92 protein-coding genes, 1 tRNA gene and 2 pseudogenes (1 of these 95 running past the window's edge) are annotated in these 115,343 nt (G+C 63.1%); 55 read left to right on the top strand and 40 right to left on the bottom strand.

All coding sequences use genetic code 11. The features are described from left to right. From B0G62_RS15290 to B0G62_RS15260, 7 genes and pseudogenes are all read left to right on the top strand, one after another. On the top strand, positions 1–17 hold the 3' portion of the coding sequence (locus B0G62_RS15290; RefSeq protein WP_103705051.1) for a hypothetical protein. The gene continues 379 nt to the left of window position 1, outside the view; the window shows 17 of its 396 coding nt (coding positions 380–396); the start codon falls outside the window, past its left edge; the stop codon is at positions 15–17. A 20-nt stretch (positions 18–37) separates the two neighbouring features. Then, a tRNA-Val gene (locus tag B0G62_RS15285) sits at positions 38–112 on the top strand. Positions 113–744: 632 nt separating this feature from the next. Next, complete coding sequence (locus B0G62_RS15280) at positions 745–2,067, top strand: hypothetical protein (RefSeq protein WP_103705050.1); 1,323 nt, start codon at positions 745–747, stop codon at positions 2,065–2,067. Positions 2,068–2,075: 8 nt separating this feature from the next. After that, positions 2,076–2,765 carry an OmpA/MotB family protein gene (locus B0G62_RS15275; RefSeq protein WP_103705049.1) on the top strand — a complete coding sequence of 230 codons (690 nt, stop codon included), beginning with the start codon at positions 2,076–2,078 and terminating at the stop codon, positions 2,763–2,765. Beyond that, positions 2,762–3,616, top strand: coding sequence for an HNH endonuclease signature motif containing protein (locus B0G62_RS15270; RefSeq protein ID WP_103705048.1), 855 nt, complete (start codon positions 2,762–2,764; stop codon positions 3,614–3,616). Before B0G62_RS15275 ends, B0G62_RS15270 begins: the two co-directional genes overlap by 4 nt. Positions 3,617–3,715: 99 nt before the next feature. After that, positions 3,716–4,462, top strand: coding sequence for a DUF4236 domain-containing protein (locus tag B0G62_RS15265; protein ID WP_103705047.1), 747 nt, complete (start codon positions 3,716–3,718; stop codon positions 4,460–4,462). Positions 4,463–4,477: 15 nt separating this feature from the next. Next, a pseudogene (locus B0G62_RS15260) lies at positions 4,478–5,031 on the top strand (transposase); the annotation flags it as partial. Positions 5,032–5,159: 128 nt separating this feature from the next. On the opposite strand, the gene B0G62_RS31280 reads toward B0G62_RS15260, so the two are convergent. Beyond that, positions 5,160–5,654: a hypothetical protein gene (locus B0G62_RS31280; RefSeq protein WP_146055299.1), complete on the bottom strand. Its 495-nt coding sequence runs from the start codon at positions 5,652–5,654 to the stop codon at positions 5,160–5,162. 828 nt (positions 5,655–6,482) lie between these two features. Between B0G62_RS31280 and B0G62_RS15250 the strand changes: the two genes are divergently transcribed. The 9 genes from B0G62_RS15250 (at position 6,483) to B0G62_RS32185 (ending at position 16,117) form a co-directional block, all read left to right on the top strand. Further along, entirely contained in the window at positions 6,483–7,088 is a 606-nt protein-coding gene (locus tag B0G62_RS15250; RefSeq protein ID WP_146055298.1) for a hypothetical protein, read from the top strand. A 125-nt stretch (positions 7,089–7,213) separates the two neighbouring features. After that, on the top strand, positions 7,214–9,388 hold the full coding sequence (locus B0G62_RS15245; RefSeq protein WP_103705043.1) for a peptidase domain-containing ABC transporter: 2,175 nt from the start codon (positions 7,214–7,216) through the stop codon (positions 9,386–9,388). Then, positions 9,385–10,671 (top strand): HlyD family secretion protein, encoded by a 1,287-nt coding sequence (locus B0G62_RS15240; protein ID WP_103705042.1) that lies wholly within the window; start codon positions 9,385–9,387, stop codon positions 10,669–10,671. The genes B0G62_RS15245 and B0G62_RS15240 overlap by 4 nt, the downstream gene beginning before the upstream one ends. Positions 10,672–10,767: 96 nt before the next feature. Beyond that, positions 10,768–12,084, top strand: a complete 1,317-nt coding sequence (locus tag B0G62_RS15235) for a TolC family protein (protein ID WP_167401271.1) — start codon at positions 10,768–10,770, stop codon at positions 12,082–12,084. A 158-nt stretch (positions 12,085–12,242) separates the two neighbouring features. Beyond that, positions 12,243–13,085, top strand: coding sequence for a TraB/GumN family protein (locus B0G62_RS15230; protein ID WP_167401270.1), 843 nt, complete (start codon positions 12,243–12,245; stop codon positions 13,083–13,085). Positions 13,086–13,427: 342 nt separating this feature from the next. Further along, on the top strand, positions 13,428–13,982 hold the full coding sequence (locus B0G62_RS15225) for a hypothetical protein (protein ID WP_103705039.1): 555 nt from the start codon (positions 13,428–13,430) through the stop codon (positions 13,980–13,982). Between the two features lie 618 nt (positions 13,983–14,600). Beyond that, positions 14,601–14,966, top strand: coding sequence for a hypothetical protein (locus tag B0G62_RS15220; protein WP_146055297.1), 366 nt, complete (start codon positions 14,601–14,603; stop codon positions 14,964–14,966). Positions 14,967–15,326: 360 nt separating this feature from the next. Further along, positions 15,327–15,686: a transposase gene (locus tag B0G62_RS15215; protein WP_103705037.1), complete on the top strand. Its 360-nt coding sequence runs from the start codon at positions 15,327–15,329 to the stop codon at positions 15,684–15,686. 38 nt (positions 15,687–15,724) lie between these two features. Beyond that, positions 15,725–16,117, top strand: coding sequence for an IS3 family transposase (locus B0G62_RS32185; protein WP_103705036.1), 393 nt, complete (start codon positions 15,725–15,727; stop codon positions 16,115–16,117). 61 nt (positions 16,118–16,178) lie between these two features. Here the strand turns inward: B0G62_RS32185 and B0G62_RS15205 are convergent, their stop codons facing one another. From B0G62_RS15205 to B0G62_RS15180, 5 genes are all read right to left on the bottom strand, one after another. Then, positions 16,179–17,759 carry a hypothetical protein gene (locus B0G62_RS15205; protein WP_146055296.1) on the bottom strand — a complete coding sequence of 527 codons (1,581 nt, stop codon included), beginning with the start codon at positions 17,757–17,759 and terminating at the stop codon, positions 16,179–16,181. 152 nt (positions 17,760–17,911) lie between these two features. After that, a complete protein-coding gene (locus B0G62_RS15200) occupies positions 17,912–18,325 on the bottom strand; it encodes a hypothetical protein (RefSeq protein WP_244193258.1) in 414 nt (137 codons plus the stop codon). 9 nt (positions 18,326–18,334) lie between these two features. Continuing rightward, complete coding sequence (locus B0G62_RS15195) at positions 18,335–18,913, bottom strand: DUF2442 domain-containing protein (RefSeq protein ID WP_167401269.1); 579 nt, start codon at positions 18,911–18,913, stop codon at positions 18,335–18,337. A gap of 176 nt (positions 18,914–19,089) precedes the next feature. Beyond that, entirely contained in the window at positions 19,090–19,392 is a 303-nt protein-coding gene (locus B0G62_RS15190; RefSeq protein WP_146055295.1) for a hypothetical protein, read from the bottom strand. A 638-nt stretch (positions 19,393–20,030) separates the two neighbouring features. Next, positions 20,031–20,582, bottom strand: coding sequence for a DUF6471 domain-containing protein (locus B0G62_RS15180; RefSeq protein ID WP_103705031.1), 552 nt, complete (start codon positions 20,580–20,582; stop codon positions 20,031–20,033). 934 nt (positions 20,583–21,516) lie between these two features. Here B0G62_RS15180 and B0G62_RS15170 point away from each other — a divergent pair. Then, positions 21,517–23,142: a methyl-accepting chemotaxis protein gene (locus B0G62_RS15170; RefSeq protein WP_103705197.1), complete on the top strand. Its 1,626-nt coding sequence runs from the start codon at positions 21,517–21,519 to the stop codon at positions 23,140–23,142. A gap of 76 nt (positions 23,143–23,218) precedes the next feature. Here B0G62_RS15170 and B0G62_RS15165 read toward each other — a convergent pair whose 3' ends face one another. Beyond that, positions 23,219–24,319: an AGE family epimerase/isomerase gene (locus B0G62_RS15165; RefSeq protein ID WP_103705029.1), complete on the bottom strand. Its 1,101-nt coding sequence runs from the start codon at positions 24,317–24,319 to the stop codon at positions 23,219–23,221. A 141-nt stretch (positions 24,320–24,460) separates the two neighbouring features. On the opposite strand from B0G62_RS15165, the gene B0G62_RS15160 reads away from it, so the two are divergent. From B0G62_RS15160 to B0G62_RS31685, 3 genes are all read left to right on the top strand, one after another. Beyond that, positions 24,461–25,147, top strand: a complete 687-nt coding sequence (locus B0G62_RS15160) for an MgtC/SapB family protein (protein ID WP_103705028.1) — start codon at positions 24,461–24,463, stop codon at positions 25,145–25,147. A 408-nt stretch (positions 25,148–25,555) separates the two neighbouring features. Next, positions 25,556–26,383 carry a hypothetical protein gene (locus B0G62_RS15155; RefSeq protein ID WP_103705027.1) on the top strand — a complete coding sequence of 276 codons (828 nt, stop codon included), beginning with the start codon at positions 25,556–25,558 and terminating at the stop codon, positions 26,381–26,383. 200 nt (positions 26,384–26,583) lie between these two features. After that, positions 26,584–26,739: a hypothetical protein gene (locus B0G62_RS31685; protein WP_167401268.1), complete on the top strand. Its 156-nt coding sequence runs from the start codon at positions 26,584–26,586 to the stop codon at positions 26,737–26,739. A gap of 195 nt (positions 26,740–26,934) precedes the next feature. Here B0G62_RS31685 and B0G62_RS15150 read toward each other — a convergent pair whose 3' ends face one another. Beyond that, complete coding sequence (locus B0G62_RS15150; RefSeq protein ID WP_103705026.1) at positions 26,935–28,245, bottom strand: glycosyltransferase WbuB; 1,311 nt, start codon at positions 28,243–28,245, stop codon at positions 26,935–26,937. Positions 28,246–28,380: 135 nt separating this feature from the next. Continuing rightward, positions 28,381–29,124 (bottom strand): hypothetical protein, encoded by a 744-nt coding sequence (locus B0G62_RS15145; protein WP_103705025.1) that lies wholly within the window; start codon positions 29,122–29,124, stop codon positions 28,381–28,383. A gap of 969 nt (positions 29,125–30,093) precedes the next feature. On the opposite strand from B0G62_RS15145, the gene B0G62_RS15140 reads away from it, so the two are divergent. The 13 genes from B0G62_RS15140 (at position 30,094) to B0G62_RS15090 (ending at position 46,530) form a co-directional block, all read left to right on the top strand. Next, the gene (locus tag B0G62_RS15140) at positions 30,094–30,945 is read left to right on the top strand and encodes a helix-turn-helix domain-containing protein (protein WP_227473234.1); all 852 of its coding nucleotides are present in this window, start codon (positions 30,094–30,096) and stop codon (positions 30,943–30,945) included. Positions 30,946–31,248: 303 nt separating this feature from the next. Next, a complete protein-coding gene (locus tag B0G62_RS15135) occupies positions 31,249–32,706 on the top strand; it encodes a mannose-1-phosphate guanylyltransferase/mannose-6-phosphate isomerase (RefSeq protein WP_103705196.1) in 1,458 nt (485 codons plus the stop codon). 58 nt (positions 32,707–32,764) lie between these two features. Then, the gene (locus B0G62_RS15130) at positions 32,765–34,192 is read left to right on the top strand and encodes an undecaprenyl-phosphate glucose phosphotransferase (protein ID WP_103705023.1); all 1,428 of its coding nucleotides are present in this window, start codon (positions 32,765–32,767) and stop codon (positions 34,190–34,192) included. A gap of 189 nt (positions 34,193–34,381) precedes the next feature. After that, on the top strand, positions 34,382–35,587 hold the full coding sequence (locus B0G62_RS15125) for a polysaccharide biosynthesis/export family protein (RefSeq protein WP_425270995.1): 1,206 nt from the start codon (positions 34,382–34,384) through the stop codon (positions 35,585–35,587). Further along, positions 35,584–37,851, top strand: coding sequence for a polysaccharide biosynthesis tyrosine autokinase (locus tag B0G62_RS15120; protein ID WP_244193257.1), 2,268 nt, complete (start codon positions 35,584–35,586; stop codon positions 37,849–37,851). Before B0G62_RS15125 ends, B0G62_RS15120 begins: the two co-directional genes overlap by 4 nt. Positions 37,852–37,887: 36 nt before the next feature. Beyond that, complete coding sequence (gmd, locus tag B0G62_RS15115) at positions 37,888–39,003, top strand: GDP-mannose 4,6-dehydratase (RefSeq protein WP_103705022.1); 1,116 nt, start codon at positions 37,888–37,890, stop codon at positions 39,001–39,003. A 23-nt stretch (positions 39,004–39,026) separates the two neighbouring features. Then, entirely contained in the window at positions 39,027–40,031 is a 1,005-nt protein-coding gene (locus tag B0G62_RS15110) for a GDP-L-fucose synthase family protein (RefSeq protein ID WP_103705021.1), read from the top strand. 35 nt (positions 40,032–40,066) lie between these two features. Next, positions 40,067–41,086 carry a hypothetical protein gene (locus B0G62_RS31680; protein ID WP_167401267.1) on the top strand — a complete coding sequence of 340 codons (1,020 nt, stop codon included), beginning with the start codon at positions 40,067–40,069 and terminating at the stop codon, positions 41,084–41,086. Then, a complete protein-coding gene (locus B0G62_RS15105) occupies positions 41,083–42,297 on the top strand; it encodes a glycosyltransferase family 4 protein (protein WP_167401266.1) in 1,215 nt (404 codons plus the stop codon). The genes B0G62_RS31680 and B0G62_RS15105 overlap by 4 nt, the downstream gene beginning before the upstream one ends. A 3-nt stretch (positions 42,298–42,300) precedes the next feature. Further along, entirely contained in the window at positions 42,301–43,656 is a 1,356-nt protein-coding gene (locus B0G62_RS31675; protein ID WP_167401265.1) for a hypothetical protein, read from the top strand. Next, positions 43,653–44,810, top strand: a complete 1,158-nt coding sequence (locus B0G62_RS31670; RefSeq protein WP_167401264.1) for a glycosyltransferase family 4 protein — start codon at positions 43,653–43,655, stop codon at positions 44,808–44,810. Before B0G62_RS31675 ends, B0G62_RS31670 begins: the two co-directional genes overlap by 4 nt. Then, positions 44,807–45,958, top strand: a complete 1,152-nt coding sequence (locus tag B0G62_RS15095; protein WP_103705019.1) for a glycosyltransferase — start codon at positions 44,807–44,809, stop codon at positions 45,956–45,958. The genes B0G62_RS31670 and B0G62_RS15095 overlap by 4 nt, the downstream gene beginning before the upstream one ends. A 17-nt stretch (positions 45,959–45,975) precedes the next feature. After that, entirely contained in the window at positions 45,976–46,530 is a 555-nt protein-coding gene (locus B0G62_RS15090; protein WP_103705018.1) for a putative colanic acid biosynthesis acetyltransferase, read from the top strand. Between the two features lie 10 nt (positions 46,531–46,540). Here B0G62_RS15090 and B0G62_RS15085 read toward each other — a convergent pair whose 3' ends face one another. Beyond that, positions 46,541–46,942, bottom strand: coding sequence for a hypothetical protein (locus B0G62_RS15085; protein WP_146055294.1), 402 nt, complete (start codon positions 46,940–46,942; stop codon positions 46,541–46,543). Between the two features lie 114 nt (positions 46,943–47,056). Between B0G62_RS15085 and B0G62_RS15080 the strand changes: the two genes are divergently transcribed. From B0G62_RS15080 to B0G62_RS15070, 3 genes are all read left to right on the top strand, one after another. Then, a complete protein-coding gene (locus tag B0G62_RS15080; RefSeq protein ID WP_146055293.1) occupies positions 47,057–48,376 on the top strand; it encodes a lipopolysaccharide biosynthesis protein in 1,320 nt (439 codons plus the stop codon). Next, the gene (locus B0G62_RS31920; protein ID WP_208624230.1) at positions 48,373–48,594 is read left to right on the top strand and encodes a hypothetical protein; all 222 of its coding nucleotides are present in this window, start codon (positions 48,373–48,375) and stop codon (positions 48,592–48,594) included. Before B0G62_RS15080 ends, B0G62_RS31920 begins: the two co-directional genes overlap by 4 nt. 89 nt (positions 48,595–48,683) lie before the next feature. Beyond that, a complete protein-coding gene (locus B0G62_RS15070) occupies positions 48,684–52,184 on the top strand; it encodes a hypothetical protein (RefSeq protein ID WP_167401263.1) in 3,501 nt (1,166 codons plus the stop codon). Between the two features lie 45 nt (positions 52,185–52,229). Here the strand turns inward: B0G62_RS15070 and B0G62_RS15065 are convergent, their stop codons facing one another. Together B0G62_RS15065 and B0G62_RS15060 are read right to left on the bottom strand one after the other, a co-directional pair. Next, positions 52,230–53,285, bottom strand: coding sequence for an acyltransferase family protein (locus B0G62_RS15065; protein WP_167401262.1), 1,056 nt, complete (start codon positions 53,283–53,285; stop codon positions 52,230–52,232). Between the two features lie 40 nt (positions 53,286–53,325). Next, positions 53,326–54,522, bottom strand: a complete 1,197-nt coding sequence (locus B0G62_RS15060; RefSeq protein WP_167401261.1) for an acyltransferase family protein — start codon at positions 54,520–54,522, stop codon at positions 53,326–53,328. 312 nt (positions 54,523–54,834) lie between these two features. Here B0G62_RS15060 and galU point away from each other — a divergent pair, with 312 nt between their 5' ends. Continuing rightward, positions 54,835–55,740: a UTP--glucose-1-phosphate uridylyltransferase GalU gene (gene galU, locus B0G62_RS15055; RefSeq protein WP_103705012.1), complete on the top strand. Its 906-nt coding sequence runs from the start codon at positions 54,835–54,837 to the stop codon at positions 55,738–55,740. Beyond that, entirely contained in the window at positions 55,737–56,255 is a 519-nt protein-coding gene (locus B0G62_RS15050) for a GDP-mannose mannosyl hydrolase (protein ID WP_103705011.1), read from the top strand. The genes galU and B0G62_RS15050 overlap by 4 nt, the downstream gene beginning before the upstream one ends. 256 nt (positions 56,256–56,511) lie before the next feature. Here B0G62_RS15050 and B0G62_RS15045 read toward each other — a convergent pair whose 3' ends face one another. Continuing rightward, a complete protein-coding gene (locus B0G62_RS15045) occupies positions 56,512–56,853 on the bottom strand; it encodes a zinc ribbon domain-containing protein YjdM (protein ID WP_103705010.1) in 342 nt (113 codons plus the stop codon). A gap of 188 nt (positions 56,854–57,041) precedes the next feature. Here B0G62_RS15045 and B0G62_RS15040 point away from each other — a divergent pair, with 188 nt between their 5' ends. The 3 genes from B0G62_RS15040 (at position 57,042) to B0G62_RS15030 (ending at position 60,713) form a co-directional block, all read left to right on the top strand. Further along, a complete protein-coding gene (locus B0G62_RS15040; RefSeq protein ID WP_103705009.1) occupies positions 57,042–57,656 on the top strand; it encodes a flavin reductase family protein in 615 nt (204 codons plus the stop codon). Between the two features lie 93 nt (positions 57,657–57,749). Then, complete coding sequence (locus B0G62_RS15035; RefSeq protein ID WP_103705008.1) at positions 57,750–58,046, top strand: hypothetical protein; 297 nt, start codon at positions 57,750–57,752, stop codon at positions 58,044–58,046. Between the two features lie 96 nt (positions 58,047–58,142). Further along, positions 58,143–60,713, top strand: coding sequence for a penicillin-binding protein 1A (locus B0G62_RS15030; RefSeq protein WP_407671177.1), 2,571 nt, complete (start codon positions 58,143–58,145; stop codon positions 60,711–60,713). 27 nt (positions 60,714–60,740) lie between these two features. Here B0G62_RS15030 and hypD read toward each other — a convergent pair whose 3' ends face one another. The 9 genes from hypD to B0G62_RS14990 form a co-directional block, all read right to left on the bottom strand. After that, complete coding sequence (gene hypD / locus B0G62_RS15025; RefSeq protein WP_167401260.1) at positions 60,741–61,850, bottom strand: hydrogenase formation protein HypD; 1,110 nt, start codon at positions 61,848–61,850, stop codon at positions 60,741–60,743. Further along, positions 61,847–62,311, bottom strand: a complete 465-nt coding sequence (locus tag B0G62_RS31665; RefSeq protein WP_167401259.1) for a hypothetical protein — start codon at positions 62,309–62,311, stop codon at positions 61,847–61,849. The genes hypD and B0G62_RS31665 overlap by 4 nt, the downstream gene beginning before the upstream one ends. Positions 62,312–62,797: 486 nt before the next feature. Then, the gene (locus B0G62_RS15020; protein ID WP_103705006.1) at positions 62,798–65,149 is read right to left on the bottom strand and encodes a tetratricopeptide repeat protein; all 2,352 of its coding nucleotides are present in this window, start codon (positions 65,147–65,149) and stop codon (positions 62,798–62,800) included. Positions 65,150–65,286: 137 nt separating this feature from the next. Further along, a complete protein-coding gene (locus B0G62_RS15015; RefSeq protein WP_146055292.1) occupies positions 65,287–66,369 on the bottom strand; it encodes a hypothetical protein in 1,083 nt (360 codons plus the stop codon). A 77-nt stretch (positions 66,370–66,446) separates the two neighbouring features. Beyond that, entirely contained in the window at positions 66,447–67,820 is a 1,374-nt protein-coding gene (locus B0G62_RS15010) for a TolC family protein (protein ID WP_103705191.1), read from the bottom strand. Positions 67,821–67,860: 40 nt separating this feature from the next. Then, positions 67,861–69,282: an HlyD family type I secretion periplasmic adaptor subunit gene (locus tag B0G62_RS15005; RefSeq protein ID WP_103705190.1), complete on the bottom strand. Its 1,422-nt coding sequence runs from the start codon at positions 69,280–69,282 to the stop codon at positions 67,861–67,863. A 6-nt stretch (positions 69,283–69,288) separates the two neighbouring features. Beyond that, entirely contained in the window at positions 69,289–71,394 is a 2,106-nt protein-coding gene (locus B0G62_RS15000) for a type I secretion system permease/ATPase (RefSeq protein WP_103705004.1), read from the bottom strand. A 468-nt stretch (positions 71,395–71,862) separates the two neighbouring features. Further along, a complete protein-coding gene (locus B0G62_RS14995; RefSeq protein WP_103705003.1) occupies positions 71,863–72,978 on the bottom strand; it encodes a tyrosine-type recombinase/integrase in 1,116 nt (371 codons plus the stop codon). Between the two features lie 11 nt (positions 72,979–72,989). After that, positions 72,990–73,367 carry a hypothetical protein gene (locus B0G62_RS14990; RefSeq protein ID WP_103705002.1) on the bottom strand — a complete coding sequence of 126 codons (378 nt, stop codon included), beginning with the start codon at positions 73,365–73,367 and terminating at the stop codon, positions 72,990–72,992. A 309-nt stretch (positions 73,368–73,676) separates the two neighbouring features. Here B0G62_RS14990 and B0G62_RS14985 point away from each other — a divergent pair, with 309 nt between their 5' ends. After that, a complete protein-coding gene (locus B0G62_RS14985) occupies positions 73,677–74,564 on the top strand; it encodes a peptidylprolyl isomerase (protein ID WP_167401258.1) in 888 nt (295 codons plus the stop codon). 19 nt (positions 74,565–74,583) lie between these two features. Here B0G62_RS14985 and B0G62_RS14980 read toward each other — a convergent pair whose 3' ends face one another. Beyond that, complete coding sequence (locus tag B0G62_RS14980) at positions 74,584–76,572, bottom strand: methyl-accepting chemotaxis protein (RefSeq protein WP_103705000.1); 1,989 nt, start codon at positions 76,570–76,572, stop codon at positions 74,584–74,586. A 280-nt stretch (positions 76,573–76,852) separates the two neighbouring features. After that, positions 76,853–79,357 carry a heavy metal translocating P-type ATPase gene (locus B0G62_RS14975; RefSeq protein WP_103704999.1) on the bottom strand — a complete coding sequence of 835 codons (2,505 nt, stop codon included), beginning with the start codon at positions 79,355–79,357 and terminating at the stop codon, positions 76,853–76,855. A 341-nt stretch (positions 79,358–79,698) separates the two neighbouring features. On the opposite strand from B0G62_RS14975, the gene B0G62_RS14970 reads away from it, so the two are divergent. Next, positions 79,699–81,132: a DUF1254 domain-containing protein gene (locus B0G62_RS14970; RefSeq protein WP_103705189.1), complete on the top strand. Its 1,434-nt coding sequence runs from the start codon at positions 79,699–79,701 to the stop codon at positions 81,130–81,132. A gap of 287 nt (positions 81,133–81,419) precedes the next feature. After that, complete coding sequence (locus tag B0G62_RS14965; protein ID WP_103704998.1) at positions 81,420–85,211, top strand: DUF748 domain-containing protein; 3,792 nt, start codon at positions 81,420–81,422, stop codon at positions 85,209–85,211. A gap of 60 nt (positions 85,212–85,271) precedes the next feature. Here the strand turns inward: B0G62_RS14965 and B0G62_RS14960 are convergent, their stop codons facing one another. Further along, entirely contained in the window at positions 85,272–86,759 is a 1,488-nt protein-coding gene (locus tag B0G62_RS14960; protein ID WP_103704997.1) for an amidase, read from the bottom strand. 288 nt (positions 86,760–87,047) lie between these two features. Between B0G62_RS14960 and B0G62_RS14955 the strand changes: the two genes are divergently transcribed. Further along, positions 87,048–87,650 carry a response regulator transcription factor gene (locus tag B0G62_RS14955; RefSeq protein ID WP_103704996.1) on the top strand — a complete coding sequence of 201 codons (603 nt, stop codon included), beginning with the start codon at positions 87,048–87,050 and terminating at the stop codon, positions 87,648–87,650. 476 nt (positions 87,651–88,126) lie between these two features. Here B0G62_RS14955 and B0G62_RS14950 read toward each other — a convergent pair whose 3' ends face one another. Both B0G62_RS14950 and B0G62_RS14945 read right to left on the bottom strand, forming a co-directional pair. Further along, positions 88,127–88,441 (bottom strand): hypothetical protein, encoded by a 315-nt coding sequence (locus B0G62_RS14950; RefSeq protein WP_103704995.1) that lies wholly within the window; start codon positions 88,439–88,441, stop codon positions 88,127–88,129. Positions 88,442–88,778: 337 nt separating this feature from the next. Then, positions 88,779–90,449, bottom strand: coding sequence for an acyl-CoA synthetase (locus B0G62_RS14945; RefSeq protein WP_103704994.1), 1,671 nt, complete (start codon positions 90,447–90,449; stop codon positions 88,779–88,781). Between the two features lie 157 nt (positions 90,450–90,606). Between B0G62_RS14945 and B0G62_RS14940 the strand changes: the two genes are divergently transcribed. After that, complete coding sequence (locus B0G62_RS14940; RefSeq protein WP_103704993.1) at positions 90,607–91,335, top strand: Crp/Fnr family transcriptional regulator; 729 nt, start codon at positions 90,607–90,609, stop codon at positions 91,333–91,335. Between the two features lie 194 nt (positions 91,336–91,529). Continuing rightward, the gene (locus B0G62_RS14935) at positions 91,530–91,889 is read left to right on the top strand and encodes a DUF4148 domain-containing protein (RefSeq protein WP_103705188.1); all 360 of its coding nucleotides are present in this window, start codon (positions 91,530–91,532) and stop codon (positions 91,887–91,889) included. Between the two features lie 65 nt (positions 91,890–91,954). Here the strand turns inward: B0G62_RS14935 and B0G62_RS14930 are convergent, their stop codons facing one another. Then, positions 91,955–93,670 (bottom strand): peptidoglycan D,D-transpeptidase FtsI family protein, encoded by a 1,716-nt coding sequence (locus B0G62_RS14930; RefSeq protein WP_103704992.1) that lies wholly within the window; start codon positions 93,668–93,670, stop codon positions 91,955–91,957. Between the two features lie 119 nt (positions 93,671–93,789). Next, positions 93,790–95,337 carry a methyl-accepting chemotaxis protein gene (locus B0G62_RS14925; protein ID WP_103704991.1) on the bottom strand — a complete coding sequence of 516 codons (1,548 nt, stop codon included), beginning with the start codon at positions 95,335–95,337 and terminating at the stop codon, positions 93,790–93,792. 534 nt (positions 95,338–95,871) lie between these two features. On the opposite strand from B0G62_RS14925, the gene aepX reads away from it, so the two are divergent. From aepX to B0G62_RS14910, 3 genes are read left to right on the top strand one after another with little or no spacing between them, the layout of a single operon-like run. Next, entirely contained in the window at positions 95,872–97,593 is a 1,722-nt protein-coding gene (aepX, locus tag B0G62_RS14920) for a phosphoenolpyruvate mutase (protein WP_103704990.1), read from the top strand. After that, positions 97,590–98,774 carry a phosphonopyruvate decarboxylase gene (gene aepY / locus B0G62_RS14915; RefSeq protein WP_103704989.1) on the top strand — a complete coding sequence of 395 codons (1,185 nt, stop codon included), beginning with the start codon at positions 97,590–97,592 and terminating at the stop codon, positions 98,772–98,774. The genes aepX and aepY overlap by 4 nt, the downstream gene beginning before the upstream one ends. A 10-nt stretch (positions 98,775–98,784) precedes the next feature. Continuing rightward, positions 98,785–99,852 (top strand): 2-aminoethylphosphonate aminotransferase, encoded by a 1,068-nt coding sequence (locus tag B0G62_RS14910; RefSeq protein ID WP_103704988.1) that lies wholly within the window; start codon positions 98,785–98,787, stop codon positions 99,850–99,852. Positions 99,853–99,946: 94 nt separating this feature from the next. Here B0G62_RS14910 and B0G62_RS14905 read toward each other — a convergent pair whose 3' ends face one another. The 6 genes from B0G62_RS14905 to B0G62_RS14885 all read right to left on the bottom strand — a co-directional run bounded on the left by B0G62_RS14905 (position 99,947) and on the right by B0G62_RS14885 (position 106,444). Next, positions 99,947–101,185: a PepSY-associated TM helix domain-containing protein gene (locus B0G62_RS14905; protein WP_103704987.1), complete on the bottom strand. Its 1,239-nt coding sequence runs from the start codon at positions 101,183–101,185 to the stop codon at positions 99,947–99,949. A gap of 298 nt (positions 101,186–101,483) precedes the next feature. Next, positions 101,484–101,630, bottom strand: a complete 147-nt coding sequence (locus B0G62_RS31660; RefSeq protein WP_167068403.1) for a hypothetical protein — start codon at positions 101,628–101,630, stop codon at positions 101,484–101,486. A 155-nt stretch (positions 101,631–101,785) separates the two neighbouring features. After that, on the bottom strand, positions 101,786–102,373 hold the full coding sequence (locus B0G62_RS14900) for a nucleotidyltransferase family protein (RefSeq protein WP_103704986.1): 588 nt from the start codon (positions 102,371–102,373) through the stop codon (positions 101,786–101,788). Between the two features lie 111 nt (positions 102,374–102,484). Next, on the bottom strand, positions 102,485–104,698 hold the full coding sequence (locus B0G62_RS14895) for a xanthine dehydrogenase family protein molybdopterin-binding subunit (RefSeq protein ID WP_103704985.1): 2,214 nt from the start codon (positions 104,696–104,698) through the stop codon (positions 102,485–102,487). After that, positions 104,695–105,720, bottom strand: a complete 1,026-nt coding sequence (locus tag B0G62_RS14890) for an FAD binding domain-containing protein (RefSeq protein ID WP_103704984.1) — start codon at positions 105,718–105,720, stop codon at positions 104,695–104,697. Before B0G62_RS14890 ends, B0G62_RS14895 begins: the two co-directional genes overlap by 4 nt. Before the next feature lie 16 nt (positions 105,721–105,736). Continuing rightward, positions 105,737–106,444: a (2Fe-2S)-binding protein gene (locus tag B0G62_RS14885; RefSeq protein WP_244193255.1), complete on the bottom strand. Its 708-nt coding sequence runs from the start codon at positions 106,442–106,444 to the stop codon at positions 105,737–105,739. Positions 106,445–106,921: 477 nt separating this feature from the next. On the opposite strand from B0G62_RS14885, the gene B0G62_RS14880 reads away from it, so the two are divergent. Continuing rightward, positions 106,922–107,590, top strand: a complete 669-nt coding sequence (locus B0G62_RS14880) for a glutathione S-transferase family protein (RefSeq protein ID WP_103704983.1) — start codon at positions 106,922–106,924, stop codon at positions 107,588–107,590. Between the two features lie 81 nt (positions 107,591–107,671). Here B0G62_RS14880 and B0G62_RS14875 read toward each other — a convergent pair whose 3' ends face one another. Beyond that, the gene (locus B0G62_RS14875; RefSeq protein WP_103704982.1) at positions 107,672–108,964 is read right to left on the bottom strand and encodes an aspartate carbamoyltransferase; all 1,293 of its coding nucleotides are present in this window, start codon (positions 108,962–108,964) and stop codon (positions 107,672–107,674) included. Positions 108,965–109,299: 335 nt separating this feature from the next. On the opposite strand from B0G62_RS14875, the gene B0G62_RS14870 reads away from it, so the two are divergent. The 4 genes from B0G62_RS14870 to dapA all read left to right on the top strand — a co-directional run bounded on the left by B0G62_RS14870 (position 109,300) and on the right by dapA (position 112,340). Further along, positions 109,300–110,298 carry a M23 family metallopeptidase gene (locus B0G62_RS14870; protein WP_146055291.1) on the top strand — a complete coding sequence of 333 codons (999 nt, stop codon included), beginning with the start codon at positions 109,300–109,302 and terminating at the stop codon, positions 110,296–110,298. Next, on the top strand, positions 110,291–110,653 hold the full coding sequence (locus B0G62_RS14865; RefSeq protein ID WP_146055290.1) for a hypothetical protein: 363 nt from the start codon (positions 110,291–110,293) through the stop codon (positions 110,651–110,653). The genes B0G62_RS14870 and B0G62_RS14865 overlap by 8 nt, the downstream gene beginning before the upstream one ends. A gap of 93 nt (positions 110,654–110,746) precedes the next feature. Further along, a complete protein-coding gene (locus B0G62_RS14860; protein WP_103704979.1) occupies positions 110,747–111,175 on the top strand; it encodes a bactofilin family protein in 429 nt (142 codons plus the stop codon). 310 nt (positions 111,176–111,485) lie between these two features. Continuing rightward, positions 111,486–112,340 (top strand): 4-hydroxy-tetrahydrodipicolinate synthase, encoded by an 855-nt coding sequence (gene dapA, locus B0G62_RS14855; protein ID WP_103704978.1) that lies wholly within the window; start codon positions 111,486–111,488, stop codon positions 112,338–112,340. A gap of 194 nt (positions 112,341–112,534) precedes the next feature. On the opposite strand, the pseudogene B0G62_RS14850 reads toward dapA, so the two are convergent. From B0G62_RS14850 to B0G62_RS14835, 4 genes and pseudogenes are all read right to left on the bottom strand, one after another. Beyond that, a pseudogene (locus tag B0G62_RS14850) lies at positions 112,535–112,768 on the bottom strand (DUF2866 domain-containing protein); the annotation flags it as partial. A 264-nt stretch (positions 112,769–113,032) separates the two neighbouring features. Continuing rightward, entirely contained in the window at positions 113,033–113,230 is a 198-nt protein-coding gene (locus B0G62_RS14845; protein ID WP_103704976.1) for a DUF3562 domain-containing protein, read from the bottom strand. A 254-nt stretch (positions 113,231–113,484) separates the two neighbouring features. Further along, the gene (locus tag B0G62_RS14840; protein WP_103704975.1) at positions 113,485–114,546 is read right to left on the bottom strand and encodes an alkene reductase; all 1,062 of its coding nucleotides are present in this window, start codon (positions 114,544–114,546) and stop codon (positions 113,485–113,487) included. A gap of 80 nt (positions 114,547–114,626) precedes the next feature. Beyond that, positions 114,627–114,947, bottom strand: coding sequence for an ArsR/SmtB family transcription factor (locus B0G62_RS14835; protein WP_103704974.1), 321 nt, complete (start codon positions 114,945–114,947; stop codon positions 114,627–114,629). Between the last annotated feature and the right edge of the window lie 396 nt (positions 114,948–115,343).

Raw genomic sequence — 115,343 nt, 5'->3', positions numbered from 1 at the left:
TGTCGCGCAGCGCCTGACCGCAACAACGATTTGGCATGCCCGGGTAGCTCAGGGGGAGAACACCGCTTTTACACAGCGGGGGCCGCTGGTTCGAAACCAGCTTCGGGCACCAGTTATGGCTCGGCCATTACGGCGAGCCACTCTTCAAATGTCTCCATCTGCTCGAGCACGTATGCCTCGTTACCGGGCGCATAACGACCTTGCGAATCAGTAAGGCGCATCAGGCAGATGGGCGCGTTTTTGCCTGGATGCCTTCATGCGAGGGCGAATAATAGGGGTGGAATAGTCTTCGTAGACCCGTCACGCCTCGGACTGTCGGTGACTGCCGTGATGTCATAAGCCTCGACGAGCGCCGTGCATGCTGGTGCATTATGTCGGACGTGTTCGTAGGCAACGAGGTTGATTTTCGCTACGTCGCGGAGCGCCTCGTTCGGCACTGCTCCAGTTCCATCGGCCCCAACTCCGGTGTTGAGTCGGCGCGAGCCAAGTCGCAGCCAGCCCCAATTCACGCGAGAGCGGCGAGAGAGCAGACAGTATTGTCGGCCGAAACCAACGAATGGTATGTCTGAATGGTGGCCGCGCTGTCAGTCTACTCAAGTTCTGAGAGAATCTCGCCGTAAGAATTGAGAAGAATGATGTCGCTTGGCCGGCTAGACGAAGAGCTAGCTTGCGGGCGGCCACCAGACTCCGTCTGGTGCGTATGCGATTTGCATACGACAGGACCACACTGAGACCAATCTGAAAATGAAGCTGAGAATTGCGCTGTGCCTCTTGGGCATCACGTTGTCCCCGTACGCCTTTGCCGGGGACCTACTGACGACTATCTTCGACGACAAGCTCACACTTGCTTTCGTGGGGACGAACCTTGCATTGACCTATTGGTTCGGCTTCGCCCGGTTCGACCGGTTCGCAGTGTCCTATGGACCTGAGGTTCTGACGACGGTCGGTATCTTGGGCTGCTTTTGCAGCATCGCATGGGCGCTGTTGCATTTCGACTCCGCGGATGTTTCCGAGAGTGTTCCGCACCTTCTTGAGGGCGTGAAGACGGCGTTTCTCGCGTCCGCCAGTGGCGTATGCGGAGCGCTCGTTCTTCGCTATCGGCAATACCAACGAAAATCATCCGAAAAAACCGCAGAAGACGGAAATAAAGACGGCGTAAAAAAGGGGGCGACGCTCGATGATGTTGTCGCCGCAACCAACGCGCTGCAACACAGCCTGTCGGGAACCGAAGAAGGCAGCCTTCTTTCGCAAATGAAGCTGATGCGCCAAGAGCAAGTGGACGAAATGCGCTCGCTTCGCTCCTCCTTCGATACCTTCGCCCAACGCATGTCAGAAGACGGCTCGAAAGCGCTGATTGAAGCGCTGAAGGAAGTTATCCGTGACTTCAATGCCAAAATTTCTGAGCAGTTCGGCGAGAACTTTCGCCACCTGAACGCCGCAGTAGAGAAGCTAGTTATCTGGCAACAGCAATACAAAGAGGAGCTGGATAAGCTTCAAGCGTTGCAGAAGGAGTCGGCCGAGGACCTGCGTAATGCCTCCGCGGGCCTTGGCGTCTTTATCGAGAGAGCCGGGGGCTTTGCTGCCACTGCAGCCGCGTTAGAAGGCACGCTGCGCGGGCTTGCTCACCAGCACCAAATGATTGACCAGTCGCAGCGCTCGATGGCCGATGTGTTGGCTCAGATGAGAGACGTCACGCCTCAATTCTCGCGAAAAATCGATGAGATGACCGAGTCGATGAAGCAAGGCGTAATCAAGGTGCAGGCGGACGTTTCCGATGTCGTCAAAAACCTTGGTACCCAAATGCAGTCGTCTTCGTCGGAGATGAAGCAACTGTTGACCGACACGCTGCGCAAGTCCCAGATGGAAGTGAATGAGGGCCTCACGAGCTCGATGGAAGCGGTACGTCAGAGTGTCGTTACTCTGGATAAAGGCTTGCAGGAGGAACTTCACAAGAGTCTTGAGTCGCTCGGCCGACAGTTGGCATCGCTCTCGGAGAAGTTCGTCGCCGACTACACGCCGCTGACAGACCGCCTGCGCGAGGTCGTCCGCTTGGCCAGCGCAGCGTGAGGTAGGGCATGGATTCGGAACACAGCAATCAGGCACATTGGATTCCGATGGCCGACCTGATGACCGGTCTCATGCTGGTCTTCATGCTTTTGACCGCAGCGTTCATGCTGCGGGTTGAAAAGACCACCACGCTTGTTGTCAAAGACTACGAAACGACGAAGAAAGACATGCAGTTGGCGCTGCAGAAGGAGTTCCAAAAGGACCTCAAGCAGTGGAATGCAGAAATTCTCGGCGATATGACCATTCGCTTCAACGACCCGACTGTATTGTTTGCGACCGGGTCGTCGGACCTGCGCCCTCGCTTCAAGGAGGTGCTGGGACAGTTCTTCCCGCGCTATGTCGCGCTGCTCACATCCGGGCAGTTTAAGGACGCCGTGAAGGAAATTCGCATCGAGGGTCACACCAGTGCTGCGTGGACTGGCACAACGGATGAACGTACCGCGTACTTCAATAACATGGCGCTGTCTCAGGCGCGCACTCGCAGCACGCTTGAATACCTGCTGTCGCTTCAGAAGGTACAGCCGAAGGAAAAGTGGCTGATTCAGCACGTGACGGCAAACGGCTTGTCCTCGTCGCATCCGATATCACCGGGTGACCATTCGGCTGCAGCACAACTTGCGAATCAGCGCGTCGAGTTCCGCATTGTGACCAATGCGAGCGACAAGATGGACCTCATCGCTCAGAAGTTGCAGAAATGAATTTCAAGCTACCCGATTTCCTGACCTGGTCGACGTTTAACGGCCTGCGGAACAAGATGGGCGCGCCATTGATTGAGCGATTCGGCGCGCAGCATATCGTCACCGAGATTGACTTGCCTGTCATTGACCGTCTGCAAGGCGCGGGCATCGACGTAACGGCTGAGCAGATTCAGATTCTGGACGACGGCACTCTTGCGTACAAGGGATACCGTGTCCTGGTCTATATCCGGGACGTTCCGTCCATCGGCAATCGTGGGAGCATGCCGAAGTACCATTTCGCGCATTGCCGTACGCTCGAAACCATGTATAGGAATCAGCGTTCCGAGCGATATGTCGTGGCGATTTCAGACTCGGGCTTCTTTCATGTGAATGTGCTGGACAGTGGGATTAAGTCCAAACCGGTGCAATTGGACGTCTGTCAAAATTGCTTGGCGCACATTCGCTGGAAGGGCTTTGACATGCAGATGGCTCGTCCGAGCCGCCTTTCAATCGTCGGCCAGTTTCGCCTGTCCGAGTTTTTCGACAAGTATCCGAAAGACTTGCTGGCAGTCAAACCAATTTACACGTCGGATACGGCTCCGATTAATAAATACTCCGACGACTGGGCCGAGGTATCGAGTAGAACGCGTAGTCAGCGCGGATACAGGTGCGAGAAGTGCAGCATTGTGCTTGCGGGAGTGGCGTCAAAATATTTGCACGTGCATCATCGAAATGGGCAAAAGCACGATAACAATGAGGCGAATCTAGCGGTCCTGTGCATAGAGTGCCATGCGGACGAACCCTTGCATGGGCACATGAAAGGGCTTCCAGATTATCAGGAGTTTACTGGGCGTTACCGCAGATATACCTGAGACTGCATTGCTGATAGAGACTGGGGATGCGAAAATTTTCGTCGTCCCTTGTTCCACCTCATCGCGAGAAAAATTAAGAACTGAGAGAACGGGGGGCAAATGGAATGGGGCTTTCGAAAGAGTATAAAGATTGCACCTGGCATTCGCCTGAACGTTAGCAAGAGTGGCGTTAGTACGTCCATTAGCGGCAAAGGGTTCACGTACAACACACGTGGGCGCGTTACCGCAAGCATTCGCTATACGCACAACATCCGTCGTACGTCGACGCCGGTACGGTCTGTAGTTGCCGGCAGTAGCCGTATCGATTCGGCGAGCATCGAAAGACTGTCGAAGCGAGAGCAGGCGGCACGCGATTTTGTCGCGCAGGTTCAGGCGCGGACGACAGACGCATTGCTGCAATATTTCTTCTCGCACGGAGTGTACGTACGGCGCGATGACATAGCAGAGGCAGTGACGCTTGAGGAACATCAAGGATTTCTGGAAACGCTAACGCGTGAGTTTGAGGCAACCACCAAAGCCGTTAGGCTCGCTGTCGACATCGGGTCTATATCGCTTGCAGAGAAAGAAAAGGCGATGCTGGCGGTCTATGAAATCGAACGCAAGTGTGCGGCCAATCTCGGCGGGAGCGGGCAACTCGCTGACGAAGCTGTTTCTCTGACGAGGACAATCCAGGCATGGCCGAGCCCACCGAACTTTATCGCCCAGTTTCTCCTCAGCCTACTGGCATCGCTTCTCATCTTCCTGGGCAGCATCCCCGTCGGTCTCGTTCTCCTTGTCGTCGCTCTCGGCTATGCCATTGGACCGGCCCCGACGAAAACCGGACACGGGGTAACGCTTGAATTATGAGGTAGTCTTCTGCCTATGTTTAAGCCTAACCACAACGTAGAACCGGTCGAAGTTCTGACCCAGCCGGAGCAGCGCCGCCGGCGTTCTGTCGAGGAGAAGCTCGCGATAGTGCGCGAGACGTTCGAGACCGGCGCGATGATTTCCGGTGTTACTCGTCGCCATCAGGTGAATGCCAGCCAGGTCTTCGCCTGGCGCAAGCTCTATCAGGATGGAAGCCTGTCGGCCGTCAGTGCTGGCGAACAGGTGGTTCCGGCATCGGACCTTGCCGAAGCGATGAAGCAGATTCGCGAACTTCAGCGGCTGTTGGGCAAAAAAACGATGGAAGTGGAAATTCTCCGGGAAGCAGTGGAGTACGGTCGAGCAAAAAAATTGATTGCGCGCTCACCATTGCTGCCGGGGGACGACCGTTGAAGACGGTCTGTGAAGTCCTGGGTGTGTCGCGCGCGAATCTCGCGGTCAAGTCGAAGCGTCCTGCTGAGTGGGTCGACCGGCGCAAGACGCCCGTTCTGGATGACATGCCGCTCGTCACCGAACTGCGAGAGCTGGTTGCCGAGCTGCCCACGTACGGCTAGCATCGCCTCGCCGCTCGACCCTACGACGAGCATGACAATGTTTCGTTTTGTCGACGATGATTTCGTTGGAATTGACGAGATGGGCGCGCGAGTGCTGAGTGTGAGACTCGACGGGCGACTGTTGTTTAACCCTTTTCCGGCGTGGTTGTGTCGACAAAGACAGTATCGAATGGCACATGCGCCGGGAGTGCCATGACCGGGGTCACAAACGGGCGCTCGGTGCTGAATGAGTCGATTTCGGTTGCCCTGGGTGTGCGAAATGAAAAATGCAGTCTGTGCAACGACGGCTTCGTGGTGCGCTCTTTTTTTGGCCAAGATGTTACGAAATTCAAATTTATCGCTGCGTAGTCTGGAAGTTCGCTTTTGAAGATTGTTAGTAGGTCTTCGGTCCAGCCCTCGTGCGAGAAGCCGTCGTGCATCTCAATATAAATCATTGCGATGGTTGATTGGCGACCATTTGTAACGATTCCGTAGCGTGCGCTTGAATGTTCTTGTTCCCAATAGGCACGGACTTCAGAAGCAATCGGTGCGAATGGCGTGTATTCCAACTCTTCAATAGCTTCGGCGATTCTACGAGTGGCGCTGCCATTGTGTGGCGCGAACAGATTTGCGAGCGACACCGTGAGTGCCGTGGCTGCGACGGTAGCCGCGAACCGGAGCGACGCTAGACCGCCTGTGCAGGTCCTGAAGCCGGAAATCTACCAGGCCCTCCGGGAAGGCAAGCACCTGCGACGAAATGACCTTCTGCGTAGTTCGATATTGTGTAAAAGCGCATGCAATTTGAATATATGTGTTGTGAATAAGGCGGGAGTTCAATATATTTAATAATGATTTCCGTGCGCTAGCAAACTTAACTCATAACTATATCTTCCGTGCATAAGAATTCTATCTATAGCCTGACGCGGTCGTCATTGTTGTAAATAATTGGAAATAAATGGAAAGGATGTTGAAAAGCGATATTTTGTATAATTTTGTTTATTTTTTGAAAGAGTAGAGATAAAACTACCCATTTCACATCAGTTAGGCGGTGAGAGTTTCTCGTTGCAAGCTTTGTGATTTTGCAAAAATTATTTCAATCTAATGCGCATCAATCAGGAGACGTCGAATTCTTTCAGTTCTCGCATATCCTAATTTCGTAGTTCCCCTGTAGTTATCGAAATGACTTTAATAATCCGACGGAGGCAGTCATGCGTGAGTTGTCCCTCGACGAAGTTGAAGTAGTCAGCGGTGGCACCACTACCAGCGCGAGTACCAGTTCAAGTACTACGACAAGCTCCAGTTCATCTACCATTTCCAGCTCATCCACAAGTTCGTCACTGTCCTCTGGCACTGGGTCACCCACTACCTCGACAGCTCCGACTACCACCTCATCGAGCTCGAGCACCACTAGTACCAGTCCGTTTTCCAATCTACCGACCGGCGCGGTTGGCTTTGGAGCCGTTGGAGCGGTGCTCGGCGGCTTGGCCGGTTCTATGATTGGCCCTGAGGGCACGGCGGCGGGCGCGATTGCAGGCGGCGCACTTGGCGAACTTGGCGGCACGGCCTACGACAACTACGTCCACAGCAACAGCTCGAGCAGTTCCGGCACGACTAACGACTATCCGTTAGGCGACCCGCCCGTGCTATCCGAACCGTCGTCTGGTTCGTCCTCTTCCTCGTCATCGTCGTCGAGTTCGTCCTCAACATCGTCCGACGCGACATCGACCAGTTCGGAGCCAGTCACCACATCGTCATCGAGCGAAACTTCAACGTCGGAGCCGGATACCGATACATCGAACGTCGTCGACGACACAACGACCACGAACGATGTTACGACGGTCTCGAGCGACCCGACCGATTCCAGCACGGCGAACGACGGCGAAAATACTGCCGTAGATAGCTACACGACGTCGGATGGCAACGAGTCCGAAACGACGACTTCTGAGCTTGCTGACCAAGATGCTATCGACTCGCAAACCGAACCTGCCTCGGGTGATGACGTCACCGCAATGAATGGCGATGCAGGTATCGACGGCGACACCGCGCCGGACGACGTCGACGTCGCGTATGCCTGAGCATTGCGTATCTGACCGCGGTGCGCTTCGCAAGAGCGCAGACACGGAATGGGTGGCTAAAACAGGCGGCCGTCTGGTTGGGGGGAGTGCGCCGGCGGCTGCTTTCACAGAATGACAGGGTGTTCATGAACCCGTTTGCCAACCTGCAGTTTGGCTTCAAGCGAAAACTTGTGCCTGTGCTCCAGACTGAGGCAGCAGAGTGCGGCTTGGCCTGCCTCGTCATGGTTGCGGCCACACATGGCCATCACACCGACCTTCGCTCTCTGCGGACCCGCCATTCTGTTTCATTAAAAGGGACCACGTTGCGGCAGCTGATGGAGGTCGCCAGAGCCCTTGGTATGTCTTCCCGGCCGCTTCGGCTGGAAGTCAACGAACTGAAGGGCTTGCAGCTTCCCTGCATTTTGCATTGGGACCTCAGCCATTTTGTCGTACTCTCGGCGGTTACGCATCAGTCGGTCGTAATCTACGACCCAGCGATGGGCAGGCGGGTGCTAAGCCTCGATGAGTTCTCCAAGGCATTTACCGGGGTCGCTCTTGAACTGACGCCGGATTTTGATTTCCGAAAACAACGCCCAGTTCGTTCGCTGAAATTGCGTACTCTCACGGGCCGTATCATCGGCCTTCGGCAGTCGCTCACGCAAGTATTTCTCCTCGCCTTGGCCATTGAGGTGTTCTCGCTGATGGCGCCGTTCTTCAACGAGTGGATAGTCGACGACGCAATTGTTGGCGGCGACGTCGGGCTCGTGACCACGCTCAGTGTCGGGTTTGGATTGCTGTGGCTGGTGCAGACCTTAGTTGAACTCGCAAGGGCGTGGGCCGTGACGTACATGAGCACATCCTTGAATGTGCAATGGCTTGCCCGCACGTTCTCACACCTCGTGCGGCTGCCCATCTCATTCTTCGAACGGCGCCATCTTGCGGACATCCTGACGCGCGCAAGCAGTGTGAATACCATCCAGGCAACCCTAACGACCAGCTTCGTTGAGGCGATTCTAGACGGGCTTATGTCGCTCGGTACCTTGTCCATGATGCTGTTCTTCAACGCGCGGCTCACCAGTATCACGGTCATCGCCCTCACGCTCTACATCGCGCTGCGCATATGCCTCTATACCGCGTTGCAGCTCGCGACTGAAAGCCAGTTCGTCTTCGATGCGAAGCAACAAAGCCACCTTATCGAGACCATCAGGGGAATTCAGAGTGTTCGGCTTTATAACAAGGGTATGTCACGGCTGTCGGCCTGGCTCAACCTTATTGTCAGGCAGAAGAATGCCGCGTTGCGCACGCAGCGGCTGATGATTGTGTTTCACACCTGCAATTCGGCGATTTTTAGGGCTGAAAAGTTGCTTGTTTTTGCGTTTGGAGCGGTGGCTGTCATTGACAAGCAGGTCACACTGGGCATGCTCCTCGCGTTTCTCGCTTACCGTGACCAGTTCTCGCAACGCGCCACGAGCCTCGTCGATAAAGCCTATGAACTGAAGATTCTCGGTATCCAGACGCGGCGCTTGGCAGACATTCTGCTGGAAACGCCGGAGGATGAGTCGCTGGGCGAGATGCCAGGGGTCGTGAACGCAAATGGACACCTCGAGCTTCGCAACGTTGTCTATCGATATTCCAGTACGGAGAAGCCGGTCATCAGCGCGGCGTCTCTATCAATTCGTGACGGCGAGCACTTGGCCATCACAGGACTGAGTGGCTGTGGCAAGTCCACACTGCTGAAAATCATGACCGGACTGCTCAAGCCGTCTTCCGGTGCTGTAACCGTGGGCGGAATTTCGATACGGCAGGTAGGCCTGGAAAAGTACAGGAGCATGTTCGGCGCGGTCATGCAGGACGACCAGCTTTTCGCCGGTACTATTGCCGAGAATATCTCCTTCTTCGACGACCGGCCTGATTTGGAGCAAATCAAGGCTTGCGCGAGAAACGCGTCGGTGCTGAAGGACATCCTTTCCATGCCGATGGGATTTCATACGCTGGTGGGGGACATGGGGTCCTCGCTGTCTGGAGGGCAGAAGCAGCGAATTCTCCTCGCGCGGGCGCTGTACAAGAAGCCGCGCATCCTTTTTCTCGATGAGGCGACGAGTCACCTCGATGCGAATAACGAGCGGATTGTCTCAGACGCTATCAAGAAGCTGAAGATAACCCGGGTCGTAATCGCGCACCGGGCCGAGACCATCAATGCGGCCGACCGTGTCTTGAGGATGGAGCGCACTGCTGGCGGCTCGACCATCTTCACGGACATCACCCCGCGCTCCGCTGATGAGCAGCCCCTGCGAGGCGTAGGCATCGGGGAGGCGTCATGACCGAATCGGACATGAGCGCCGACGGGGAGCGTACGGAGCTATTCCGCACGGAAGTGTACGATTCCCAAGTTGAACGACTGCAGGGCACCATCTTGCTCGCGCGGCCGATGTCCGGCTGGGCATATGTGGCACTAGCCATGTTTGCTGCGCTGCTGACGATAGGCTTCGCCGTCTTCGGGAGCTACACGCGTCGCGAGACAGTCGACGGAGAGGTTTCCTCGAACAAGAACGTCGCGAAGGTCTACGGAACCATTGCGGGGACGGTTGTGAAGCGCCTTGTAACGGAAGGTCAGCGCGTTGAGGTAGGGCAGCCGCTGTACGTTATTTCGACTGAAACGAATCGAACGTCGGGCGACGGCGCGCAGAGCGCAATCGCAATGCAGCTTGCGGTGAGAATCGAGGCAATGCAGGCAGAAAAACAGCGGCAGCAAACGATTCTCAATGCAACGCTGGACGCTCTGCGCGTGAAGGTTCAAAACCTTACGGACGCGCTGGCTGCAGACGAGTCCCGCACTGCAATCCAAATGAGTCGTGTGAAAGTGGACGAAGAAAATCTGGCCCGACTGAAGGGCCTGACAGATATTGGCTTTTACCCCCCGACCCAGCTTGCGGACAGAAAGGCCGAAGTGCTAGACCAACGCGCGCGACTGGCCGAGGATGAAGAGAAAGTCGTTGATGCACGAAACGAGCTGCGCACAGCGCAAACTGACCTAAGCAATGCGCCGCTTATGGAAAAAAATGCGATATCGGCGCTGGAACGTCAAATTTCCGAGCTGCGTGAGCAAGACATCTCGAATGACATAAGACGTGAAGTCTCGGTCACCGCGCTCGTGGCTGGCACCGCGACAACGCCCTTGGTTGATGCCGGTGACGCAGTCTCACCCGCCACACTCCTGGTCAGCGTACTGCCCGCAGGAGCTCGGATGGACGCTCACCTGTATGTGCCAAGTAAGGCAATCGGCTTCGTGCGGGTAGGAACACCCGTTTCCATCAGGTACGACGCCTTCCCTTATCAGAAGTTCGGGCAGTATGGCGGCCACGTGTCCGAGATATCGCGCGTTGCACTTTCACCGAATGAGCTGCGTGAAATGAACCCGTCGCACGAGCCCCTCTACCGCATTACGATGCGCCTCGACGATGCAACGGTCCTTGCGAACGGGGTACACATCCCGATTCAGGACGGTATGAAGATGCAGGCGGACCTGTTGCTCGAGACCCGACCTATCTACGAGTGGATGATGGAGCCGCTGTATTCCCTGACGAAGCGATATAGCACCCCATAGCTAAAAATGACAAACAAAACTATCAAATCCGGGGACTGTGGGACCTGCCGCATACGAGAAGTTTCGCGAATCAGGGCCATACGGCTGCTGGCCGCCGTGTTGCAGTTCATCGCGCTCGGGTGCGGCTGTTCGGTCGTCGCGAGGGCGGAGGACCTGCGAGACCTTTACGAATCGGCCGTGGGCTTCGACCCGCAAGTAAAGAGCGCGGAAGCCCAGTTGCGTGCGCAGGAGATGAAGGAGCCTGAGGCACGTTCGCGATGGCTGCCCGCGGTCAAGCTGTCAGGGAGCGATATGCACGGTCACGTCGACCAGGAGGACTCAGTCGTGCCCAACTATGAGACCAAAGGCTACACGTTGGGTGTAACTCAAACAGTGTTCGACTGGGGAGCGTTGCAAGACCTGAGCGAGAGCGAAATTCTTGTCGAGCAGGCCGCGATTGCCTACGCCGAAAGCCAGAGCGACCTCATTCTGCGATTAGGAATGGCTTATTTCAATGCTCTGTCGGCACAGGAGGAGTTGGCCGCTGCGAAGCGCCATGTCAGCGCGCTTGTGGCGCAGGAGCAGTATGTCGAGCAGAATTACAACTATGGCAACGGGACCGTCGTGGACGTGCGCGAGGCCGAAGCCACGCTCGATTCCGCGCGGGCAGATGAGGTTGAGCGTGAAAACGACGTGCAGGTAAAGCTTGCGCAGTTGTCGAGCATAGTTGGGCGGCGCCCGCAAATTCTCGTTCCGCTCAGTCCGACAGTACCGATATTGCTGGCCGAGCACAATTCGGTCGATGAGTGGATGCAGATAGCGATGGAGCAGAGCAACCAGGTCCGTATTCAAGCGCTGGAAGTCGCGCGTGCGGACACAGAGGTAAAGAAGGCACGCTACTCAAACCTGCCCGTCGTCACTGCGGTCGCGTCATACGGCCGAGGGAACGCAAATTACATCAACGGACAAAACAACTACATTACCGGCGGCCACTCGGCCGCAGTAGCTGAAATCGGTGTACAGGTGACCATTCCATTATTCGATGGCATGCTCAGCCGAAGTCAACGAATGGAGCACGAGGCGTTGGAGGATAAGGCTCGGTTCGACCTTGACGCGGTCAAACAGCAGGCCGCCCTTGGCGCGCAGCAGGCATACCTGAACGTACAGGGCGGCATATCGCGAATCAGCGCGCTGAGAACGGCGCAGGGCTCCGCGCGTGAGTCTCTCAACTACAATATGAAAGCCTATCGAGCTGGCGTTCGATTGAACTCGGACGTACTTGCGGCGGCGGACAAACTTTACCAGCAGGAGACGCAACTTTCTGAAGCACGGCTAACTACCCTGAGCTGGATTCTTCGGCTGAAAAACGTCGCCGGTGACCTGACCGTTTCAGAGGTGGACTCCGTCAATGCGCTACTGGGTCCATCAAATTGATAGCTCGATTTATGCCAAATCCATACTTATTGCGAGGCTTCCGCCGCGGGCGGCTCACTTGGCTTTCTGCCTTCGGACACCGTACAGCGCTCGTTCTGCTACTGGTTTTCGCACACGCGGCGTTCGCTCAAGAACAAGGCGGACTGCTGTGGACTGCAGTGGCGCCGGGCAAGCCAACACTTTTTCTTGTCCCGACAATGCACACACTGGTTGAGGACAACGCGCAGCTTAATCGTACGCTCGAGGCATACATGGGGCGCGCGTCGGCGTTAGCGCTGGAGCTTCCGTTGCGTCCGCGCTCGCAGCAGGATATCGAGATGTACTTGAAGCATGCGCTCTACGTTGACGATGACACTCTGCTGCGACACATTGCGCCGGGCGACGAATCATTCTTTAAGAAATGCGCCGCAGATGCCGGTGTTCCGTTTGAGAAATTCGCTCGCGCGAAACCATGGTTCAATGCCTTCCACATCTATGCGCTCCCCACCCGAGGGGCAATCACGTACGCTGGTATTGACGTGCGGCTTGCAAACATCGCTCAGGCACAGAAAAAGCCGGTTCTCTACTTGGAGAGTCCAGGCGAGCAAGCTATGGAGTTGGATGGAATACCGAAAGAGAATCAAATTTCGATGTTGATGTACGCATGCCAGATTCTCGACGCCTCCTCCGCAAACGACACTCTACGGACCGACGAGCGGGGTTGGCTCCTTCAGGTGCAGCGCGCTTGGCAAGCCGGAGACGCGATGACGCTCGGCCGGCTCGCCGACTCTCCTATTCCCGGTCAACCTCCGGAATTGTTTGATGTGAGTAGGTACATTTATCGGGATGGGACCGACCGCTTCGTCCACGGCCTGTCGCAGGCAGGGCTTTCCGGGACGAGCGGTCCGATTTTGGTCGCCGTCGGCTTCGGACACTTCTTTGGAGCGGCGTCTCTACCAGAGCGCCTGAAAAAGGCTGGTTACACGGTTACGGGTCCCGTAGTCGACGTCCAAAGTCAGTGAGGTCGGGCCGAACTGGCAAATGTAGTCTCGCTGCAAACTTATGCTGCGTGTGCTTCACTTTGGCTCAGCGCATGTTGCCGCTCTCGGGAGCCGTCACAACGGCTCTTCGTATACGTAAGAAAATCTCGCGCAATCCCTATTTTTGTCTAAGATTTACCGAGCGCTACCATGTCCGTGCGCGGTTCTCACACCGTGACTTTGTACGGCAGGTCGCAAGATGAAGGGCTGGCGCGGTTTGTGCTGCTAGCAAGGTGATTTCGTCCCGTCTGTGGGCGTGTGCACATTTGGCCGACGCGCCGCGAAAATACAATAGTGTGGGGCGGCGCAATCTAGGAGCTGGTCATGGTCGACGAAGCGAGACACGATGGTGGCGGCGGAGCGAGCGACAGATGGTTTTCCACTCGCGTGGGTGGCGTGCAGATTGGCGCCTACGTGAGTGAATATGATGCACCAAAGGCGGGAATGACCATCTTTTGGGCCGCCAAGCTAGCATTGCCTGAGTTCATTCAGGTTGTGAGTGAAGCTGAGCGAACACTGGGTGCAAGTGCGCCAGACCGAGTTCTCATTGCATATGGTGAAACGAAGGAAACTCATCGAACGGCCAGTCTTGCTACGCGTCTCGCTGTTTTCGCGGCGCGTCCGGAGTTCGAGGCTTTTCGTGCGGAATTCGTCGTCCCGTCAGGGACAATCGTTGCTTGGGCCAACACTTCCGACATCAATGCAGCGCCCAAATCACCGAACATCGGCATCAGTATCCCGCCATCGATGTGGCCAGACTTCCGGCCGGTCGTTGTACACGGGATTATCCTCACAACACCTTTAGTTGGCGTCACCTCGCCGGCGATGGTCATGGGGGCATTGGACGAGATGTTTGCCGACGGAGCCACAGCACACTAGCGTGGAGACCTACCGTGAAACCCCGTTTCGTTGCCGGGTTATTTTATGTCAGCATGGAAGTTAGAGACCAATACGGGCCAGTAGGAACCATCACTCGCACTACTGCCTATGCTGAACACGTCGTGACAGTCGAGAACATCTCAACGCTGCCCCGTGACATTCATGTTTTTAGCTCTTTGCCTAGCGGGACCAGTCACTTGGAGTTCGCCAAGACGCCTCCAATCGATTCGTGGGACGAGCAGGTGATGTGCATTCCGAGTGGCTCACTGCGAACGGCCGTTTGCCCGGTGAGACGAAACGGTGCCCCGTCAGCCGCAAATGTTCCGTTTCAGCTTAACAGACTGCTTGAGCGACTTGGGGCCGCTGCCGTGTGGACGCCGATAGCGTCACGGGCTATTCCCTTCGATATTTTCGTGAAAGCGGGCTAGCTATTGCATCAACTGGGAAATAGATTACCGTGAGGCGATATTGATGGAACCTGGTAGTCTAGTGCTCGCAATAACGCCTCCTGGACTCGCTCTGCTGGTAGAGGCTGCGTCTCCACTAAATGAGCGTTTCTTTAGAAATAGCGTATCGAGGGACCTAACTCGAGCTGGTCACGCGAATAGCGGCGAGCTGTTGGAAGTGATGACCAAATCGAATAGAGCTGCAGCTGAATTGGCTGGTTTGGCTCCAACCTTTGTCAGTTGTTTTGCGACGAGTTTCTCCGTCATTAGTGAGCTGAAGCAAGGTGGGCTTTGGTGGATTCTCGGTTACGCGACGATTTTCGTGGTTTTTCTACTTATCGTTGTCAAGCTTATACACGGGAAGACTCTGTTCGAACTAGACGATGAGGCTGCGCTGTCGTTGCGTTTGAACTCCGGAACCCGGAAGTGGACTGCCGTTGAATTGTCATCTCGCGCGGTGTACGCAGCCAATATTTTGCTCATCGTCCTCACGTTCGCCGTCTTCTTCGCGACACGACATAGTTCCGCTCCGGCGTGAGGGCGGTTGGTCATACCCAACGAAGAATTAAGGACGTCTTTGACAGCGCTCAACTTAGTTGCCCGTTGGGACTTGGGACACAGTTTGTCTCTGCATCGGGGTTCGTAGATATCCATCGCGCAAGGGACTATTCAATTTCACGAAGGGCAAGAAGTCTGAGCCGCTCTTAGCTCTATTAGTCTGGTAAGAGTCGCAGTCGCTTCGTCTCCAGTCCGTTTGCAAAGCGGTCATTCAAGCCTTACCTTCAATCGCCCGTCGCACATAACAAATTCATCGACCAATAGACCGGCACGTAGTGACTGCGGCCACCCTTGGTTAGCTGCGCCGCGGCCTAACGCGAAGAATCTGTAAGCATCTTCCTTGTCCAGCATTTCGCGCAGCAAAGATTCTCGTCTCTCTGACCTGCTCCCCGAGATTAGTACGCTGACGGTGTTGAGTCCGTTCCAACAAGGAGCGGTCTTGAAGAAGCGATTCAATGAAGAACAGATTATTGGTGTGCTGAAGGAAGGCGAGGCAGGCCTGAAGCCAGCGGAACTGTGCCGCAAGCACGGTATTTCGGAGGCGACCTACTACAACTGGAAAGCGAAATTCGGCGGCATGACGGTTTCCGACGCACAGCGTCTGAGGGAGCTGGAGCAGGAGAACAACAAGCTCAAGCGTCTGTTGGCCGAATCGATGCTCGACAACTCTGCGTTGAAGGACCTGCTGTCGCGAAAATAGCAAGCCCGCAGGCCAAACGCGAGGCGGTCCAGATATTGATGACCGAACGCGCCATGGGTGTCACCCGGGCCTGCGGGCTGGTAGGGATTTCTCGCTCGCTGTTTCAGTATGAATCGCGCCGCAAAGTCGCCGACGAAGAGCTGACTGGCCGGATGATGGTCATCGCAGCGCAAAAACGTCGCTATGGCTATCGCCGGATTCACGTACTGTTACGACGCGAGGGCTGGCTGGCAAACCATAAGCGCATCTGGCGGCTGTACAGCAAGGCGGGGCTGAGTGTGCGCAAGCGCAGACGCAAACGCATTGCTGCTGTCGAGCGCAAACCGCTGCCGGTGCCCACGGGGCCGAACCAGAGTTGGTCTGTGGACTTCGTCAGCGAGTGGCTGGCCTATGGTCGGCGCTTTCGTTGCCGGAACGTGGTCGACGATTAGCGTCAAGCGTCTCCATTCCTTATTGAGCGGCGTCTCGAGCCTGATTGTTCTCACATGCCCTTTAGGACATACCGTTGAGCCTACCACCGCGCGTGCGCTGGGCGGTTTGCACAGCGTCTCGCACCTTTTCGATGCTGTCCTTATCCGCTTTCGCGACTACCAATCCGTGAGTTGTTCGTGCTAACGAGGCACCCAAATTAGCTTCATTTCCTAGGTTGATGCGGTGGTGCCAAAATCGGCGTTCGACTAGCTCATTGATACTCAGGTTGTCCCACATCCACTCAAAGGTGCCCGATAGGTGTCGTTGCACCTGCGCTTCCCTCGATTGGTGTGCGAAGAGGTCGCATGACCAGATACCTCGGAGGACATCTGTCCATTCGATAACTTTCTGGTTGTCGCTTCGATATTTGCTCAGGAACCGCTCCAAGCCTTTCCACATTATGGCGAGTAGTCGCGGCTCGCTGGTGTTGACGTCAGCGGCCACTTCGTCTCGTGCCTGTACGTCTGCATCGCGTGCCCGTGCTTTGGCGTATCGCTCCATGTTCAACAAGCGCCGATTGACGCCTCGAATGGTTTGACTTGGCCTTTGGCGCCAGCGAGTCAAATAAGGTACAAGCCATTCAAGAATCACTAGCGCCGCATTCAACTGCGGTGTGGTTTCATAGAGAATGGTCGGAATTCCGACCCACATGTGCTCTTGCCCGGGAAAGCGTGCCCAGATATAACGACCTTCGAAGGGGCCTTCCATGAGCAGTGCGTTGTCAATCCGCGCGGCTGTTATGCCCTCAAATTGCTCTGCAGCTTGTGCCCAGCGTACAAAATCGCCCCCCTCTTTGAATAAGAGCGGCACCTTGATTTCTTTCTGAGTGCCTTCGACACGTGCCGCAGGCGGGTCCATCAGCATGACTTGCAGGGTGTCGCCTGGAGGAGCGAAATAGGTCATCGCGCATGCTTGTTCAGTCGGGAAGACCGTAGTTGGACTCGATGCGCCTGCGTGCAGCCACCTAACTGCTGCCAGTTTGCCGGCTTGATGGAGGCCCTTCTTTAAGTCCCCATTGTCTACGTCGGAAAATGACCCCTTTGCCTCCACGCAGGCCCAGACGCCTGTATCGAACTTCACGAGGAAATCGGGGTTTTCTTCTTCGTATGCGATTCCAGCCATGAAGTGCGACGCTTCTTTGGTCAAGACGCCGTAGTGCCAGAATTCTTGAATATTTCCCAGGCCGCGTGCTTGGCCCCAGAGACGAGTAGCGACTCGCGCATACAGCATCCCCAGCAAGAAAGAGTCAGCCGACTTTGCAGTCTTTTCAATTATCGAAGCAAACGGTTGGAGAATCCACTCCGGATTCGGAGGGGGCGATTGCGTTAAGAGAGTTAGAGTTAAATCCAATTGCGCTCGGAGGTGCGCCTGAAGCGCCGCCCTGTCACTTGCCGAAAGGCTCGGCATAGGTCCGATGTTGGAACCATAACCAGAGTCCAATGCATCTGCGATGAGTTGTGCTTGGTTGAGCAACGGACTGGGTAACGGCGCGTTTGCTGGGGCCATTGGTGCAAATTGAAGGCGAAAATCCGATGGTTTCTTCGAAAAGTCGAGTGCTAGAGCCGGTGCGACTGGGACGATAAATTCGACTATATTTGGCATAGTTTTGGTCGATTTGCTTTCTAAACGTCAACGGTGAGGCCACTCGCGCATCATCGAACGCGTCGGAGAGGCCCGCGAATAATCCGTGACATTGTGCATTGGCTTTCTTCGTTTTTGAACACCTCGCGAACGTCTGAATATGAAGACCTTTGCTATTCCACGCGCAAATTGCCTCTCAGTACGTTGAGCGCGATGGTTACCGCGCTGTCTTCGGGGTCGTATCGAACGCCCTCGGTATCCCACGGCGGCAGCCGACTTATGACGCGTGCATGCGCTTCGCCATTGTGTGCGTACACATCGAGGCGTATCAGCGGCTCGGCTTCTGCGTCTTCGACGTCTTTGCTATCAATGAGAACCGTGAAACATGCACCGCTCGGAGCGGGCGTCACATACTTCGCTGAGCCCAGTTCCAGCAGTCTCCACGTCTCTTCAAGGGGCGAGTATGGCTCTCGGTCATGCGGCGTGACACTTCCTTCGATAACGCACAATTGCGTGAGTGAAGTCACGTCGCCCGCGAACTCCCCGTCGTACACCGATATTTCGAGCAAGTGTTTGGCATCTGACATGCTGAGCTCCTACCACGCAAGCAATAATCGCAGCCGCTCTATCAACCAATCAGTTTCCAACTCGCTCGTCCACGCCTTACCTTCAATCGCTTGCCGCACGCGCCTGAGCGTCATCTCACGCGAATTCTCCGGGAATCTTTCAGCGTCCTTCAGGGCTTTCGCTACCAACTGCTGCGCGAGGTCCTCACAGACGTCCCACCGGGCGTATCGTTCGCGAGCCGTCAGGCCGGCGACAAATCGTCCGGCAATTTTCCGCACTGCAAGTTTCGGCTGTGCTCCTGCCAAAGAGGTGGCCGAACTGTTGGCAGGAAAGTCGTTCGGTATTCGCGCGCTTAGTCCCTCCTCAAGCAAGAGCTGCTCGGCATCGTGCATCAGCTCAACCACATTGATGTCTTGGCCTGCCTGGCCCCAATGCAACCGTGCGCCTGCTTCGCAGACCTGGACCGCGTTTCGCTCCTCTGGTGTCGCCGCCAGTAAGCGGGGATACCATTTCCAGGGGATTCGAAATCTGCGCTCATCCGCGAGCGCGAGCATGAAGTCATCCGCATTTGCGGTTACCGAGACTGCCGCGAGGTCGTCGTGTTCCATGATTGAGTCTTCGTCGGTACTCATCGGCCACGCTGGCCGGGAGACGCAATGCGATAGCGCGCGCCTCGCCGTCGCGATTGCAGTGGCGACTTATCGTCGAGTGAGCACCTGCGTGCCACGAGCAGGTCGAAAATCAGCTCGGGTGGCAGGAGTGTCGGATGGCTGAACGCATTACCTCAACTGGTGCTATCGCTGTCAGTTGCTTGCGGTAGCTGGGTGGACAGGATGACGACACGTTCCGGCCACTGCTCTTCAGTTTCTGGATTCCAGCCAATTGAGTGGCGATGTTCGGTCGGATGGTAGGCGCTCGAAAGGAGTCCATCGACCAACCTGTTGCGCTCCGATAGCCATACGTCAGTTACGACGTATGCGTGATTGAGCTCGTCGGCATCGCTCACATCGGGAAACGATACGAGGTAGAGAATGACCGCGTCCGGGTCGGCGTTTTGCAGGCAATGCAGCATGTCCCGGATTCTCACGATTGAATCTCCTTCAGCTTCCGTGCAGCGTAGCGTCGGCAGCGCGGAACGTTTCGATGGTCCTCTCTCTGACGCCGCGCGCCAGTTCGAAGGCCGTAAGGACGGATACGCTCGGCATTTGCGGGCTGTTAGTGACGACCCAATCAGCGAGAGTCTCCGCGGTTCGTAGTTGTTCCTCTGTCGCATTGATGGCGGCTAGTCCAATCCGTACCACCTCACGGGTCGGATGGAACTCCGCCTCGAGTTTGTGACCATGCATCTCGGCCAATTCTGCGCAGCAAAGGTAGATGGCGTCGAAGGCGCATCTGATTCGTGAGTGTGGCGACAGACTCCGGTTGTGGGCGTCCCGCAGATGCGCAGTGCTGCCAGCGATGCGTGGTCTTTTGCGCTCAATTTCGGTGGGCTTCTCGCGAATGAGGCGGCCGAGCAGAAACCCGAAGGCCGCACACGCGACAGGAAGGCCGAGTAGCCAAAGAGCTTGTGGGAGCAGCAACGCTTTCTCGGATGGCGAGGGGGAGCAATGACGCGAGCGTTGGAGTTTGACTTTTTGCTCGCAGTCTCAGTAGTTCTGCGTGTGAAAACGCACGCAAAACTACTATAGACGGCTTCGCGTTTTATGCAAGTAGATATGCGCGCGTTCAGCGCGCTGGCGTGGCGCCAGCGAGCGCCGCGTCGTTTAGAGACGACGCGTCTACAAACATGTGCGCAGCGGACATCCGACAGACAGCCGCACATTGCAGGAAGAGGGAGGCAGAGAAGGTTCCGCCCAAAATCTGGTCGTCAAGCGAATCAGCCTGCATCGCTACGCCAATTTCCGCCAGGCGAGAGGTGAGTTGCTGGCTGCTTAGCCACGGTAACTGGGCTAGTTCTACTTTCAGAACGGCGCAGGCGCGCTCTTCCCACGTTGAATTGGAGGTCAGCGCCGTTTGCCAGGGGGGCGGGCAGTCCGCCTGTGATGCTGCCAGTACTTGGAGGAAGAAGCTGAACCGGAACGTTCCACGCTGGATTTTCCCTTCGACGGACCTCGCGGACTCCGTGACGCCAATGTCACCAAGCGCTCGCGCAAGCTCCGCGTAGCTCATATCCCGGCGAGCAAGCACCACGCGCATCGCACGGGACGCGAGCTTCGACCATGTCGGGTCGAGACTGTCATCTGATTTCGCAGAATTTGCTTGCAAAGTTGCTGACATGAACTAATGTTCGTGTGTGAAAACACACGCGCCTTTCAAAAGAAAAAAACTTAGAGGGGCTGCCGACACACAGTACTTCCGCGCCAGCTTAAGCCGGCGTCGAAGTTTGTCCGACGGAGCTAACCGTGCGCCTAACCATGTACCTCGGGCTGGAAGGCGTGGTCTTTGCCCGACACAGTTCTATTCGTCGTTCTCATGCAGAACAGTACTTTGAGACTTTGCCCCTCCTGCACGCGCTGGCCAGAATCGCTTCAAAACAAACGGACTTCGCAATTGTGCTCAACAGTTGGCTCGTCGTCGACTTTGGCTAACCGCGTAACAGTGGAGCAAGACGCGTCGGTTAGCGCGACAGAACGGAATCGAGCGCTTTTGGGTGGCCTTGAGGGCAACTCCATGGCCGTGGCGAAGGCGAACGCGCGTAAGCAACGCGATGAGGCCGACCAGCAGCGCGAAGCGCAGGCATATGGCCTGACTTCTGATGATTCAGCCCCGCCTGCTCCAGAGGTTCCCGTGTCTCTTCCCTTTACAGAGAGTTCTGAAGAGGAGGAGCTCTTCCGGTCTCTCGGGTTGTAGGCCGGCGCGTATACGTAACTTTGTATCTTTTCGACGCCGCGAAGTCCGATGGCTGTCTGCAAAGTGAGAGTGAAGCTGGTATCGACTAACTCTTTGATTCGTCGGGCTGTATACGTAACTAAGAGTTGGTATACGTAATTAATGTAAGTCCACAAGTGCCTACGAAGATTGTTGCGGGGAATAGCAGGAATCAGCGGAAAACATGCTTTGTTCGTTTCCGAAACGATCTGTCGCCTTTTTGACGCGGAAAATTCATGCTTTTAGCCTCAATACAACGTTTGCCGATGCCGTAAACGCAGTGCAGGCGCACGCGATCACATGCGGGCGCTCTACCTACTCACTGCCACCCCAGGTGTTCAAGATGTTCAGCAAGATCAAGGTCGCATCCGGCCTTCTATGCGTTCTAGTCGCATTCTGCGTGCTTCAGCTCGTGACCGCGGGCCTCGGCTTCTGGTCGCTTACCCGCACGCACGACGACGTCAAGGATCTCTCCAAGGTCGCGCTGCGCCAGGCGAGCGCCGCCAACGAAACCACCCAGCATTTGATGGATGCGCGCATCAACCTCTCGCGTGCAGGCACCCGCCTGATCCGTGGCGGCGGCGCGGCGCCGACCGACATCATCGGCCACGCCCAGGAGCAATTGAGCGCAGCCGACCAGTCGTTCCAGGCGCTCAACGCCGTCGAGCCGATCAACGACGAAGACCGCGCGCGCGTCGCCGCGCTCGGCCAGCGTTATCAGGTCTACCACAAGGCGCTCGCCGAACTCGTGGACGACCTCAACGGGAACAACATCCAGGCCTTCCTCGACCAGCCGACGCAGTCGTATCAGGACGCGTACCTGGCCGAATTGCAGGAATTCGCGCGTTTTAGCTCGGCGGCCAGCCGCAGCTCGCTCGATTCGATCGATTCGCGCCTCGCCGTGTTCCAGAGCGTGGGGATCGTGATTCTGCTCGGCCTGATCGCGCTCGCCACCGGCGTGCACCTCGGGCTGCGCAAGGGCGTGGTCGCGCCGCTCGAAGAAGCGGGCCGCCACTTCGAGCGGATCGCTCGCGGGCGCCTGGACGAAACCGTGAGCGCGCGCGGCGACAACGAGATCGGACGCCTCTTCCACGGCATTTCGATGATGCAGGCGAGCCTCGCGCGCACGGTCCACACGGTACGCGAGACAGCCAGCGGCATCAACGTGGGCGCGGACGAAATCGCCACCGGCAACGCCGATCTGTCGGCGCGAACGGAATCGCAGGCCGCTTCGCTCGAAGAGACGGCGGCCAGCATGGAAGAACTGACCGGCACGGTGCGCAACACCGCCGAAAACGCCCGCGAAGCCAACGCACTGGCCGAGGCCGCGCTCGACGCGACTTCGCGCGGCGGCGCCGTGGTGGGCGAGGTGGTCGAGCGTATGCACGCCATCGCGCAAAGCTCGGACAAGATCGCCGAGATCATCGGCGTGATCGACGGCATCGCGTTCCAGACCAATATTCTCGCGCTCAACGCGGCCGTGGAAGCGGCGCGCGCGGGCGAGCAGGGGCGCGGCTTCGCCGTGGTGGCGGGCGAGGTGCGTGGGCTGGCGCAGCGTAGCGCGCAATCGGCCAAGGAGATCAAGACGTTGATCAGCGAGTCGGTTTCGCAGATCCGTGGCGGCTCGGAACTGGTCGAGCGCGCGGGCGAATCGATGCGTGAAGTGTCGACATCGATTTCGCGCGCCACGCAGATGATGGCGGGCATCAGCGCGTCCTCGCTCGAACAGAGCGCGGGCATCGATCAGGTGAATACGGCGGTGTCGCAGATGGACCAGATGACGCAGCAGAACGCGGCGCTGGTCGAGGAAGCGGCGGCGGCGGCGGCCTCGCTGCATCAGCAGACGCGCCAGCTTGCCGAAGCGGTCGCGGCATTCGAGATTTCGCCGGCCGTGCTGGCCGAAGGACGCCATCTCGCCGAAATGAGCGCGTCGCGCAAGGAGCCGGACGGCGCTTTCGCGACGGCCTGAGTGTTTCAGACCGGCATCGCTTGAGGATGCTTGAGGAGGTTGAAAGGGCGGCACATGACGCATGTGCCGCCCTTGTTCATTTGCGCGCCGCGTTTTCCAGCGCGCTATAGGCCGTGAGCAGGTGATACGGCGTGGTCGAGGGCATATCCGCGCGGGCGACTTCGCCATTCGCGCTGCGGCATTCGACCCAGCCTTGCGGCGTCAGAAAACGCCCGGAGAACTTCCCGATCTGGCCTTCCAGGGTTGCGCGCACAACGGTTTCGTCGTGCGTGGCGATCGCGCGCAGATACTCCGTCTGCGCCCAGATGCGCTGCGTGGCGTCCGTCACGCGTCCGGTTTCGTCGACAGCCGCCGCCACGGCGCCCGTGACCGGGTCCACGCCGTGCTTCACCGCAAACGCGAAGGCGCGCACGAGCGCTTCCTGCAGACCCGACGCGCCCAGCCGCTTTTCGCCCGCCTGTGCCGCGAGCCAGAACCATTCGAATTGATGCCCCGGCTCCAGCCGGTTGCCTGCCGCGCCGAGCGGCAATTCGGCGATGCAGCCCGTGGGCGCGTGCAGGAAGCCGCGCGCGAGCGCTTCGCAAAGCTGGGTGATGGCGGTGTCGAAGGCGGTGTCGCCGGTGGCGTCGCGAGCCACGAGCCAGGCCTCGGTCAGATGCATCAGCGGGTTTTGCAGCGGGCCGCCGTTGACGTTTGCGAACGAGGCGTCGAGCGCCGCGTGCAGCAGGCCGCCGGGCGCCTTGAAGCGTTCGAGGATCAGCGCAGAAGTTTCGCGCGCCGCATCGAGCGCTTCGCTCACGCCGAAACGCTGGCCGTAGGCCGAGCACGCGAACACCACGAACGCGTGCGTGTAGAGGTCCTTGGTGGTGTCGAGCGGCGCACCCTGCGGATCGACGCTGTAGAACCATCCGCCGTGCGTGCGGTCCGCAAAGGTATGGCGTAGCGAGTCGAACAGCGTATGCGCGTGCGCGGCGTCGTGCGCCTGCGAGAACACGAAGAGCTGGCGGGCGCAGGCCATGGCGCGGTAGCGCGTGTCGGGCAGGGGCGTTGTACCCGTGGCGTCGAGCGCCTCGTGCGGCAGGCGCAGTGCTGTATTGAAGCCCGCGCCGCGCCATAGCGGCAAGATGGTGTGGTCGTAGTGTTCGCGCAGACTGGCTGCGCTGCTGAATGCGTTCATGGAGTACGTGCGCGCGAAGCGAATACGGTGCCGCCGATTGTACGCCGCGGCGCCAGCCGTCTCGAATCGAGGACTTACTAAAGCTTGCACGCGGCTCGCACGCTTTTTAGAACGTTTAGAACGATGAGGAGAACGACAACCATGCTCAACAACTGGGAACTCATCGCGCGGCTCGTCATCGCGGCGGCGCTGGGCAGCGTCATCGGCTTCGAGCGCGAACGGCTTTCGTGGGCCGCCGGGCTGCGCACGCACATGCTGGTGTGCGTGGGATCGACGCTCATCATGATCGTCTCGGCGTTCGGTTTCGCCGATGTGCTCGGCACCGACCATGTCGTGCTCGACCCGTCGCGGATCGCGGCGCAGGTCGTGTCGGGCATCGGCTTCCTGGGCGCGGGCTCGATCCTGCTGCGCGGCGAGATCGTGCGCGGCCTGACCACGGCGGCAAGCCTCTGGTCGGTGGCGGCCATCGGCCTCGCGGTGGGCGGCGGCCTTTATACGGCGGCGATTGCGGCGACCTTGATCATCCTCATCATCCTCGCGGGCATCAAGCCGCTGGAGCGCCGCTTCATCACGTTCCGGCAGCGGCGGCAGATCTCGCTGCTGGTTCAGCGCGGCGCGCTCACCTTCCATTCGCTGCACGACGCGCTCGGCACCTCCAGCTCGCGCGTCAAGCAGTTCGTGGTGCAGCAAAGCGACGATTCGCCGGAGCTCGACGAGGTGATGATCGTGCTGGCCCGCGTGTCGTCGATGGAATACGAGGCGATCTGCACGGCGCTGCGCAAGCTGGACGCGGTCAAGGAGTTTCGCGAGGACGGGCCGCAGAACTGATGCGTCGATGCGTCATGGATACTTCACATTTTAGGGACGCACATCGGTAACGTTTGCGGCTAAGATGCCTGTCCAGGGTGCGTGGCCGATCGACGGACGCGCGTCCGAAGAGCGATCGCGGCTGTCGCGCTGCGGCCAGGCTAGACCGCCGCGCGACGCGAATTCATCCGAAGCGAGCCTCATCGTTGACCCATGGCCGATCAAGAAGATTACGCAGACCACGCAGAGAACGAATCGCCGGGTGCCGGGCGCAGTGCGCGCGGCACGCCTTCCCGGCGAGCCGCGGCACCTGACACCGCCGCGAATACCGCCCAGCCCGCCGAACCCACCCTCGACCTGTTTGGAGACGGCCCCGCGCCGGAGTTCATAGGCTCGACGCAGGGCACCAGTCCCAAAGTGAGCCGTGCAATGGCATCGCCCGCCGCGCGCCGCGCGGCGCGGCAGAAGACCGCGCCGCTGACGCAGGACGCGCCGGCCGACGCCACCGAGCCGTATTTTCACGCCGATACGGCGCAAGAGGGCGCGCCGCCGCAACCCGCCGCTGCGGCCGATGCGGTGGGTGATGCCGTGCCTGCGCCGGGCGGGCCTGAAGTCGCGGAACTGCCCGAACCGGCCAACGCAGCCTATACAGCAGATACAGCCGGCGAACAGCCCGACGTCGCGGCGCCGCCCGCAAGCGGCTTTTCCTACGCGCCGACGAGCGCGAGCGGAAGTCCGGCGCATTTGACATCGGTGGTTCACGCCTCGGACTTCGAGGCGGCGGTGCATGGCCCCGTGCATGCACACGCGGACAAGGCACCGTCGCCCGATGTCGCTGCCGAGCTGGCCGTGCAGGCGCGCAGAACAAAGTGGATGCTGACGGCGGCGGTGGCTGCGCTCGTGGTGACGACAGGCGTTGCGGTGGTGGAGACCACCATGTTGGCCAATTTCTCCACTGACGCGCAGGCGCAGCAGCAACGCATCGAGTTGTTGCTTCAGAACCAGCAGGCCGCACTCGACAAACTGACGGCGCGGCTGGATGCGCCGGTTGTTCAGGCGAGCGCGCCAGCCGCGCCCGTGATCGCCGCGCCGGTCGTGCCGACCCCAGCGCGCACGCAATCGGCCTCCGCTTCCGCACGCCGCGCCGAACGCGCAGCCAGGGTAAAAGCCGCCGAAAAGGCCGAGAAAGAAAAGGCGGCCTCACATGCCGCCAAAGCGCACGCGCAATCGGGCACGCGTCAGACGGCAAAAAACTGATCGCCGCCGCCATCTCTTTTGACCCCTAAAAAGCAGGATGCCTATGTGTTGCTTCAATGCAACGCACAGGTATCCTGTCCACGGGCTGCGACGCCGCGTCGCGGTTTTTTTGTTGCACTGCACTGGTGTTGGCTCAGGGAAAACCCTATAATGCTTTCAGTCAGGGAAAACCCTTAACTTCCGCCTAACCAGGAGTCATCATGAGCTTTATCCTCGCACTGCTCCAGAAGGTGGACGACTTTTTCGCGTCGCCCTACCTGCCGATGGATGCTGATTATTCGTACGCTGCGCGTAGCCGCGAAGCCGAACGCATCCGCCGCTCGCACTACACGCCGTTCGGTCTGCCGCGCGACTAAGCTGTTCACCGCTGGGAAAGATCTGACCGCAATCGGAGCGGATCGAACAGGCGCCTGATGTGCCGTTCGGGAGTTCCACCGCCCATCTGCTGGTCGATCGAAACGAAGCGAACGAAGCCGGTTCTTGTGAAAGAGCCGGCTTTGTTGCGTCTGGAGCCCGGAAAAGCGCGCGCACGTGCGCGATGGGCCCCGCCGTCAGCCCGGACGCTTTGCCTCCCGTACCCGCTCCAGCGCCGGAGTCGGCGTGCTTTCGACCTCGGCGCGCGCAATGGCGGGGTCCTTGCGCGCAGGCCGCACCGCACGCAGACGCGTTTCGAAATCCTCCAGCACCGCGTCGCGTGAGAGCGACGCCACCGCGAACGCCCGGCCCGCTCGGCCATATTCGGCACGCCGCGCCGGATCGTCGGCCAACGCGCGGATCGCCTGGGCGAGGCTGCCCGCGTCCCCGGGCGGCACGACGAGACCGCGCGGCGCGACCGCGTCATGCAGTTCGGTGCCGGGACTTGCCATCGCGATGACCGCGCGCCCGCTCGCGAACATGCCGGTGAGCTTGGACGGCATCACCAGATCGGCGGCATCGGCGCGTTGCGGCAATACGTGGATATCGGCGAGATTGAGCAACTCGTTCAGTTCTTCGACGGGCCGCAGGTCGATCACGCGGCAATTCGGCAACTTGCCGCAAGCCGCTTCGATCGCCGCGCGCGCCGGGCCGCTCCCGCAGAACACGAAGGCCAGATCGGGCTGATCCTTGAGCGCGAGCGTCGCGTCGGTCAGGACGTCCAGACCCTGCTTCATGCCCATGTTCCCCGAATACAGCACGACCACGGGATCGGGCGCGATGCCAAGTGTTTCCTTCAGACGGCTCGTGCGCTCCAGTGGATACACGGCATCCGTGCTGGCCCAGTTGGGAAAGCGCACGAGTTGCGCGGCGCGCACGCCTTTGTCGGCGGCGCGTTCGAGCATCTTGCCGGAGATCGTCGAGACGCTGTCGAAGCGCGTGAGCAGCGCGCGTTCGACCGCGAGCGCCGTGCGCTTGAGCCACGAGCCGCGCAGGATGTCGAGCTTGAACGCAGCATCCACTTCGAAATCCTGAATATGTAGCCATGCGTGCGCCCCGCACAGCCGCGCCGCGAGCCAGCCGATGGGCGCGTTGAGCAAACTGGGCGCCACGCAAAACACCACGTCGGGACGCCAGAAGGCATGGCGCATCATCAGCGGCAGGCTGGACAGCGCGAAGCTCGCGAGATGCACGAGACGCCCTTTACCGCGCGGCTTCGACGGCACCCACAGCGGCGCGCGCGAGATGCGCACGCCATCGCGCGCTTCGCTCGCATAGCGGTTTGCCGTGTACGGCTGCGCGACGCGCCACTCGGGATAATAGGGTGGCGCCGTCACCACGCGCACCTCATGGCCGCGCGAGGCGAGCCACGCGGCCATTTCGCCGGTGTATTTGCCGATCCCGGTCATTTCCGGTGCGTAGTTGATGCCGTAGATCAGAATCTTCACTGGGCCTCCGTGCGCGCTGTGGGGACTGCCGGAACATCGCTCATGCGTGGCCGATTATGGAGCGGCAAATTGCGCGCGCGGCCGCCACGGTCTCGTGGCGATCGGACAATCGCCGCGAGAAACGGTAAAGATCGATCAGGAGTACCCAGCAAGACGGTCGCGCATGTGCCGCACGGCGCGCAGCATCGTGCGCAATCGGGCTTCAAGGCCCGCGTCGTAATAGTGGATGATGAGGGAGCGGCGCTCGCCATTGGCCACATGCAGATTGTGATGGAGCGTGACGAAGCCATTGAACACATAGGCATTGCCAGGCACGCAGCGAATGCGCCGGCAGTGACGCATGCTCAAACCGCTATTGACGAGCGCGCGGCGCAGGCCGAACGGCAGGCCATGTTCGAAGAAGAGCCATGCCTTGGTGAATAGATGGATGAGCGGCGCGAGCGGTTCGCAGCGGCGCATATGCACGATCAGGTCGCCATTCTGGTCGCCGTCGGGTGCGCATTGCAGCGGAATCAGCACCGTGAGGACGTGCGAATCGAAATGACGCAGATAGCTTTGCGCTGCCATGCGTGATCCGACACAACGCAGCACGTGAACGGGGGCGTCGTTTGCCTCGCGGCCCAGTGTCTGGCGGATCCAGAGCCGCGCCGCCGCGCAGACCTGCGCTTCCATTGCGCTAAAAGCGTCGTGCTGGCGCAGCGCGTCGGCAAACTGGCGCGCGCTGGCCGATGCGCGACGGCCATCCGGCGGTTGCCATTCGTGACGCGCGGACGCGATGCTTGCATTGATATTCACGAGCAGTTCGGCCGGCACCACCCCGACGAATTCCCTGACGAATTCGTTGATGAGGCCGTTTTCAGTCGTTACTCCTTGATTCATTGCGTGGCCTTTTTGTCAGAACGCGCCGGGCGTGCCGCCGGAAATCGCCGCTTCTAATCAGACGCGGCCCGCTTCAAAGGATTCGGCCCACCTTACTACGCGCCAGACGGCCTCCGACGCCAAGCATTCGCCGTAATCGGCCATTCAGGCGTTCACAAGCGGTAAATGCAACCGGAATTTTTTTGCAGTGCACCATACAAACGCAATTTTTGCCGTTGCTTTTTTCGCACGCTATTCGGTCGATAGAGAAAGGTACGGGAAAACCCGTTTTTGTCTTTCGATTGATGCTTCTATTTATCAGATGAGATGTACCTCGAAAGTACCAAGGTGGAACATTTAATGCTTAGTGATTCTTTGCAGTCCAATCCGGCGGTGAGTGTAAGGAATTTTATTTTAATCAGACAAATAAACCGTGCTCATTCAAAGGGACGTCAATCAGGTTAAATCAGCCAAAAATCCTTGATGCGCCTGAATTCCCGGCATATTGCGACGCAGCATTCATGCACATGAAAACAACCTGCCAGCCTTACCGTTACCACTATGTAGTCACTTTTTTATCAAATGAATTTCGATTCATTTAGCCGTGGATTGGGTGCGGCACTTGTCGTATCAATGTGCGAAGACGCACATAACTATCCGATTTATTGATCCGCCAACACCTCGCCATAATCGGTCAGGTCACGCGCAACGCATTTGGGCAAGCTATGATGCACTGCACACGGAACAATAAAATCGCATCGCGGAATGCGAAAAAGGGAGCCAGCGGACCGTCCACATTGGGGATCAGTCATGGCATACGTCGTTATAGATGATCGAGGTTTGGCCGCGTCGCTGTCTGCCAGAAACACCGCGACGCGAGCCACCCGGGAAAGTGTTACCCGGCAAATCGGGATTGTGCTGTTCGAAGGTTTTTCGCTGCTCGGCGCAGGGATGGTGGCGGAGGTATTTCAACTGGCCAACGATATTGCAATGTCGGAAGGCAGCAAGACATTGCCGTATCGCGTCTGGTTGCTCTCGACCGAGGGCGGCGCAGTGGCCTGTTCGTCGTCGCTTCAGTTGGCGACGTCCGCGATCGACGAAGTGGGCGATTCGTGCATCCGCGGTTTCGACGCGCTTTTTATCGGCGGTGGGCGCGCGGTGGCCAACGCTTTGGGCGATGCACGCCTGAAGGCATGGCTTCATCGCGTGGTGCCGGCAAGCGACGAAGTGCGTGCAATCGGCGAAGGGCATCAGTTGTTGAAGGCGGCCGGGCTCGAGTTGGAACAGTTCGGCGCGCCGTTCGGTCAGCGCATGCGTCCTGCAGGTCCGGAAGAGGACGCGGGCGCGGACGATCATCACGAGGCGTTGCGTGCAGCGCTCGTGCTGATCCGCCGTGACATGGGCGCCGACGCCGCGCGCAAGGTGGGCGAGCGCGCGTTGCCGAGCCTTTCCACGCGGCTTTCCGCGTTGTTCGCCGATGCCTCGCGCCCCACGTCGGGCGACAAGGTGTGGGCGTCCGCGCGCTGGCTGCAGGAAAACTGCGAACGCGCCATTTCGGTGGCGGACGCGGCGCAGGCCTTCGCGATGAGCGAGCGTAACTTCCTGCGGCGCTTCAAGGACGTGCTCGGCATGACGCCTTCGGACTATCTGTTGCAGGTGCGGCTCGAACTGACGTGCCAGTTGCTCGTCAACACCGATCTGCCGGTGGACAAGATCGCGCGTCGCAGCGGTATGCGCGATGGCGACCGCCTCTCCAAGGTCTTCCGCAGCCGGCTGGGCGTTTCGCCCACAGAATATCGCAGCCGCCACCGCGTTCGGGTGGACAACGCCATCGGCCAATGAGCGTTTCCTGGGCGCACTCTTCTCATAGCGCGATCCGGCGCTAACGGTACGTAGCGCGCGGCGCAACGCCGCGTGAGGCGAAGACAGCACACGCATTCCTCCTCGACGACGGGCGAGGCGCCCGCGCGTAAGCGCGCCGCTGCCCCGGCGGTTTCAATTCGCCATAGATAATAGGAGTACGAAGCGATGGAAATCGATTACGGAAAAATCGCAAAGCCTATGGAGACCGCCCGCACGGGGTTTCAGGCGGCGCCGGTGTTCGTGACTGTCGACGTGCTCGATGTGAGTACGCCGGGCGCGCCGATGACGCATGTGCCCACGCTGCGCATCGTGCCCGTGGTGTTGGCGGGCGGCGCGGGCACGCGGCTGTGGCCGATGTCGCGCGAGCAGTTCCCGAAGCAGTTGATTGGCGTGATCGGTCAGGACACGCTGCTTCAATCGACGATGCGCCGGCTGGATGGCTTTCCCACGCCCTGGGAGATCGTGCCCGAGCCGATCGTCGTGTGCGGCGACGAACATCGCTTCCTGACCGCCGAGCAGACCCGGGCTGGTGGCGCGAAGGTCTCGATCATCGTCGAACCTGAACGGCGCGACACCGCGCCCGCGCTCACGCTGGCGTGTGCCGCCGCCTGTGCACAGGGCGGCGACGCCATCGTCGTGGCCATGCCGGCCGATCACGCGATCGGCGACCTGGCCGCCTTCCAGCGCGCCGTGAGCCGCGCCGCGCGCCATGCGGAGGCGGGCGCCATCGCCACGCTCGGCGTGCCGCCGACGCGGCCCGATACGGGCTTCGGCTATATCCGCCTGGGCACGCCGCTCGAAGAAGGCGCGCGCACAATCGCCGGTTTCGTCGAAAAGCCTGCGCCGGAGCTGGCGGCGCACTACGTCGATACCGGCGATTACTGGTGGAACAGCGGCATCTTCGTTGTGCGCGCATCGGTCTGGCTTGATACGCTCCAGCATTTGCAGCCCGCCATGCACGAGGCCTGCATGGCGGCTTATGTGTCGGGGCAGCACGACGGCGCGTTCTTCCGCCCGCATCGCGACTACTTCAAAACTTCGCCGTCCGACTCGATCGATTATGCGGTGATGGAGCGTCTGGGCACCGACCCGGCGCTTGCGGCCGGCGTAGTCGTGCCGCTCGACGCTGGCTGGTCCGATCTGGGTTCGTGGGACGCCGTGTGGGATGCGCTCGACAAGGACGTGGACGGCAATGTGGGGCGCGGCCGCGTGATGTTCGAGAATTCCACGTCGAGCCTCGCGCATTCGGAAGGCCGTCTGGTCGCCTGCGTGGGCGTGAGCAACGTGGTGGTGGTGGAGACCGACGACGCCGTGCTGGTGGCCGACCGTTCGCGCGTGAAAGACGTCAAGGGCGTGGTGGCGAAGATCAAGGCGCTGCATGCGCCCGAAGCCAACACGCACCGCAAGGTGCGCCGCCCCTGGGGCTACTACGACTCGATCGACAAGGGCGCACGCTTCCAGGTCAAGCGCATCGTCGTGCAACCCGGCGCGCAGCTCTCGCTGCAACTGCATCACCACCGCGCGGAGCACTGGGTCGTGGTGAGCGGCACGGCACTGGTCACGCGCGGCGACGAGCAGTTCATGTTGAGCGAAAACGAATCGACCTTCATTCCCATCGGCGTGCGTCATCGTCTGGAAAACCCCGGCAAATTGCCGCTCGAAATCATCGAGGTGCAGTCGGGTGCGTATCTGGGCGAAGACGATATCGTGCGCTTCGACGATACGTATGGCCGAGCCTGAACGCTCGTAGGGCACGCACTGAGCGCATTCGTTGCGCTCGCAACTGGAGAGCCGCGCCATGAGTACCATCGAGTTCGTGCCGGAGTCACCGGCCTCGTTCGGCGGCGTGCAAGGTTTGCTTGCACGCGTGCTGGACGTCACGCTGATCGTTGTCTGTGCGCGGCTCGCCACGAGCCTGCACGTAACCGATAGCGTTTCGCAGGGCGTGGAGGGCGCGTTCGCCCTGTTTGCCTGTGCGTTCACGCTGGCGGTGTTTCCCGTGTTCGGCGTCTATCAATCGTGGCGTGGCCGCTCGATCTTGCGACTGGTTTCGCAGGTCGTGCTGGCGTGGATGGTGGTGGCCGTCTGCGCGCTGGTCATGATGTTCGCCGTGCATCGCGCCGATGCCGTCTCGCGTCTGTGGTTCACGTGGTGGATCGGCTACACGGCGGCGGCGATGGTGGGCGTGCGGTTGGTCGTGCGGGCCGCGCTGTCGCGCGCGCGCCATGCCGGCATGAATCTGCGCAATGTGGCGATCGTGGGTTGCGGCGAGCACTGCCAGCATATCGTCGAGCGCATCCAGCACGCGCCCGCTACCGGCTTTCGCGCGATGGCGGCGTTCGATGCGAAGCCGGCGGGTGGCGCACAGATCATCGGCGTACCGGCCTTCTCGGGCGCGGGCCACTTCGCGAGTTTCGTCGATTTCGTGCGCCGCAACGGCATCCAGGAAGTATGGCTTGCGCTGCCGTTGTGCGAGGAACAGACGATTCTGCAATGCGTGAATGCGTTTCGCGACGATCTCGTGAACGTGCGCTTCATTCCGGACGTGCGCAGCATGGCGTTGTTTGGCAGCGCGATGATCGATCTCATCGGCATGCCCGCGATGAATCTCGTTGCGTCTCCCATGCCGGCTCACGCGCTTGCGAAGAAAGAGCTTTTCGATCGGGTATTTGCGGCTGCGGCGCTGTTGGCCTTGCTGCCGGTGTTCATCGCCGTGAGCATTGCCGTCAAGCTTTCTTCGCGTGGCCCGGTGTTCTTCACGCAAAAGCGCATGGGCGCGGATGGCCGCGTGTTCCGCATCTACAAGTTTCGCACGATGCGCCAGCACGCCGAAGTCGCGGGCCAGGTCATGCAGGCCACGCGCAACGATTCGCGCATCACGAAAGTCGGCGGGATTCTGCGCCGCACGAGCCTGGACGAGCTGCCGCAGTTCTACAACGTGCTGCGCGGTGAAATGTCCGTGGTCGGCCCGCGCCCGCACGCGATCGAGCACGACGAACTCTATCGCAAGGTCGTCAACGGCTATATCCATCGTTATCGCATCAAGCCTGGCATCACGGGCTGGGCGCAGGTGAACGGCTATCGCGGAGAGACCGATCGCGTGGAGAAGATGGAGCGCCGCGTCGAGCACGATCTCTACTACCTGCACCACTGGTCGTTTGCGCTCGACATGCGCATCGTGGCGGCCACCGTTCTCAAGGGGATCGTGCACAGCAACGCGTATTGATTGCGCTTTCATGGTGTGGCGATCGGAGAGTGGTGGGCGCGGTGGTGAACATGGCGTCTGTTCCGGGGTTTTCGATCGTTGTCCTTGGTTTCCTCTCAACGTTGGGGAAGAATGATCGTGTTCATCCAGATGCTGGAAGGTTTCATCGTTGCCGCCGTCCTGCACGCGTGCCGAAGAGCACGTGGCGCGATGCGCGTGCAAACGTGTCGCCTGGCGCGTCATAAAGCGCGTCATGAAACGCAGTCTCGCCGCCTGGACCGCGGCGCACTGGCGGCGCTCATCGCCATACTCGCGCTGGCCAGCACGCTCACGGGTTGCTCCACTGCGCCGGGCATGCGCATGTCGCAACCGGCTACCTTGCCGACGGGCGAAGGCTCCGATAGCCATTCCGCGCAGGCGCAAGCCGAAATTCCGGTCACGGAAATCAATCTGCGGTTGATCCAGCAATTGCGCGCCGCTGCCGCGCCCGACAATACCTGGGCCACGCTCGGGGCGGCTGGCCAGCCCGCGCATTACACATTGGGCCCGGGCGACGTGCTCGACATCACCGTCTGGGATCACCCGGAACTGATCGCGGCGCAAGGCGGCCAGGCCAACAGCGTGTCCGCGCAGCGCTCCGCCGACCCCGCGCCGGGTTTTGTAATTGATCAGGATGGCTATCTACAGTTCCCGTACGTGGGCCGTGAACACGTCGCGGGTATGCATATCGAGGACGTGCAGCGTCTCGTGCATGAGCGGCTCTCCGAGGTCTACAACAAGCCGCAGGTGACGGTTCGCATCGTGTCGTACCGCTCGAAGCAGGTCTACGTGGATGGCGAAGTGCAGTCGCCCGGGGCGCAGGCGATCAACGACGTGCCGATGACGCTCTATCAGGCGGTCTCGCGCTCAGGCGGCTTCACGAAGAACGCCGACCAGAGCCAGATGGTGCTCGTGCGCGATGGCAAGTCGTATCGGCTCGATCTGCCCGCCATGCTCGCGCGCGGCGAAGACCCGGCGAGCATCCGTCTGCGCAACGGCGACCTGCTGCGCGTGGTGGCGCGCGAGGAAAACGGCGTCTACGTGATGGGCGAAGTGTCGAAGCCGGTGACGGCCGTGCCCATGCGCAACGGCAAGCTCATGCTGAGCGATGCGATATCGCAGGCGGGCAGCGTCAACGCCAATACCGCCGATCCACAGCAGCTCTACGTGATTCGCGGCGCGGAAGGCACCGAGCCGCAGGTCTATCACCTGGACGCACGCTCGCCGGTGTCGATGATTCTCGCCAACCAGTTCCAGCTGCAATCGAACGACGTCGTCTATGTCGACAGCAACGGGCTCGTACGCCTCTCGCGCGTGCTGAACCTCCTTCTTCCGGCCATTAACGCGGGCCTTACCGCAGCGGTGTTGACGAAATGAACGCACCTACTCCTCGCCTTGTACGAGAGCCCGCTGCCGAGCACCTGAGCGCCGTGACGCCGCTGGAGACGCAACCGCTCGCCGCGCAAATGGATGTGCCGCTGTCGATGTGGTTCTCGCGCATCGCGGAAAGCTGGCGGCTTATTCTTGCAATGACCGTGCTCGCGTTGCTGCTCGGCGGCCTCTATGCGTTCGTCGCCACGCCGGTGTATGAAGCGCAGTCGCTGATCCAGATTCTCGATAACGAGTTGTCGTCGAAAGACCGTGATTCGCTGGGCGAACTGGCTTCGATCTTCGACAAAGGGGGCACGGCCGCCGCCGAAATCGAATTGCTGCGCTCGGACCTCGTGGTCGGCCAGGCCGTGTCGCAACTGCATCTGGATATCGACGTGCAGCCGCATTATTTCCCGCTGATCGGCGCGGCGCTCGCGCGCCGCGTGCCGCCCGGCGAGCTTGCGCCGCCGCGCTTCGGCCTTGCTCAATACGCGTGGGGCGGCGAAGAGTTAGCGATCAGCGCGCTCGATCTGCCGCCGCGTCTCGCGCGCGAAGGCGTGGTACTGGTCGCGCAGGGCGGCAATGCGTACAGCCTCGTGACAAAGGGCGGCCAACTGGTTCTGAACGGGCGCGCGGGCACGACGGCGACGGCGCAAGTCGGCGGCGATACTGTGACGATGCGTGTCGATACGCTGGTGGCGCGGCCGGGCACGCAGTTCGGCGTGACGAAGATGTCGCTCGAACATGCCACGGGTGACTTGCAGAGCCATCTCACCGTGGCGGAAAAGGCCAAACAGTCAGGCATGATCGGCGTGAGCCTGCATGGCAACGACGCCGGGCGTACGGCGCTGATCCTCAACACGATCACGGGGCAGTACGTGAAGCAGAACGTCGATAGCCGTTCCGGCGAAGCCGAGCATACGCTCGCATTTCTGGAGCAGCAGTTGCCGCAACTGCGCGCGGAACTGGACGACGCCGAACAGAAGTACAACCGCTTTCGCAATGAAAATGGCTCGGTCGATCTGAGCGAAGAAAGCCGTCTGCTGCTGCAGCAAGTGGTGGACGACAAGACCAAACTCGTCGATTTACAGCAGCAGCGCGACGAGATGCTGCAACGCTTCACGCCCAAGCACCCCGCCGTTGCCGCGCTCGATGCGCAGATGGGGACGCTGCGTGAGCAGATGGCCGATCTGTCCGCGCGCGTCGAGAAAATGCCGGGTACCGAGCAGAACGCGCTGCGCCTGATGCGCGATGTGCGCGTGGATACGCAGCTGTACACGAACCTGCTCAACAGCGCGCAGCAATTGCGTGTGGTGAAGGCGGGGCAGGTGGGCAGCGTACGCGTGGTGGATCACGCTTCGCCACCCGAATATCCGGTGCGCCCGAACCGCTCGATGATTCTCGTGTTCTCCGCGTTGCTGGGCGTGCTGGTGGGAATAGGCATCGCGCTGTGCCGCAAGATGGTGTTTGGCGGCGTGGAGAATTCGAAGGAAATCGAGCACGTGATCGGCGTGCCGGTCTATGCGGTCGTGCCGCGCAGCGCCGCGCAACTGAAGATCTACGAGGCGATGAAGCGCGGCACGCGCGCCCAGCATGTGCTGGCCGGCTGCGCCGCGCACGACGTGGCGATCGAAGGTATCCGCAACCTGCGCACGGCGATGCAGTTCGGACTCCTTGCGGCCAGCAACAATGTCGTCGCGATCACGGGGCCGCGCAACAAGGTCGGCAAGTCGTTCGTCTCGGTGAACTTTGCCGCCGTGCTCGCGCTGGGCGGCAAGCGCACGATCATCGTCGATGGCGACATGCGGCGCGGCGATATCCACGAGTATCTCAACATCCGCCGCCGTCCCGGTCTTTCGGATGTGATCGCGGGCGCGGATCTCGATAGCGCGCTGGTCCGCGACGTGTTACCCGGACTCGACGCCTTGCCGCAAGGCACGGTGCCGCCGAATCCCTCGGAGTTGCTGATGAGCGAGCGTTTTCGCTCGCTGCTCGACGAGCTGTCCGCGCGCTACGACGTCGTGCTGATCGATACGCCGCCGGTGCTGGCCGTGACCGATGCCGCGCTGATCGCGCGCCGCGCAGGCGCGACGCTGCTGGTTTGCCGGCATGGGCGCGACGCGCTGTCCGGCATCGGCGAAACCGTGCGGCGGCTGCGTCACGGCGGCATCGCCGTGAAGGGCGTGGTGCTCACCGACGTGCCGCGCGGCCCGTTTGGCTACGGATCGAAGTTCCCCACCTACACGGCAGACGCCGTGGAATTGCACTGAATCAGCCACACCACACGCACACTGGAGAGCGCCATCATGGAACGCAAGGTTGCACTGGTCACCGGCATCACGGGGCAGGACGGCTCCTATCTCGCGGAGCTGCTGCTCGATAAGGGTTATGAAGTCCACGGCGTTAAGCGCCGCGCGTCGCTGTTCAATACCGACCGCATCGACCATCTGTACCAGGACCCGCATCAGAAGGGCCGCAACTTCGTCCTGCATCACGGCGATCTGACCGATTCGACCAATCTCATCCGTATCATCCAGTCCGTGCGGCCCACGGAAATCTACAACCTCGCGGCGCAGAGCCATGTGGCGGTATCGTTCGAGGAGCCGGAATATACGGCTAATGCCGATGGAACCGGCACACTGCGGATTCTGGAAGCCATCCGCATCCTTGGCATGACTAAGGAAACGCGCTTCTATCAGGCCTCCACTTCCGAACTCTACGGGCTTGTGCAGGAAACGCCGCAAACCGAGCGCACGCCGTTCTATCCGCGCAGCCCGTATGCCGTGGCCAAGCTCTACGCCTACTGGATCACGGTGAATTACCGCGAAGCGTATGGCATGTACGCGTGCAACGGCATTCTCTTCAATCACGAAAGCCCGAATCGCGGTGAGACCTTTGTGACGCGCAAGATCACGCGCGCCATCGCGCGTATCAAGCTGGGCCTGCAAAAGACGCTTTATCTGGGCAATCTGGACGCAAAACGCGACTGGGGCCATGCGCGCGACTACGTGCAGATGCAATGGCTGATGCTGCAACAGGACCATCCCGAGGACTTCGTGATCGCTACCGGCGTGCAGTACCGCGTGCGCGATTTCGTCGAGGCAGCCGCGACGGAACTGGGCATAGAGATCGCCTGGAGCGGAGACGGCGTCGAGGAAACAGGCACCGTCGCGGCCGTGCACGACGGCCGGCACGTGAAGCCCGGCGACGTGATCGTGCGCATCGATCCGCGTTATTACCGGCCCACCGAAGTGGAAACGCTGCTGGGCGATCCGTCCAAGGCCAGGCAGAAGCTGGGCTGGGAGCCGACCACGAGCTTCGCGCAACTGGTGAAGGAAATGGTCTGGTCCGACTACGAGCTGGCCGGGCGCGACGAACTGGTGAAAGAACACGGTTATGTCGTCTACGACTATCACGAATGAGTGCAAGGGCCAAGGAGCGGATCATGCAGAACAAACGTAAGCGCGTGTATGTCGCGGGCCATCGCGGCATGGTGGGCGCGGCCATCGCGCGTATCCTGGCACTGCGCCCGGATGTCGAACTTGTCACACGCACCCATGCCGAACTCGATCTCACGAGCCAGCAAGCCGTGCGCGCATTCTTTCGCGACGAATCGATCGACGAGGTCTATCTGGCCGCAGCGAAGGTGGGGGGCATCTTCGCGAACGATCAATATCCCGCCGACTTCATTTACGAGAACCTGATGATCGAGGCGAATGTGATCCACGAGGCCTGGCGCGCGGGCGTACAGCGCCTGCTGTTTCTCGGCTCTAGCTGCATCTATCCGAAGTTCGCGGAACAGCCAATCGACGAAGGCGCGCTGCTGAGCGGCAAGCTCGAACCCACCAACGAGCCGTACGCCATCGCGAAGATCGCTGGAATCAAGCTGTGCGAGAGCTATAACCGCCAGTTCGGCGACTCGCACGGCACTGATTATCGCAGCGTGATGCCGACCAATCTCTATGGACCGGGCGACAACTACAGCATGCAGACAAGTCATGTCGTCCCAGCGCTGATCCGCCGATTCCACGAGGCGCGCGACAAGGGCGATCGCGCGGTGCGGGTGTGGGGATCGGGCCGCCCGCGCCGCGAATTCCTCTATGTCGACGATATGGCGGCGGCAAGCGTCTATGTGATGGAGATGGATCGCACGCTTTACGCGCAATGTACGGCGCCGATGCAAAGCCACATCAACGTGGGCTTTGGCAGCGACGTGACGATTGCCGAACTCGCGCAGACGATTGCGGGCGTGATCGATTACGACGGCGAGGTCCAGTTCGATGTGTCGATGCCCGACGGCACGCCGCGCAAGCTCATGAACAGCGCTCGCCTGCGTGCGCTGGGATGGCAGCCGAGGGTCGCCCTCGTGGAAGGTCTTGCGCGTGCCTATAACGCCTTCCTGGGGGCGCGCGCTGAAGACGCTCCCGCGCGCGGCCTGGCGAGCGCCTGAATCTCACGCATGTCGAACGCGAGGACCGTGCCGCTATGACCAGCTTTCGCATCGTTCAACCCGAGATCAAGGAGCACGGTTGCGGCGTGTCGGACCACTCGGGCGTGCTCGTGCGGCTATTGCGGGAGCGCAAGCTAGACGCGCAGCGTTACGCGGTGCCCAATCGCGCCGCCGTGAGCAGCGTACCCGTCGTGCCCGGCGACGTCTGGATCCTGCAATTGTCGATCTACGGTTTCAGTCGCAAGGGCGTGCCGCTCTGGCTACCCGCATTCGTCGATGCGGCGCGCGCGCGGGGCGTGAAAGTGGTCGTCTACTTTCACGAACTCTGGGTACTGGTCGCGCGCGGGCTGTCGAGCGCGTACTGGCTTGCGCCGATGCAGCGGCGTATCTGCGAGCGCGTTGCGGAACTGGCCGACTACGCGTTCTTCAACACCGATTGGGCCTATACGTGGGGCGTCGAGCGCATGGGCGAACGCGCGATGTACGCGCCCACGTTTTCGAACGTGGGCGAGCCAGAGGCCGTGAACGCATGGCGCGAGCGTGAGGACGTGGCGGTGGTGTTCGGCTCCGCGCGCACGCGTGAAGAGATTTATCGCGAAGCATTGCCCGCACTTGCGGAGCAATTGGGCCGCGGCCATATCGAGCGCGTGATCGACATCGGCAGCGGCGGCGCATGGCTCGACGCCGTCGCGCAGGCGCTCATGCCCTGGCCTTTCGAAGCGACGGGGCCGTTGCCTTCCGAAGCGATCTCGCAACGTTTGATGCGCGCAAAATGGGGCTTTTTCAACACGCCCTGGGGTCAGGCGTCGAAGTCCGGTGTCTATGCGGCGTACGCATGCCACGGCGTCGCGCCCGTGTCGATTTTCGACGGCGTGGGCAACTATCCCGTGCCCATGCACTATCCGCTGCCGGAGCGCCATTTCCTCACCCGCAACGCGTTTCGCGACGCGGGCGACGCGCTCGATACCACCTCGGCGGCCATCGGCGCACGCGTATTTGCGGAGCACGCGCGCAGCGCTCAACTCATCGAAAAGATCGTGGAGATCACGTCATGAACGGTGCAGCGATACGCGCGGAGCAGCGCGGCAAGACGGTCGCGGTCTTTCATCCGGGCTTGCAGCATTCGCATCAGCTGGCGTGGGGGCTTTACGAGCGCGGAATGCTGCAGACCTTCTGGTCCGGCGTGCCCGTGCAATGCGCGGACGACAAGGCGCCCGCCTATATGCCCGCGCAATGGCGCAAGAAAATACGCGGGACGGCTGTTCCGCAGGCGTTGCGTCGCCATCCCGTGTGGTGGCAGATGTTGTTGCGCGCGCGCTTGCTTGCGCGCACCGCGCCCACGCGTCACGACTACACGCATCGCGTGTTTCACTGGTTCGACTGGTGGGTCGCGCAGCAGGTGCGCGCGTTGAAGCCCGCCGCCGTCGTGGGTTACGAGAACTCGGCGTGGCATACGTTCAAGGCTGCGCGCGAAGTGGGCGCGACTTGTATTCTCGACGCGCCTTCGCTGCATCACGAAGACGCGAAGCGCCTGATCGACGTGCCCTCGAATGGCTATATCGACGAGATCAATCGCCGCAAGGATGAAGAGGTGCAACTGGCCGATCTCGTCATCACCTGCTCGGACATGGCGCGCGAATCATATCTGCGCGCGGGCGTGGACGAACGCAAGGTGCGCTCGGTTTTACTGGGCGCCGAGCTTCCCGCGGGTGTCGCGCGGCGCCCCGATACGGCGCGGCCCGTGCAGTTCATCTTTGCGGGCACGCTGTCTTCGCGCAAGTCGATCGATCTGATTCTCGATGCGTTCGCGCGCCTGAACGCCGACGGTCATTGTGCCGATCTGACGCTCGTGGGCGGCAGCGAAGAGCCGCAATGGCTCACGCTCGCGCGCCAGGTGCCGCACGTGCGATGCCTCGCGGGCGTGCCGCAGAAAGAGCTTTACGCCTTGTTTGCCGATGCCGATTGCTTGCTGCTGCCGTCGCGCTTCGACGCTTTCGGCATGGTCGTGGTGGAGGCGATGGCGACCGGCACGCCGGCGATTGTTTCGACGATGACGGGCGCGCGTGAGGTCATCACGCGGTTTCCCGATAGCGGCTGGGTGATCGAGCCGACCGAGGAGGCGATCTATCGATCGATGCGCGAGAAAGTGGCGGACCGCCGCTCGATACGCGACGCGTCGCAAAGCGCGCTTGCGGCTTCGCGCTATTTCACGTGGCGCGCGTACCGCGAACGCGTCGCGGACCTGATCGCCGAAACGCTGGAGTAGACGATGCGATTTTCCACGTCTTTCGCAGCACCCATCGAGCGCGATCCAGTGCGTTTCGATTTTCTGCTTGTGCTGACCGTGATTCTGGTGACGGTGTTTGAAGGCGCTGTGCGTAAGTGGATGGCGCCCAGTCTCACAAGCCCGCTGCTGCTGTGCCGCGACGCGGCTGCGTTCGCGCTGGTGATGCGTGCGGCGTTGCACGGGCGCTTCGCGGCGATGCCGTTCGCCGCCCAATGCCTGCTGGCCTGGACATTCGTGGTGGCGGGCTGGGGGCTGTTCCAGATCGTCGTGCTGCAAGGGCCGATCGTGCTGTTCCTGCTCGGCCTGCGCTTCTGGCTGCTGTACTTCTGGATGGCGCTGGCGATGGCCTGCACGCTCACGAGCCTGGAAGTCGTGCGCGTGATGCGTCTCATGATCGCGCTGGGCATCGTGATGACGCCGCTCGTGATGCTCCAGCATTTCCTGCCGCCGTCGTCGCCGCTCAATGTGCAGCCCGATACCGAAGAGGACGCGATTTTTCGCGTGAGCGCCGATATCGTGCGAGTGAGCGGCACCTTCACCTTCACGATGGGTTTTGCGTGCTTTATCGCCGTCGTATCGCCGCTTGCGATCAGCACGGCGTGGAATGGCATCCGTCTGTATCGGTATGCGTGGCTCGCGGTGGTGGCGTTCATTGCCGTGGCGATATCGACGCTGGTGAGCGGTTCGCGCGCGTCGATCATGTTCTTTGGCGCGCTGCTCGCCATGCAGACGCTCGCGGGATTCGGTGCGGCGAAGACCGGCAAGGTGCTGATGCAGTCGATTGCGCGCACGGTGCTCGCCGTGGTTGCGCTTGCGCTCACGCTCGGGCTTTTCAGCGACGCGCTCGTTGCCACCCAGGAGCGTTTTCAGACCGCGGCCGCCGACGAAGACGTGATGGGCCGGATCGAAACCGAATTGCTCGGCGAGCCGGCCGCGCGCAAGGAGATGACGTTCGTCGGCCACGGCCTGGGCGCGGGCACCAATGCGGGATCGGTGCTGCTGACGGGCGAGAACGCCTTCGAGCTTGCGGAGTCGGAACCCGCGCGCGTGCTGCTGGAAATGGGCGTAGTGGGCTTCGCGTGGCTGCTCGTCAAGTGCGTGATCTTCGCGGTGGGCATATCGCGCAGCCTGGTGCGGCTCGTGCGTTTCAGCGAGACATTGCCGCTTCTTATGTGGGCGACCACCGCTTACGGGATGTCGTCGTGGCCAGTGAGCGGGCAGGTGAGTGCGAACGCATTCGGCTATATCGCGCTGGGTCTCGCGCTGTGTTCGACACGAGCGTTGCCTGTGACGTCGCCCGTCAACGATCCGATGCTGCACTGGGGAGCGCGCTCATGAAAGTGCTGCTGGTAGGCAATTATCCCGCCGATGGCCAGAAGAGCATGCAGGCCTACGCGCAGATGCTGCTGGGCGGACTGCGCGCTGCGGGCGTGGAGGTGGAACTCACGGCGCCGCGCCCGGTGTTGTTGCGATTGCTGCGCGCGAATGCATCGGTGTCGGGGCTGGCGAAGTGGATCGGCTATATCGACAAGTTCGTGATTTTTCCGCTCTCGCTCGCGCGCGCCGCGCGCCGCTTCGACCGCACGCATGTCTGCGATCACTCGAATGGTCTGTATTTGTTTGGGTTGCCGCGCGAGCGCAGCAGCATCACCTGTCATGACGTGATCGCGATTCAGGCCGCGCGCGGACTTGTCGATGGCTGGCATACGGGCTTCACGGGCAAGGTACTGCAGGCGCTGAACTTTCACGGCATGGCGCGCGCCCGGCGCATTGTCTGCGTGTCGGATTTGACGCGCATGCATCTGTTGGACCTGCGTGAGGATCTCGCGCAGCGCACATCGGTTGTGCGCAATGCGTTGCATAGCGCGTTCCACCCCGATCCCGACTGGCGCGCCGTGCTCGACGCGAACGGCTACGGCGCGCTGGGCACGCGTCCTTATTTTCTGCACGTCGGCTCCGGTCATCCGCGCAAAAACCGCGTGGCTGTCACGCGCATCTTTGCGCATTTGCAGCGCATGCCGCGTTTCGCCGCTGCGCAACTGGTCTTTGTCGGACCTCCACCCGATGCGGCGATGCGCGAGGTGATCGCGACGGGCGGCTTCGCAGCACGCGTGCACACCGTCGAGGACGCTTCGCACTCGCTGCTCGTCGCGCTTTACTCGGGCGCGCAGGCGATGATCTTTCCATCGCTGAACGAGGGCTTTGGTTGGCCGGTGATCGAGGCGCAGGCATGCGGTTGCCCGGTCTTTGCCTCCGGCATCGATCCGCTGCCGGAAGTGGGGGGCGCGGCGGCGGTCTATTTCGATCCAGCGGATTCTGCGCGTGCGGCGGAACTGGTGGCCCGCGCGAACTTCGAGCGCATGACGCTGGCGGGGCTCGACAACGCGTCGCGCTTCAGCATCGACGAGATGACGCGCAAGCTCATCGCCACGGTGGGCCTGGATGCAAAGCCTGTCGTCACTCATGAGGAATCCATAGGGACTCACGCATGAAAATATTGCATATCCTGCCTTCGACGAATCCTGAGCTTGGCGGCACGGTGGAAGCGGTGCGCCAGTCGGGCGCGTGGCTCTGTGCGGCGGGTCATACGGTCGATGTGCTGTCGCTCGACGATCCTGGCGAGGCTCATGTTGCTGAGTTTTCGCTGCCGGTACACGCGATTGGTCCTTCGGCGGGGCATTACCGCTACAACTCGCGCCTCGTGCCGTGGCTGCGCGCCAACGCGCAGCGCTACGACGCGGTCATCGTCAACGGGCTGTGGCAGTACCACAGCTTTGGCGCGTGGCGCGCGTTGCGCCGCTCGCGCGTGCCGTATTTCGTGTTTACGCACGGCATGCTCGATCCGTGGTTCAAGCGTACCTATCCGCTCAAGCATCTGAAGAAGTGGCTCTATTGGCCGTGGTCCGAATATCGCTTGCTGCGCGATGCCAGCGCCGTACTGTTCACCAGCGAAGAGGAACGCCTGCTGTCCCGTGATTCGTTCTGGCTCTACCGTGCGAAGGAGCATATCGTGCCGTGCGGAACGGCAAGCCCGCCCGCGCAAGGCGAATCGCTGCGCGATGCGTTTTTCGCCCGGCATCCGACATTGCGCGGCAAACGGCTCATGTTGTTCCTTAGCCGCGTGCATCCGAAGAAGGGCTGCGATCTGCTGATCGAGGCTTTCGCACGTCGCGCGCAGGAGCATCCGGACTGGCAACTCGTCGTGGCCGGTCCCGAGAGCGGCAACCTCGGCGAGCGCTTGCGCGCCCGCGCGAGCGAGTTGGGCTTGAGCGAGCGCATCACGTGGACAGGTATGCTCGAAGGCGACGACAAATGGGCCGCGTTCTATGCGAGCGATGTGTTCGTGCTGCCTTCGCATCAGGAGAATTTCGGCATTGTGATCGCTGAAGCGCTGGCGTGCCAGTTGCCCGTGCTCATCACGAACAAGGTCAACATCTGGCGCGAAGTGCTGGAAAACCAGGCGGGTTTCGTGAGCGACGACACCGTGGATGGGGTTGAGCATAGCCTCGACCGCTGGCTGCGTCTGAAGTTGGGCGACAAGGAGCGCATGAAGGTGTGTGCGCAATCGCTCTACGAATCGCACTTCACGGTGAAGGCCATGGCGCATGGTCTGATCGACGCCGTCGAGCGCTTCGCCTGAAATCCTTGGAGCGCGCCATGTATCAGGATCTCTCGCAATTCAGCGTGCCTGCGGGCTTTCGCGGCCGCTCGAAATGGTTCGTGCAGTGTTGGTGGATCGCTCAGGCACTGTTGTTCAAGCCCTCGCCGCAATTCGCTTATGGATTTCGGGCGTGGCTGCTGCGCCGCTTTGGCGCGAGCGTGGGGCGTAATACGGTGATTCGGCCTTCGGTGACGATTACCTATCCGTGGAAAGTGAACATTGGCGATTACGCCTGGATTGGCGATCATGCCGTGCTTTACAGCCTGGGTGAAATCGTAGTGGGCGATCACGCGGTAGTTTCGCAAGGCTGCTATCTCTGCGCGGGCGACCACGACGCCACGCTCGAAAACTTTCCGATTCGCGCGCGCGATATTCGCGTGGCCGATGAAGCGTGGGTGGCCTCGGATGTCTTCGTGGGTCCGGGCGTGACGATCGGGCGGGGGGCGATTGTGGGTGCGCGCAGCAGCGTGTTCGCGGACATGCCCGAAGGCATGGTGTGCTTCGGTCATCCCTGCCAACCCGTGCGGCGGCGTGTGCCGAAGGCTCAGTGAGGAAGCCCGCTTACCACGGGCTCTTGTACACCGCGTTGTCGGCGCCGGCGGGGTAGATGGAGGCGGGGTAGGGATTGGCGAAGACTTCGACACGCTTCGCGGTCGAGACGACGCGCGTTGACGTCGGGCGGCGCAGCGCGACGCGCGTGGTGGATGCCGTGCCGTCGTCTCCCGCAACGCCCGGATTGGTGTCTTTCGGTACGCGCGGCAGACCCAGCAATTGTTGCTCGTTCGCGCGCGAGGCGTCTTCGGTTGCGCGCCCGCTATCGCTAGACGACGAAGCCGCGAGCGCCGGTGCTGCGGTGGCGCCGGCTTGAGCCGGACTGTCGCCTGCCGTGGCATTAGCCTGCTGGCAGGCCAGCATGACGGCGCAGCCTGTGCAGAACACAATCCATGGAATCGAATGTTTCATCGTAGTCCGAATGAATGGAAGCAAGACGTTGATCGAATGAATCCGAAGCCGACCGCATCGATTATAGGCAGCGTCGGTCTGCAAACCAAACCCTTTCCGGGAACGACGGTCACGATGAGCACTCCACGCAGCGAGACGCCTGGCGACACGCACTACCTGTCCGACGATGCTGTCGTCCCACGCGCACCGCGTAAATCCGGCGGATTGCCGGTCTTTGTCGCGAAGTTTCTCTCGCGCGAGGCCGTGGTGCAGGGCCTCAATTTTATCGGCGGTATCTGGGTCGTGCGTGCGCTCACGGTGCACGAGTACGCGTGGTACACGATCGCCATCACGATGCTCGGAGCGGGCATCGTGCTGAGCGACATGGGCGTGAGCGCGGCGCTCATGAGTCTTGCGGGACGGCTGTGGCCCGATCGTCCCAAGGTCAACCGGCTCTTCACGGTGGCTTACGAGGCGCGCGCGAAGTTCTTCACGCTGTTCGGCTCGGTGGTATTCGCCGCAGGATTTTTCCTGCTGATGAAATCGCAGGCCTCATGGGCGTGGGCCGCCGCGATCATGGCTTGCGTGGTGGCAGTGACGTTTTTCCAGTTGAATTTCAGCCTGCTTTCGGTGCTGCCTAAGCTCGAACAGAACCTCAAGTCGCTCCAGCAAATCACGATTGCCGGTGCCGCATTGCGGCTGGTTTTGCTGAGCGCGCTGCTCGTTTCTGCCAACACACTCACGGCGCTGTGCGCGGCGCTGGCTGCGACGGCCTGGCAGGCGTGGACGATTCGCCACCGCTATGACACCACCGATCAGGACGCGCAATTCCCACTCGACGAAGCTCGCGCGGAGTTCTCGAAAGTCGCGCGACGTCAGGCGCCGGCGTCGATTTATTTTTGCATTCAAGGCCAGCTCAATGTGCTGTTGCTCGGGTATTTCGGAAGCGCCACGCAGGTTGCGCAACTGGGCGCGCTGGGGCGTATTTCCGCGCTGTTGATGGTCGCGCAGTCGGTGTTCTCCAGCATCATCATGCCGCGTTACGCCGTGTTGAAAGACAAGGCCGACATGCAGCGCAAATATGTGCTGGCGGTATCGGCGTTCTTGGCGCTGATTGCCGCATTTCTCTGCGTAGTGTGGCTTTTTCCTGGCGCGGTGCTGTCCGTGCTCGGTGGCCAGTATGCGGGGCTGCATGGCGAATTGCTGATGATTCTCGGCTCGGCCGCCCTCTATGTGATCGAGGCACTGCTTTTCTCGCTCAATATGTCGCGCGCGTGGATCGCGTCTTCATGGATTCAGGTGGTCGTGACGCTGGTGTTTCAGGCGGTGCTGCTCGCGTTCATGCCGATCGATTCGATTGCGCGTGTCGTGATCTTTTCTTCGATTAGTCCGGTGGTGTCGATCGCGGTTTATCTGGCGTCGGCCATACTCCATTTCTCCAGGATGGAAGGATGAAGACCGTCATCGGCGGACTGCTTCTCTACATCAATAACTTTCTCGCGAACTGCGTGCCCTCGCATTTCGTGTGGCAGGTCTTCGCGGTGGGCGAGGGCGCAGTAGTGGCGGCTTCAGTCGAACCGTATGCAATCGTTGCGGGCGTGTCCGCGCGTGCGATAGGGCGGCGTCGCGATCAACTCGATGGCAGCACGCGCTATCGGCGGCTCTTCAAATGAAGCAACGGCGGCGCACGCGACATGGCGAACAAGCGGCGGCGCGCAGACGGATCGCGCGCTGGAGCCTGGCCGTATGCGCAGCGATCGCGTTGAGCTACGCTGTGTGGGTCGCGCTCGATATGATGCGGTCCTCGGCTGTGGTGCAGGCGGCGAGTGCGGTGAGCGTAGCGAGCGATGCCGATCCGAAAGCTGTCGCAACCGCCGCTACAAGCGATCATCCACCCATCGGCATTCATTTTTCGCTTGCGCAGCCGGGCTATGTGACGCTTGTGATCGAGACGACGGATGGCCGCCGCGTGCGCAATCTCATCAGCGAAACGCCCTTTCCTGCGGGCGATAACACGGCCTGGTGGGATGGCCTAGACGATCTGGGCCGCGATCCCGATGCCGCCGCGCACGGCCAATATCGCATTCCGGGGCGCCTCGTTGCGCCTGGCACGTATCGCGTGCGCGGGCTTGTAAGGCCTGCATTGAAGGCGCTTTACGAATTCAACCCCTACGATCCAGGACGCCCGCCATGGAAGACGGCGCAGCGTGACAGCGAGTGGCTGGCGAATCATGCCGCACCGTCGGCAGTCCTGTTCGTGCCGGGCGGCACAGTTGGTTCCGCGCATACAGGCTCCGATGGCGCGATGCTCGTGGGCAGCTATGTGACCGAAGGCGGCAGTGGTCTTGCGTGGCTCGATATGCGGGGCAAAAAGCGCTGGGGCCAGACGTGGATGGGCGGCGTGTGGACCGGCGCGACGCAGCTCGCGCGCGATACGGGCGCGCATGCCACGCCGGGCGTCTATGCCTATGCGGCTACGTCGTGGCGCGGCGATCAGCCCGGCGATCACTACAGCGAGCTACGCCTGAACGCGCTCATGACGGCGGGCGCGCAACTTAAAGCGCCTGCCGATGCGCGCCTGGGAACGGGCGAGGATACGCCCGTAATCACGCCCGCGTATCGGATCGACGAGCCGCCCGATACGGTCAAGCCATCCGCCGACGATCCTTATCCCGAGCGTTACGCGGCGGTGTCCGGACTCGCGGCGCACGATGGTCTTGTCGTCGTGTCGTTGCGCGCGCTGAATCAATTGCTTTTCGTCGATGTCGGGCGGCATCGCGTGGTGCAGCGCGTGCCGCTCGCTAACCCGCGTGGCCTTGCGTTCGATGCGCAGGGGCATTTGCTGGCGCTTTCGGGCACGCGTGTGGTGCGCCTCGATACGAATCTCGACGGCAGCGGGCAATTGCATGTTTCGTCGCCGCAAACGGTCGTCGCGACGGCACTTGAAGATCCGCAAGCGCTTTGCATCGACTCAGGCGGTGCGATCTATGTGAGCGATTGGGGCAAGAGCCATCAAGTCAAGGTATTCGATGCGGCAGGCAAGCCGCTGCGCGCAATCGGCCATGCGGGTGTGCCCGCAGCGGGACTTTATGATCCGCAGCACATGAATCATCCGGCCGGTATTTCGCTCGATGGCAGCGGGCATCTCTGGGTCGCCGAAAACGACAAGACGCCCAAGCGCGTGAGCGTATGGGACGCGGCGAGCGGTCGTCTCTTGAACGCCTTCTATGGGCCGCCGCGTTACGGCGGCGGCGGCACGCTCGATGCGCGCGATCGCACGCGGTTTTATTACGCTGACGAAGCGGGCGGCATCGAGTTCAAGCTCGACTGGACGCACGGCGCGGGTGTGCCTTCGGCGATCACCTATCGCGCCGATGGTGACGATCTGGGCCTGAGCGGCAGCGATACGGGCGGTATGCCCGACTATCCGCTTTATCGCGGCAGCGAGCGTTATCTGACGAACGCGCACAGTGGCCAGGTCACGGGCAGGCCGAGCGCGATCGTCTGGCATCTGGGCACGGATGGCGTCGCGCATCCGGTCGCGGCGGCGGGCAGCACCTTCGACAGTGCGGGCAAACCGCTGCCCGCGTTCAACACCGACGCGATGCGCGCGCGCATGCCGACCGGCAGCGATCCGCAACATCGCGCGCTGCTATTCCTCTGGCGCGACGCGAACGGCGATGGCCGCATGACGCCCGACGAAGTCACGTTCTGGCAACCGCAAGGCGAAGCGCGTGGCAATGCAGCCATGCTCGGCAATGTCACGGTACTCGACGATCTTTCGTTCGCGATTGCTTATGCGGGGAGTTCGGCGGTGGTGGTGCCCGCGACATCGCTGGGTGTGCGCGGCGTGCCGGTCTATGACACCGCGCATGTGAAAACGCTCGCGACGAACGTGCAGGCGCCCGTGAGCACGGGCGGTGGGCAGGTGCTTGTGGCGCGCGATGGCTGGACCCTCTTCACGACGCCGCCTGCGCCGTTCGCGCCGCAAGGCGTCAGGGGCATGAACGCGGGAGGCGCTGCATGGTCGTATCCGAGTTTGTGGCCGGGACTGCATGCCTCGCACGCGGCGCCCGTGCCGGCGAGGCCGGGCGAGTTGATCGGCACGACGCGCGTGCTCGGCAATCCGTTCGACGCGCCCGCACCTTCTGACGCGGGGCAATTGTGGGCGATCAACGGCAACGAGGGCAGCGTCTATCTCTTCACGACCGATGGCCTGTTCGTCGCGACGCTGTTCAAGGACACGCGCCTCGATACCGCGCCGCCGCCGACGGAAGCGACGCGCGGACTCGACCTCGCGACGACGAGTCTCGGCCCGGAGTGCTTCCATCCGACCATCGTGCGCGCCGATGACGGCAACGTCTACATGCAGGCCGGATCCACCGCGCCGTTGTTGCGGATCGTCGGGCTGGAGGGCGTGCGGCGTTTGCCCGATCAGCAGATCACGTTAAGCGCACAGCAACTCGTGGATGCGCAGCGCGAAGCCCGCGAGTCTGCGGCGCGCGTCGCCAGCGCGAGCGTGGGCAATACTGTGCTCGACGTGACGATTCACACGGAAGCGAGTGCGCAGAACTGGCCCGATTCGGCCACACAATGGGCGAACATCGACACGCGCACCGTCCAGGTGGGTGATTGGGGTCATCAGGATAGCGAAACAAAGGCCGCGCTGGCGATATTCGGCGACCGGCTCCATATTGCCGTGACGACCGATACGCCCGCGCTGCTCGACAATAGCGGCGAGGCGCTGCAGAACCTCTTCGCGACGGGCGGCGGCATCGATCTCATGCTGGGTGCGAACGCCGACGCCGACCCGAATCGCAGCAACGCCGTGCAGGGCGATGAGCGTCTCGTGATCTCGCGCGTACACGATATGACCAAGGCGATGCTCTATCGTCCGGTTGCTGACCCCGATGGCCTCGCGCCAGTCACATATGGCTCGCCGCTGCGCACGATCCATTTCGATCGCGTCGATGAGGTGAGCGGCAAGGTTGACGTGTCGATCGTGCGTCAACAGAACGCAAGTGGACAGCAGGATGTGCTCTACAAGGTTTCGGTGCCGTTGAGCGTGCTAGGACTCAACGCCGCTGCTGGCCGCACGCTGTCCGGCGATATCGGCGTGCTGCGCGGCAACGGCTTTCAGACGCTGCAACGTGCTTACTGGTCGAATAAGGCGGGGGGATTGGTCAGCGATTTGCCCGGCGAGGCAGAACTCACGCCGAACCTGTGGGGCAAGTTTCGATTCGTGGATGCCGCGAGTCAATAACGCGGAGATCTGCACATCCGCCTGACGCACAAGTTGATCGAGCACTCAACGCGCGCTGCGAGGCGCGAGCGTCGTAGCGGCAGGCTGCTCGCGCGTTGCGCGCCGAGCCTTCACGAAGCGCTCGCGTGCGCGGCTGCAAGGCCGATCCACATAAATCGTGATGGCAAACGCCGCCGCATAGGAAAGCAGCACGAGCGGCAGGGTCGCAATCGCGCGCGAAAGGTGCGGCAGCGCCGCGATCTGCGGAACGTAATGCGTGACGTAGAGCAGCGGCAGCCAGTGCACGAGATAGAGCGAGTACGAAGCGTCGGATAGCAGGCGATCGAACTTGCCGCTGCGCACACCGAGCGTGCCCAGTGCGAAAGGCAGCGCCACCGCCGCGAGCGCTGCATTAAACAGCGGATTCCACGTGAGATACAGCGCGCCGCGATGCGCGCCACCAAACAGAACGGGGCGCAACGCAGGCACACAGGCGAACAGCAAGATCACGGCAACCGTCAGCGCACCCGAAGCGAGCGCGATGCGGCGGCGCGGCAGCAACGCGGGATAGCGCGCGGCCAACATGCCCGCGAGGAACCACGGCAGGTAGGACGTAAAGGCACGATCGTAGAAGAGCGCGAACGACGCCAAGCTCACACCCGCGCACAGTACGACGGCAAGCAGCGCGCGCCGTTGCAGCAGCGCGATCACGAATGGCGCGACCAGATAGAACTGCAATTCGATATCGAGCGACCAGGCCGGCACGAGTGGCGCACCGCCCGCCGTGTTGTAGCCGAGAATCACGAGGCTCGATACTAGAGCGAGGGATTCGGGCGGCGTGAACGGCGTGGCGGGAGCAATGATAATCGGCAGTCCAAACGACACCGCGAGCGCGGCGAAACTGCAAAGGAGAAAGACAGGCGCGAGCCGCCACGCGCGTGAAGCGATGAAGGTCGCATAAGGCTCTCGGGTGGCTGAATACTTGTTCTGCCACATCGTGAAGACCCAATAGCCGCTTAGCGCAAAGAACAGATAAACCGGCATGTGGCCGATGCCGAAGCTGGTGTAGTGAAACAGCACGACGAGCGTCGCGAGCAAAAACCGCAAAGCGCCTGGCGACATATTCTTCCCTCCTGGAGCGCTCCGCCGGCCACCCGCCGTTTCAGGCTTCGGATGCAGGGGAACGCGATGTCTCGACCTGCAAGGCAGGGCGCGTGCGCAACAGCGCATCGAGTGCTTGACGCACGCGCGGCGTGTACCGCTCGGTGAGCAGCGACGCGGCGTAGCAGTAGGCATAGACGAGCGCAATGGCCGCCAACAACAAGGCGACACCGCGCGCATCGGGCCGCTGCGCGAAATGCAGGCCGAAGCTTTGCGCCGCTGCTGCGCAAATCAGCAGCAGCGCCGGGAAATGGAACAGATAGGTGGTGTACGAAAATTCGGCGAGTTGCCGGTGCCACGCCGCAAAGGGCAGACCGTGCGCGAGACGGCTCGCGCTCGCGAGCGCCGTCGCGTAGGCGAGTCCAAGCACGAAATCGCGTGCGAAAGCGGCGAACAGATGGGATTCGATGGCGCTCATGCCGTGCGTGAGGCGCGAGGCGGCCAGCGCGAGCGCGAACAACGCGAAGCCCACGAGCGGGTGAGGCCGCCAGGCGCCGGAACGCACCCATCGAAACGTCAGGACTCCGATCAACCACACGACGCCCCACAGCATGACGGAGAACGGCAGCAGCACGGCCAGCGCGCAAGCCGCCGTGGCCCATCCCAGACGGTGGCCTTTCGCGCTCGTGAGCGCATACGCGCCGAGCGCGAATACGCAGTAGTACCACCATTCGCAGGCGAGACTCCAGAGCGGGCCATTGCTGCCGAGTGTCTGCGTCAGCACGCCCTGCATCATGAAGAGATTGCCGAGGAAAGCAGGCAGATTCATCGCGGAGGCGATCACATAAGTGATCGTCGCGATGGGCGGCTCGGGCATCGTCGTATAGATGCCGCTCGCGTTGAACCAGCGCAGGCCCGCGCTATCGAGCGCAATGCCGACGATCAGCGCGGGCACCAGTGTCGTATAGATGCGGCTCGCGCGCGCGGACGCATAGGTGCGCAGATCGGGGCCGCGCTGCTGCCAGCGTTGCAGCGTGGACCCGCCCACGAGAAAGCCGCTGATGACGAAGAAGATCACTACGGCTTCGTGGCCGAGGCCCGTAAAGCAGTACAGCGCGCGCATCGGCATTCCGCCGGACGACGCCGATGCCGATGCCGGGAAATCCGCGAGCACGAGCGCGCGAGCGTGATTGACGACCACGAGCAACGCGGCGAACCAGCGCGACAAATCGAGGAAAGTGCTAAGCCCTGGCTTCATCGTGGCGAATGTCGAGGCGAACGCAAGCGGCCGTCCGCGAAGGCTGAATGGTTCGAACGATGCTACAGGCGCCAATGCGCCGTTGTACGCCAGGGTCTCTGCGTTGTGCGACATCAACACCGGATGGGTGCGCGGGTTGTGGCGCGCGCGTGCGCTGACGCACGTTGGCGAATGAATCGAAGCGGGATTTCGATGCAGTGGCCGTCACTGGCGAGGCATTGGCGTGCGCGCCCGCGCGCGTGCCCATACGCTCGAATCACGGGGCACGACCCGCAACCACGGGACACCCGCCACTACGTCGAGGAAATAACGATGCGCACAATACGCAAGGCGGTTTTTCCGGTCGCGGGTCTAGGTACGCGCTTTCTTCCGGCCACCAAGGCCAGTCCGAAGGAAATGCTGCCGATCGTGGACAAGCCCTTGATCCAGTACGCCGTGGAAGAAGCCGCGGCGGCGGGCGTGACGGAAATGATCTTCGTGACGGGGCGCAGCAAGCGCGCCATCGAAGACCATTTCGACAAGTCCTACGAAATCGAAGCCGAACTCATGAGCCGCGGCAAAACCGAACTGCTGCGCGTCGTGCAGAGCATCAAGCCGCGTCACGTGACCTGCCTGTTCGTGCGTCAGGCCGAAGCGCTCGGCCTCGGGCATGCGGTGATGTGCGCGGAAAAGATCGTCGATGGGGAGCCGTTCGCCGTGATCCTCGCCGACGATCTGCTCGACGGTCAGCCGCCCGTGCTTTCGCAGATGCTCGACGTGTTCGGCCATTACGCGTGCTCGGTGGTGGGCGTCGACCAGATCGAGCCGCACGAAAGCCGCTCGTATGGCGTGATCGACGGTCGCGCGTGGGACGACCGCATTTTCCGCATGAACGGCATCGTCGAAAAACCGGACCCGGCCGACGCGCCCTCGCGTCTGGGCGTGGTGGGGCGCTACGTGTTCACGCCGGGTATCTTCGAACACCTGCACCGCTTGAGCCCCGGCACGGGCGGCGAAATCCAGCTCACCGATGGGATCCTGTCGCTGCTCGAGCGCGAACAGGTGCTGGCGTATCGCTTTCGCGGCAAGCGTTACGACTGCGGCAGCAAGATCGGCTATCTGAAGGCGACCGTCGAGTTCGCGCTGCGCCATCCCGAAGTGGGCGAGGGCTTCGAGCGTTACCTCGAAGAACTGGCGTTTGAGACGGAGGCGGCCGCACAGCGGGCGAAAGTGGCATGAGCGCCGCGCCGCTCACGCTGGTGCGGGCGTCCGGTGCCGAGATCGGGAGCGATGGCTCGCCGGCGCTCGACGAGGGCGAATTTTTGTCCGCCGTGCGGCTCACGCCGCTGGTGGCGATCGACCTGATCGTCACCGATGAAGCGGGCCGCGTGCTGGTGGGCTATCGTCGCAACCGGCCCGCGCGCGGCAGCTGGTTCGTGCCGGGCGGGCGTATTCGCAAGAGCGAGACGCTCGATATGGCGTTCACGCGGATTGTCGAGGCCGAACTGGGCATGGCGGATATTGCGCGGAAGCAGGCATTGTTTTACGGGCTTTACGAGCATCATTACCCGGATAACTTCGCGGGCTGCGTGGGCGTGCCGACGCACTATGTCGTGCTGGCGCACATCATGGCGGTGGAGTATGCGCGCCGTGTCGGGCGGCCCGAGCAGCATAGCGAGTACGCGTGGCTGGCGCCCGATGAGTTGCTTGCGCGCGATGATGTGCATGAGAACACCAAGGCTTACTTCCGCTGAGTTTTATGTCGAGCGGCGCCGCGCCGATGCAGGGCGCGGTTTTCCTTTGCGGACAGGGACTTGCGTGGGTCGTGCAGCGGTTATTAACAGGGCTGTGAACAATTTCTGTGGAAAAGTTTTTGCCGCCGTCGGGCGCCTTTCGCGCGGATCTTAAGGATTTGTTCTTTCGCGTCAGTGAGTTGGCGCAGATTTCCCGGCGTTACCCACAAGGCTGTCCAGAAAAACTGTGGATAACCGCCGCCCAAAAAAACGCCCCTCAAACCTTCCTGACGAACTCCGTTTTCAAACTCATCGCGCCAAAGCCATCGATCTTGCAGTCGATATCGTGGTCGCTGTCCACCAGCCGGATGTTTTTCACCTTGGTGCCCATCTTGACCACGCCGGACGAGCCTTTGAGCTTCAGGTCCTTGATGACCGTCACCGTATCGCCGTCCTGCAGGACGTTCCCGGCCGAATCGCGATAAACCTTCGCCGCGGCTTCTGCCGGCTCGGCCGCCTGAGCCGACCATTCATGCGCGCATTCTGGACAGACATAGGCGTTGCCATCCTCGTAGGTAAACTCGGAGTTGCATTTGGGGCAGGCGGGAAGGGTGCTCATGGGGGAATCCTTGGTATTGACTGAAGCTGAAACGAACAAGAAAGAACGCGAAAGTATACCGTGCGCGATACGGGACCCGTCTGGGATACCCGCGCTCCGGCAGAGTTCCACACCCCATGTCATAGTGTGAGCCGCAATCAATCTGCAATCAATCCGCATAAAATCAGCGACAAATCCGCATAGCCGACATGTCCGACACCTACTTCTATGACCCCGCCGCCGGCCACGGCCTGCGCCACGATCCCTTCAAGGCCATCGTCGCGCCGCGCCTGATCGGCTGGATCTCCAGCCGTTCGCAGGACGGCGTGCTCAACCTCGCGCCGTACAGCTTCTTCGGCGCCTTCGCCACGTTTCCCGCCGTGATCGGCTTTTGCAGCGAAGGCCGCAAGGACAGCATCAGCAATATCGAAGCCACCGGCGAGTTCGTCTGGAATCTCGCCTCGCGCCCGCTCGCCGAGCAGATGAACCGCAGCTCCGCGCCGGTCGCCGCCGATGTCGATGAATTCGCGCTCGCCGGTCTCACGCCCGCGCCGGGCCGCAACGTCGCGGTCCCGCACGTCGCCGAAGCGCCCGCCGCCCTCGAATGCAAGCTGTTGCAGATCGTGCGCCTGAACGCGCTCGACGGCACGCCCATGGACAACTGGCTTGCGCTTGGCCAGGTGGTCGGCGTGCATATCCGCCAGGAATATCTGAAGGACGGCCTCTTCGATACCCACGCCGCGCAGCCCATCATGCGCGCCGGTTATCGTGCCGACTACGCGCAGATCGGCGAGATGTTCCAGATGGTGCGCCCCAGCGCCTGAACCGGGGTGGCCCGGGGTGGCCCTTGCGTTGCCCCCCATGCCGCACGCGCCGATAATGTCCCCACATCGCGCGTCGCGCGGGGGAGACAGTCCATGCAATCTCCGACCGGCTCGGTCGTGGCGCTCAGCTCAGCCGCCTCGACGATGTTTTCGATCGGCATGATCTTTCTCGGCTACTGGGGCCTGCACGAGCCGGCGCCGTGGCGCGTCGGCGACCGCGTGATCGTGGTGCTGGCGCTGGCGGGCTTCGCGTGCCTGGGCAGCGTGCCCTGGCTGGCCACCTCGCCCGCGCCGCCTGGCGACGAGCGGCGTTTCCTGCTCGCGCGCCGCGCGTTTGTCGCGGGCGCGAGCGCAGTGTGGTTGTCGATTGCGCTATCGCTGATTCTTTAGCGGCGTCGGCGCCCGGAAAGTCGGCCCGCGTAGTTTTGGTACGATGCACGCTTTGCCAGCCATCCTGTTGCCCGCGTGAAGCGTTCCGTGTCGTTCATCCGCGCCCAAGCCGCGAAGTGGTCCTCCCGCCTGAAGCCCCTGTTGTCGCGAGTCTGCGCGCTCGTGCGCCCGCGGCTCGCGCAGGGCCTCCATCATCTGCGCCATCCGACCCGGCGCGGCGTGCTGACCGCCGTCGCGGCGGTGCCCGCGGCCATCGTCCTTTACGTGCTGGTGCTGATTCCGTTTACGCCCAGCATCGGCGACATCCGCAAGGCGCGCGTCGATCAACCCGCGCAGATTCTTTCGGCGGACGGCAAGGTGCTTGCCGAATTCAAGCCCTCGAACCGCGAATGGGTGCCGCTCGCCCAGATCTCGCCGCACATGGTCGATGCGCTGATCTCGACCGAGGATCACCGCTTCTACGAGCATCACGGCATCGACTTCAAGCGCACGGCGGGCGCGGCGCTGCATACGTTCTCGGGCGATCGCCAGGGCGGTTCGACCATCACGCAGCAGCTCGCGCGCAATCTGTATCCCGACGAGATCGGCCGCGCGCCCACGCTCACGCGCAAGATCAAGGAGGCGATCACCGCCTTCAAGATCGAGGCCGTGTACAGCAAGCCGCAGATTCTCGAAACCTATCTGAACACGGTGCCGTTCCTCTACAACGCGTTCGGCATCGAGATGGCGGCGCGCACCTACTTCGGCGTGTCGGCGGATCAGCTCACGGTGCTGCAGGCCGCGACGCTCACCGGTATGCTCAAGGGCAACGCCTACTACAACCCGGTGATTAATCCCGAGCGCGCGCTCGCGCGGCGCAATACCGTGCTTTCGCAGATGGTGAAGTACGGCAAGCTCACGCCGGCGCAGTACGCAACGCTGGCGAAGAAGCCGCTGCGTCTGGACTTCGAGCGTCAGACCGAGCCGCCCGGCCCCGCGCCGCATTTCGCCCAGCAGTTGCGCAAATGGCTGATCGCGTGGGCCGACCGCAACGACTACAACATCTATTCGGATGGTCTGGTGGTGCGCACAACCATCGATTCGCGTCTGCAGGCGATGGCCACGGCTGCGCTCAAGCAGCACGCCAATCAACTGCAGGGCATCGCGAACGGTGCGTGGAGCGGGCGCAACGGCTGCTCGGCGGATAACGATCTGTTCAAGAGCTTCATGCGCGAGACGCCCGATTACAAGGCCGCGCACGACGCGGGCGCGAGCGACGCGGACGCGCTCAAAAAGCTCGCCGCCGACCGCGATTTCATGCGCGGGCTGTGCAAGGCAAAAACCGATGTGCAGGCGGGTTTCATCGCGATCGATCCGCGTGACGGCCAGATCAAGGCCTGGGTGGGCAGCCGCGACTTCCAGGACGAGCCGTTCGATCACGTGCAGCAGGCGCGCCGTCAGCCGGGCTCGACGTTCAAGGCCTTTGTGTATGGCGCGGCGTTCGCCAACGGCGCGAAGCCGTCCGATACGATCATCGACCAGGCCGTGGAAATGCCACTCGAAGGCGGCGAAATCTGGCGTCCCAACGATGATGTGCCGCCCAGCAACAAGCCGATGACGCTGCGCGACGCACTCGCGTTCTCGCGCAACCGCATCACCGCGCAGGTGATGCAGGCCGTTGGCCCGGACAAGGTCGCGCGTCTCGCGCGCGCGATGGGCGTGCGCGACAGCCAGCTCAACGCGGTGCCGTCGCTCGCGCTCGGCACGAGTCCGGTCACGCTCAAGGAGATGGTTTCCGCGTACAGCACCATCGCCAACGACGGCGTCTATCTGGAGCCGCGCATGGTCACGCGCATCGAGGACAGCAAGGGCGACGTGCTCGCGGAATTCGGCAGCGCCTCGCCCGAGCGCGCGCTGTCGGCTGACGTCGATCGCACACTGCTCGATACGATGCGCGACGTCGTGAATCGCGGAACGGGTTCGAGCATCCGCACGCGCTTTGGCATTCGCGCCGATGTGGCGGGCAAGACCGGCACGACCCAGGACAACGCCGACGGCTGGTTCATCCTGATGGACCCGCAACTGGTGGCGGGCGCGTGGGTGGGCTTCGACGATGGCCGCGTCACGCTCAATAGCGATTACTGGGGGCAGGGTGCGCGCAGCGCACTGCCGATCGTCGGCGACTTCTTCCAGCGTGCGCTGCGCACGCGCATCGTCGATCCGCGCGCGCGCTTCGATACCGAAGTCACGCCGGGCGCCTTCGAGCAGTTCCGCGACCGGCTGAAGACATGGATGGATTCGCTGTTCGCGTCGAAGCAGGCCGAAGCGCCGCGCCCGTCCACGCCGATCAAGCGCGCGCCTGCGCCGGAACCGGCTGAAGTGCCACCGTCGAGCGGCGTGCAGGCGGCGTCGGCGTCGGCGGCGGCTGCGCCAGCGACGGCTCCCGCGGCGGCATCGGAGGCGGCTGCGGCGTCGGCGATCCTCAACGGCGTCACGCCGCCTGGGTCGAACATGCCGCCGATCCTCGGGCCGTCGGGCGCCTCGCAACAGGGTGCGCCCGCGCAGCCGTCGTCGCAACAGCCGCCGTATCCGTCACAGGAGCCGTCGCTGGCGCCGACGCCGACACCCGACGACGCCGATTCGAGCGGCGGTGCGCCGGCCCAGTACACGCCGCCGCAGGGCAACTGACGCCGTGACGCGACGCGCGAGCGGCCGTCAGGACGCTCGCGCGCCGAAGTGCTCGCGCCCGACGCATCCGTTGACGCGAATGTCGACGTTCCCGGCGAGCCGCGCGCCCAGCGGCGTGAACGGCGTGCAGATCGCGCTCGCGTGCCCGTGTGCGGCGAGCGCCGGTGCATCGGCCGCTGCGCTGTCAGTCGCGCTCTCACCCCACATAAGCGGATAGCGCCGCTCGGCATCCCATTGCGCGAACGCGCTGCGCAGCGCCAGCGCACTGCGCGGCACCGCGCCAAGGCCGCGCCAGACGAACGACTCGCGCACTTCGAACACTTCCTCCATGAGCCTCTGTGCGTTCGTGTCGCCGGCTTCGGTCACGGCCCGCGTGTACTGATTTTCGGTATCGGCGCGGCATTCGTTGATCTGCCCGACGAGCATCAGCACGGCCTGCAACACGTCGATCGCCTGCGGGCCCGCGATCACGACCGGTTTGACGAAGTCGCCCGAAATCGAACGATAGGGCGTCACGCCGATGACCTCGCTAACGTGTGAAGGCGCGATGAAGCCATTGATCTGCACACGCTCGCCGATGCCATCGTCGGCGACCAGATGGCGCATGGCCGCGGGCGTCAGCACGTGGTCGCTGAGCACGTTGAAATTGGCGCACCCGAGGGCGCGGGCGTCTATCAGCGCTTCGGCTGTCGCGGGCGCGGCGGTCTCGAAGCCGGCGGCGACATAGACGATTTCGCGATGCGGCTGGGCGCATGCGAGCGCGAGCGCATCGCCGATCGTGCCCGGCACCTGGATGTCCGCGCCCGCCATCCGTGCTTCGAGCAGGTTCGCGTGGCGCGCGCCGGGCACGCGCAGCATGGCATCGCTCACGCAGAGCGTGACGTCGTGCGTGCGCGCGAGATCGATCATGCGGTCGATGCGGCTGGCGGGCAGCACGCATTCGGGGCAGCCCGGCCCGTGAATCAGCTCGATCTGCGGCGGCAGCATCGCGACCAGACCGTGGCGCGCGATCGCCAGCGCGTGGCTGTGGCAAAAGCTCATCAGGCGATAGCGGCGGCGCAACTCCGCGGCGGCATGGATGCGGGCGTTCAGGCCGCGTGCGAAGACGTGGTGGCGGATGTCGTCGGTGAGTTTCATTTCGCGATGGCCTGGCGGTGCAGAACCGAGAAATAGCGGATCAGCCCAGCGTGTGCATGGATCGCGTCGAGTTCTCCGCGCGCGATGGCGTCGAGCAGGTCGAGCGCGGCGTCGATTTCGTGCGCGTGCCCGGCGTCGATGACCGCGCGCGCCGCGCCGTCCGAAGCCAGCACCCACGCGCCCGTGGCCAGCGGGCCGGTGCGCGCGAGATCGAGTGCGCAGGCGCCGTGACGCGTGACGGCCTGCGCGGCCAGACCTTCGGCGCATACGATGCGGGCGGGCAGGCCGGGGCGGCGAGGCGTGAGGGAGCCTTTGGCTGGCGAGGCGGCGAAGCGGGTGAGTCGAAGCATGACGTCCTGGGCACGGCGCGCTGGTTTGCGCGCGCTGAAAATGAGCGCGAAAGTTAGCAGCATCTCGTAAGCCGACTGCAGCACGGTGCGGCGGCCGTTGACCTTGCGCAAGCTAAAAAGCGGCTAGCGCCATGCTGCATAAAGGCCCGGGGCGCTGGCAGACCGGCGCGCCACTGTGCCAAAACGTTGCCTTATGTTGCGGCTGACGGCGCGCGGTGGAACGATCGGGCGTCCGGTGTGGTCAAGGATTGTTCAAAGTCCGTGGATAACTCGTCCCCCACGGCGCTGAATCCCACGCCACAAGCCTTTGCGGGCCATGTGCGGGGGAAACAGGCGTTCCCCACACTCCCACAAACATTATTCCACCACGTTTCCCCAGTGGGAATGGTCCGACATATTAAACAGGTGTCTTGTAAAAGATACAAGCTAACGGCAGCTCATTAGCCATTTCTACAAGTCACTTGTGAGACGGGAGGGCCGACAGGCTGGTTGTGCATGGTGCGCTGCATCTGGCATGGGGGATGACCTGGACATTCCCCCCGCCGCGCGATGTTAGGGCTACAGTTCGCGGTGGTTGCCCTCCCCATCCGTACAGCTTTACTCGTCCCTTTCGCGCCGACCTTCGCAGTACTCTTGCCACATTGCCCGGTATGCCTGTTCGATGTCTGCCGCGAATCGTTGCGCATCCATTAGCGCCGATGCTTTCAAACGGGCTCTTAACAGTCCGCGCAAAGCAGAGAGACGGGGCAAATTGCCTGCAAGCGCACAAGCCGCACGCACAAATTCGTCGTCGGAACCCGCGGCGAGTTCGGGCATCCCAAGATTCCCGGCGATACTCCTGCCGCCTCGACTTATGGCTGAGCGCCCGGCTAGCGTGATGACAGGGACACCCATCCAGAAAGCATCCAAACTGGTCGTATGACCGTTGCACGGAAAGGAGTCAAGCGCGAGATCGATGCGATGATAGGTTTCCAGATAGGCGCGGCGGGGTTGTCGACCGACAAGCAGCACACGTGAAGGATCAATGCCGTTTGCGCCATATCGCTCGATTAGATGATCGCGATGTACACCCCGCGGCGCCAAAACCAGCAAACGAGACGCGGGTACAGCGGCAAGGACACCAGCCCAAAGGCGCAGAGAGTGGTCGCTGAACTTCGCCGGGTTATTGAGACAACCGAAAGTGAACGGAGCGCCATTTGCAGCAGGCAGATCGTTGATAGCCAAGTGCTCTACCTGAGGGTCGTAGCACCAGAATGCATGGGGCAAGCGAATTGTCCGCTCCGAATAAAATGCGTCCCGACCCGGCTCGTCCTCGGGGTCCAGCCATGGGTCCGACAGACGGTAATCCATCGCGGGACTGCCGGTTGTACCAGGATAGGCAAGCCAGGCAACCTGCACAGGCGCAGGGCGCCGCGCAAATAAAAGGCGTCGACAACCCTCCATGTGCATGGTTAAGTCAACGAGTATATCGATGCGATCGACATGAATTTGTCGCGCGAGCGCGTCATCGTCAAGCGCGTGAACGTCGCGCCAAACATCGGCTAGGTTCCTGATTGCCGCGGTCGTACTATCCGGCTGCCTGACACTCGAGTAGCAAATGATTTCAAAATTCGCGTGATCGTGCTGGGACAACAGCGGTAGCGTGAAGAGCGACTGACAATGCGAGTTGAAATCAGGTGAAACGTAGCCGATGCGCAAACGCCGACCCGGTCTACGGTCGTTCGGCTCATCACGAGTACGCCCGATTGCAAGGACCGGAGCCTCGTGTTGTGCAACAAACCGGCTACACTCGTTCAGGATTGCCTTGGGGTCATCAGTCTGAAAAGGAAGCGCGAAGATGAGGTTCGCATGAGCAACGATGTTGCCCGGATCACACTCAAGCGCATGTCGCAAAGCAAGGATCGATCTCTTTGCACATCCCATGGCGAGGAAGACATTGCCAAGAACCGCGTGCGCATTCCCAAGTTCAGGATTCAGATCGATCGCCCTACGCAGCGCTCCCAAAGCTTCGGCTGGATCGTCATGCGATAGTAGATGCCCAAGCTGATACCATGCGTTTGCATGATCGGGCTTCAGTGCCACTGCTCGCTTTAGCATTTCCACGGCTTCATCCACGCGCTGGCGGCTAAGCAAGACGCCAAGGTTGTAGTATGCGCTTGCAATGTGCGGATCAAGTGCAATGGCCTTGCGCGCAGCACTCTCGGCTTCGGCCTGATTTGTCGTTGAAAGCACATGGGCGAGATTGGACCAGGCTACCGCAAAACCAGGGTCTAACTCCACAGCTCGCGTAAGTGCGACCTTAGCTTCGTATCGCCGGGAATTTGAGAACAGGCGCCCTAATGCATTCCATGCGGGCGCGAAGCTGGGATCCAACTCGACTGCGCGTCGCAGCGCTTTTTCCGCCACCTCTGGTTCAGATTGCTCGAGCAGAACGCCGAGGTTGAACCAGGCTCGCGCGAAGTTGGGCCGCAATGCAATTGCTCGCTCGTATGCCGCTCGTGCTTCCTCGGGGCGGCTCGCGTGCAGCAGATTTCCGAGGTTGTTGTGTGCTTCCACGAGTGAAGGCGCAAGCTCGATTGCCTGCCGAAGATGCGCCTCCGCCTGGTCAGAATCTTCGGGACCAAACGTATTGGAAATATAGAAGTGAGCAGCCGCAAGCGTCGGATCAAGTTCTAGTGCACGGCGAAGGGTCATGCGCGCATCATCAATGCGGCCTTGCTTGAGTAGCGAACCAGCGAATTCCATCGCATCGCGAGGACTCGTGCTGTATGCGAGCGCGTCACACAAGGACGCTTTAGCCGCTCTGGTCTGCCCAGCGGAGAACGCTATCAGGCTCGCTAGATAGTGCGCCCTGGCATTTTCTGGTGAGGTGGCGATTGCCGCTCGGCAATGCTTTTCGGCATCGGAAATAAGACCTGCGCGCCATGCGGCGAGTGCGGCGTCACACATGATCCAAGGTTGTTTTCGTTGAAGGCCGACGTTATAGACGCTGGAACGTGCGATTGGCTCCACCAACCAAGGGGGGGCCGCGTCCAGCCCTCCCTTAGGCACCAACCGCTCTACAATTGGAACGGATTAGCGAAGTCCTACTGATGCGCGGATGCAAAGAGCGACGCTTCGACCGGCGCCTGCGCCGCAACTGTCGATGTGATGCCCGCAGCGCCACCCGAATACGAGGCCATTGCCGATACAAGCTGGCTCACCTGGTTATTCGCAGTAGTGTCTGCACCAAGACCGGATTTCATGTTGGAGACCGTGACAACATTTCCGTTACCGAGTCCGATTAGAGCTACGCCGTTTTGAACTGCAAATGACGAGGCATTCATCGAGATATTGCCACTTGCGTCTTCCTTCACGAAGTAACCGCCGTCCGCCTGAATCGTCTCCGCGCCATTGGCAGTATTGAAAGACACGCTGTTGTTGCTTCCGTTGATGTTAAGCGTCCCCCCCGATCCGAGGACAATCTGATTACCATCACCAATGGTAATCAGGTCGCCACGGCCTTGAGAGTCATCAACTAGCCGGTTCGATCCCACTGAAACAGTATTGCTCGTGCCTGAAATCGTGACGGCACCGACACCGATGCCTCGGTCATAGATGTTGTTGTTGCTACCCGCCACCGACACAGCGCCGTGAGCTTCGATTGAATCGCTGCTTCCTGAGACAATGGCAGACGCGTCGGTTGCCACAAACGCGTAGCCACCCGTCATGTTAATCCTGGAATTTACCCCGGCGGTTACGTTCGAATTGACTCCCACAGTGATTGTGTCGTTTTGCCCATTGCCGGAAAGGGTATGTCCACCACCAGCGTCCCCGTCGATGATGACGCTGTTGGCTCCGGCGGATATGACGTTGTCCGAGCCCGACACGACGATTTCCGCACCATTGGCAGAAGATCCGAGCACCGTGTTTCCCGACCCCACGATTCGGATGTAGCCCTGTGTCCCGAAGGGGATACCTGAACCGCTTTCCAGAAACACCAAATCGGATGAGCCATAAAGCGTCATCCCCGCCCCACTTTGTACATCAAAAGTAGTATTGTCGAGCGTGTACGACGCAGCGTTGTCGGTAACAGAAATGTAAGAAGCGCCCATTAGTACTCCCATGATATGAGCTTTAGTTTTCCAGACCAGAATAACCCAGCCTGGGCTGATTGGAAGCTTGACCATGAAGACCCAGCTTCACAAACCATAAAATCAAAAATTGACTGAATCCACGTACGGAAAACAACGACGATGAAATATCGTCATTGCAAATCCTTTTTTCCTAGCGTCCCGAGTTTCGACGCCATGTCAATCCTTGCGTTATCCCATTCTGCAAGCGACTGGACCCTGCGCTGTTTTGCATTCGCCAGCGCCGCCTGCGTGTTCATCAGTTCGAGAATGCTTCCCACACCCGCGTCGTAACGATGCTTCGCGGCCTCCCAAGAACGGCTTGCAATCGCAAGCAGGTTCGCGCTGTTTTGCGCGTTCTTCGTTGCGCTTTCGAGCGTCTGGTAACTCACCCACACATCCAGCGCCACTTTCTGCCGCGCTTCGTCGATCGCGTCCGCCTGATGCTCGGCCTGCGCTCTCGCCTGGTCGATCTGGTAATGCCGCCCGAACCCCTCGAACAGTGGAATGCTCATCTGAACGCCGACATATGCGTCATGTCCTGTCGACGAATACGTCGCCAGCCCCAGCCCCATGCTCTGCGGCTGGTTGTTTCGGCTGTACTTCGCCACCAGGCTGATACTCGGCAGCCCCTGCGCGCGCGTCTGCGACATTTTCGCGACCGCCGCCTCATACTGAGCCTGCACGGCACGCACCAAGGGATGCGTCGCCTGCACGTCACGGATCATCTCCGCGACGGACTCACTGAACGTGCGGTCCGTGCGCACGCCCTCGGTCACAGCTGGAACATCGAGCGGCACGTCGGGCGCGAGGTTCATGTCCGATGCGAGCGCGCCCAGCGCCGTCTGCGCATCGCTCTGCGCCTTCGTCAGGCTGAACACAGCCTGTTCGTGCTGCGTCTGCGCTTGAAGCGCGTCTGTGACAGGGGCTACGCCCTTGTCCGTGCGTGCCTGCGCCGCCTGCATGCTCTGGCGCGTCATGGCCTCCACGTCCTGTGCCGCCTGAAGTTCGCCAATGGCGGTCTGCGCTGCGTAGTAATCCTTCGCAGCCTGCGCAAAGAACGCCTGCAACGTCGCGTCCTGGCTGGCGCGCGCCGCATCGAGTAGCGCGTTCGCGTTCTTCAGCGCAGCCTCACGCCCGCCGAAGTCGTATAGCAGCCAGTTCAGGCTCACACCTGCCGTACGCGTGAACGCGTTGATGTCCTCGCTGAGCGCCGGATGGTTTTCGATGTCGATCACTGAGCTTTCGCGCACGCCCTGCCAGTTCGCCGATATCTGCGGCAGATAGGCCGCACGGGCCGCACCGACACCCGCCGCCTGCGCCTTCACCGCAGCCCATGCCTCGCGTGTTTTCGGATTGCTGCACAGCGTGCGCTCGACGGCTTCGTCGAGCTTCAACGGACGGCCTGGCGCTGCGCCGAGTCCGCAAACCGGTGCGAACGAACCGGCCGCAGTCGCGGAAATGTTTTGTTCGGCGCGCAGCACGTCGATTGCATGGGCCGTGTTCATCGTCGCGATACACGCAACGAGCGCCACCAACGTCTTCCGGTTAGCGCTCACGCATACCCTCCCGTGCCGTACGCATCAACGGATCAAGGAAGTACCCGATCACGCTGCGCTTGCCCGTGCAGATATCGGCCGTCACCGCCATGCCTGGAGTCAGAGTGATCCAGCGGTTGTCGATGTGGATGCGGTTCGTCGTGAGGCGGATGCGCACCGGAAACGTGAGTCCGAGCTTTTTGTCCTGCACGGCATCGTTCGAAACCTCAGTGATGGTCCCGTCCAGATACCCGTAACGCGTATAGGGAAACGCTTCAATCTTCACCGCCGCGCGCTGGCCCACCTGCACGAAGCCGATGTCGCGGTTGGCGAGCCGTGCCTCCACTTCGAGCGCGTCGTCGGGCACGATCTCCATCAGCGCCTGCGCCGTCGTTACCACGCCGCCCAGCGTGTGCACCGAGAGCTGCTGCACCGTGCCCGCCACGGGAGCAGTCAGGCTCATGAGCGCCTGGCGCGTGGTCGCCTTGGTTTCGTCGTCGCGGCTCTGCGTCGCCTGCTGCGTTGCCTTCTCCAGCTCGTCGAGCTGGTCGCGACGGAACTTCGACGCCGTCGCGTCGACCTGCGCGCGCTGCTCCGCAATCGCCGCCGCGAGTTCATTCGCGTGGGCACGCTGCGCGGCGAGTTCATGTTCTTTATCGAGCGCCGACTGTTCCTTGTCGAGATAGTCGTTGCGCGCCACGTATTTATCCGCGACGAGTGCACGGTACGCATCTGCCTGCTGGCGCGCGAGTGGCGCGGTCTGCGCAAGCTTCGCGATCTCCGCGCGGGTGCTGTCCAGTTCCGCCTGCCGCTTCGCCAGTTCGGCTTTCCCGCCCTCGTACTGGTCGCGGTATTCGAACCACGCGCCTTCGGCATGACGCTGTGCGTCCTGCATGCGCGCGGCGGGCGCGTCGTCGACCCGTGCCACGACCGGCACGCGGCCGACCTGCTGCGCGGCAAGCAACGCATTGACACGTGCGGCTGCGAGTTCCGCATCGAGCCGCGACATGTGCGCCTTGTCGGCGTCGGCAGCGGCCTGCGTGATGTCGAGTTTCATCAGCAGATCCCCTGCTGCCACGCGCTGACCGTCCTTCACGCGAATCTCACGCACCACGCCGGTAATCGCCGGCTGGACGGTTTTCACGCGTGCATTCGGGATGAACTGACCGCTGGCCGTCACCACGATATCCAGCCGTCCGACGATACCGATGAGCAACGCGAGGACGCTGAGCAGCACGAGTATTCGCATCGTCCAGCGCGGCGCGGGATGCACAGGCGTCTCAACGAGTTCCAGCTCGGCGGGCAGGAAGGCAAGCTGGTCGGCATCTCGTGTGGGACGCTCGAGCTGCGCGCGGATCTGCCAGACCTCGCGCCAGACCGCCGCATAGCGGCGCAACAGGTCGGTGAACGCCTGAATTTTCATCGGTTGCATGTTCACTTAGGCATCCTGAATGGAAACGAGGTGCGCATAATAGCCCCCGTGACCGAGCAGGCTCTCATGATCGCCCTGTTCGACGATTTTTCCGTGATCCATCGCGAAGATGCGGTTCGCGTGTCGCACAGCGCTCAGCCGGTGCGCGATGATGATGACCGTGCGGCCAGCACAGATCGACTTCATGTTCTCGCGAATGATGCGTTCGGTCTCGAAGTCGAGTGCGCTGGTTGCCTCGTCGAAAATCAGGATGCGAGGATTCGTGAGCAGCGCGCGGGCGATAGCAAGACGCTGGCGCTGTCCGCCCGAGAGATTGCTGCCCTGCTCGCCCACCACCGTGTCGTAGCTTTCGGGCAGTTCGCAGATGAAGCCGTGCGCGCCCGCGAGCTTCGCTGCCTGAATCACGGCCTCGATCGGCGCGCCGGGATCGGTCAGCGCGATGTTATCGCGCACAGAGCGGTTGAACAGCAGATTCTCCTGCAGCACCACGCCGATCTGCCTGCGCAGCCACGTTGGGTCGACCAACGCGAGATCCTGGCCGTCGATGCGCACGGTGCCCTGCTCGGGAATGTAGAGCCGTTGCAACAGCTTCGTGAGCGTGCTCTTGCCCGAGCCCGAACGACCGACAATGCCAATCACCTGTCCGGCGCGGATGTTCAGCGACACGCCATCGAGCACGGTCGGGCTGTCGGGGCGATAGCGAAAGCGAATGTTATCGAACTGCACGTCGCCGCGAATTGGCGGCAACGTCTGGCGCGTCTGCGGAATCTCGGTGCGGGTGTTGAGGATATCGCCCAGACGCTGCATCGAGATGCCGGTCTGCTGGAAGTCCTGCCACAGTTGCGCGAGACGCAGCACGGGCGCGCTCACGCGCTGCGACATCATGTTGAAGGCAACGAGTTCGCCGACGCTCAGCCGTCCGTCGATCACAAGCCGCGCGCCGATGAAGAGCGTACCGAGCATGACAAGCTTGCCGACGAGCTGGATAAGCTGCTGGCCAACGTTGCCGAGCTGGTTCACACGAAAACCCGCGCTCACGTAGGCCGCGAGCTGCGATTCCCAGCGCCGGATGAACTGCGGCTCGACCGCCATCGCCTTGACCGTTTCCACGCCCGACACCGATTCGACGAGAAAAGACTGGTTGTCCGCACCGCGCGCGAACTTCTCGTTCAGACGCGCGCGGAACGCGGGCACGAGCAGAGCGGAGACGATACCGTAGACCGGCAGCGAGGCCACCACGAGCATAGTGAGCCAGCCGCTGTAGATGCACATCACGCCGACGAAAACGAACGAAAACGCTATGTCGATGACGGCCGTGAGCGCCTGGCCAGTCAGGAAGTTGCGGATGTTTTCCAGTTCGCGCACGCGGGCGACCGTATCGCCTACACGGCGCGCTCCGAAATACCCGAGTGGCAGCGCCACCAGATGGCGGAACAGGCGTGCGCCGAGTTCGACGTCAATGCGGTTAGTCGTGTGCGCGAACACGTAGTTGCGCAGGCCCGTGAGCAGCACCTCGAACACCGACGCAACCAGCAACGTGATGCAGACGACGTTCAATGTGCTGTAGGTGCGGTTCACAAGCACCTTGTCCATCACAACCTGGAACATCAGTGGCGAGACCAATCCGGACAGTTGCAGTACGAGCGACACACCTAGCACTTCGAGAAGCAACTTTCGGTAACGCACAATCGCAGGGATGAACCAGGAGAAGTCGAAGTGCGCGAGTTCTCCGGCGAGCGAAGCGCGAGATGCGAATAGCAGCATCTGGCCTGTGCTGCGAGCCACGATCTCCTCTATAGGCTTTACGGTCGGTGCCGCGCTACCGGGCTCGAGAATCAGTGCGGTCTTTCCGTCTGTCTTCGCGAGGATGAAGTGATGGCCCTGGCCGTCGAGAACGAGCGAGGGCAATGGTGCGCCAGCCAGCCTTTCCACACGCAGGACAACTATGCGGGCCTTTAAACCGAGGCGGCGCGCCGAAAGCACGATATCCTTCGCGCTGAAGCACCCGGCGTCCACCGCAGCTGCATGTTTGAGTTGGGCCGCGTCGGCAGCGATATTATGGAATCGGGCGATAGTAACGAGGGCAGATAGCCCAGGGTCTTCGTATGTCACTGATATGTAATCCTAATCTAGTTGCGTTGAGAGGGATCCGCGCGAAACGATATTCAGTCAAAGGGACCATGGAGTTTCCAGAATCAGAAAAGCGCCAAAAGTCAACGCGACTACCAGGATATTAACCAACCGACAATATAGTTGAGAGACTAACTTTCTTTTTGGTAGAAAAGAAACTGAAATCCGACAGAAATTTCGTGAACCCTCACGATTTTCATACGTAATTGTTGTACGTCAAATCTCCACCCATGCAGTAAGAGATTTGAAAGAACATCGAAATGCTTATATTGGAGGCACCTGGATTCCATATCGGCGACACCATAGTATTTAGTTATCCAAAGTTAATTGCCGGATATTCTTCACACTCAGTCTCACGCCCAGCAGTTCCAGCGTATTCACAAGGATGGGTTCGTTCATGTTTTCAGACGTGAGGTTGGAAACGGACGCGGCAAGGCCGCGTCCGGTGCATCAGGCCGCTTCGATCTGCGGCAGTTCTGCCGTGTCGTCGTTCGCCACGTCGATGGCATCGGGTCCGGCAATCTGTGTGAGTGCACCGTCCAGACTCATCAGGTAGTCGCCCAGCGCTGCCCACGCTGCGCGCATCTCGTTTTCGTAGTCGTGCTTCTGGTAAGTGCGAAGCAGGCGCGGATTGATGCCCTGCCTGCGGGCCTGGGTTGTAACACTGTGATTCAGGCACCGGTCCACAATCCGCTCTTCAAAGCCGCACACCTGCATGAGCGTCGCACCCGTACGCCGCAGGTCATGACAGCTCCATGCGCCCCCGGGCAGGATCAGGGAGCGCGCTGTCGCTTCGGCAAGCCCGCTCTTTTGCTTCTTCCGCTTTCCCCAGCTCTGACGGTCGCTGATTGCACACTGGAGCATGTAAGTCGTCACCGGACTGGTTTCATCCCTGGGATGCGGCAGGACAAATGGCATGTGACCTGTTACTGCGTGCAGTTCCCGCAGCAGTCGCAGTGCGAAGCGCGACAGGTGAATGGTGAACTCCTTGCCGTTCTTCGCCTGCTCGGGGGAATGAACCAGGTCAGCCTTGCTGAAGTCCACATGCACCCAGCGCGCCGCACAGATTTCATTGACACGCGCGAGCGTCGCGAGCATCACCCACACGGCCAGGACATGCTCGCGAGACATGGGCGTCGCGATCCTGCCGCGTCGTGGTCCCTCATGCAGGTCCCAAGTATTGCGGATTGTCTCGAGGCGGTTGCGCAGCTCGATGATCTCGCCGTCACTGAGCACGCGCTCGCTCCAGTCCTGGTATCCCGCTGGCAACAGTCTGGAAATGTCCACTTCCTCGACGGGGCTGACCTCGAACAGCAGCCGCCATGGCCTGCGTTTGCCCGCCCACGTGAACATCGCCCGGGTCGAGATGTAAAGGGATATCGCCGTTGACACCTTCCCGCACTCGACAAGCCCCTTCACAACCTTGCGGAGATTTTCCGGCTTCACGTCGAGCACCGGCACGGCACCTACCTGCGGCAGCAGATGCAGTTCGAACGTGCGGCGTACAGTTTTTGCATGCCGCAATGTGTTCTCCGCCATCGCCTCGGGATGCCACGCTTCGAACATGGCTGCGACCGTCAGTTGCTGACCGGCCTGCTCCTGGCTGCTGGCGCACAACCTCTCTCTGCCTGCTCAACCTTGATCTTCCGCGCGACGGCCTGCCTCTGGCCTGCCGGGTCGCCGCCGCGCCCGACGCGCAGCTTCGTTTCCTCGAAGTTCGCGCAGATGGTGTCGAGTGGGCTGCGCGGCCACACGTCCAGCGCCATTTCACGCGGCTCGCCCTGGAACCGGTAGAGATAGCGGAAGTGGACGCTGATGCTTTTCGTCCAGATGTGCACCTTGCCGGACAGGCCAGCGCCGTCATTGAGGATGCGGTTTTGATCGGCGGCGGTGAGCTTGAGCAGCGTCCCTTCGCTGACCGTTAGCGATCGTTTTTCCCCCTCGGGATGCCCCACGAAACAGATGCCACGGTCGGATTCCAGCCAGAGCCGAATTCAACATGTAAACATCTAACTTGTTGAATCTAAACGAAACAGATGTTTGTAGGGGGGCTGCGTTTCGGGGCAAAGTTCTCCACAGTTTTTGTTCACAGCCTTGTGGAAAACCTGTCCGCATCCCGCTTAACTCATTGATCCGATGCGCTATTTCTGTCGAGGGCAGGAAGCGCGCCACGCGCATTTCGTCTGCGCGCCCTTGCGCGGGCGATAATGCCGGGCGCGGGCCGCTGGCCCTCCCACCCTTGGAGTCCAAACACGATGTTCCGTATGTCCCCTTTCTTGCGTGCGCTCGGCGCGTGCGCCGTGCTCGCCGCCTCGCTGCCCACGTTCGCGCAGGCGCTTGCCACCCCGGCCAGCGCCGGCAGTTCTTCAGGCGCGACGCCGGGCTTGCCTGCCGGCGCGATGGCCGTGGTCAATGGCGTGCAGATTCCGCAATCGGCGCTCGATAACGCGGTGCAGACCGTGATGAGCCACAACCAGGACGCCACGGACACGCCGCAGTTGCGCAAGGCGCTCAAGGAGCAGTTGATCGTGCGCGAGGTCATGCGCCAGCAAGCGGTGAAGGCGCATTACGACCAGCGCCCCGAAGTCGTGCAGGCGAGCGATGCCACCAGGACCGACATCGAAATTCGCGCGTGGATGCAGGACAACGTTCACGTGCCGGAGCCGACCGAGCGCGAAATCCGCGCGCGCTACGACACCACCAATATTGAGCTGGGCAAATTCGAGTTCAAACCGCAGGTGATCGTGCTTGCGGATCAGAAGCTCGCGCAGGACGTGATCGCGAAGGCGAAGGCGGGCCAGCCGTTCGATGCGCTCGCGCACGACTACAGCATGGTGCCGTCGAAGGAGAATGGCGGCGCAATGCCGTGGGTGAGCTTCAAGACGCCGGTCAGGGAAGGCGAGACGCACGGCGTGCCGGTGGAGTTCGCCCGTGCGCTCGCGCAGTTGAAGGTGGGCGCGGTGGCCCCGCAGCCGGTGCGTTCGGGCCAGGCCTGGGTCGTCGTGAAGCTCCAGGACAAGCGCGCGATGAAGGTGCAGAAGTACAGCGACGTGAAGGACGAAATCCGCCGCGAGCTGACGGCCGAAGCCATGGACGCGGGCGCGGCGCAGCTCGTCAAGTCGCTGGTGCAGGGCGCGACGATCGTTCAGTAACGCGCGGGCGCGGCGTGGCTCAGCGCTCGCCGCGCAGTTTGAACACGCTCACGAGCTGCGCGAGCGTGGCGGCCTGTTCCGACAAGGCTGCGGCGGCGCGCTCGGCGTCGCCTACGAGCACGGCGTTCTGCTGCGTGGCCTCGCCGATCTGCGAAACGGCGATGTTGACCTGCTCGATGCCGCCCGACTGCTCGCGCGACGCCACGCTGATCTCGGCGATGATCGCGCGCACTTCCTCCACGCGCGTGACGATGTCGCGCATCGTCGTGCTTGCCTCGCCCGCGATGCGGTAGCCCGCATCGACCGTTTCCGACGACTCCGCAATCAGCGCCGCAATTTCGCGCGCCGCCGCCGCGCTGCGCTGCGCGAGCGCGCGCACTTCGCTGGCGACCACCGCGAAGCCCCTGCCGTGCTCGCCCGCGCGCGCCGCTTCCACGGCCGCGTTGAGCGCGAGGATATTGGTCTGGAACGCGATGCCGTCGATCACGCCGGTGATGTCGGTGATTTTCTGCGAGGCGCGGCTGATGTCCTGCATCGTCGCGACCACCCGCTCGACTGCGCGGCCCCCGTCGAGCGCGGCGTCGGCTGCGCCCGTCACCACGGCGTTGGCGCGCTGCGCGTGATCGGCGTTCTGCTGCACCGTCGAGGTGATTTCCTCCATGCTCGCGGCGGTTTCTTCGAGGCTGCTCGCCTGGCTCGCGATGCGCTCGGCGATCTCGCCGCTGCTGGCCGCGATGCGCCCGGTGTCGTCGCTCATCTGCGCGCTCGCGCCGCGCACCTGCGCGACGATCTGCGCGAGACCCACGCCGATGCCGTCGATGGCCTGGGTGAGACGGCCGATTTCGTCGGCGCCTTCGCTGGCCGGTGCGGCAGGATTCTGCGCCGCGCCGATCCGCACCGTCAGATCGCCCGCCGCGAGGCGGCCCGCGGCGTGCGCGGCGGCGTCGAGCGGCTGGCTCACCATGCGCCGCGCCGCGAAGATCGCCAGCGCCGCGAACAGCACGACGAGCGCGAAGCCGATCGCCGCAAAGCGGTTACGCGTGGCGTTCACCTCGGCCATGATTTCGTCGCGCGGCACCACGCCGCCCACGAGCCATTGCCATTGCGGCGCGCTCACGAACGAGACGAGCTTCGCGCGCGGGTCGTGCTCGCCGAGCGTGGCGTCGGCGCTGGTGTAATCGAAGGTGCCTTCGCGCGCGTCGAGCATACGCGTGTAGGGCGCGTTGGCATCGTCGAAATGCTTGCCCGCCGCGGCCGGATGCACGAGGAACGTGCCGCGCGCCGCGCCGCTGGAGGCGTCCATCACGAAGTAATAGCCGGTGTCGCCAAGCCTGAGCTTGCCGATGCCGGTCTTGATCGCCTCGATCTGCCTGTCCACGTCGACGCCCACGAAGAGCGCGCCGATCACCTTGCCGCTCGCATCGGTAATCGGCTTGTACTCGGTGATGTATTGCTTGCCGAACAGTTGCGCGAGGCCCGCGTAGCTGCGCCCGCCCAGGATGGGTTCGTAGGCCGGGCCCTTGCGGTCGAGCAGCGTGCCGATCGCGCGCGAGCCGTCCTGCTTCTTGAGGGAAGTCGTCACGCGCACGAAGTCGTCGCCGCTGCGCGCGAACACGGTCGCGATGGCGCCGCTGCGCGAGAGGAACTGATCGGGAATCGAAAAGTCGAGGTTCAGCACGTGATCGCCCACTTTGAAAGTAGGCGTGGCCTTGCCGCCGATATCGACGGTCTGAGTAGGATCGAGCGCGAAGTCGCCGGGCAGGAAGCTCGCGAAGAGCGTCATCGAGCGATCGACTTCGGCGTCGAGCGCGCTGTCGATCAGCGCGATCGTGGAGGCGACTGCCTGGTCTTTTTCGGCGATGCGCGCGCGCACCTGTTCGCCGACCTGAGTGGCGGCGCTATTCGTGAGCGCCAGAGTGAAGGCGATGAAGATCGCCGCGACGATCACGCACGAGAGCAGTGCGAGGCGGACACCCACGCTGGTGCGTCGCTGGACGAATGAAAGCATTGAAGCGGTTCCTTTAAAACGATGCTGGGAACCGGCGCGTTCGAAGCGCTGGCATACAGATTACGGCCAACCTTGAGCGTTCCTTGAGGGCGCGCGCGCAAAAAGCGCCAACGTTTGCGTCGATATCCAGGAAAGCTTCTATGTGGGGCGCGAACGCGAATGGAAAAGCGTTATAACCCGCGAGATATTTCGCACGCTGAAATAATGATTTGTTGCGCGCGCAAATGAGACGACGCGGCGTGCATGACGCCGCGCCTTCGAGAAACCGTTGTAAGAAGCCTTAGCGACGCTCGCGCCAGGTGCGCAGCAGCAGCGCGTTGGTCACCACGCTCACGCTCGAAAACGCCATCGCGGCGCCCGCGAGCATCGGGTTGAGCAGGCCGAAAGCGGCGAGCGGAATGCCGATCAGGTTGTAGACGAAGGCCCAGAACAGGTTCTGCTGGATCTTGCGCCACGTGCGCCGCGAGATGTCGATGGCGGCGGCCACCAGCGCCGGATCGCCGCGCATGAGCGTGATGCCGGCGGCGTGCATGGCGACGTCGGTGCCGGTGGCCATGGCGATGCCGATATCGGCGGCGGCGAGCGCCGGCGCGTCGTTGATGCCGTCGCCGGCCATCGCGACGATCGCGCCCGAGCGGATCTTCAGGTCGCGCACCGTGCGCGCCTTGTCGTCGGGCAGCACCTGCGCGTGGACTTCGTCGATGCCGAGCTGCGCCGCCACGGCCTGCGCGCTGCCTGCGTTGTCGCCGGTCACGAGCACGCTGCGAATGCCCATCGCCTTCAGGCGCGCGATGGCCTCGCGCGCGGTGGGCTTCACGGTGTCGCCGAAAGCGAGCAGCGCGAGGACGGCCTGAGCGCCTGCATTTAAATCCATCAGCCACGACACGGTGTTGCCTTGCGCTTCGAGCGCCTGGGCGCGTTCGGCGAGGGCGGGCGGCACGGCGAGCTTGAGTTCCGCGAGCCAGCGCGCGCTGCCGATCGCGAGACGGCGGCCGCCGACATCGGCCTCCACGCCGCGTCCGGGCACCGCGCGAGCCTGCGAAGCCGCCGGCAGCGCGACACCGTGCGTCTGCGCGGCAAACGCGTTCACGACCGCTTTCGCGAGCGGATGGTCGCTGTGTTGCTGGACGGCGGCGGCGAGCGCGAGCGCATCGGCGCGCGCGACGCCGTCCGCTGCCTCGAAGGCCGCCAGCGTCGGTTGGCCGAGCGTGAGCGTGCCGGTCTTGTCGAAGGCCACCACGCCGATGTCGTGCGCAGTTTCCAGTGCTTCGGCATCCTTGATAAGCACGCCACGGCGCGCGGCCACGCCCGTGCCCGCCATGATCGCGGCCGGCGTGGCGAGGCCAAGCGCGCACGGACAGGCGATCACCAGCACGGCCACGGCGTTGAGAATCGCGGTCTCAAACGATGCGCCCGCGAGCAGCCAGCCGCCCAGCGTGAGCGCCGCGATCACGAGGATCGCCGGGACGAACACGGCGCTCACGCGATCGACGAGACGCTGGATCGGCGCTTTCTCCGCCTGGGCGTTTTCGACCAGACGGATGATGCGCGCGAGCGTCGTTTCCGCGCCGACGGCGCTCGTGCGCACGGCCAGCAGCCCTTCGCCGTTGATCGAGCCGGCGGTGACGGCGTCGTCGGGCGACTTCGGCACGGGCAGGCTTTCGCCGGTGATGAGCGATTCGTCGACATGACTGCGGCCTTCGAGCACGACACCGTCGGTCGGCAGCCGCTCGCCGGGACGCACGACGACCACGGCGCCGACGCGCACCTGCGCGAGCGGGACATCGCGTTCCACGCCGTGCTCGCGAATGCGCGCGCGTTCGGGGCGCAGCGCGTTGAGCGCGCGGATGGCGTCGGTGGTCTGGCGCTTCGCGCGCGCTTCGAGCCATTTGCCGAAGCGCACCAGCGTGATGACGACGGCGGAGGCCTCGAAGTACAGATGCGCGGTTTCGCCGGGATGGGCGAGCATCGCGTAGACGCTCACGCCCCAGGCCGCCGAGGTGCCGAGCGCGACCAGCAGATCCATATTGCCGGAGAAGGCGCGCACGGCTTTCCAGGCGGCGCGATAAAAGCGCGCGCCGAAGCCGAATTGCACGATCGACGCGAGCACGAACTGCGCGGCGGCGGGCAGCATCCAGTGCAGGCCGAGCCAGTGGCCGAACATCGGCACGACGAGCGGCACGGTGAGTACGGCGGCGATCAGCACGGCGCGCAGTTCGCGGCGCGCGGCGATTTCGGCGAGGGCGGCGCGCGAAGGCGGGGCTTCGGTTTCGGGTGTGGGCGCTGCCGGAGTCTTGTTAATCGGCGTGGCCTCGTAGCCCGCCTTCTGCACGGCGGCCACGAGGCGCTCGCGCATGGCGTCGTCAAGCGGCGTGTCGAGGCGCACCGATGCTTCCTCGGTCGCGAGGTTGACGCTGGCGCCGGTCACGCCCGGCACGCGGGCGAGCACCTTTTCGATGCGGTTCGAGCACGCGGAGCAGGTCATGCCGCCGATGGCGAAGCTCGCGGTGTCTTCGGATGCCGCGATGGGCGTGGCTTCGTAGCCGGCCTTTTCGACGGCGCTCACGAGTTGGCGGGTGAGCGCGCCGGCGTCGTGGGGATTGGCCGTGGCTTCGACGGTGGCTCTTTCGGTGGCGAGATTGACGGTGGCGCGCGTGACGCCGGGCACCTTCGCCAGTGCCTTTTCCACGCGCATCGCGCACGACGCGCAGGTCATGCCGCGGATGTCGAGCTGGGCCTGGCGCGTAGCCAGATCGGTGCCTTCGGCGACGAGGGGTTCGTTCATGATGCTCCAGCGCAAACGCGATGTGATTCGATGTGAACCAGTATCTACGTTCCCATCATGGGAAGGTCAAGGTCTACGTGTTCCGCCCCTTTCACTGCGTCTTTCGATGTCAGCGTCCTTTTGATGTCCGCTTCATCGACGTCGGGAAGCAGGCATCGCCGGCGTAACGCAGAATTGCGCTCATTCCACTTTTCTTGGGCTGGCGCGGGCGATACGATACCATCCGGCGGCGTTGGCCCCGCTGCGCGCACTGGACCAACGGCCCTTGGGGGGGCTGGCGCGCCGCGCTGGAGGCCGATCGACGTCACTTCATGGACGCCCGCTTCGTACACAACCAACAAATGACAACAAAACGCCGCAGTATTGCCCTTTTTCGCGCCTGCTCCGCTTTGGCGGGCGTAGCCCTCATCGCCGGATGCGCGTCCACGCCTGAAAGCGTCGCGCCCAAAAGCAACGGCTGGGTCAAGGACGAGGTATCCGATTCCTATGTGTTCGGCTATCCGCTCGTGCTGATGGATGTATCGCGCGCAGCCGCCACCGGCAGCGCGCCCGGCCAGGCCGCGCCGAATACGCTGCGTCATGCGCAGTCGCTGCCGCCCGTCGGCGCTTCGAATCCGCCCGAACCCAATCTCGACACGCTGGTCTCGTCCGGCTGGCTCGATCTGGGTAGTGAACCCGTGCTGATTTCGCTGCCCGACACGCATGGCCGTTACATGGATGCGCGCGCGCTCGACATGTGGACCAACGTGGTGTGGTCGACGGCGTCGCAATCCAGTGAGCGCGCGAACGGTCTGAAGGCGCAAACGATTGCATTCGTGCCGGCAGGCTGGAAGGGCACGCTGCCCGCGCGCGTGAAGCGCGTCGACGTGAGCACGCGCTATGCATGGTTCCTCGCGCGTATCCAGACGCGCGGCGGCGCCGACCTGAATGCGGTGCGTCGCCTGCAGCGCGGTCTGCGCGTGGCGCCCCTGTCCGCGTGGGACGCCCACGGCAAACGCGCCGCGCAGGCGGACGCACCAGCGGGCGCGGGCCTGAGCGGAGATCCGGTCGCGACGGGCACGCCGGCTTCGCAGGTCGCGGCGCTCGACGCCAATGGCTTCTTCAGCCGTCTCGCGCTGGCGATGGAAGATAACGCGCCGGTGCCCGACGATCAGCACGCGCTCAAGATCCTCGGCGACATCGGCGTGCATGCCGGTGACGCTGCGCAACTGCCGTCGGGCAGCAAGGACACGGCGATGGTGAGCGCGGGTCTCGCCGATGGGCGCACGCGCATCGCCACGCCGCCGTCGAATCTGCTGGCCGGCAACGGCTGGACCTGGATTGGCGACGACGCGGGCAACTACGGCCCGGACTACGCGCTGCGCGCGTATGCGGCGTGGACGTCGCCGGGTCTGCCGACGAGCCGCGACGAAGTGCGCGCACGCGTCACGCAGGACGCCGACGGCCACGCGCTCAATGGCGCGAACCGCTACGTGATCCATTTCACCGCGAAGCAGATGCCGCCGGTGCGCGGCTTCTGGTCGATCACGGCCTACACGACGAATGGCGCGCTCGATGGCGACGCGCCTGTGCGCATCGCGTTCGGCGACCGCAACGGCGCGCATCGAAACCGCGACGGTTCGATCGACGTGCACGTGAGCGCCGATCGTCCGCGCGGCGGCGGCAACTGGGTGCCGGTGCCGCAGGGCGATTTCCGCCTCGTGCTGCGCATGTATGCGCCGAAGCCGCAGGCGACCGACGGCAGCTGGCAGCCGCCTGCCGTCGAGCGTCAGTGATGTCTCGTTAACGCCTGGGTGGAGCGGTCTGCGCGCCGCTCCGACAGCGCGACGAAGCGGTGCACAAGCCGCCTCTTTTTCCGCGCGCCGCGTTCTGCGGCGTGCGTTTGCCTCCTGCATCACGGCCACGCACCCCGGGCGTTTTACAGCCGCGCGAGGTGCCATCGGGCCTATACTTCCGGCTGTCGGGCCTATCCGTCTGCCGAATGCCGCCTGTTCGGCCGGGCACGGCCCAAGCCCGTCCACCACCCGCGGCGCGCCTCTAGCCGCGTCACTGGCCAGCAAGCATGGCAAGTCTGAACAAAGCATCGCTGACTACCTCCCTGCAATCGGTGCGCGCCGTCGCGCGCGCGCCGCGTACCCGCCGAGTCTTCACGGGTATCGTCATCTTCCTCGTGCTGTTCGGGCTGCTCGGTTTCTTCGCCGCGCCGCCGCTCATCCGCCACATCGCCGAGCAGCAACTGAGCCAGCAACTCGATCGCCCCGTCACGATCGCGCGCATTGCGCTCAATCCCTATACGCTGCGGCTCGAAGCGGATCGCGTGCATATCGGCGAGCGCGGCGGCCAGGGCGATTTCGTCGATGTCGAGCGGCTCGTCGTGAAGCCGTCGTGGTCGTCGATCTTTCGTGCCGCGCCCATCGTCGACGAGGTGCGGCTCGACTCGCCGCGCGTGACGATCGTGCGGCTCGACGCGCAGCGCTTCAACTTCTCGGATCTGATCGACAAATTCTCGAAGCCTTCGGAAAAGCCCAGCAGCAAGCCGGCGCAGTTTTCGGTATCGAATATCCGGGTCGAAAACGGCCAGATCACGTTCGACGATCGCCTGCTTGGCGAGAAGCATGTGATCGATCGCTGGACGCTCGGCATTCCGTTTATCGCCACGCTGGCGTCTAAGACCGATATCTTCGTCGAGCCGCTGCTGCGCGCGCGCATCGATGGCGCGAGCACGCTCGCCATCGACGGCAAGACCAAGCCGTTCGCGGCCTCGCGCGAGTCCGAAGTCGAACTGCGTCTGGCCGATCTGGACGTGCCGAAGCTGCTCACGTACTCGCCCACGAAGCTGCCCGTCACGGTGAAGAGCGGCTTGCTCTCGACGAATCTCAAGCTCGATTTCGTGATCTCGGGCGAGAAGCCCACGCTGCGCGTGTCCGGCACGGCGGACCTGAATAATATCGATGCCACCGACAACGCCAATGCGCCGCTTTTCGGCGCGCACGGGCTGCATGTGGCGGCGGTGTCGCTCGAACCGTTCGGCAATGTCTATCGCTTCGACACGATCCGCCTCGACGCGCCGCAGGTCTGGCTTGCGCGCGACAAGGCGGGCGTGCTGAGCGTTGAGAAGCTCGTCGGCGCGCCGGCGGCGCAGGCCGAAGCGAGCGGCGCAACCCCAGGCGAAGCGAAGGCCGCGAGCGCGCCGGCACCGGCATCGGGCGCGAGCGCTCAAGCCAGCGAAAAAACGCCGCCGTTCGATCTGTCGATCCATCAGTTCGCGATCACGGGCGGCGTGGTGCATGTGCATGACGAAGCCGCATCGCGGCCCGTCGATCACGAACTGAGCAACGTCGCCGCGACGCTCACGAATTTTTCGACCACGGCCAAGGCGCTCGCGCCCTATACGTTCGCGTTTGCCGACGGCCAGGGCGCGAGCGCGCAGATCTCGGGCAACTTCGGCATGGCGGCGAAGCGCGCCGACGCGAAGATCGCCGTGAATGCGCTGTCGCTGCCGGGCTTGCAGCCCTACATCGACAACGCAACCGCCGCGCAGATCCTGGACGGCAAGCTCACGCTTGATTCGACTGTAACGGCGGACTGGTCGAAATCGCCGGCCGCCGTGCAGGTGGGCGCGAGCACGCTCGGCCTCGATTCGCTCAAGATTGCCGCGCGCGGCGCGAAGACGCCCGCGCTGGCGCTCGCCAGGGGCACGGTGCAGGTGAGCCAGGTCGATCTCGCGGCGCGCACGGCGCAGGTTGCGTCGGTGGAAGCGAACGGCCTTGCCGTGAACGTCGAACGCCTGAAGAACGGCGAAATCGATCTGATGAAGCTGGCGGGCGGCCACGAAGCCGCGCCGCAGCGCACGGCGATCCACGCCGCGCAAAAGTCGGTCAAGGAAGGCCCGGCGTGGCACTACAAGATCGATAACGTGAGCGTGAGCGGCGGCTCGGTCAATTTCACGGACAGCACGACGCCGCGGCCCGTCAAGCTGGCGATCGCGCCGCTCGACCTCAAGGTCCAGCAGATCAGCGACGACATGCGCCACGCGCTGCCCATCGACCTCAAGGCGACCGTCAACCGCAAGGGCACTTTGGCGCTCAATGGCGACGTGAACCCGACTCCGCTCAAGGCGCAACTGAAGATCGACGCGAACCGGCTCGACGCCGCCGCCTTCGAGCCGTACTTCGGCAATCAGCTCAACGCCGTGATCGCGAGCGCGCTGCTCAATATGAAGGGGCAACTCGCGGTGGAGCAGGGCAAGGCGCTCAAGGCGAACTATCGCGGCGACGCGGCGCTCGTGGATGTGCGGATGCTCGACAAGGCGACTTCGGACCCGTTCGCGGGCTGGCGCTCGCTCGCGCTGTCGAACATGAAGGTCAGCTACGACGACGCGCGCGGCACCGACGTGGACGCGAGCCGCGTGACCTTCGCGGGCTTCTACGGCCGCGTGCTGCTCGACGCGCAAGGCAAGCTCAACCTCAAGGACGTGGTGGCGCATCAAAGCGGCGAAGCGCAATCGCTCACGCGCGACACCAGCGCGCAACAGCGTGGGCGCGAGCCGGTGCCGCTCACGCCGCAGGCCGCAAGCGCGCCCGCGATGGCTTCGGCGCCGGTGCCCGCTTCCGGCGCGGGGGCGACGGCTGCGACCGTGACCGCCGCGCAGCCGCCTTCGAAACCGGTGCGTCTGCACTTCGGTCAACTGGTGTTGCAGGGCGGGCGCGTCAACTACACCGACAACTTCATCAGGCCGAACTACACCGCCGACCTCGTGCAGATCCAGGGCACGGTGGGCGCGTTCGGCACCGAATCGACCACGCCCGCGCCCGTCGATGTGTCGGCGAAGCTCGCGGCGAACGGGCCGATCTCGATTAAAGGTTCGGTGAATCCGCTGATCGAAAAGCCTTCGCTCGATATCACGGCGAGCGCGCACGATATCGAACTCACCAATCTCACGCCGTACTCGACCAAGTACGCGGGCTATCCGATCACGAAGGGCAAGCTCAACGTCGATCTGCACTATCAGCTCGCCAACGATCAGCTTTCGGCGAACAACCATATCTTCATCGACCAGCTCACCTTCGGCGATCACGTCGACAACGACACGGCGACCAAACTGCCGGTGCGCCTGGCGATTTCGCTGCTCAAGAACCGGCGCGGCGAAATCGACGTGAATATTCCGGTTTCGGGCTCGCTCTCGAATCCCGAGTTCAGCCTGGGCGGCCTGATCTGGAAGGCGGTGCTCAACCTGATCGCCAAGGCCGTGACCGCGCCGTTCTCGCTGCTGGCGAATGCGTTCGGCGGCGGCGGGCAGGAACTGGGTTATGTGGAGTTCGAGGCGGGATCGGCGAAACTCACCGACGCCGATGACAAGAAGCTCGACACCATTGCCAAGGCGCTCGACGACAAGCCTTCGATCAAGATCGATCTGATCGGCCGCGTCGATCCGGCGGTGGACACGCCCGCGCTGCGCGAGCAGTACGTGGACCATCTGGTGCGTCAACAGAAGGTCAAGGATACGGTGGGCAACGGCGAGAGCGTGGATACGTCCGAGGTGCAGGTCGATCAGAAGGAATACGAAAAATATCTGACCAGGGCCTATAAGGCGGGGGACTTCAAGAAGCCGCACAATATGATCGGCTTCACGAAGTCGCTGCCCGTGGACGACATGAAGCAGGCGCTCGCCGAACATGCGCCCGTGGACGACGCCGCGCTGCGCGGTCTTGCGCAGCAGCGCGCGCAAGCGGTGCAGCAGTACTTCGAGGGCAAGGTGGATCCGAGCCGCGTATTCGTGGTGGCGCCCAAGCTCGACGCCAAGGGTATCGACGACAAGGGGGCGACTACGCGGGTGGATTTCGGCTTGAAGTGAGCGCGTTGGAGCGAGGCGCGCGGACTTGCGCGCCTCGGTGACGATGCAACGTTATACCGGTTATGCCGCGAGCAGCGACGGCACGCGCCGCTTGACCCACTGCGTCGCCTGATCGTAGGCGTGCGCGATCTGCAGCACGGACAGGTCGGCCTGCGGCTTGCCGATTACCTGCAAGCCCATCGGCAGCCCTTGCGCGCTGAAGCCCGCAGGCACGTTGATCACGGGCAGACCGGCGAGACTCGCGCCGATCACCACCTCCATCCAGCGGTGATACGTGTCCATCTCGCGGCCCGCGATCGACTTTGGCCAATGCTGGCTGATGTCGAACGGGAACAGTTGCGCGCTCGGCAGCACCAGATAGTCGTGGTGCTCGAACAGGGCGAGCAGCGCGTTGTACCACTGGCTGCGCGCCACCGATGCATTCCACACGTCCTCGCCCGACAGCGCGAAGCCGCCTTCCACTTCCCACTGCGCTTCGGGCTTGAGCAGCGCGCGCTTCGCCGGATCGCGATAGAGCGCGCCAAGCGAGCCCGCCACCGAAAAGTGGCGCAGCGTGCACCAGCAATCCCAGAGTTTTTCCATCGGATAGTCGGGGCGCGCGGCCTCGATGCTGCAACCGATCGAGCCGAAATCCCCGAGCGCCGTCTCGCAGAGCGCGAGCACGCCGTCTTCCATCGCCAGATAGCCGCCGTAGTCGCCCAGCCAGCCGATCCGCGCGCCGCTGAAATCGCGCGCGAGCGGCTGCGCGAACTGCGTTGCGTCTTGCGCAATCGAGAGCGGCGCGCGCGCGTCGTAGCCTGCCTGGGTCGCCAGCAGCATGGCGAGATCCGTGACGCTGCGACCCATCGGTCCCGCGCAGCCTAGCTGGCTATAGTACAGATCGACGGCGGGCGCCGACGGCACGCGTCCCTGCGAAGGACGCAGGCCGAACACGTTGTTCCAGCCCGCCGGATTGCGCAGCGATCCCATCATGTCGCTGCCGTCGGCGACGGGCAGCATGCGCAGCGCGAGCGCCACGGCCGTCCCGCCGCTGCTGCCGCCCGCGCTGCGCGTGGCGTCGTAAGCGTTGAGCGTCGTGCCGAAAACCGTGTTGTAGGTGTTCGAGCCAAGCCCGAACTCCGGCGAATTGGTCTTGCCGATGAAGATCGCGCCCTGCGCGCGCATACGAGCGGCCACCAGGGCGTCGGCCTTCGGCACTTCGTCGCGAAAGATCGGCGAGCCTTGTGTGGAGGCGATGCCTGCCGTAGCGGTGAGGTCCTTCGGCGCCTGCGGAATGCCGTGCAGCCAGCCCAGATATTCGCCACGCGCGAGTTGCGCGTCGCGTTCATCGGCTTCGTTCAGGAGCGCCGCGCGATCGCGCAGCGACACGATCGCGTTGGCCGGCGTGTTCACGCGCGCGATGTGATCGAGGAAGGCGGTCATGACTTCGCGGCAAGAGACCTTGCGCAGGCGAATCCATTGCGACAGTTCGAGGGCGTCGGCTGCAACGATGTCGTTGAACTGAGTCGAAGCCGGGGTGAGGACGGAAGCGGGCGATGCCTGATTCATGCGTGACTCTCGTGAACGGATGGTTGCGGATGGAACAGGGGGAGCCTCATTGTCGCGCGTCAAACTCGCAAGCGAAAGGAAACGGCTGGTTGCCGCGTGAAACAACGGTTGCCGCCTTCGGGGTGCAATCGCGATATGCGGGGTGCATGAAAATCGGGTTAACCCCTGCAAAACGGCTGGCAGCGTTTCAGATTTTTCCTATGCAAAAAGAGGAGTGTGTCGTTCAGGCTGTAGTTTTCGCGCCGAAAGGCGCTCCGAATTCACGCCTCCGACAAAATGGAACAAAAAATGAAGCGCATCGTGGTTATCGACGATCACCCGATCGTCCTCAAGATGCTCGCCAACGTCCTGAATACCGAGTATGAGCTGGTCGGCGAATGCGGTGACGGTGAAGAGGGCCTGCGTCTTGTCCACGCCTTGCAGCCGGATCTCGTGATTCTCGATCTCGAATTGCCCAGGCTCGACGGTCTGTCGGTCATTCGCGGCATCCGCACGAAGCAGGCCGGCACGCGCGTTCTGGTGCTGTCCGCGAAGCCCGAGCAGGTCATGGCCAACCACACGCGCATCGCGGGCGCGAACGGCTATGTGAGCAAGAGCCGCGGGGTGGAGGAATTGTGCGGGGTGGTGAAGGCGGTGCTGCTCGGCTATGACTGTTTTCCGGCCGGCAGTTGCGGCGGCGGCCGCGATGTGGCGCTCAACGGCTTGTCGCCGCGCGAGGTCGAAGTGCTTCAATATCTCGCGCGCGGCATGAGCAACAAGGGCGTAGCGGCGCGCCTCGGTCTGTCGGACAAGACCGTGAGCACCTACAAGACACGCGTGCTCGACAAGCTGGGCGTGTCGTCGCTGGCGGCGCTCATCGAATTCGCCACGCTGAACAAGCTCATCGACTAGAGGCTGTGTCCATGATGTTTGTGGCCGCGTTTCCCGGTCATTCTCGATGAACCAAAAAAAAGCCCCAACCAATGCTGGTCGGGGCAATGAGAATACACCGTGCGCTCCGGGGAACGAAACGCCCGACAACGTTACCGTCGCCGCGCGAATGAAGCAACGCGAGCGCATTACCTGGCATTACCACTGGCGTGCGTTCGGCATCGGGCTGATGCTCGCGCATGTGCCCGGCCAGGCCGCTACGCCACGCTGAAACACCGCTGTTTCCAGTCTGCGCGCGTGGATATTGATTCGGATGTCAAAGTAATAAAGCGAGGTTGCGATCAAAGCGTTTGATGCCTCTCGTAAGTAACTGAAATGAGAGACCCATCACAGGTTTGCATACGCCGTGTGTTTGCGGCTTCGCAATGCGCCGAGGCCGGTCACTCCCTCGCGGGAGCGACCGGCCTCGGCGGTGTCACGCTTGATCGGTCAGCCGATCAATAGCGCGGCGGGGGCGGGCGATGGTCGTCGCCGTGCCAGTGCGGGGGACCCGGATCGTGCGGATGATGGTGCATCCACTCGTCGTGTTCCCAGTAGCGGTGGCCGTCCCAGTAACGGTTGTCGTGCCAGCCGATCGACAATTGCACGCCTACCGGCATCATGTGCGCTTCACCGTATTGCGGCACCGAGTCGGCGCGCATAGCGAACGGCGCGGACTGGGCGAAGGCGCTCGAGGCACCCATCAGCGCGCCGCCTGCCAGCAGCGCGGCTGCGAGAGCGCGTGCGGGGGTCTTCCAGCTCTTCGTATTCATGTTCTTTCCTCCTCATCGAAGTCCGTCGTTCGCTTGTTGCGGCGCGTAGTGCGCTGCGTTGCGTTCGACCATGGATCAAAGCTTATCGGGCGAAAGTCCGCGAATACGTGAGCACTTGTAAGCTTTCATTTCGGGCCTACGGTCACACGAAAGATCCGATTTAACCTTTGAGCCTTGATGCAAAAAGGATTACAGCGTGTTTCTGAACCTTGCCCTTCGGTTTCAAAGGGTCGGGTTGTCAAGATGCGTTACATTCCGATCTGGTCCGACCCCCATCCATCGCAATCGTTGTGCGCGCAACATTGCAGAATAATTTCGATGGCAATACAAAAACCTTTCATTTTACGGGTTTGTCGGCCTCGGGCGACTTGCCGACGTCGATGGCGCTCTGCGATCCTACCTGCGTGCGCAGCTCGTATTTCTGGATCTTGCCCGTCGCAGTGCGCGGCAACTCGCCGAACTTCACGATGCGCGGCACCTTGTAATGCGCGAGCAGCCCCCGGCAGTGCGCGATGATTTCCTCTGCCGTCGTGCTTTCGCCTGGCCGCAGTTCGACGAACGCGCAAGGCACTTCGCCCCATTTCGCATCGGGCATCGCCACGACGGCGGCGAGCGCCACTGCGGGATGCCGGTACAGCGCGTCCTCGACCTCGATGCTCGAAATGTTTTCGCCGCCCGAGATGATGATGTCCTTGCTGCGGTCGGTGATGCGCACGTAACCGTCGGGCGTCATCACGCCGAGATCGCCGGTATGGAACCAGCCGCCGCGAAACGCATCTTCGGTGGCGCGCTCGTTCTTCAAATAGCCCTTCATGCAGATGTTGCCGCGAAACATGATTTCGCCGAGCGTTTCGCCGTCGTTGGGCACGGGCGCCATGGTCGTCGGGTTGCGCACGCTGATGCCGCTTTGCAGGTGGTAGCGCACGCCCTGACGCGCGGCGAGTCGCGCCTGTTCGTCGTCAGGCAGCGTCTTCCAGCTTTCCTGCACGGCGCACACCGACGCGGGGCCGTAGACTTCGGTGAGCCCGTACACGTGCGTGAGTTCGATGCCGATGGCCTTCATTTTCGCGATTACGGCCGGCGCGGGCGGCGCGCCCGCGACCATGGTGCGCACCGTATGCGCGATGCCTTCGCGATACGCGGCGGGCGCATCGGCGAGCGCGCCCTGGACGATCGGTGCGCCGCAATAGTGCGTGACCCCAACGCTGCGAATCAGCTCGAACACGAGCTTCGCGTCGAACTTGCGCAGGCAGACGTTCACGCCCGCGCGCGCCGCCACGGTCCACGCGAAGCACCAGCCGTTGCAGTGAAAGAGCGGCAGCGTCCAAAGGTAGACCGCGTGCTTGGGCAGATCCCATTCGAGGATATTGCTCACCGCGTTCAGATACGCGCCGCGATGGTGATAGACCACGCCTTTCGGATCGCCGGTCGTGCCCGACGTGTAGTTGAGCGCGATGGCGTCCCACTCGTTCGCGGGCGTTTGCCAGGCGTACTCGGGGTCGCCTTGTTCGAGAAAGGCTTCGTAGTCGGTGGCGCGCGGGAAGTGCTCGGCATCGGCGGGAGCGACATCGGCGACAGTGATGATCTTCAGTTCGGGAAACGCCAGCGCCGCGCGTTGCGCGAGCGCGGCGTATTCCGTATCGACGATGAGCACCTTCGCTTCGCCGTGGCGCAGCATGAACAGCATGGTCGCCACGTCGAGCCGCGTATTGAGCGTGTTGAGCACCGCGCCGAGCATCGGCACGCCGAAGTGCGCTTCGACCATCGCCGGGATGTTGGGGAGCAGCACCGCGACGGTGTCGCCGCGCCGGATGCCCGCGCGTTCGAGCGCGCTCGCGAGGCGCCGCGTGCGCGCGTAGGTCTCGCGCCAGTTGCGGCGCACGTCGCCGTGAACCATCGCGAGGCGCTCGCCATAGACTTCGGCGGCGCGCGCGATGAAGTCGATGGGCGTGAGCGGCACGTAATTGGCTTCGCGTTGCGCGAGTCCCTGTTCGAACGGGTGCGGCATGGTGCTGTCTCCTGTCGGGTTTTATTGCTATGTGCCGGGCTTTGTGCCGTGCTTGTACCGGTATGATTCGCGCTACCGTAGCAGGACCGCGCGAGCGCGTCTGTCGCTGGCGCGACAGAGCCGGTGCGCCGGATTTTTCACTTCGAGGTGAGCCCCGATGCAGCCCAAGGACCAGCCCATTATGCCCCCGGAAAAAGACGCTGCCGCGCGTCTCGCGGCGCTCTTCGAGCGCTGCGCGTGGTTTCGCGCGCTTGCGCCGGAGCATCGCGCATGGGTGCTCGACACTTCGCACGCGCAGTCCTACGCGGCGGGCGCGACGGTGGCTGCGCGCGAGGCGCCGTCGGCGCACTGGCTCGGCGTGAGCAGCGGGCTCGTCAAGCTTGCGATCTTCAATGCGTCGGGGCGCGGCTGCACGTTCTCGGGCGTGCCGCACGGCGGCTGGTTCGGCGAGGGCAGCGTGATCAAGCGCGAGCCGCGCAAATACGACGTGATCGCGCTGCAACCGTCGCTCGTGATGGCGGTGCCCGCCGATACGTTTCATCGGCTCATGGACAGCAGCCTGCCGTTCAACCGCTTCGTGATCCATCAGCTCAACAACCGCATGGGCGAGTTCATCGGGTTGATCCAGAACAGCCGCCTGCTCGACGTCGATGCGCGCGTGGCGCAGGCGCTCGCGCAGATGTTCAATCCCGACCTCTATCCCGAGACCGGCCACGCGCTGGAGATTTCGCAGGAGGAGATCGGCATGTTGGCGGGCGCGTCGCGTCAACGCGTCAATCAGGCTTTGCAGATGCTCGAACGCGAGGGTCTCGTCACGCTTTCGTATAACCGCGTGGACGTGGCGGATCTCGACGCGCTGCGGGCATTCGGGCGCGATCAGATCTGATCGCGCGCGTGAAGCCGCGCCCTGCGCAGAAGTCCTCACCAATCTTCCTCAGACTGCAACAGTCCTCCCCTCGCGGCCCGGTTTTTAGGCGCGCGGGCGCTGCGTAGACTTGTCGCATCGACTCGCCGCTCGCACGGCAGATCGCCCGCGCAGCGAGTCCGTTCAGACCACAGGAGAGTACGGTGAAGAACGCAATGCTACGCACGGCGCTGGTTTCGATGATCGCGGTTATTCCGGCGATGTCGTTTGCACAATCCATCCAGAACGGCCCGGTGACGCGCGCGCAGGTGGTGCAGGAACTGGTCGACCTCGAATCGGTCGGCTACAGCCCGGCGTCGGGCAACGATGTCAATTATCCCGATGACGTGCAGGCCGCCATGCGCCGTCTCGAAGCGAAGCGCGCCGGCGAAGCGCGCCTCGCGCAGCAGCAGGCACAGCCGCAGCAGGACGTGGCGCACTCGGGTTATGGCGCGCAACCGGCGCAGACCAGTGAAGCGGGCGGCCCGGCGACCGTCGTACGCAGCGCGGAACCCGCTGCGTACGAGCATCATTGAGCGATATCGTTGATCGGCAGGACTAACTTGCGCCGCTGTGTGTGTTCATGGGCGGCGCAAGCGTTTTATGCGTCTGGCGGCACGCCCATCATTTGCAGCGTGCCCTGCATGACGCCTGAAAATACCGGCCCGGCGACGGTGCCGCCATAGAACGATCCACCCGCCGGATCGTCGATCATGACCGCGACGATCACGCGCGGCGCGCTCATCGGCGCCATGCCGACGAACAGCGCGCGATAGCGGTTCTTCGCATAGCCCGCGCCGACCTGCTTGCGCGCGGTGCCGGTCTTGCCGCCCACGCGATAGCCTTCGACGTTTGCCGCGCGGCCCGTGCCGCCCTCGCGCGTCGCCGATTCCAGCATGCCACGCAGCGCCGCCGCCGAGGCGGGCGTCGTGACCGTGCGCGGCTGCGTGGCCGACGACCCCGCCTCTGGCACGAACAGCAGCCTGGCCGGATACATCGTGCCGTCGCCGGCATAGGCCGTGTAGACCTGCGCGATCTGCAGCAGCGAAGCCGACAGCCCGTAGCCGTAGGCCATGGTCGCCTGCTCAATCGGACGCCAGCGCGCCCATGGCCGCACGCGGCCCGCGGCGGCGCCGGGGAAGGTGACCTCGGGCCGCAGGCCAAGGCCATAGTCCTGATACTTGTTCCAGATGGTCTGCGCGGGCAGGTTGAGCGCCATCTTCGCGAGCGCGATATTGCTCGACTTCTGGATCGCCTCGGCCACCGTCATGCGGCCATGATTCGAGGTGTCGTGAATCACGGCGGGGCCGATGCGCAAGGTGCCGGGCGTGGTGTCGATGATGGTGTTCGCGTTGACCTTGTGCAGATCCATCGCCAGCGCGGCGACCACGGGCTTGATCGTCGAGCCTGGCTCGAACGTGTCGATCACGGCGCGATTGCGCAACTGGCGGCCCGTGAGGCGCGAGCGGTTGTTCGGATCGAACGACGGCCAGTTCGCGAGGGCGAGGATCTCGCCGTTCTGCGCGTCGAGCACCACGACGCTGCCGGCTTCCGCATGGTGTTTCGCGACGGCGGCCTTGAGCTGCGACCAGGCGAGCTGCTGAATGCGGCGATCGATGGTGAGCTGGACCGTGTCGCCGTTTCTGGGCTGAATGCGCTCGCTCGGCTCCGAAATCACGCGGCCCAGCCGATCGCGGATCACTTCACGATGGCCGGGCGTGCCGTGCAGGCGGGTGTCGGCGGCAAGCTCGACGCCTTCCTGGCCTTTGTCCTCGACGTCGGTAAAGCCCACCACGTGCGCGGCGGATTCACCCTCGGGATAAAAGCGCTTCGAATCGGCGATCAACGTGATGCCGCCCGTGGCCATTTCGTCGATATGGGCGGCGGTTTCGGCGTCCACCTGGCGCTTGAGCAGCACGAACGAGCGCTCGGGCGGCAGACGGCGGCGCAATTCGGCGACCGGCATGTTGAGCAGCTTGGCGAGCGGCCCGTGCGCGGCTTCGTCGAGCAGCTTCGGATTGGCCCAGATCTCGAAGGTCTCCAGGCTGACCGCGAGGAGGGCGCCGTTACGATCGACGATGCGCCCGCGCATGGCGTCGAGTTCGAGCGTGCGCTGATAGCGCTTCTGCCCCTGTTTCACGTAGAAACCGTGATTGACGACCTGCACCCAGAGCGCGCGGCCCGCGAGCGCGGCGAACGCCGCGAAGGTGATGAACACGACAAGCTTCGAGCGCCACGCGGGCAACTGCGGTGTCAGCATCGGATGACGGGTCGCAGTGGCATGCGGATCGCGTGGCGGTTTCCTGGAACGGATCATCGGGGGCGGGGCGAGGGATGACTAAAATTTCATTGTAAACATATAGTAATTAAATTGAAATTTTAGGTGACGCCGCCTTCGCCCCAGTCAAACTTGCCGTGCCCCCGGCTGTGTTCCCCTCACGCCGTCGCCGGCAGCCTGAAGCTCGCGATCGATTCGCGCAGCCCCGACACCTGATCCTTGAGCGAATGGGCCGCCGCCGCAGCCTGTTCCACCAGCGCCGCGTTCTGCTGCGTCACCTGATCCATCTCGCCCACCGCGCGATTGACCTGCTCGATGCCGGCGCTCTGTTCGCGCGAAGCGTTGCTGATCTCTTCGAGAATCTCGTTCACGCGCCGCACGGACTGCACGATTTCGCTCATCGTCGTGCCGGCGTTGGTCACGAGCTGCTGCCCTTCGGTGACCGTGCCCGTCGATTTTTCGATCAGCGCCTTGATCTCCTTGGCCGCCGCCGCCGAGCGTTGCGCAAGGCTGCGCACTTCCGCCGCGACCACCGCGAAGCCGCGCCCTTGTTCGCCCGCGCGCGCCGCTTCCACCGCCGCATTGAGCGCGAGGATATTGGTCTGGAACGCGATGCCGTCGATCACGCCGATGATGTCGCCGATCTGCTGCGAGCTGTGCGTGATGTCGCCCATCGTGCGCACGACGTCGTCCACGACGACGCTGCCGCGCGTGGCCACGTCGGCGGCCTGGCTCGCGAGCGTCGCGGCGTGCTGCGCGCTATCCGCGTTCTGGCGCACGTTGGCCGTCATCTGATCCATGCTCGATGCGGTCTGCACGAGCGCGGCGGCCTGTTCCTCGGTGCGCTGCGAGAGGTCGGTGTTGCCCGCCGCGATCTCGTTGGCGCCCACGTTGATGTTTTCCGCGCCGCTGCGCACGCGCGCGACCGTCTGCACGAGCGCGCCCTGCATGGTGGCGAGCGCGCGCATCAGGCTGTGCGCGTTGGAACCTTGTACTTCGACGCGCGAAGTGAGATCGCCCTGGGCGATGCGGTTGGCCGTATCGACGGCGGTTTCGAGCTCGCCGCCGATGCTGCCGCGCACGCTGCGCACCACGAACACCATCACGACGGTGGCCGCGCCGCCCAGCACGAAGGTCACGAGCACCCAGCGCAGCAGGCTGCTGTAGAACGCAGCGCTCACGTCGTCCATATACATGCCGGTGACGATCACCCAGTCCCACGGCGCGAAACGATGGCCGAAACTCAGCTTCGGCACCGGCTCGCTATGGCCGGGCTTGGCCCACAGGTAATCGACGAAGCCGCCGCCTGGCTGGTTGGCGGCCTCCGAGAGCGCCGTGAAGACGTGTTTGCCCGCGGGATCGGCGAAATCGCTGAGCGCCTTGCCGTTGAGTTCGGGCTTGATCGGATGCATCAGCATCACGGCCTGCGAGTTGTTGATGCTCAGATAACCGTCCTGGCCGTAGCGGATCGAACCGATCACGGCGAGCGCCTGTTTCTGCGCGTCGGCTTCGGGCATCGCGTTGTGCTGCGAGAGGTCGTAGTAGTAATTGGCGATGCTGGTCGCTTCTTCCACGAGCGTGGTCAGTTGCGCGCGCCGTTCGCGGATCATGCCGTCACGGCTTTGCCAGGCGCCAAACACAACGATCAGGAGCAGGCCGATCCAGAGGATCGCGATCATCGAGCGGAGTTTCGTGTTGAGAGTCATCGTCTGCTTGGTCGGTCAGAGGGGCTTCGTGGCGGGCGAAAGGCAGGCTTCACCTTTCTGTGTTTACGGCCGCTGCCGCGCGGCGCGCGACCTGGGGTGAACCCTGTTTCTTCACAGGAAATAAAGCGCCATGGCAACGCATCGCGTTTGCCGCGAAAGTGCGCAAAATGCGGCTAAAAACGCCCCTAAAAGCCACAAATTTCACTGCAACACCATGATTTGCCACTTCTCGCCGGGATCGACGGCGGAGGCGAATCATTTCCGCTATAGTCGCGACTTCGGCCCAAAGCCAGCGCTGTTTTGCGGCTCGTTTTTGCGAACCCTGAATCGAGTCAATGCGTTGAATTACGTCGTCGAATCACGTCGGCGATTGCCGCTTCATACGCGGCCTTTAACTCGATCGGCACGGCGCTGAGCGCAACCGGACCTCGCGATTCGGCGACCCACGGGCCAGAAACCGGTTTAACCAACGATGCGACGCGCGCGACGCAGCCTCTGTAAGCGCGGCGCGACGACGTCCACTGGAGTAAAAAAATGAACGCACGCGAACCCGCCACGGTTTCCACCGCTCTTCCCACTTCGCGCAGCGCACGTCTGCGCCAGATGCTGGTGAGCAACGAGCTTGAATTCCTGATGGAAGCGCACAACGGCCTGTCCGCGCGAATCGCGCGCGAAGCGGGCTTCAAGGCGATCTGGGGCTCGGGCCTGTCGATTTCCGCGCAGTTCGGCGTGCGCGACAACAACGAAGCCAGCTGGACGCAGGTGGTCGATAACCTCGAATTCATGGCCGACGCGAGCGATCTACCGATCCTGCTCGACGGCGACACCGGCTACGGCAACTTCAACAATGTGCGCCGCCTCGTGCGCAAGCTCGAACAGCGCGGCATCGCCGGCGTCTGTATCGAAGACAAGGTGTTCCCGAAGACCAACAGCTTCATCGGCGGCGAAGCGCAACCGCTTGCCGACATCGATGAATTCTGCGGCAAGATCAAGGCCGGCAAGGACTCGCAGACCGACGAGCATTTCTCGATCGTGGCGCGCGTCGAAGCGCTGATCGCGGGCTGGGGCATGGACGAAGCGCTCAAGCGCGCCGAAGCCTACCGCCAGGCCGGCGCGGACGCGATCCTGATCCACAGCAAGCTCTCGAAAGCGGACGAGATCCTCACGTTCGCGCGCGAATGGGCCGGCCGCGGTCCGCTCGTGATCGTGCCGACCAAGTACTACAGCACGCCGACCGACGTGTTCCGCAAGGCGGGCATCAGCACCATCATCTGGGCGAACCACCAGATCCGCGCGGCCGTGTCGGCCATGCAGTCCGTCACCAGGACGATCTACGAGACGCAAACGCTCGTCGATGTCGAAGACCGTATTGCTACGGTGAACGAAATTTTCCGCCTGCAGGACGCCGACGAATACTCGGAAGCCGAAAACCGCTACCTGTCGGCCACGCGTTCGGCCGGTTCGGCGATCGTGCTGGCGGCGAGCCGCGGCAAGGGCCTCGACGCCGTCACCGAAGACAAGCCGAAGGTCATGCTGCCGGTCGCGGGCAAGCCGCTGCTGCGCTGGCTCGTCGATGCGTTCAAGAAGGAAGCGATCAACGACATTACCGTCGTCGGTGGTTACAAGGCCGAGGCGATCGATACCGCGGGCATCAAGCTCGCACGTAACGAGCGCTACGCGCAGACCAACGAACTCGCCTCGCTCGCCTGCGCCATCAACGCGCTCGACAACGACACGGTGATTTCCTATGGCGATCTGCTGTTCCGCAGCTACATCCTGCGCGACCTCGTGGAAAGCGATGCGGAATTCAGCGTCGTGATCGACTCGTCGCCGGAACTGGAAAACGCCAGCGTGCGCGATTTCGCGTGGTGTTCGGCGGGCGATGATCGCGGTCTGTTCGGCAATAAGGTGTATCTGCAACGCGTGTCGTCGGATCAGGCTTCGCAGGCGAGCGCGCCCAATGGCCGCTGGATCGGTCTGACGAGCGTGCGCGGCGCGGGCCGCGACAAGCTCAAGGCGAAGATCGCGCAACTGCAGACGCGCGCCGATTTCGACACGCTCGACATGCCGGCGCTGCTCAACGCGCTGATCGAAGACGGCGAGAAGATCGAAGTGCAATACGTGCGCGGCCACTGGCGCGGCGTGAACGACCTCGAGGATTTCCGTCGCGCGGGCGACTTCGCCCACGCGCAAACGCCGATCGGCGGCAATGCGGGCGCTGGCAATGGTGCCTCGCAGCCGGAGGCCAAGGCATGATCGAAGCGGCACAATTCGTCGAAGCGGCGCGTGAGCGCGGCTTCGAATGGTATGCGGGCGTGCCGTGCTCGTACCTCACGCCGTTCATCAACTACGTGCTGCAGGACGACTCGCTGCATTACGTGTCGGCGGCCAACGAGGGCGATGCGGTCGCGCTGGTCGCGGGCGTCGCGCTCGCGGGTAAACGTGGCATCGCGATGATGCAGAACTCGGGCCTGGGCAACGCGGTGAGCCCGCTCACCTCGCTGACGTGGACGTTCCGTCTGCCGCAACTGCTGATCGTGACGTGGCGCGGCCAGCCTGGCGTCGCCGACGAGCCGCAGCACGCGCTCATGGGCCCGGTCACGCCGCAGATGCTCGACACGATGGAGATTCCCTGGGAACTGTTCCCCACGGAAGCCGACCAGATCGCGCCCGCGCTCGACCGCGCCATCAGGCACATGGACGAAACGGGCCGCCCGTATGCGCTCGTGATGCAAAAGGGCAGCGTCGCGTCGTACGAACTCAAGGGTGGCGGCGCGATGCCCGCAAAGCATGCGCTGCCGGCGGCGCAGTCGAACTTCACGGCCCGTAGCTACGACGAACTGCCGACGCGCCAGCAGGCGCTCGAACGCGTGATCGCGGCGACGCCGGCCGAGTCGACGGTGGTGGTGGCCTCGACGGGCTTCTGCGGCCGCGAGCTATACGCCATCGACGATCGGGCGAACCAGTTGTACATGGTCGGCTCGATGGGCTGCGTGACGCCGTTTGCGCTCGGTCTCGCGCTTGCGCGTCCTGACCTGAACGTAGTCGCGCTCGACGGCGACGGCGCGGCGCTCATGCGCATGGGCGCGTTCGCGACGCTCGGCGCGTATGGTCCGTCGAACCTCACGCACGTGCTGCTCGACAACGGCGCGCACGATTCGACGGGCGGCCAGGCCACCGTTTCGCAGCAGGTCTCGTTCGCGAACGTGGCGGCCGCGTGCGGTTACGCCGATGCCGTGGAAGGCGACGATCTCGCCACGCTCGACGCCGTGCTCGCAGCCGCGCGCGAGCGCGCGACGGGCGCCTCGGGCGTCGAAGGCACGCGTTTCGTACGCCTGACGATCAAGCGCGGCACGCCCGACGGCCTGCCGCGCCCGACCATCACGCCGCCGGACGTCAAGACGCGTCTGATGCGCCACATCGGCGCCGCTAACTAAGGAACTGCAAATGCTGTTGCTCAATCCCGGCCCGGTCACGCTCACCGATCGCGTGCGCCGCAGCCTGTTGCAGGAAGACCTCTGCCATCGCGAAAGCGAGTTTTTCGACGTGCAGGAAGAGGCGCGCACGCGCCTCGTCGGCGTCTACGAACTGGACCCCGCGCAGTGGCAGGCGGTGCTCATGACCGGCTCCGGCACGGCGGCGGTCGAGAGCATGATCGCCTCGCTCGTGCCCGCGAACGGCAAGCTGCTGATCGTCGAAAACGGCGTGTACGGCGAGCGCATCACCGCGATCGCCACGCAATACGGCATCGCGCACGAAGTCGTGAAGCACGAGTGGATGGACGCGCCCGACCTCGCGCGCATCACCGCCGCGCTCGACGCCGACAAGTCGATCACGCACGTAGCGATCATCCATCACGAAACCACCACGGGCCGCCTGAACGACCTGCGCGCGCTGGGCGCAGCGTGCCGCGCGCGCGGCGTGCAGATGCTCGTCGATGGCGTGAGCAGCTTCGGTTCGGAAGCGATCGATTTCGACGACACGAGCATTGCCGCCGTGGCCGCGACCGCGAACAAGTGCCTGCACGGCGTGCCCGGCGCGGCCTTCGTGGTGGTGCGCCGCGCGGCGCTCGCGACGGCTGCGAGCCGCACGTACTACCTCGACCTCAAGCGTCTCGCCACGTTGCAGGATCAGCGCAACACGCCGTTCACGCCGTCGGTGCATGCGTATTACGCGTTGGTCGAAGCGCTGCGCGAACTCGCCGACGAAGGCGGCTGGCAGGCGCGTCACGCGCGCTATGCGGCGCTTTCGGAGCAGGTGCGCGCGGGTCTGGCCGCGCGCGGCATGGACAGCGTGCTGCCGAAGGAAGACTCGTCGGTGGTGCTGCGCGCGTTCCGCCTGCCCGCGGGCATCGATTACCCGAAGCTGCACGACGCGCTCAAGGCGCGCGGCTTCGTGATCTACGCGGGCCAGGGCGGTTTGTCGAAGGAGCTGTTCCGTATCTCGACGATGGGCGACATTCATACCGCCGACGTCGAGCGGCTGCTTGCATCGTTCGATGAAATCGCGAAGTAAGTCGTAGCGGCTCGTTCGAGCCATGCAAAACATGCAAAAGGGCCTTGCAGCGAGTGATCGCTGCGAGGCCCTTCGTGTTTCTGCGCGTGAGCGTTCAGCTCGTCAGGCGCTCGCGCGTTCGCGCCGTCGATGCCTGCTTTGAAGGTTTGGCTGTCTTCGCCGACTTGCGCCGCGCGCGCGCTTTCTTCAGCCAGATCAGCACGCCCGTCACGCTGAGGACGGCGATCATGACGCCCGTGAAGCTGATGGCGATGCGTCCCGCCAGGCCGGCGATGCGGCCCGAGTGCAGCGGAAACTGCGCCTGAATGAAGATGTCGCCTGCCGTGCCCTCGCCGGGAATCTGTTTCGCGATGACCTGACCGGTGCGCCCGCTCATGAACAGCCACGGATTGCCGAGTCCCGCATCGCCGTGATCCTTGCCCGGCTCGTAGTAGCCCACGGCGAGGTAGCCCAGCGACGGCACCGCGAACAGCCCGCCCGGCGGCGCGGCGATGCCTGCGCGGCGGCCCGCTTCGGCGGCTTCGGCGATGATGCGCTCGCGTGCCTGCAGCGCCTCGTCGGGCGTGAGCGCGGGTCCGGGCGCGACGCTGCGGAACGGGTCCGGCGCGAGCGTCGAGAACACGGAAACGACGGGGCGCACGATCTGGCTGCCCAGGTTCATGGAAACCGACGTGAGCGCAACCACCGTCAACAGGACCCACAGCCAGACGCCGCCCGAGCGGTGCAGGTCGAACGTGAGCGCATAGCCGCCGCGCTTGACGCGAAACGCCAGCGATTTGCGCCAGCTTCTGAAATTCGGAAACGCGAGCACGATCGCGATAAATCCGTCCAGCAGCCAGACCATCCCGACGACGCCCATGGTCCAGACGCTGAAATCGATGCCCATTTTCGTCGGCAGAAACAGCGTGTAGTGGAACTGGTAGAGGAACGGGATCAGGTTCAGGCGCGCGAGCGACGGCGCGCCCCACATGCGGCGGCTCTGCACGTCGCCGGTCGCGGGATCGAGCGCGACCTGGTTGTAGTCGAGCGGGTAGGGTTGCTGCGTCCGCGGGTCGAGGCGCGGCGCGGCGCGAACGATGAAGGTCTGCCCCGGCTCCACGGCTAGCGGCATGAACGACACGAGTGCATGGGGATTGGCGGCTTCGAAGCGCTTGACCAGTTCAAGCGGCGCGAGCGTCGAATGGCTCGTCGCGGCTTTGTAGAACGTCGGATTGAGCGCGGCGTCGAGTTCGTGGTCCCACGCGATCACGGCGCCCGTCAGGCCGGCGAGAAACAGGAAGGCCGCGATGCCGAGTCCGAACCACCGATGCAGGCGTACCAGCAGAGGTCTCATGCGGCGTTGCGGCGCTTGAGCCGGTGGTCGAAAAGAGGCGCGTGGGGTGGAACGGTCACGATGGAATCGACGGGCTGATGGAAGGTAAGGTCTTGATCGCAAATGCGAATCGTTTGCATTTTACGGAGTGAGCGGTCCCGGCGCAAGCTTCGCGAAAGCACCCAAATGGGGTGTGGATCAAGGTTGTCGGTCAGGGCAAGGCGCGTGAGAAGGCGACCGCGCCGCGAAGGGCATTCGCGGCGGGCGTGAGAGAGGCGCGAGAAGGGTGGGAGCGCGTGGGGCGCGCAGTGGCCGTGATCTAGACCGGGTCTTTATTCGGCGGCCCGTCAGGGCGCTGCGGCTCCTCGACGTGACCGGGCGGCGGTGGCGTGAGCGGGTCGCGTTCGGGATCGCGCGTCGGGTCGGCGAGCGGATCGGGAAGCGGGTTCGTATGCGAGCAGATCATCGCGGATACCTCGTGCGGCTGCCGTGAGCAGCGCAAGCCGCGCAGGACGTGTGGGTGGTCTTAATAGCGTAGGCGATGAAAAACCGCGTGCGCGGAGTTTCTGGCCCGCAACCGCTGCCGCAATGCGGATTCCCGGGCAGGCTCGGCGACTGGCTTTAGAGGCCGTTGAGATCGGCGGGCGTATCGACGTCGCGCAGGATGCCGGGATCGTTCACGTCGATGCGCGCAAGCGCCTGCGAGGCGAGCAGCGCGCGCGCGCCCGCATCGCCGTCCAGCGCGAGCAGAGCCTCGCGGTGGTCATAACCGAAGCCCACCGGATGGCCGCGCTGGCCGTCATAAAACGGCGCGACGAGCGACTTGCCCGCATCCAGCTCGCGCGCGACGGCTTCGATGGTGCTCACCGCGATGCGCGGCATGTCCGCGAGCGCGACGATCCAGCTTTCGCCTTCGGAATCGGCCTCGATGGCGGCGGCAAGACTCGCGCCCATGCCGCGCACGGAACCGGCCGCGAAGACCACGTCGCAGCCCGCTTCGTTGAGCGTGTGCGCGAGCGCTTCCGAGCCCGGACGCACGACGGCGATGACCCTTGGCACGACCAGCAGAAGCCGGTGCGCGGCCTCGTGGGCGATGGCGATGCCGTTCGGAAGCGGTGCCAGGAGTTTGTTGCGCAGACCGTCGGGATCGAAGCGCGAACCGGTGCCGGCGGCGAGCAGTACGCCGGTGGCAAGCGATGCATAGGCCATGGGGTGTACCGCGCGCAAGAGGATGAACGCAGATTGTGCGGCGCAACCGCGCGCGAGGCAAGTCCTGTTGCCCGCTGGCCCGCGCGCGTTTTCCCCCGTATTTACATGGCGTTACGTCATCACCTTGTCGAGCGTGATCGGTAGATCGCGCACCCGCACGCCAGTCGCGTGATAGACGGCGTTGGCGATGGCCGCCGGCACGCCGGTAATGCCGATCTCGCCGATGCCGCGCACGCCCAGCGCATTGAAGTGCAGATCGGGCGGCCCGACGAACAGCACGTCGAGATCGCCGATATCGGCATTCACGGGCACGTGGTATTCGGCGAAATTGCCGTTCACGAAGCGCCCCGCGCGCGGGTCGAGCAGCCCTTCCTCGTGCAGCGCCGTGCCGATGCCCCAGACCATGCCGCCCATCAACTGGCTGCGCGCGGTCTTGGCGTTGAGCACCTGTCCCACGTCGTAGGCGCCGACGATGCGCGCCACGCGCAGCGTGCCCAGCTCCGCGTCCACGTGCACTTCCGCGAACACCGCGCCGAACGAGTGGAAGGCGTATTGCTGCTTTTCGGCGCCGGGTTTCGCCGATGCCTGCGCCTCGATGGGCTGGCCGCCCGCGCGCGCGATGATGGCGGCGGCGGGATCGCGCCGCGAGGTGTCGGCGCGCAGCACGACCCAGCCGTCGGCGACCGTGACGTCCGCGGGGGCGGCGCCATAGACGGGCGAGGCGCGGTCGGCCGCGGCCAGTGCGATCAGCTTGTCGCGCGCGGCGCTGGCCGCCGCCTGCACGGCCGGCGAGACGCTGGCCGCCGATTGCGAGCCGCCCGAGACCGGCGCGCGCGGCAGGCTCGAATCGCCGAGCGCGAAGTGAATGCGTTCGGGCGGAAAGCCGAGCGCGTCGGCGGCCACCTGCGTCATCACCGTATACGTGCCGGTGCCGATGTCCTGGGTCCCGGAGGCGACCATCGCCGTGCCGTCCGGCAGGATGCGTGCGAGGGCGGCGGCTTCGCTGCGGTTGGCCGGATAGGTCGCGCTCGCCATGCCCAGGCCGATCAGCGTGTTGCCCTGGCGCATCGCGCGCGGCGTGGCCACGCGCCGCGACCAGCCGAAGCGCTCGGCACCCGCCGCGTAGCATTCGCGCAGCGCCTTCGACGACCATGGCTTGTTTTCCTGCGGCTCGGCTTCGGCGTAATTCTTCAGACGCAACGCGATGGGGTCCATCTTGAGCTGCCACGCGAGTTCGTCCATCGCCGATTCGAGCGCGAACGAACCCGTCGTCTCGCCGGGCGCGCGCGTGAACGTGGGCGTGCCGACGTTGAGCGGGACGACGCGGTGGCTCGTGCTCACGCCCGGCGCGGCGTACATCATGCGCGTGACGAGCCCGGACGTTTCGGTCCAGTCCTCGAACGTCGAGGTGTGCGAGAAGGTGTCGTGGCGCATCGCCGTGAGCGTGCCGTCGCGGTGTGCGGCCAGCGAAAAGTGCTGCTCCGTGCGCGGGCGCGAGCCGACCGGGCCGAACATCTGCGGACGCGCGAGCGCGAGGCGCACGGGACGGCCGGTCTGCTTCGCGGCCATCGCGCACAGGCTCACGTGCGACCACGACGAGCCCTTGCAGCCGAAGCCGCCGCCGATGAACGGCGAGATCACGCGCACGTTGTCGGCGGGGATGTCGAACACGGCGGCCACCGCGGTGCGCGCGCCCGACACGCCCTGAGTCGAGTCGTAGAGCGTCAGTTCGGGGCCGTCCCAGCGCGCCAGGCTCGCGTGCGGCTCCATCGGATTGTGGAATTGCACGGGCGTGGTGTAGACCGCGTCGAGTCGCACCGCGCCTTCGCGCAGGCCCGCTTCGACATCGCCGCGCTGCGAATCCACGGGCCGGCCGGGCTGGCTCGGCGGCCTGTGCGCCTGCGTTTTTGCCTGCGCGAAATCGAGCGCGGACGGTGTGGCGGCGTAGGTCACGCTCACCTGTTGCGCGGCGTCGATCGCGTGTTCGAGCGTATCGGCCACCACGACCGCGACCGGCTCGTTGCTATAGCGCACGACGTTGTCCTGCAGCAGCGTGAGGCGTCGCCCGGCGGGTGGCGCAAGCGGCGTGTGGCCGCCGTTGGGCAGGCGCATGGCGTTCTGCCACGTCATCACCAGCAGGACGCCAGGCAGCGCTTGCGCGCGGTGCGTGTCGATCGAGGCGATCGTGCCGCTCGCCACCGTGCTCGTGACGAGAACCGCGTGCGCGAGCCGCGCTTCGGGGAAATCCGCTGCATAGCTCGCGCTGCCCGTCACCTTGAGGATGCCGTCGATGCGATCGACAGGCTGTCCGATCAGTTGGCTCATGCGAGGTCTCCGGCGAAATGGCTACTTCCGGCTGGGGGCAACGCCGCGGCCTGCATCGCGGCGCGCACGATCGCGCGCTGCGCGAGTTCGACCTTGAACGCATTGCCCTGCAGCGGCTGGGCGTGTGCAAGCTCGGCGGCGGCAGCGGCGCGCAGCGTGGCGGCGTCGAGCGTCCGGCCCACGAGATGCTGTTCCGCGAGACTCGCGCGCCAGGGCTTGTGCGCGACGCCGCCCAGCGCGATGCGCGCGGCCCGCACGCGCTGGCCGTCCAGTTGCAGCGCGGCCGCCACGGAAACCAGCGCGAACGCGTAGCTCGCTCGGTCGCGCAGCTTGAGGTAGCGGGCGTGATCGGCGAAAGCGGGCGGTGGCAGATCGACCGAGGTGATGAGTTCGCCGCGCGCGAGCGTGGTGTCCAGATCGGGCCGGTCGCCGGGCAGGCGATGAAACTGCGCGATGGGAATCGCGCGCGCGCCGTTCGGGCCGCGCACCTGCACCGTGGCGTCGAGCGCCGCGAGCGCCACGCTCATATCGGAAGGATTCACGGCCACGCATTGCGCGCTCGCGCCGAGGATCGCGTGCATGCGGTTGAAGCCGTCGCGCGCCGCACAGCCGCTGCCGGGCGCGCGCTTGTTGCATTGCGTGAATGCCGTGTCGTAGAAGTAGCCGCAGCGTGTGCGCTGCATCAGGTTGCCGCCCACGGTCGCCATATTGCGCAACTGCGGCGACGCGCCCGCGAGCAGCGCCTGCGAAAGCAGGGGATAGCGCGTGCGCACGAGCGCATGGTTGGCGCAATCGCTGTTGCGCACGAGCGCGCCGATGCGCAGGCCGCCGTCGGGCAGCGTCTCGACGCCGTCGAGCGCCGCGATGCGCGTGATGTCGATGAGCCTGAGCGGATGCGCGATGCCGCCTTTCATGAGGTCGAGCAGGTTCGTGCCGCCGCCGATGAAGGCCGCGCCGGGCTGCTGGGCGGCGGCAAGGGCGGTGTCGATATCGGCGGCGCGCTGGTAGGCGAGTGCGTCCATGTCGTGGCCTCCGCGCTCATGCGCTGGCCGAGTGCGCGTCGCGCACGGCGGCCACGATGTTCGCGTAGGCGCCGCAGCGGCAGATATTGCCGCTCATGCGCTCGCGGATTTCCGCATCGCTTAACTCGGTCGCACGCGCGCGCACGTCGGCTGTCGCGGCGCTTGCCGTGCCCGCCGCGAATTCCGCGAGACACGCGGTCGCCGAACACAACTGCCCAGGCGTGCAGAAGCCACACTGCAAGGCATCGCGTTCGACGAAGGCGCGCTGGATCGTGCTGGGCGCGGTCGCGCCGGCGAGTCCTTCGACGGTCGTGATGCGCTGGCCTTCGTGCATCACCGCAAGCGTGAGGCAGGCATTGATGCGCCGCCCATCGACGAGCACCGTGCAGGCGCCGCACTGGCCACGATCACAGCCTTTCTTCGTGCCGGTGAGTTGCGCATAGTCGCGCAGCGCGTCGAGCAGCGTGACGCGCGGTTCGATGTGCAGCGCGTATTCGCGGCCGTTGATGTTCAGGCGCACGGGTTGGGCGGGGACCGGCGCATTCGCGCCGGTATCGGCGGCGGGAGTGGGTTCGGGCGTGTTCTGTGCGTGCAGATGCGGCGCGGCGCCGAGCGCGGCGGCCGCTGCCGCCGACTGGAGGAAACGCCGGCGTGCAGGCTCGGTGGGTTCGCTGGAGGCATCGGGCGGTGCGTCGTGATGCCCAGGGCGGGGAGTGGGGGACATGGCGTTCGCAGCCTCCATCAGGGATGGGATCGCAAGCGCACGCGCAAGACGCGATGCCGTTTGAGCGGTCGTCGCGTAGCGTAGCGTGCGGACCTCGATATGCAGCAGTCTTCTCTGGAGCAATTCCGATGCCGCGACGCCGTGCGATTTCATGCGCTTTCATGCCGTCAGCGGCGCTGGACAGAACTGAACGTTGCGCGCGCCATGCGCGAAAGTAAAGCGTTTGGAGGGCGTTGCGGGCGAAACTTTCGTGACAGCGTGTCTTCTGGCGCAAGGCTGTCGGGTGGCTGACGCGCCGCAGTCGCGAAACTGTCGCGGCGGACAGATTCTGGCGCTGGCATGATGGGCACAGCACGCGGATTTAGAGGTCCGAATTAGAGGCTCGATTCGGGCGTGCCATTTCAACGAGATGTGCACCCTACAATGCTTGCGATCGATACAGACCGATAATGATCGATACAACCGGGAGGAGACCCCATGCTGACGGTTCATCACCTCGACAACTCGCGCTCCCAGCGCATCCTGTGGATGCTCGAAGAGCTGGGCGTCGACTACGAGATCGTGGAATACAAACGCAACAAGGAGACGATGCTCGCGCCGCCCGCGCTGCGCGCCGTGCATCCGCTCGGCAAGTCGCCGGTCGTGACGGACGGCGAATTCACGCTCGCGGAGTCGGGGGCGATTCTCGAATATCTGGTCGAGCGTTACGGCAACGGCCGCTTCGTGCCGCCGCGCGATACGCCCGACTATCTGCGCTATCGCTACTGGATGCACTATGCCGAGGGCTCGGCCATGCCGCCGCTGCTGCTCAAGCTGGTCGCAAGCCGTATCGCCAACGCGAAAGTGCCGTTCTTCATAAAGCCGATCACGCGCAAGATCGCGGGGTCGCTCGAAAGCGATTTCGTCGGTCCGCAGCTCGATCTGCATTTCACTTATATCGCGAAGGAACTCGAAGCGACGGGCTGGTTCGCGGGCGACACGTTCACGGCCGCCGATGTGCAGATGAGCTTTCCGATCGAGGCAGGAGCGAAACGCGCGGGCGCTGAATCGAAGCCTTCGATTCGCGACTATCTCGATCGTATTCACGCGCGTCCGGCGTATCAGCGTGCGTTGGCGCGCGGCGGCGAGTTCACGCTATTCGGGTGAAAATAAGGATGGCGAAATAAATGAGGTAAGAAAGAAGGCCGGAAAACAGGTGTTTTCCGGCCTTTGACGTTTATGGCTTCATCAATCGATGCCGTGGAATACGGCGTCGTCCGGGCCGAGGTACGCAGGCGGGCGCCATGCGGCGTCGCGCATCGAATGCTGCACCAGGTTTTCCACACCCAGCAGCACCGCGAAGATCGCCATACGCACCGGAATGCCGTTGTCGGTCTGGCGGAAGATCGCCAGACGCGGATCGTGGTTCAGGTCCGTCGACAGATCGTTCGCACCCGGGCGGCTGTCGCGCGGCAGCGGGTGCATCACGAGCGTTTCGGGGCTGCAGCATTCGTCGAGCAGCGCCAGGTTGATCTGGAAGTCGGGCGTGTAGCCTTCGAACGACTCGTCGGTGAAGCGCTCTTTCTGGATGCGCGTCGCGTAGACCACGTCGGCGCCGCGCAGGCCCTGGCGCAGATCGGTCGTTTGCTCGACGACGTGACCGTTGGTCGAGATCAGATCGACGATATACGTCGGCATTTCCAGCATCGGCGGCGAAATGAGCGTGAACTTGATGCCGCGATAGAGCGCGAGCAGTTTCACGAGCGAGTGCACCGTGCGGCCGTACTTGAGGTCGCCCACCAGCGCGATGTGCGCGCCGTCGACGATCTTGCCCAGACGCGAAAATTCGCGCTGGATCGTGTAGAGGTCGAGCAGCGCCTGGCTCGGGTGCTCGCCGGGACCGTCGCCGCCGTTGATGACGGGGATATTCACGGCGCGCGCGAATTCGGCCACCGAGCCTTGTTCAGGATGCCGAATCACCATCGCATCCACGTACCCGGCCATCACGCGGCTCGTGTCGTAGATCGATTCGCCCTTGGCCATCGACGAGAACGTGAAGCCGGTCGTGTCGCAGACCGAGCCGCCCAGACGGCAGAACGCGGCGCCGAAGCTCACGCGGGTACGCGTGCTGGCTTCGAAGAACAGGTTGCCGAGCACCGCGCCTTCGAGCACGCGCGAGATTTTCCGGCGGCGCGCGATGGGCTGCATGATGTCGGCGACGCGGAACAGCGCTTCGACGGAGTCGCGCGAGAACTGGTTGGTCGAGAGCAGCTGCGGCCGGCCTTCGAACTGGATCTGGCTCAGGAGCGAATGCGAATCTACGCTTTGCGTATAGCCTTCACGCGGTTCGACGTTGCCGACGATCTCGGAGACGAAACGCTCGACGATCTCGGGCATCGCGCGCGATTCCTGCGATTCCTCCGGCAGCAGCCAGGTGTCGAGCGCCCGGCGCGATACGCCGATACGGCTCGCGAAGGCGTCGCGGGTCATGTTCAGACGCCGCATGGCGTCACGAAGGAAGGCTTGTTGCGGAACGCTCATGCTGGCACCCGTGATAGCTGTTGATATACGCGGTGCGTATATTAGTTCGGTGACGCGAGAAGTCAAGTGGTTTTGCGAGTTCCGCACAGGAACGGCTGTGCGGCAATCCGGCGCGGCCAGGCTTGCGGGCGCGCTTTCCTGCTTCGGCGGACGCTCGATTCCCCCATTCAGGCGAGGTGCTTTATCAGGATGGGGATTTTTCAGACGCCGCGATAATCGCCGTTTTGATTTTGGACGGGCCGGCGCGCTGGCCGGCACAGCTTGATGTACGCACTGTTTTGCACCTTGTTGTCGTGCGCTTCGCTCGTGCGCGCGAAATGCCGTCGGGGCCGGTCATGAAAATGCCCTGGGCCAGTTCGGTCGAGGAACTGTCGAGCGGCGAGACCCGTTTCGTCACCCATCGCGCGGCGCGCCGCACGGCCATCTATACGGCATGTGCCGTGGGCGTCGCCGCGCTCGCGGGCGGCGTCGCCATCGGCCGCTACAGCAGCGTCGTGGACGTGCCCACCGGCCCGGGTGCCGAGGGCGTGGCCACGCATCACTACGTTGTCGGCGAGATCGGTCGCATGAGTGCGTCCATTTCGTTGCTCGATCCGCGCATCGAGCGCCTTTCCGCGCAGATCGCCGAATTGCGCCAGTTCGACCAGCGGTTGCGCGCACAGCCGCAACGGGGCGCGGTGGTGGCGCCCGCTGCGCCCAGCACACATTCGGGCGATGACGATGACGAGGATCACGAGGGCGCGTCGGGCACCGAGGCTGAAAAGGGCGGAGAAGGCGGCCCCGCGCTCGCGCCGCGCCCTTGCGTGGAGGCGTCTGCGTCGCGCACCAACGCGCACGCGGTTGGTGGCGCGGTTGATTGCATGGCCGCGACGCTGTCCACGCTAGAGCAAGCCGTTGCGCAGCATGAGGCGGCGTGGCAGGCGTTTCCGGGCCGTCGGCCGACCCAGGCGGGGCGGTTGGGTTCGCCGTTTGGCAACCGCGTCGATCCGTTCACGCAGCGGTTGAGTTTTCATCCGGGGCTCGACATCGTCGCGCCCAAGGGCACGCCGATTTACGCCGCAGCGGGCGGGCGCGTGAGTTTCGCGGGTCCGAAGGCCGGTTACGGCAATTGCGTCGATATCGATCATGGCAACGGCTTCTCGACGCGCTATGGACACGCCTCGAAGATCGACGTGCAGGTCGGGCAGATCGTACTGCCGGGCGACCATATCGCCGATGTCGGCTCGACCGGGCGCTCGACCGGGCCGCACCTGCATTTCGAAGTGATCGTGAACGGCACCCAGGTCAATCCCGCCGGTTATCTCGCGCTGTTTGGCGCCTACCACAATGGCTGACGCCCGCCGCACCGCTCGCGCGCGCATGGACGCGCAGCGCGCTTTCGAACTGCAACCCGTGCGCTCGCGCACCTGGCGCTGGGGCGTCGCGCTGGCCTGGACGGCGCTGGCCGCGAGTGTCGGCGCGGGCGCGGTGGCGTGGGTTCATCACGTCGACGACGCCAGGCGCTGCCCGGTCCTCGCGCCCGACGCCTTGCAGATGCGCCTGACCCATGCCGAACTCGCGCTGGAGCAGGAGCGCGCAGCGCACGACGCCCTGCAGAAGTCGGCGTCGGCAGCTCAGGCCCAGGCCGCCGCGCTACAGACCGAAGTGTTGTTCCTGCGCGGCCACGGTGGCCATGAAGGCGCACATTGAAAGCCCGCATTCCACAAACATCGTCCTGAAATCCCGATCAACACAACGTCAAACGCAACGTCAAACGCAACGTCAAACGCAACGGCCACTCCCATGTTCAACAAGAAGAAGTCCCAGCCGGGCATCCAGCAAACCAAACTCGCGACGCTAATCTCCGAAGACTTCCGCATCACGGGTAATGTCGAATTCGCCGATGGGGTGCGCCTCGACGGCCAGATCACGGGCAACGTCAGCAGCAAGCCGGGCACGCAGACGCTGCTCGTCCTGAGCGAGCGCAGCGTGGTGCAGGGCAACGTGCACGGCTACGACATCGTCGTCAACGGGCGCATCGTCGGCGACGTCATCGCCGATCATTTCGTCGAGTTGCAGGCGAACGCGCACGTGGTCGGCAACATCTACTATCAGCAATTGCAGATGGCGTGCGGCGCGACCGTCGACGGCAAGCTGACGCGGCGCGATCCCGCCGATGCGCCGAGCCTGCTGCTCGATACCTCGATCGTCGATGTACACCCGCTGGACTGACACCGCGCGCGGCGGCTTATCCCGCAATTGGGCGAATTCCGGTTAAACTGCCGGGCATGTCACGTCAGCCGAACCTCCTCGCCTTTTTCGCCGTCGCCGCATCGCGCGCGATGACGACGTGCGTGCAGGCAGCCCCGGCCGGCGTGAAAGCCAAAGCCAAAAAACAGTCGCTCATCTGACCGGAGCTTGCTGTTCCGTCGGATGTTGCGATGGAACGGCCTGCCGGCACCCGCCTCACTCTTCCCCTGGCTCGCTGACTCCCGCGCACTGCTCGACGGACCTTTCATGCGGTCGCGTTCAAGGGATAGTCATGTCTTCGTTTTCGGGTATCTGGATTCCGCTCGTCACGCCGTTCAACGGCGGCGCCGTCGATCATGAGGCGCTCGACGCGCTCGTGCGCCATTACGTGCAGGCGGGCGTGGCGGGTTTCGTCGCGCTCGGGACGACCGGCGAGCCCGCCGCGCTCGACGCTCGCGAGCAGGATGCGGTGCTCGTGACCGTGCTTGCCAGCGCGGGGGCGTTGCCGGTGGTCGCGGGCGTCAGCGGCAATCACACGCAGTCGGTGTGCGAGCGCATTGCCGCACTCAACGACACGCCCGTTGCGGGCGTGCTGGCGGCGGGACCGTACTACATCCGGCCGTCGCAGGCGGGCGTGATCGGCCACTTCGCCGCGCTCGCCGACGCGAGCCGCAAGCCGGTGATTCTCTACGACATTCCCGCGCGCACCGGCGTGACGCTCGCGCTGCCCACGCTGCTCGAACTCGCGGGGCACGAGCGCATTGTCGCGGTGAAGGACTGTGGCGGCTCGCTCGACAAGACGCTGGCGCTGATCCTCGATGGCCGTTTGCAAGTGCTGTGCGGCGAGGACCTCGATATGTTCGGGATGATGTGTGCGGGCGCGAGCGGGGCGATTGCGGCATCGGCGCATGTGTTGCCGCAGCGTTTCGTGGCGATGGCGCGGGCGTTGCGCGAAGGGCGACTGGAGGAGGCGCGCGCAATCTGGCATACGCTGGTGCCGCTCGTGCGCGCCGCCTTCGCCGAGCCGAATCCGGGTCCGGTGAAGGCCGCGCTCGCGCGACAAGGATTGCTGCACAACGAACTGCGCGCGCCGATGACACGCGTGAGCGATGAGCTGGAAGAAACGCTGGGGAGACTGGTTGCCTGAACAGGCCTGAAGCAGCCCGAAGCCAATATGCGAGCGGCGCGTCCGGATGATGGGGCGCGCCGCGCTTCGATCGCCGATGGTCGATCGATCTGCGCTTAACGAGCGGCGCCTGCGCCTGCGTTTGCGCTGCTGCGTGCGCGGCGTCGGGTGCGCGGCCGTTCGGCATCCACCGGTTCGCCGTTGAGCAGAATCCGGCGCCCAGGAACGTGCTCGGCGACGAGGCGCGCAATTTCGAACGCCGAACTTTCGGCCGGCACGACCTGGCGGCGCGCGCCGTCGTCGAGCGGCGTGGTCCATTCGACCAGCCGATAGGCGCGGCCCCAGGGATGCTGCAGCGGCGTCGAGACGCGGCAGGAAGCGACGCGTGTAGTCGAGCCGTCGCGCAGCAGGGACTGCAGGTGCACCAGCACGTCGTTGTCTTCAACCATGGCTTCGCTCCTCCTCGACTAACCGCATAAAAAAACGCCGCCAATGTTCCGGCGGCTCAACAGGGGTGAGCGTATGGTTGCAGCGAAGAATTAAACGAGCCTTAAGAGTACCAGGTAGATAAAGCCTGCCGGCAAGGACTTTCGCGCGCGGAGACGCCCGCGCGGATTGAAAAATTCGCGCGGGACGCTGCAACCGGATGGATCGAAATGGAGAGACCGTGTGGCGTTAATTCAGCGCCAGGTCAGTGCAGAACCGGCGTGAAATCAGTGCTTGCCTGTGCCGTTTTGCCGCAGCGTCGCGCGGACCTTGCGGGCGGCGAAGAGCGGGAGATAGTCGTGAATGCGCGCGTCGGCGCGGTAGTGATCGAGTGTATCGGCGTAGATGCGGGCGACCGTTTCCTCAGGCGTGTGAGTTTCTTCGGCGATGCTTTGAACGATTTGCGCGGCGTCGACTTTCGGCATGACAGTCCTCCGGACAGCGGGGTGGGCGGGCAGACAAGATTCGAATTGAAGGACACGGCTGGGCGCGATGCCAATTGAAACGTCCTATCGGGAATGCGTCGGAGCGCGGCAATTCAGGCTTGCGCCTGATTCGGTCGAATGCGCTCGTGGACAAACAAAGCCCCGGCGCAGGCGATTGCCTTGGCCGGGGCTGTCAGAGCGCTGCTGCCCTTTCTATATAGTGGGCAGATTAGTGGGCAAATTCCGCCGATGCGTTATGCGACGCTTTCGAGCGACGGGTAATCCGTGTAGCCCGTTTCACCGCGCGCGTAGTAAGTCGACGGATTCGGTGCGTTGAGCGGTGCGTTCAGTTCGAAGCGGCGCGGCAGATCGGGATTGGCGATGAAAAGCTGGCCCCATGCGACGGCATCGGCTTCGCCATCCGCGAGCACTTTTTGCGCCGATTCCAGCGTGAACTTCTCGTTCGCGATGTACGGGCCGCCGAATTCGGCTTTCAATTGCGGCCCCAAACGATGGTCGCCGAGCGATTCGCGTGCGAAGAGGAATGCGATCTTGCGTTTGCCGAGCTCGCGCGCGACGTAGCCAAACGTCGCGGCCGGATCCGAATCGCCCATCGTGTGCGCGTCGCCGCGCGGCGCGATATGGACGCCCACGCGATCCGCGCCCCACACGTCGATGCAGGCGTCCGTCACTTCGAGCAGCAGGCGGGCGCGGTTTTCGATCGGGCCGCCATAGGCGTCGGTGCGCTGGTTGGTGCTGTCCTGCAGGAATTGATCGAGCAGATAACCGTTCGCGCCATGAACTTCGACGCCGTCGAAGCCAGCGGTCTTCGCGTTGAGCGCGCCCTGGCGGTATGCGGCGACGATACCGGCGATTTCATCGAGTTCGAGCGCGCGCGGCGTGACAAACGGGCGCTGCGGGCGCACGAGGCTCACGAAGCCTTGCGCGGCGATCGCGCTGGGCGCGACGGGCAACTCGCCGTCTAGGAAGATCGGGTCCGAAATGCGGCCCACGTGCCACAGTTGCAGGAAGATGCGGCCGCCCGCGGCGTGCACAGCCTCGGTGACGAGTTTCCAGCCCTCGACCTGTTCTTGCGACCAGATGCCCGGCGTTTCCGCGTAGCCGACGCCTTGCGGCGTCACCGACGTCGCTTCGCTGACGATGAGGCCGGCGCTCGCGCGCTCGGCGTAGTACTTCGCCATCAGCGCGTTGGGCACGCGGACCTCGCCGGCGCGTTGGCGCGTCAGCGGCGCCATGATGACGCGATTGGGCAGGGTGAGATCGCCGATCTGAATGGGGTCGAAAAGCGTTGCCATGTCGTTACCTTGTGGCGGGCGCGGCCCGCAGCCTTGAAGCATAAAAGGGATGAAACAGAGGTTGCCGACGCTGCGCGCCGTCACAACTGCCGATGCATGTGGGCGAGGAACGCCTCGATGACCGGCTCGTTGCGCTTGAAGAACACCCACTGGCCAACCCGCTTCGACGTGACGAGCCCGGCTTTCTGCAGCGCAGCCAGATGCGCGGAAACCGTCGATTGCGACAGTCCGCAGTGCGCGTCGATCCGTCCCGCGCAGACGCCGTGGTCGAGCGGAAGCTCCTGATCGGCGAAATGCGCTTGCGGCTCGCGCAGGCAAGCCAGAATCTCGCGGCGCACGGGATTGGCGAGCGCCTTATAGATTGCGTCGAGGTCGATGGATTGGGGTTCTGGGTGGTTCATGGGCTCTGCATCGTGACTGTCCGAATCTTATATCGTAATTTTACGATATGGGTGATGGCACTGATTGCAATAGGGGTGATAGGTATTCGTGCCAGTGGCTGCCGATCAGCTAAAAGCGGGATGCATCGCCGTCTCAGCACGCGGCGTTGGAAATGGACATCCAAGGACTTATTTCCGCTACCCCCTTGCGCCGCGTTCTGGGTAGCGCTAAGATTCGCCCCCTTCGCTGCTCGCGGTACTGACAGCGAAGCCTGCCGGGAGAAACGGCGGGTCGTTCGGGTGGCATCTTTCAAGCAGTAGTCTGAAAAAAGATGTTGACGAAACGAAAAAGAGCCTTCATAATCTCGTTTCTCTGCTGCAGACGCAGCGACGCAGAAGCCGCCGGATGGTTGGAAT

Source organism: Paraburkholderia eburnea, assembly GCF_002917095.1.
GTDB classification, from domain to species: Bacteria; Pseudomonadota; Gammaproteobacteria; order Burkholderiales; family Burkholderiaceae; genus Paraburkholderia; species Paraburkholderia eburnea.
Note: the sequence above shows the minus strand (reverse complement) of the source record. Positions and strands in the feature narration are given on the sequence as shown.

What these genes read in the sequence shown, in the direction of transcription:
- galU (WP_103705012.1), top strand. Translation starts at nt 54,835, where the DNA reads ATGCGCACAATACGCAAGGCGGTTTTTCCGGTCGCGGGTCTAGGTACG.
- B0G62_RS15045 (WP_103705010.1), bottom strand. Translation starts at nt 56,853, where the DNA reads ATGAGCACCCTTCCCGCCTGCCCCAAATGCAACTCCGAGTTTACCTAC.
- B0G62_RS14835 (WP_103704974.1), bottom strand. Translation starts at nt 114,947, where the DNA reads ATGAACCACCCAGAACCCCAATCCATCGACCTCGACGCAATCTATAAG.
- B0G62_RS15120 (WP_244193257.1), top strand. Translation starts at nt 35,584, where the DNA reads ATGAACGCACCTACTCCTCGCCTTGTACGAGAGCCCGCTGCCGAGCAC.
- B0G62_RS15160 (WP_103705028.1), top strand. Translation starts at nt 24,461, where the DNA reads ATGCTCAACAACTGGGAACTCATCGCGCGGCTCGTCATCGCGGCGGCG.
- B0G62_RS14905 (WP_103704987.1), bottom strand. Translation starts at nt 101,185, where the DNA reads ATGAGACCTCTGCTGGTACGCCTGCATCGGTGGTTCGGACTCGGCATC.
- B0G62_RS14880 (WP_103704983.1), top strand. Translation starts at nt 106,922, where the DNA reads ATGCTGACGGTTCATCACCTCGACAACTCGCGCTCCCAGCGCATCCTG.
- B0G62_RS31685 (WP_167401268.1), top strand. Translation starts at nt 26,584, where the DNA reads ATGAGCTTTATCCTCGCACTGCTCCAGAAGGTGGACGACTTTTTCGCG.
- B0G62_RS15180 (WP_103705031.1), bottom strand. Translation starts at nt 20,582, where the DNA reads ATGTCAGCAACTTTGCAAGCAAATTCTGCGAAATCAGATGACAGTCTC.
- B0G62_RS14980 (WP_103705000.1), bottom strand. Translation starts at nt 76,572, where the DNA reads ATGCTTTCATTCGTCCAGCGACGCACCAGCGTGGGTGTCCGCCTCGCA.
- B0G62_RS14930 (WP_103704992.1), bottom strand. Translation starts at nt 93,670, where the DNA reads ATGATCCGTTCCAGGAAACCGCCACGCGATCCGCATGCCACTGCGACC.
- B0G62_RS14985 (WP_167401258.1), top strand. Translation starts at nt 73,677, where the DNA reads ATGTCCCCTTTCTTGCGTGCGCTCGGCGCGTGCGCCGTGCTCGCCGCC.
- B0G62_RS31920 (WP_208624230.1), top strand. Translation starts at nt 48,373, where the DNA reads ATGAAGACCGTCATCGGCGGACTGCTTCTCTACATCAATAACTTTCTC.
- B0G62_RS14955 (WP_103704996.1), top strand. Translation starts at nt 87,048, where the DNA reads ATGAAGCGCATCGTGGTTATCGACGATCACCCGATCGTCCTCAAGATG.
- B0G62_RS14960 (WP_103704997.1), bottom strand. Translation starts at nt 86,759, where the DNA reads ATGAATCAGGCATCGCCCGCTTCCGTCCTCACCCCGGCTTCGACTCAG.
- B0G62_RS14875 (WP_103704982.1), bottom strand. Translation starts at nt 108,964, where the DNA reads ATGAGCGTTCCGCAACAAGCCTTCCTTCGTGACGCCATGCGGCGTCTG.
- B0G62_RS15165 (WP_103705029.1), bottom strand. Translation starts at nt 24,319, where the DNA reads ATGAACGCATTCAGCAGCGCAGCCAGTCTGCGCGAACACTACGACCAC.
- B0G62_RS15225 (WP_103705039.1), top strand. Translation starts at nt 13,428, where the DNA reads ATGGTCGACGAAGCGAGACACGATGGTGGCGGCGGAGCGAGCGACAGA.
- B0G62_RS15065 (WP_167401262.1), bottom strand. Translation starts at nt 53,285, where the DNA reads ATGTCGCCAGGCGCTTTGCGGTTTTTGCTCGCGACGCTCGTCGTGCTG.
- B0G62_RS14965 (WP_103704998.1), top strand. Translation starts at nt 81,420, where the DNA reads ATGGCAAGTCTGAACAAAGCATCGCTGACTACCTCCCTGCAATCGGTG.
- B0G62_RS31660 (WP_167068403.1), bottom strand. Translation starts at nt 101,630, where the DNA reads ATGATCTGCTCGCATACGAACCCGCTTCCCGATCCGCTCGCCGACCCG.
- B0G62_RS15080 (WP_146055293.1), top strand. Translation starts at nt 47,057, where the DNA reads ATGAGCACTCCACGCAGCGAGACGCCTGGCGACACGCACTACCTGTCC.
- dapA (WP_103704978.1), top strand. Translation starts at nt 111,486, where the DNA reads ATGTCTTCGTTTTCGGGTATCTGGATTCCGCTCGTCACGCCGTTCAAC.
- B0G62_RS15020 (WP_103705006.1), bottom strand. Translation starts at nt 65,149, where the DNA reads ATGTGTGACGCCGCACTCGCCGCATGGCGCGCAGGTCTTATTTCCGAT.
- B0G62_RS14970 (WP_103705189.1), top strand. Translation starts at nt 79,699, where the DNA reads ATGACAACAAAACGCCGCAGTATTGCCCTTTTTCGCGCCTGCTCCGCT.
- B0G62_RS15195 (WP_167401269.1), bottom strand. Translation starts at nt 18,913, where the DNA reads ATGGAACACGACGACCTCGCGGCAGTCTCGGTAACCGCAAATGCGGAT.
- B0G62_RS14870 (WP_146055291.1), top strand. Translation starts at nt 109,300, where the DNA reads ATGAAAATGCCCTGGGCCAGTTCGGTCGAGGAACTGTCGAGCGGCGAG.
- B0G62_RS14840 (WP_103704975.1), bottom strand. Translation starts at nt 114,546, where the DNA reads ATGGCAACGCTTTTCGACCCCATTCAGATCGGCGATCTCACCCTGCCC.
- gmd (WP_103705022.1), top strand. Translation starts at nt 37,888, where the DNA reads ATGGAACGCAAGGTTGCACTGGTCACCGGCATCACGGGGCAGGACGGC.
- B0G62_RS14940 (WP_103704993.1), top strand. Translation starts at nt 90,607, where the DNA reads ATGCAGCCCAAGGACCAGCCCATTATGCCCCCGGAAAAAGACGCTGCC.
- B0G62_RS15060 (WP_167401261.1), bottom strand. Translation starts at nt 54,522, where the DNA reads ATGAAGCCAGGGCTTAGCACTTTCCTCGATTTGTCGCGCTGGTTCGCC.
- B0G62_RS14860 (WP_103704979.1), top strand. Translation starts at nt 110,747, where the DNA reads ATGTTCAACAAGAAGAAGTCCCAGCCGGGCATCCAGCAAACCAAACTC.
- B0G62_RS15170 (WP_103705197.1), top strand. Translation starts at nt 21,517, where the DNA reads ATGTTCAGCAAGATCAAGGTCGCATCCGGCCTTCTATGCGTTCTAGTC.
- B0G62_RS14865 (WP_146055290.1), top strand. Translation starts at nt 110,291, where the DNA reads ATGGCTGACGCCCGCCGCACCGCTCGCGCGCGCATGGACGCGCAGCGC.
- B0G62_RS15140 (WP_227473234.1), top strand. Translation starts at nt 30,094, where the DNA reads ATGTCGGAAGGCAGCAAGACATTGCCGTATCGCGTCTGGTTGCTCTCG.
- B0G62_RS15035 (WP_103705008.1), top strand. Translation starts at nt 57,750, where the DNA reads ATGCAATCTCCGACCGGCTCGGTCGTGGCGCTCAGCTCAGCCGCCTCG.
- B0G62_RS15105 (WP_167401266.1), top strand. Translation starts at nt 41,083, where the DNA reads ATGAACGGTGCAGCGATACGCGCGGAGCAGCGCGGCAAGACGGTCGCG.
- B0G62_RS15015 (WP_146055292.1), bottom strand. Translation starts at nt 66,369, where the DNA reads ATGGTCAAGCTTCCAATCAGCCCAGGCTGGGTTATTCTGGTCTGGAAA.
- B0G62_RS14895 (WP_103704985.1), bottom strand. Translation starts at nt 104,698, where the DNA reads ATGAGCCAACTGATCGGACAGCCTGTCGATCGCATCGACGGCATCCTC.
- B0G62_RS15265 (WP_103705047.1), top strand. Translation starts at nt 3,716, where the DNA reads ATGGAATGGGGCTTTCGAAAGAGTATAAAGATTGCACCTGGCATTCGC.
- B0G62_RS15200 (WP_244193258.1), bottom strand. Translation starts at nt 18,325, where the DNA reads ATGTCAGATGCCAAACACTTGCTCGAAATATCGGTGTACGACGGGGAG.
- B0G62_RS14945 (WP_103704994.1), bottom strand. Translation starts at nt 90,449, where the DNA reads ATGCCGCACCCGTTCGAACAGGGACTCGCGCAACGCGAAGCCAATTAC.
- B0G62_RS15050 (WP_103705011.1), top strand. Translation starts at nt 55,737, where the DNA reads ATGAGCGCCGCGCCGCTCACGCTGGTGCGGGCGTCCGGTGCCGAGATC.
- B0G62_RS15205 (WP_146055296.1), bottom strand. Translation starts at nt 17,759, where the DNA reads ATGCCAAATATAGTCGAATTTATCGTCCCAGTCGCACCGGCTCTAGCA.
- B0G62_RS15095 (WP_103705019.1), top strand. Translation starts at nt 44,807, where the DNA reads ATGAAAATATTGCATATCCTGCCTTCGACGAATCCTGAGCTTGGCGGC.
- B0G62_RS15130 (WP_103705023.1), top strand. Translation starts at nt 32,765, where the DNA reads ATGAGTACCATCGAGTTCGTGCCGGAGTCACCGGCCTCGTTCGGCGGC.
- B0G62_RS15135 (WP_103705196.1), top strand. Translation starts at nt 31,249, where the DNA reads ATGACGCATGTGCCCACGCTGCGCATCGTGCCCGTGGTGTTGGCGGGC.
- B0G62_RS15005 (WP_103705190.1), bottom strand. Translation starts at nt 69,282, where the DNA reads ATGCAACCGATGAAAATTCAGGCGTTCACCGACCTGTTGCGCCGCTAT.
- B0G62_RS14975 (WP_103704999.1), bottom strand. Translation starts at nt 79,357, where the DNA reads ATGAACGAACCCCTCGTCGCCGAAGGCACCGATCTGGCTACGCGCCAG.
- B0G62_RS14885 (WP_244193255.1), bottom strand. Translation starts at nt 106,444, where the DNA reads ATGTCCCCCACTCCCCGCCCTGGGCATCACGACGCACCGCCCGATGCC.
- B0G62_RS15145 (WP_103705025.1), bottom strand. Translation starts at nt 29,124, where the DNA reads ATGAATCAAGGAGTAACGACTGAAAACGGCCTCATCAACGAATTCGTC.
- B0G62_RS31670 (WP_167401264.1), top strand. Translation starts at nt 43,653, where the DNA reads ATGAAAGTGCTGCTGGTAGGCAATTATCCCGCCGATGGCCAGAAGAGC.
- B0G62_RS15280 (WP_103705050.1), top strand. Translation starts at nt 745, where the DNA reads ATGAAGCTGAGAATTGCGCTGTGCCTCTTGGGCATCACGTTGTCCCCG.
- B0G62_RS14935 (WP_103705188.1), top strand. Translation starts at nt 91,530, where the DNA reads ATGCTACGCACGGCGCTGGTTTCGATGATCGCGGTTATTCCGGCGATG.
- B0G62_RS31675 (WP_167401265.1), top strand. Translation starts at nt 42,301, where the DNA reads ATGCGATTTTCCACGTCTTTCGCAGCACCCATCGAGCGCGATCCAGTG.
- B0G62_RS15085 (WP_146055294.1), bottom strand. Translation starts at nt 46,942, where the DNA reads ATGAAACATTCGATTCCATGGATTGTGTTCTGCACAGGCTGCGCCGTC.
- B0G62_RS14890 (WP_103704984.1), bottom strand. Translation starts at nt 105,720, where the DNA reads ATGGACGCACTCGCCTACCAGCGCGCCGCCGATATCGACACCGCCCTT.
- aepX (WP_103704990.1), top strand. Translation starts at nt 95,872, where the DNA reads ATGAACGCACGCGAACCCGCCACGGTTTCCACCGCTCTTCCCACTTCG.
- B0G62_RS32185 (WP_103705036.1), top strand. Translation starts at nt 15,725, where the DNA reads ATGACCGAACGCGCCATGGGTGTCACCCGGGCCTGCGGGCTGGTAGGG.
- B0G62_RS15125 (WP_425270995.1), top strand. Translation starts at nt 34,382, where the DNA reads ATGCGCGTGCAAACGTGTCGCCTGGCGCGTCATAAAGCGCGTCATGAA.
- B0G62_RS14950 (WP_103704995.1), bottom strand. Translation starts at nt 88,441, where the DNA reads ATGAATACGAAGAGCTGGAAGACCCCCGCACGCGCTCTCGCAGCCGCG.
- hypD (WP_167401260.1), bottom strand. Translation starts at nt 61,850, where the DNA reads ATGAAACTCACCGACGACATCCGCCACCACGTCTTCGCACGCGGCCTG.
- B0G62_RS14900 (WP_103704986.1), bottom strand. Translation starts at nt 102,373, where the DNA reads ATGGCCTATGCATCGCTTGCCACCGGCGTACTGCTCGCCGCCGGCACC.
- B0G62_RS15155 (WP_103705027.1), top strand. Translation starts at nt 25,556, where the DNA reads ATGGCATCGCCCGCCGCGCGCCGCGCGGCGCGGCAGAAGACCGCGCCG.
- B0G62_RS15090 (WP_103705018.1), top strand. Translation starts at nt 45,976, where the DNA reads ATGTATCAGGATCTCTCGCAATTCAGCGTGCCTGCGGGCTTTCGCGGC.
- B0G62_RS15275 (WP_103705049.1), top strand. Translation starts at nt 2,076, where the DNA reads ATGGATTCGGAACACAGCAATCAGGCACATTGGATTCCGATGGCCGAC.
- B0G62_RS15040 (WP_103705009.1), top strand. Translation starts at nt 57,042, where the DNA reads ATGTCCGACACCTACTTCTATGACCCCGCCGCCGGCCACGGCCTGCGC.
- aepY (WP_103704989.1), top strand. Translation starts at nt 97,590, where the DNA reads ATGATCGAAGCGGCACAATTCGTCGAAGCGGCGCGTGAGCGCGGCTTC.
- B0G62_RS14845 (WP_103704976.1), bottom strand. Translation starts at nt 113,230, where the DNA reads ATGCCGAAAGTCGACGCCGCGCAAATCGTTCAAAGCATCGCCGAAGAA.
- B0G62_RS15270 (WP_103705048.1), top strand. Translation starts at nt 2,762, where the DNA reads ATGAATTTCAAGCTACCCGATTTCCTGACCTGGTCGACGTTTAACGGC.
- B0G62_RS15240 (WP_103705042.1), top strand. Translation starts at nt 9,385, where the DNA reads ATGACCGAATCGGACATGAGCGCCGACGGGGAGCGTACGGAGCTATTC.
- B0G62_RS15110 (WP_103705021.1), top strand. Translation starts at nt 39,027, where the DNA reads ATGCAGAACAAACGTAAGCGCGTGTATGTCGCGGGCCATCGCGGCATG.
- B0G62_RS31680 (WP_167401267.1), top strand. Translation starts at nt 40,067, where the DNA reads ATGACCAGCTTTCGCATCGTTCAACCCGAGATCAAGGAGCACGGTTGC.
- B0G62_RS15010 (WP_103705191.1), bottom strand. Translation starts at nt 67,820, where the DNA reads ATGAACACGGCCCATGCAATCGACGTGCTGCGCGCCGAACAAAACATT.
- B0G62_RS15245 (WP_103705043.1), top strand. Translation starts at nt 7,214, where the DNA reads ATGAACCCGTTTGCCAACCTGCAGTTTGGCTTCAAGCGAAAACTTGTG.
- B0G62_RS14925 (WP_103704991.1), bottom strand. Translation starts at nt 95,337, where the DNA reads ATGACTCTCAACACGAAACTCCGCTCGATGATCGCGATCCTCTGGATC.
- B0G62_RS14910 (WP_103704988.1), top strand. Translation starts at nt 98,785, where the DNA reads ATGCTGTTGCTCAATCCCGGCCCGGTCACGCTCACCGATCGCGTGCGC.
- B0G62_RS14995 (WP_103705003.1), bottom strand. Translation starts at nt 72,978, where the DNA reads ATGTTCGAAGCGTGGCATCCCGAGGCGATGGCGGAGAACACATTGCGG.